Raw genomic sequence first — 114003 nt, 5'->3', positions numbered from 1 at the left:
GTTGTAGGCATCCTCGAACACGGAGCGGATCACGTAGGCGCGCTGGTCGCCGCCCTTTGCTTCCAGCTGTTGCAGGGCGGGGAACATGTCGTTGTCGAGAAACTGCTTGAGCGCGTCGCCGGTCATGCCTTCGGCGTTTGCCGCCCAGTTACGCCAGCGGTATTTTTCCGGCAATGGCGATCTGTAATTGTCTTGCAGCAGTTCCCATTCGCTCTCGCGGTCGTCAAAAATTTTCAGGAAAAGCATCCAGACCAGCTGGCTGAGGCGCTGGGCGTCGCCATCGACGCCGACGTCCTTGCGCATGATGTCCTGGATGGATTTGATGGTGCTGGAAATGCTCATGAAGTGGACTGCTTTACGGTAATGGATAAGGAGGAAAAACTGGCAACTAGGCGTAGAACTAGGCGTAGAGATGCTTCTCTAGCTCGTGCAGGGCGATAGTATAGCCTTGCTTGCCGCCGAAGGCCGATACCAGTTCGCTGGCGGTGCCCATGCTCTTGAAGGGATCGAGCGTCAGGATCTTGATGTCTTCGATGTTCTCGATGCCGGTGTCGGCGTATTTTTCGAGCAGCGTTTCAAGCACCTTGCGCGCCTGCTCGCCGTATTTGGCAAAGTAGTTGCGCTTTTTGACGTTGTCCGCCCGCTCGCGGCGGGTCAGCGGCGGCTGGTCGAAAGCGACGTGGCAGATCAGATCGAAGGCGTCGAAATGCTTGCCGACTTCTTCGGCCAGCGGCTCGAGCAGGACGCCGTGCTCTTCCAGTTCGCGCAGGATGGCGGCCTTGCGCTCAGTCTTGTCCCAGCGGCGCAGGAAGTCATCGAGGGATGAGTAGTCTTTGCGCACGGTCTGGCGCGTGTAGTCCTTGAGCGATTCGGTGATCAGCTTGCCTTCAGGGCCGTAATACTGCACACGTTCGGCAACGACATACACCGTCACGTCGCCGAGCACGTATTTGATGCGTCCGGGGCCGGGTGCTCCACCTTCGCCTGGCCCTGCGGTTGTGGGGCCGGTATCGGCGGCACCCGGCGGTACCGGCTGGCCGTCTTCGCCGATGACGACTTCTTCTGGATCGTTCTCTGGCGGCACGGGCGGCTCATCGCCCTTGGGCTCGTAGATAATCACGGGTTCGCCATCGAACGCGGGATCGGCAAACAGCTCGGTGGCTTTCTTGAAGTCCATGATGGTGAACCAGAACTTGCCGTAGTCCTCGTTGATGCGCGTGCCGCGCCCGATCATCTGCTTGAACTCGGTCATCGACTTGATGTGCTGGTCCAGCACCACCAGCTTGCAGGTCTGCGCATCGACGCCGGTTGTCATCAGCTTGGAGGTGGTGGCGATCACCGGGTAGCGTTCTTCGGGGTTGATGAAGTTGTCCAGCTCTGCCTTGCCTTCGATTTCGTCGCCGGTAATGCGCATGACGTATTTGCGGCTTTCCTTGACCCGTTCCGGATTCAGGTTGACCAAGGCCTGGCGCATGCGCTCGGCGTGGTCGATGTCATCGCAGAATACGATGGTCTTGGCGTAGGGATCAGTTGCGATCAAGAATTCGGTGATCTTCCTGGCGACCAACTCGGTGCGCTGCTTCAGGATCAGCGTGCGGTCCATGTCGATCTGGTTGTACACGCGGTCTTCTATCGGCTGGCCTTTATCATCTACCTGGCCCTTGCTGGGACGCCAGCCCTGCACGTCCTTGTCGATGTCGATACGCACGACTTTGTACGGCGCGAGGAAGCCGTCCTCGATGCCTTGCTTCAATGTGTAGCTGTAGACCGGTTCGCCAAAATAGACGATGCTCGACACGTCCTTGGTTTCCTTCGGTGTCGCCGTCAAGCCGATGTGCGTGGCCGAGGAAAAATAGGCCAGGATTTCACGCCAGGCCGAGTCTTCGGCCGCGCTGCCGCGATGGCACTCGTCGATCACGATCAGGTCAAAAAAATCCGGCGAGAACTGCTTGTAGATATTTTGCTCTTCCTCGCTGCCAGTGACAGCCTGATACAGCGACAGGTAGATTTCGTAGCTTTTGTCGATCTGGCGCTTGCTGATCTTGGTCATTGCCGGGCCGAACGGCTTGAAGTCGTTGTTCTTGGTCTGGTCCACCAGGATATTGCGGTCGGCCAGGAACAAGATGCGCTTCGTGGTGCCGGACTTCCACAAACGCCAGATGATCTGGAACGCGGTGTAGGTTTTGCCTGTGCCGGTGGCCATGACCAGCAGGATGCGCTGCTGGCCTTTGGCGACCGCTTCCACCGTGTTGTTGATGGCGTTGGCTTGATAGTAGTGCGGGGTACGTCCGCTGCCCTCGTCGTGGTAGGGCATTTCGACAGTGTGGCGCGCCTCTTTGGTGTCCAGGCCCTTCCACTGGCAATAGCGTTGCCAGAGTTCCGTTGGCGACGGGAAGGCGTCCAGCGCCAGTTCTCGTTCGACCTTGTCGGCAAGGCCAGTGCGGTCGTGCATCAGGAAGGCATCGCCATTTGAGCTGAACACAAACGGCACGCCCAGTGTTTCAGCGTAGTTCAGCGCCTGCTGCATGCCTGCGCCGACGCTGTGCCCGTTTTCTTTGGCCTCAATAACGGCGATAGGGATATTGGACTTGTAATACAGAATGTAGTCAGCGCGTTTTTGCTCGCCGCGTGCATGGAGCTTGCCACGAACGATGACGCGGCCCTTGGTGAAGCTCACTTCTTCGCGAATCTGCGAATGTAGATCCCAGCCTGCTGTAGTAATGGCAGGTGTGATGTACTTGGTGCAGATGTCGCGTTCGGAAAGATTTTTTTTGTCGGTCATCGGGATAGGGGGCCTTGAACGCGCTGGCGATGATCGCCAGCGATGATCGCCAGCGAGGATGTTTGAGTATCTGCAAGATCATAGCTCAAAGGCAACGTTTAGTTCTGAGATTTCTGCCACCACTTCAACCGAGGCAAGCGACCAAAGAGCGACCAAAGAGCGACCAGAAAGCAAAAAGCCCCTCCGTGGGGAGGGGCTTTTTTGTACTGCGCATTCGTGGTAGGCCGTGCGGGATTCGAACCTGCGACCAACGGATTAAAAGTCCGCTGCTCTACCAGCTGAGCTAACGACCCGAAAGAGGCCGCATTATATAGGAGTTTTGAAAGAATGCAAAACCTTCTTGTTGCCGGTGTTGAACTCAATGCAGGGCGGCCGTGATCTTCAGCACTTCCTCGATGGTACTCAAGCCCGCCACGATCTGCTGCGCACCGGCCAGGCGCAGCGGGGTCATGCCGTCCTGTATGCTCTGGCGCCGCAGCGCGTGCAGGTCGGCGCCTTCGCGGATCAGCTGGCTGAAGCGTTCCGTGACGCTCAACAGTTCATAGATGCCGGCGCGGCCCAGAAAGCCGCTCTGGCGGCAACTGGCGCAGCCCACCGGGCGATAACAAGTATCGGGGCGCGCCAGCTGGCCGCCGGTCAGGCTGTTCCATTGGGCGGCAGCGGGCGCCTGGGCCTCCTGCTTGCATTGTGGGCACAGGCAGCGCAGCAGGCGCTGGGCCAGCACGCCGATCAGGCTCGCTTCGAGCAGATAGCCGGGCACGCCCAGTTCCAGCAGGCGCGTGACAGCCGAGGGCGCGTCGTTGGTGTGCAGGGTCGACAGCACCAGGTGGCCCGTCAGCGCCGCCTGGATGGCCATCTCGGCCGTGGCCAGGTCGCGGATTTCGCCGACCATGATGATGTCGGGGTCCTGGCGCAGCAGCGCGCGCACGCCGTCGGCAAACGACAGTTCGGGCTGCACCTGGATCTGGTTGAAGGCGGGCTCGACCATTTCTATCGGGTCTTCCACCGTGCAGACATTGACTTCGCTGCGCGCCAGCGCCTTCAGGGTGCTGTACAAGGTTGTCGTCTTGCCCGAACCGGTCGGGCCGGTGACCAGCACGATGCCGTGGGTGCGCGCCGTCAGGGCTTGCCAGCGCAGGGCGTCGGCGGGCGGAAAGCCCAGCTGGTCCAGGCTTTTCAGCACCACTTCGGGATCGAAAATGCGCATCACCAGTTTTTCGCCAAAGGCGGTGGGCAGGGTCGACAGGCGCAGCTCGATTTCCTGGCCGTCGGCGTTGCGCGTCTTGATGCGGCCATCCTGGGGCCGGCGCTTTTCCACCACGTCCATACGGCCCAGCAATTTGATGCGCGCCGTCATCGCCAGCAGCACCACCGGCGGCACCTGGTAGGCCTGGTGCAGCAGGCCGTCGATGCGCAGGCGCACCAGGCCGGCGTCGCGTTTCGGTTCCAGATGGATGTCCGAGGCGCGCTGGGCGAACGCGTATTGCCACAGCCAGTCGACGATGCGCACCACATGCTGGTCGTTGGCGTCCAGGCTGCTCTTGCCGCGGCCCAGTTCCACCAGTTGCTCGAAGTTATGGCGCAGCGACAAGTCCTGCGCCGACGATTGCCGCGCCACCCTGACGGAACCGGCCAGGCTGAAAAACTGTGCAATGTAATCGGCGATCAAGACAGGATTGGCGATTACCAGGCTTAGCTTGCGCGGCGCCAGCCGGCCCAGTTCCGCCTGCCAGCCCAGCGCGTAGGGCTGGGCGGTGGCAATCACGATGCGCTCGGGGTTGCTTTCGACGGGCAGGATATTGAAGCGCGCCGCATAGCTGGCCGTCATCACGTCGGCCACCTGGCTGAAGTCGATGGCAAGGGGATCGATGCGCAGATAGGGCAGCCTGGCGCGGCCAGCCAGCCAGGCGCACAGGGTATCGAGGGTCAGCGGCGCGTGCGGCGCCAGCGCCGAGCGCAGCTGGCAGTCGGCCAGCGCGCATAGCGGGTGGATGGGCTTGCTGTTTTGTAAAACCGTCTGCGTGCGGGTGCGGATCTCGGCGATGCCGGCGCTGGCCAGGTGGCCGTCGGCCAGCAGCCAGGAAATGAGTTCCTGCAGGTCCAGCGGGGCAGAAGACGAGGAAGAGAGAGGAGGGGACATGGCCGGCGCCTTTCATGGCCGCCGGCAAGGTGAAAGCAGGACGGCTTACAGCGTGCTCTGGATGCCCTGGAGCCAGCTCCTGGCGGGCAGCTTGGTATCGGCGACGATCTGTTTTGCACGTTCGAGCAATGCCGCTTGCGCCTCGGCATTGAGCGTTACTTTGGTCTTGAAGGCGATCGCCACCACGTTCCCATCATGGACTTCAGGCAGGCAGATCACCTGTCCGAACGCAAATTTCATCGCCTTGATGTTTTTTGCGTAGCTGGGGTGGTCGCCGAACAGGTTGACCGTCATGATGCCGTGCGGCGCCAGGCAGGCGCAGCAGGCGCTGTAGAACTCGGCGCTGTCGAGCACCGGGCCGCGCGCGGTGGCGTCGTACAGGTCGACCTGCAAGGCGTCGAGCGTGCCATGGTGGGCCTCGTCGTTGACGTAGTCGAGCGCATCCATCTCGCGCACATGCAGGCGTTCGTCATTCGGCGGCAACTTGAACATCGATTCGCAGATGGTAATCACGGCCGGGTTCAGCTCGATCGCCTCGACTTGTGCCTGCGCAAACGTGCGGTAGCAGAACTTGGTCAGCGCGGCCGTACCCAGGCCCAGTTGGGCCAGGCGCTGCGGTTGTTCTATCCACAGCATCCACGCCATCATCTGTTGCGCGTATTCCAGTTCCGGCCAGTCGGGCTTGCGGATGCGCATCGCGCCCTGCACCCATTCGGTGCCGAAATGCAGGTAGCGCACGCCATCCATTTCAGACAGGGTGACGGGCGCGTAGCGCGGCTTGCGCGCGGGGCGCGACGATTCGACTTGTTCGATGGATTTTCGTTTGATAAGCATAAGGCAGGCCTGGAAGTGTGCCGCATTATAACTTGCCATAAAAAATGCCGGCCCTCGGGACCGGCATTATCTGGATAGACTACTGAGTCACAGCGCCTGACAGAAGCGTTACTGTTGTGCTGGTTCGATCGAAACGCGCAGACGGATGCGCTCGCCCGGGTCATACGACATGATGCTGGTGTAGTTGCGGCCGCGGTAATCATACGTCACCTGGTAGCCATTGTTGCGCGACTCCCAATGGTCGACCTGGCGGCATTGCTTGATCGCCTGTTCCTGGCTGCCGCCCTGGTAGTTGTTCTGGTTGTCGACCCGGTCGCCGACCACGGCGCCGGCAATCGCGCCAGCGGCGGCAGCGGCCGTGCGGCCATTGCCGCCACCGACCTGGCTACCGAGCAGGGCGCCGGCGATACCGCCGACGATGGAGCCGCCCGCGCTGCGCTGTTGCGGCGGCGCCTGCACCTGCACGTATTCCGTGCGGCATTCCTGGCGTGGACGGTTGACCTGTTCGACTTGCGGCACCACGCGCACGACCTTGCCGAAATCTTCAAAGTCGGTAGCCTGGGCGAGTGGCAAAGCACCGATACAAAGGACTGACATGATCAATTTGGCTTGCAGGTTCATTTCTTACCTCGTTATGTAGAGAATCTCTCAGGGTCTGGCGTCGGGTGTTGTTTGATTTTGATTGACAACATGACTGCAGTGTAATGCGCCTGTGCTCCCGAGTGTCATACGGCTGGCAACAAAATGTAACAGCAACAGCAGCTTGCCCCCCGGTCTGTAACATGCACTTTCAATCGATACAAAAGATTGAAACTGAGTTGAAACTCATGGTTTGTAACAAATCTTGCGTTTGATGTCATATTCGGGTTGATTCACAGGGAACAACACGTTACCCTAATACGCGTATGGCTTTAAAAACGCAGTCCGTCGCCACTCCATGAGCGGTGACCGATATGCCGTGCGCGTATTGACCCGCAGGCGGCAAATGCAACAAGCACAACAGATCCATACATAACAGGTCGATTTGAGGGAAAAATGAGTTTGTTAATAACCGTGCCGCCCAACCTTGTTCAGTCCATCCGCGCCTTCCGCGTGACCGAGTTACAAGACGAGGCGGTTCGTCTCGGGCAGCACTTCTTATATGCCTACTGCAACACCGGCCTGACCAAGCAGCAAGTCATCGGCCTGATCGCCGAAGCATTCCTGTTTCCCAAAAGCCTGGCCAAGAATTTCGACGCCTTGCGCCTCTGCCTGACCGACACCATGGCCAAGGCCGGCCCCCAGACAGGTTTCCTGGTGGTACTCGAGCAATTGCCCAATACGCAAAAATTCGACAAGGAAGCGCGCGAAACCCTGCTCGATGTGTTTCGCGATGCGGCCGACTACTGGGCCGAGAAAAAAGTCCCGTTCCGCGTCTTTTATTCCTTCGAATAAGCGCTCTTCCTCGCGGCAAGCACAGCGCGAAACCAGCTGACGCGGCCCGCGCGGGCGTATGCTGCGCCGCAACAATAATGCCGGCCTTTCTAGATTCACATCGCCATAGCGGGTACAATGCGCGCTATGAAAAATATCGTTATCCTTATTTCCGGACGCGGCAGCAATATGGAAGCGGTCGTGCGCGCGGCAAAAGCCGAGCAATGGCCAGCCCGTATCGCCGCTGTCATCAGCAACCGGGCCGATGCCCAGGGCCTGGTATTTGCCGCGCAACATGGGATAGCGACCGCAGTCGTTGCCAACAAGGATTATGCCAGCCGCGCCGATTTTGACGCGGCCTTGCAGCAAGTGATCGACGGCTACGCCCCCGACCTGGTGGTGCTGGCCGGCTTCATGCGTATCCTGACGGAACCGTTTGTCGAACATTATGCGGGGCGCATGCTCAATATCCACCCGTCGCTGTTGCCGCTGTTCCCGGGCATGGCGACGCACCGGCAGGCGCTCGAGGCCGGCGTAAAGGAACATGGCGCGACCGTGCATTTCGTGACCGCCGAACTCGATCATGGCCCGGCCGTGGTCAGCGCCACCGTGCCCGTCTTGCCGGGCGACACAGAAGACAGCTTATCGGCGCGCGTGCTGGTACAGGAACATCTGCTCTACCCGCGCGCCATCCGCCTGTTCATTGACGATAAACTGTCGATCGAGCATGGCCAGGTCCGCGTGGACCCTCAATAAAATATTACAGGAAGAATAACAATGAGATTGCCACCAGCGATACTTGCCAATGCTGAAGAAGTATTGCGCGACATTTTACGTTTCACGGCGCCCGCCGACACCACCTTGTCGCGCTATTTCCGCGACCATCCGCGCCTGGGTTCGCGCGAGCGCGGCGCCATCGCCGAAGGCATTTATGCCATCTTGCGCAATAAATCGTTCTTTACCGATTTCGCCGAAGCGGGCAATGGCCCGACCATGCGCCGGCTGACCATCCTGGGCCTGGCCGAAGCGATGGGCGCCGATTCGCTGGGCGGCCTGACGGAAGAAGAAGTGGAATGGCTCGACCGCATCAAGCAGATCGACCGCAACCTGATGCCGGCGAACATGCGCTCGAACATGCCGAAGTGGCTGTTCGACAAGCTGATCGCCCAGTACGGCGAAGCCGAAACCATGAAGCTGGCCGATGCGCTGAACGCGCCGGCGCCGCTGGACCTGCGCGTGAACTCGCTCAAGGCCACGCGGGAAGACGTGATGCTGGCGCTGGCCGAAGCACCGATCCTGAGCACGCCGACGCCGTTCGCGCCGCTGGGTCTGCGCGTGCTGAAAAAGCCGTCGCTGCAAAACATGCCATTGTTCCAGAGCGGCGCCATCGAGGTGCAGGACGAAGGCAGCCAGATCCTGTCGCAGATCGTCGGCGCCAAGCGCGGCGAGATGGTGGTCGACTTCTGTGCCGGCGCCGGCGGCAAGACGCTGGCACTGGGCGCGCTGATGCGCAACACCGGCCGCCTGTACGCGTTTGACGTATCGGAAAAGCGCCTGGCCAAGCTCAAGCCCCGCATGGCCCGCAGTGGCCTGTCGAATGTGCATCCGGTGCAGATCGCGCATGAACGCGACGCCAAGATCAAGCGCCTGGCCGGCAAGATCGACCGCGTGCTGGTCGACGCGCCATGTAGCGGCCTGGGCACCCTGCGCCGCAATCCGGACGTCAAATGGCGCCAGCAGCCCAATTCCATCGTCGAGTTGCAAGCGAAACAAGCTGCGATCCTGGCCGGCGCCGCGCGCCTGGTCAAAGGGGGCGGGCGCCTGGTGTACGCCACCTGCAGTTTCCTGAACGAAGAAAACGATGCGATCGCCGAGCAATTCCTGGCCGCCAATCCCGACTTCACTCTGGTGCCGATGAACAAGGTGCTGGCCGAACAGAAGATCGCGCTGGAGATGGGCGACTACCTGAAACTGCTGCCGCACCTGCACCAGACCGATGGCTTCTTTGCCGCCGTGTTCGAACGCAAGCCGATGCCGAAGAAAGTCTACGCCGACGCAAAGCCGGCCGACGACGCGGAGGCGGCTGACGCCGAATAAGGCTGGACGGGCGGCCGCTGCACTCGCAGCGGCCGCCGTTGCCTGCGCCAGCCCGCCTGGCATGCGCGTCCTGCTCGTCCGTACCACCTTCCTGCCCCACCGTCATGACCAAAACTCCGCTGCTCAACCTGATCACCGACTTCGTCGATGATTTCCGCCAGCCCGCCATCCTGTGGCAGGCGCTGGTCATTATTGCCTGCCTGGCCTTGAGCTGGGTTGTTGTGCGCCAACTGCGCGCCGTGCTGACCCGGCGCGCCGACGCCGCCACGCCGCCGGCCAGCGTCGAAGTGCGTGCTCGCACCGAAAGCTTTATCCGGATTCTGACGCCGGTGCTGACGGCGCTGCTGCTGGGCGTGTCCCAGCATTTCCTGAGCAGGTTGCAAAGCGTCAATCTGCTCAGCATCGCCGTACCCCTGTGCACCTCGATGGCGCTGGTGCGCTTCGGCTTTTATGTGCTGCGCCGCATCTTTGCCCGCCATGGCGAGATCAGCCCCACCATGCTGCTGCTGGAAAAAATCTTCACGGTAGTGGTGTGGTTGGGCATGGCCCTGTATATCACGGGTTTGTGGCCGGAGCTGCATGAATTCCTGGAAAGCATCATCGTGCCGCTGGGGCGCAATAAAGTGTCAGTCGCTGCCATCTTGCAAGCCGCTGTGTCGGTGGCCGTGCTGATGGTGCTGGCGATGTGGGCCGGCACCGCGCTCGACGACCGCCTGATGAAGACGCAGGGGCTGCACTCGTCGCTGAAGGTGGTGGTCTCGCGCATGGGGCGCGCCGTGCTGATCCTGGTCTCCGTGCTGGTCAGCCTGTCGCTGGTGGGCATCGACCTGACGGTCTTGTCCGTATTTGGCGGCGCCTTCGGCGTGGCGCTCGGTTTCGGCTTGCAGAAGATCGCCGCCAACTTTGTTTCGGGTTTCATCATCCTGCTCGACCGCAGCCTGACCATCGGCGACATGATCACGGTAGGCCAGTTCAGCGGCAAAGTCACGCAGATCAATACGCGCTATACTGTGCTATTGGGCGGCGATGGCGTTGAATCCATTATTCCCAATGAAATGCTGATCTCGGGCGGCGTGCAGAACATGTCGCTCAGTAATCGCATGGTGTGGCTGTCGACCACCGTATCGGTTGGCTACGAGACCGATATCGACGTCATCTTCCCGCTACTGGAACAAGCGACCGCCAGCGTGCCGCGCGTTGTACAAAGCAAGCCGCCGTCGGCGACCCTGCTGCGCTTCGGCGCCGATGGCCTGGACCTGCAGATCGGCTTCTGGATTTCAGATCCGGAAAACGGCGCCGGCGGGGTGAAGTCGAATGTGAACCGTGCGATTTGGCGGACGTTACAGCAACATAAGGTATCCGTACCATTTCCGCAACGCGAATTGCGCATTATCGGCACACCGCCCGCCGCGCTGGCAGGCGAAACAACAGGGGCGCCCACGCCCCCCGGCACGCAGCCCTGACCTCGCTGCCGCCTTCAAAATTGCCTCATCACACCCTTTAGGGCGTACAATCACGCCTAAAATTGACGATGCCGGACCGCCAGTATCTTGCTGGCGCGACCGTGAACAAGCCCCATCCACTCTGGAGTAGTAATGACATTGAGTTCTGTTTTACACGACGTTCTGCAGTTCATGGCCACTGGTATTACCGATCTGTCCGCCTGGCAGGTGTTTGCCTACACCATGGTGGTGACCCATATCACCATCGCCAGCGTCACGATTTACCTGCATCGCCACCAGGCGCACCGCGCACTGGAATTGCACGCCATCCCCAGCCATTTCTTCCGCTTCTGGCTGTGGCTGACCACCGGCCAGGTGACCAAGGAGTGGGCGGCGATCCACCGCAAGCATCACGCCAAATGCGACACGGAAGAAGATCCGCACAGCCCCGTCACGCGCGGCATCAAGAAAGTGTTCTGGGAAGGCGCCGAACTGTACCGTGCCGAATCGAAAAACCTGGAAACCATGGCCAAATACGGCCATGGCACGCCAACTGACTGGATCGAGCGCCATCTGTACACGAAGTACAGCTGGCTGGGCGTGGTCTCGCTGTTCTTCATCAACTTCGCGCTGTTCGGCGTGATCGGCATTTCCGTCTGGGCCGTGCAGATGATGTGGATACCCGTGACGGCGGCCGGCATCATCAACGGCATCGGCCACTACTGGGGCTACCGCAACTATGACTGCGCCGACGCGGCCACCAACATCATTCCGTTCGGCATATTGATCGGCGGCGAAGAACTCCATAACAACCACCATACGTATGCAACGTCGGCCAAGTTGTCGTCAAAATGGTATGAGTTCGATATCGGCTGGGCGTATATCCGTGCCCTGGAAATGCTGGGCCTGGCGAAGGTGAAAAAGCTGGCGCCGGAACCTAAATTTTCCCACGGCAAGCTGGAAGCGGATTTCGATACCCTGCAGTCGGTGATCGCCAACCGCTATGACGTGATGGCCAAGTACGCCAAATCGATCAAGTCGGCCTGGAAGGAAGAGCTGGAACACCTGAAGGACAAGGCCGAGCTGGAACAGCGCTTTTTGAAGTCGTCGCGCAAGCTGATGCAGCGCGAACCGGGCAAGCTGGCCGATGTCCACCATGAACAGCTGTCCGAGTTGTTCCAGCACAGCAAAGCGCTGGAAACCATGCACCATATGCGCGTGGAACTGGGCGCCATCTGGGAGCGCTCGCATTTTACGCGCGAGCAGCTATTGCAGAAGTTGCAGGACTGGTGCGTGCGCGCCGAAGCGTCCGGCATCAAGTCGTTGCAGGAATTTTCCTTGCGCTTGCGTAGCTACGCATAATCGGGCTCAGACCCATCGGGTCTGGCCCTCAAGGACGAAAAAAAACCGCTCAGTGAGCGGTTTTTTTTGATACAAAGATCAATTACTTGATCTTGGTTTCTTTGTACGTCACGTGCTTGCGTGCTTTAGGATCAAATTTCATGATCTCCATTTTCGCAGGCGTCGTACGCTTGTTTTTGGTGGTCGTGTAGAAGTGACCCGTACCGGCGGTCGATTCTAACTTGATTTTGTCGCGGCCTGATTTTGCCATGATAGCTCCCTTGTTCTGCTAATTAGACTTTTTCGCCACGAGCGCGCATGTCGACCAATACGGCGTCGATGCCGACTTTATCGATGACGCGCAGACCGGCGTTGGACAAACGCAGGGAGACCCAGCGGTTTTCAGATTCAACAAAAATACGACGATTCTGCAAGTTAGGCAAAAAACGACGTTTGGTTTTGTTGTTTGCATGGGAAACATTGTTGCCGACCATCGGCTTCTTCCCAGTGACTTGGCAAACACGTGCCATGGCGCACTCCTTAAAGACATTCCAAATTGGAAAAACGAGAGTATATCCAAAAAAATCAGATTTATCAATGACTTGCGAAAAACAATTGTGTCTTGTTGTATTGATTTAAGTTAACAATTTGAGGCACTGGTACTTTCTCGACGAAAAACCTTGTAAACCGTTTTGTTTACTGCTAGTAAAACGTCGGGCAAAACGCCTGTATGTCCTTGTTTACGCAGGTAAACTCGCGCAAACGCGCATGCCTGCTACAACTGCCCGTGTTCGGCGAAGGAATGGACATGCCGTCCCGCCACCACAAAATGGTCGAGCACCCGCACATCGACCAGCGACAAAGCCTGCACCAGCGAACGCGTCAGCAACAGGTCCGATTCGCTGGGCTCGGGCGTGCCGGAAGGGTGGTTGTGCGCCAGGAGCACGCTGGCCGCATTGTGCTGCAGCGCCTGTTTCACCACTTCGCGCGGATACACGCTGGTATGGGTCAGGGTGCCCCTGAACATTTCGCGGGCCGTGATCAGGCGGTTCTTGACGTCCAGGAACAACACATGAAAGGACTCATGCCCCAGGTTGCCCATGGTCATGCGCAGATAATCCTTGACCGCGTGCGGCGAACTCAAGGTCTGGCCCGCGTGCAGGTCTTCGACGATGGCGCGCCGCGCCAGCTCCATCACGGCCTGCAGCTGGGCAAACTTGGCGCTGCCCATGCCGTGCACGGCCGAGAAATTGACCAGGCTGGCGCCGAACAGGCCGCGCAGCGAGCCGAAGTGCTCGACCGTGTCGCGCGCCAGCTCCACTGCGCTCTTGCCGCGCACGCCGGTGCGCAGGAACACGGCCAGCAGTTCCGCATCCGACAGCGTATGGGCGCCGTCCTCGATCAGTCGTTCACGGGGCCGCTCGCGGGCAGGCCAGTCCTTGATTGCCATATTGCTCTCCGATACAGCACGATGTGGGCGTTCCTTGATGGATGCGATGGGGCGGGCGCGGCCAGTGTGGCTTACAATATCGCTTTGCATCAGTTATCTGAAAACATCACTATGTCCAACCAGCAACCAGCTGTCGTCACCAAAGAGGCTTACCTCACCCTGCATTATCGTCTTGCCACGCTGGACGGTACTGATATTGTCACTACCTTCAATGGAAATCCCGCGACCCTGATGCTGGGGCAGAACCAGCTGGCGCCGTTCCTGGAGGAGCGCCTGCTGGGCTTGCCGGAAGGCACGCACACTACCTTCGAGCTGGCCGCCAGCGAAGGCTTCGGCGAGCGCAACCCTGACCTGGTGCAATCGGTGTCGCGCGCCACCCTGGACGACAACTCCGTGCCGGGCGCCGATTACAAGACCGGCGACCTGGTCGACTTCGCTGCCCCCGGTGGCGGCCGTTTTGCCGGTGTGCTGCGCGAGATGCGCGACGACTCCGCCCTGTTTGATTTCAATCACCCGCTGGCCGGACAGCCGCTGCGGTTTGAAGTCAAACTGATTTCGGTGCTCTAAGGAGAGAACGATGGACAAGGAATTGCTACTGGCCCAGCCGCGCGGCTTTTGCGCCGGCGTCGACCGTGCGATCGAGATCGTCGAGCGCGCGCTGCAACAATTCGGTGCGCCGATCTATGTGCGTCATGAAATCGTCCATAACGCCTATGTGGTGACCGATTTGCGCAACAAGGGCGCGATCTTCATCGATGACCTCGACGATGTGCCAGCTGGCAATACGCTGGTGTTTTCCGCCCATGGCGTGTCGAAAGCCGTGCGCGCCGAGGCCGAATCGCGCGGCTTGACCATCTTTGACGCCACTTGCCCGCTGGTGACCAAGGTGCATATGGAAGTGGCCAAGATGCGCCGCGAAGGCCGCGAGATCATCATGATCGGCCACGACGGCCACCCGGAAGTGGAAGGCACGATGGGGCAGGCAGAGCAGGGCATGCATCTGGTGGAAACGCTCGATGATGTGGCGTTGCTGCGGGTGGTCAATCCCGACAGCCTGGCCTATGTTTCGCAAACAACGTTGTCAGTTGACGACACCAGCGACATTATTGCTGCGCTGAAACAAAAATATCCGAATATTTCCGAGCCTAAAAAAGGCGATATTTGCTACGCCACCACCAACCGCCAGGAAGCCGTCAAATTCATGGCGCCGCAGGTGGAACTGGTGATTGTCGTCGGCAGCCCGAACAGCTCCAATTCCAACCGCCTGCGCGAAGTGGCCGACAAGATGGGCACGCCTGCCTATATGGTCGACAACGCCTCGCAGATCGACCCGGCCTGGCTGGACGGCAAGCTGCGCGTCGGTGTGACGGCCGGCGCCTCGGCGCCGGAGATTTTGGTGCAAGCCGTGATCGACCGCCTGAAAGAGTGCGGCGTGAAGAGCGTGCGGCCACTCGACGGCGTGCAGGAAGCGGTAACGTTCCCGATGCCAAAAGGGCTCGACGGCGTGAAAAGGGTGGTCGAGCAGGTAAGCTTTGGAGCGACTTCCACCTGAAACTGAATTTAATTTGTTAATTTAGATATTATTCCAAGCTAAGTTTTTACAAAAGATCGTTATGATGGTCGCAAGCTTGAATGTGTTGTCGTTATAACTAAGCAGGTGTGTGCACGTTTTGAGTGCGTGCACCGCGCTGGTGAGAACGGTCCAAGGAGGGCACTGCAGGAATTTTTCCTTCGGTGCCGTTTTTTTATCGGCGGCGGCATGGCGAGTGGACGGTGTTCCCGAAAAATGCAACTCGATAGGGCAATCTGACATGGATACATTCATCCAGCAAATCATTAACGGCTTGGTGCTGGGCAGCATGTACGCCCTGGTCGCCCTCGGTTATACGATGGTGTACGGCGTCTTGAACCTGATTAACTTCGCCCATGGCGACGTGCTCATGATAGGCGCCATGGTGGGCCTCTCCATTTTGAAGCTGCTGGGCATTTATGTGCCGGACTGGCCGGGCTACCTGAAACTGGCCACCGCCATCCTCGGCGCGATTCCGGCCTGCATCCTCATCAACGTCATCATCGAGCGGGTCGCCTACCGCCGCCTGCGCAACGCCCCCCGCCTGGCGCCCCTGATTACCGCCATTGGCGTGTCGATCCTGCTGCAGACCTTCGCCATGATGATCTGGACGCGCAATCCGCTGCCCTTCCCGCAATTGCTGTCGACCGACCCGATCAATATCGGCGGCGCCGTCATTTCGCAAACCCAGGTGCTGCTGCTGGCCCTGGCCGCCGTTTCGATGGGCTCGCTGGTGATCCTGGTGGAAAAAACCCGCATGGGCCGCGCCATGCGCGCCACGGCGGAAAACCCGCGCGTGGCTGGCCTGATGGGGGTCGATTCCGACAAGGTCATCGTTGCCACCTTTGCCATCGGCGCGGCGCTGGCCGCCGTGGCCGGCGTGATGTGGGGCGCCAACTATGCTTCCATTCAATTTTCGATGGGCGCCATCCCCGGCCTGAAGGCGTTCTGCGCGGCCGTGCTGGGCGGCATCGGCAATATCTACGGCGCCATGATAGGCGGCGTTTTGCTGGGCATTATCGAAAGCCTGGGCGCCGGCTATATCGGCGACCTCACCGGCGGTTTCCTCGGCAGCCACTACCAGGATATCTTTGCCTTTATCGTGCTGATCATCGTGTTGACCCTGCGTCCGTCCGGCATCATGGGCGAACGCGTGGCCGACCGCGCCTGACGTGAAACTGGGAGATTAAATCATGGCACTACTCGATTTCGACGTCAAAAAAAATCCCGCCAAGGCTTACGCCGGCATGGTTGGCCTGGCCGCGCTGCTGATGATCTTCCCGTTTTTTGCCGCCCAGTTCGGCAACTCCTGGGTGCGCATCATCGACATGGCGCTGCTGTACATCATGCTGGCGTTAGGCCTCAATATCGTGGTGGGCTTCGCCGGCCTGCTCGACCTGGGCTATATCGCCTTCTACGCCGTGGGCGCCTACCTGACGGCGCTGCTCGCTTCACCTCAGTTCGCCATCCTGCTCGAATCGGTGATCAACCAGTATCCGGTGTTTGGCGAGTCCCTCGTGCAACTGATGGGGCCGGAGATCCGCGAGCACGGCATCCATTTGTCGGTGTGGGCGATCGTGCCGCTGGCCGCCCTGGTTGCCGGCCTGTTCGGCGCGCTGCTGGGGGCGCCGACCTTGAAGCTGCGCGGCGACTACCTGGCCATCGTCACCTTGGGCTTTGGCGAGATCATCCGCATCTTCATGAACAACCTGAACGACCCGATCAATTTCACCAATGGTCCGCAAGGCATCAACCTGATCGATCCGATCCGCGTGTTCGGCGTCAACCTGGCTGGCGAGGCCGGCACCAACAGCACCGTGATGGTGGGCGGCTTGTCGATGCCGTCAGTCAATGCCTATTATTTCCTGTTCCTGTTCCTGTGCCTCGCCGTGGTGTTCGTCACCAAGCGCCTGCAGCATTCGCGCCTGGGCCGCGCCTGGGTCGCCATCCGCGAAGATGAGATCGCCGCCAAGGCGATGGGCATCAATACGCGCAATGTGAAACTGCTGGCCTTTTCCATGGGCGCCTCGTTTGGCGGCGTGGCTGGCGCCATGTTCGCCTCCTTCCAGGGCTTTGTGTCGCCGGAGTCGTTTTCGCTGACCGAATCGATTGCCGTGCTGGCGATGGTGGTGCTGGGCGGCATCGGCCATATTCCTGGCGTGATCCTCGGCGGCGTGATCCTGGCGTCGATCCCCGAACTGCTGCGTCATGTGGTCGAGCCGGCCCAGCAGGCGCTGTTCGGCAAGGTGCTGATCGAGGCGGAAGTGCTGCGCCAGTTGCTGTACGGCCTGGCGATGGTGTTGATCATGCTCAATCGCCCGGCCGGCCTGTGGCCGTCGCCGAAGAGCGAAGACCGGCCCGACCATGATGTCGACCAGCCCAACCAATCGACCGATGTCGTGTCGGCTTAAGGAGAACGGCTTGAGCGAACAGATCATTCTCAATATCGCCGGCGTGAACAAGCGCTTTGGCGGCCTGCAGGCGCTGACCGATGTCGGCATTACCATCAAGCAAGGCCAGATCTACGGCCTGATCGGCCCCAACGGCGCCGGCAAGACCACGTTTTTCAATGTGATCACCGGCTTGTATCAGCCCGATACGGGTACCTTCGAGCTGGCCGGCAAGCCGTATTCGCCGTCGGCGCCGCACAAGGTGGCCAAGGCCGGCATTGCCCGCACGTTCCAGAATATCCGCCTGTTCGGCGACATGACGGCGCTGGAAAACGTGATGGTGGGGCGCCATGTGCGTTCGCACCAGGGCGTGTTCGGCGCCATCTTCCGCCACCGGGCGGCGCGCGACGAGGAGGCGGCGATCCGCCGCCGCTCGATGGAGCTGCTGGAGTTTGTCGGCATTGCCCAGTTCGCCAACCGCACGGCGCGCTTTTTGTCCTATGGCGACCAGCGCCGCCTGGAAATCGCCCGCGCGTTGGCCACCGACCCGCAACTGCTGGCCCTGGACGAACCGGCGGCCGGCATGAACGCCACCGAAAAGCTGGCCCTGCGCGAGCTGCTGGTGAAAATCAAGGCCGAGGGCAAGACCGTGCTGCTGATCGAACACGACGTGAAACTGATGATGGGGCTGTGCGACCGCATCACGGTACTTGAATACGGCAAGCGCATCGCCGAAGGCTTGCCAGCCGAAATACAACAAAACCAGGCCGTCATCGAGGCTTACCTGGGAGGATCGCACGCATGAACAATGTTTTGAAAGTAACGGGCCTGAGCGTGGCCTATGGCGGCATCAAGGCCGTCAAGGGCATCGACCTGGAAGTCAACCAGGGCGAGCTTATCGCCCTGATCGGCGCCAATGGAGCAGGCAAGACGACGACCCTGAAAGCCATCACGGGCACTTTGCCGGCGTGCAAGGTCGAAGGCACCATCAGCTATATGGGCGAGTCGCTCAAGGGCAGCAAATCGTTTCACCTGGTGGAAAAGAAGCTGGCGATGGTGCCGGAAGGGCGCGGCGTGTTTACCCGCATGTCGATCCGCGAAAACCTGATGATGGGCGCTTATACCCGCACGGACGCGGCCGGTGTCGAGGCCGATATCGGCAAATGGTTCGATGTGTTTCCCCGCTTGAAAGAAAGGGCGGCGCAGATGGCCGGCACCTTGTCGGGCGGCGAGCAGCAGATGCTGGCCATGGCGCGCGCGCTGATGAGCCACCCGAAGCTGCTGCTGCTCGACGAGCCGTCGATGGGCTTGTCGCCCATTATGGTCGAGAAGATTTTCGAGGTGATCCGCAGGGTGTCAAGCGAGGGCATCACGATCTTGCTGGTCGAACAGAATGCCCGCCTGGCCCTGCAGGCGGCGCACCGCGGTTATGTGATGGATTCTGGCTTGATGACAATGAGCGGCAATGCAGCCGACATGCTCGACGATCCGCGCGTGAAGGCGGCCTATCTGGGCGAGTAAAGCGCGGTGAAAAGCCTGCGCCCATAAAAAATGCCCCGGTATGACCGGGGCAAGTGGCATCCATGGGAGAGAACCGGATGGATGCCTGGAGGAGCTGGTTCAGCCGGGCCGCCTTGGCGGCCCGGAGTCAAGCGTGACTGCTTACTTGCTGGCAGCCTGCGGAGCGGCTTTGGCAGCCGCTTGCGTGAACTGGCTGACGGCCGATGCCAGGTTCGCTTCGATCGTTTCTACGGCTTGCTTGCTGCTTTTCGTGAACTGTTCGTAGCCTGCATTGGCGTTGCCGATGGCGCTTTTGAACATGGCTACAGCGTTTTCCGAGCCGGCTGGCGCGTTCTTGGTCACTTCTTCGACCAGCGAGATGACTTTGCGGTTCGTTTCAGCGATTTGCGATTCAGCAGCTTTGCTGAATTCAGCTTGGGCGCCGGAGGTGATGGCAGCGAGGTGACGGCCGTAGGCCAAGGCTTTTTCAGCGGTCGGCTGGGCTTGGGCAGCGCTCAAGGAGAAGAATTCTTGTGGATCTTTGGCAGCCAGCAATTGCTTGGTGGTCGCGGTCGACTCTTCCAGCGTTGCCTTGGCGGCGGTCAGGTTCAGTTCGACGATTTTTTCGATGCTCTCAAAAGCCTTGCCCGTCAGCGACGAGAACAGGGCGAATTGGGCTTCCAGGTTGGCTTTGGTGGCGGACGAGAATTGCTCAGGGATTGAAAACATGGTGAATCTCCAAAATATTGAAATCTGGTTAAGTTGATGCTGCGTTTACCGTAAAGAGGGGTAGCAGTTGACTCTGTTTTATCTAACTGAACAAGCAATTGTGCAACGCAACAAACCATATTCTACGGTGAAAAAAAGTTAAGTCAAGAGAATCTTGTGCAATGCAACAATTGAATAGATTTGGGTCAAAGGCCATTGTTTCTAAAGAATAATTTTCGATTCTTTTAGTTAATTATTTTCAGGAAATGTTGCCATGGGGTTAATGCGATACGCGAGGCGCCGCCGCATGCTAGACTTGACCCTCCGCACTGGCGCCAGCCTGTTGGTGCCGCCACGTTTTCCGAGCCCTGTCCATGTCCAATTTTCCCGCTGCGCCCGGCGCCAGCAATAAACCGGTCTTTCCCGCCAGCCTGGCGCCGATGGCCTTGCCCGCATTCTTCGTGTTGTTATGGAGCACCGGTTTTATCGTCGCCAAGTTCGGCCTGCCGTATGCGCCGCCGCTGACGTTTCTGCTGCTGCGTTTTCTGGGCGTGCTGGTGATCCTGCTGCCGCTGGTGCTGGTGTTGCGCGCGCCCTGGCCGGTGGGGCAGTTTCGCCAGATCGCCGTGGCTGGCGTGCTGATGCAGGCCGGCTACCTCGCTGGCGTCTGGTGCGCCATCAAGCTGGGCATGCCGGCCGGCCTGTCGGCGCTGATCGTCGGCATGCAGCCGGTGCTGACGGCCTGCGCCGCACCCTTGATCGGCGAATCGGTGCGCCCGCGCCAGTGGCTGGGCCTGTTTTTCGGCCTGCTCGGCGTGGCGCTGGTGGTCTACGCCAAGATCAACCTGGTCGGGCTGACGCTGGAAAGCGTGCTGCTGTGCGTGTTCGCGCTGCTGTCGATGACGGCCGGCACCATGGTCCAGAAGCGTCATTGCCCGCAGTTCGACTTGCGCACCGGCACGGTGGTGCAGTTTGCCGCGTCGATCGTGGTGGTGCTGCCGTTTGCCCTGTATTACGAAGGGCTGGACCTGACCTTGAGCCGGGTGCAATGGACCGGCAACTTTATCGGTGCGCTGCTGTGGTCGGTATTGGTGCTGTCGATCGGTGCCATCTTCCTGCTGTTTGCGCTGATACGGCGCAGCGACGCCACCAAGGTCACAGGCCTGCTGTACCTCACGCCGCCGACCACGGCCGTGATGGCCTGGCTGATGTTTGGCGAGGCATTTAACATATTGGGCATCGCCGGCATGCTGGTGGCCGTGCTCGGCGTGGTGTTTGTGGTCAAGAAATAACACGGGCGACGATTACAGCAAGCAATTGCATAAGGAAATGGGAATGGCTGACGATGAATGCTTTGTGTTTCATTGCTGCAATAAATACTGTCGCAAGTGTTAAATAGGCTTGCGATTACTCTGCATTTCGCTACACTGCAATAATGCAACAGCTCCACGGGGAATCATTGAATGGCTAAGTATAAACTCGCGCTGGGCTTACTGGCTTCCCTGCTGTTCGCGCTGGCACCGGCTGCGGCCGTGCACGCCAAGGAAGCAGTCAGTAAATCTTCAGCCGCCAAGAAACACACTAGCAAGAAAGCCAAAGTCGTGCTGCGCAGGGGGGATCGCGCAACGGGTACGCGCTCGGCCGCCGCGCCGCGCGGCAAGGCCGTGCGCCGCGTCGTCACCGTGCATGGCAAGCGCAAGGTCATCTATCAAAGAGTCACCAGCGCCGCCGTGCCGATGGCCGCGCCGATGCCGACCATGGGCGACCTGGCCGGCTTGAACCTGACACGCGATCCGCTCGACCTGAAGTCCAGCGTGGCGCTGGTGCTCGACCAGAGCAATGCGGAAGTGTTGTTCGAGAAAAATTCCAACGTCGCTTTGCCGATCGCCTCGATTACCAAGATGATGACGGGCCTGGTGGTGGTCGAAGCGGGCCAGGACATGGAAGAAGTGCTGACGATTACGGACGACGATGTCGACCGCGCCAAGTTCAGCAGTTCGCGCCTGAAAGTCGGTTCACAATTGACTCGCAGCAATATGCTGCATATCGCGCTGATGAGTTCGGAAAACCGCGCCGCCTCCGCGCTGGGCCGCAATTATCCGGGCGGCTTGCCGGCCTTTGTCAACGCCATGAACGCCAAGGCGCGCAAACTGGGCATGAACGACACCCATTATGTCGATTCGAACGGCTTGTCGAAAATGAATGTGGCCAGCGCGCATGACCTGGCCAAGCTGGCCATGGCCGCTTTCCAGCAGCCGCTGCTGCGCCAGTTCTCGACCGATCCGAAAGCCATCGTCGAGGCGAGCGGCCACCCCATGCAATTTGGTAACACCAATCACCTGGTGGCCAATCCGGGCTGGGAGATCGGCTTGCAGAAAACCGGCTTCATCAACGAAGCGGGCCGCTGCCTGCTGATGCAGGCCGTGATCGAAGGGCGCTCCGTGATCATGGTCTTTCTCGATTCGAAGGGCAAGCAGTCGCGCACGGCCGATGCTGGCCGCATGCGCAAGTGGCTGGAAGCTTTGAAACCAGGTAACCTCGTGTTACCGGGCGGTTGATCAAAAAAGCAGTTTTCGCTGTAATACCATTCACTTAAGCCGTCGACGGATTAAACGTACAAGGCGTTGAAACGGCGGGCCGGAGACGCGAACCTGAGAAAATGCCGATGGCGGCGTTGCAGCTCCTCGCCGTACATGCGTACTGTCTTCGTCGCTGCGCCTTGCCCTCGACATTTTTCAGGCCCGCTTGGCCCGATGCGCCTGAGCGGGCGGCTGGGGTTTTAATGCGTCTTGCGGGTGCGCTTATTGCACAGGGACGCTGACTTATTACATTGCAGTTTTCACTGCTTTTTTAATTCTGCGGCATGAAGCCGAGGGTCACGGAAATCTGGTTGGCGGTGTCGACCAGGTCTTCCAGCCACTCATCCTGCAGGCGGTCGGCCGGCGCCGAGATCGACAGGCCGGCGATCAGCTTGCCTGAGTCGTCGCGGATGCCGGCCGCCATGCAGCGCACTCCCAGTTCCAGCTCTTCATTGTCACGGGCGTAGCCGTTCGCGCGCACCTGGCTCAGCTCGCGTTCGAGCTTGAGCAGATCCGTGATCGAATTCTTGTTGTGCCCGGCCAGGCCGGTGCGCGTGGCGTAGGCGCGGATCGCCTTCGGTTCATCGACCGACAGGAACAGCTTGCCGGTCGAGGTCAGGTGCAGCGGGCCGCGTCCGCCGATGGCGCGCACCACCTGCATGCCGGAGCGTTCCGAAAAGGCGCGGTCGATATACACGATCTCGTCGCCCTGGCGTACCGACAGGTTAATGGTTTGCTGGGTTTTTTTGTGCAACTGGCGCATGAAGTCCAGCGCCGCTTCACGCACGCTGAGGCGGCTTTTCACCACATTGCCCAGTTCCAGCAGGCGCATGCCCAGGCGGTAGGTGCCCGGCTCGATGCGGTCGACAAAGCGCGTGAGCACCATGTCGTTGAGGATGCGGTGGGCGGTGGACGGGTGCAGGCCAGAAACTTTTGATAATTCCTTCAGGCTGACCGGGTCGGTATATCTGGCCAGCGCGTCGAGCAGGGCGTTCATGCGCTCGATCACCTGTATCGTCGTCTTCGGCGCTGCGACGGGTTCAATTTTCATGATGGATTTGGTGCGATGCAGTATTCATGCCCTACTGTATACCATGATGTGGAAGAGGGGAATGGCCGCTGTGGCTTCGCCGGGAAAATTGTCACATTCCTACTGTGCCAAGGCATAATCAACGTCATTATCGGCCTGAACACGAAAATCCATGCAACCTGTCAGCGAATTCAAAAGCAAGAGCGGCCTGAAACGTATCTTTTCCGCCTTTTTCTACTCCCTCGCCGGCCTGAAGGCCGCCTGGCGCGGCGAACACGCGTTCCGCCAGGAACTGGGGCTCTTTGTGGCCGGCACCGTGATCGCCTTGCTGCTGCGTATCTCTGCCTTTGAAAAGCTGGTGCTGATCGGCGTGCTGCTGCTGGTGCTGATCGTCGAACTGATCAATTCCGCGCTGGAAGCGGTGGTCGACCGCATTTCGCTGGAGCGCCATGAGTTATCAAAAAATGCCAAGGATTTCGGCAGCGCCGCCGTGCTGCTGACCTGCCTGCTGGCCTTGGCCACCTGGGCGGTGGTGCTGTTCAATCGCTACTATTGATCGAAGCCTCTCCGTTGAACGCCATTCATATGCGAAAATCGCATATCAAATGCTGAAACGCTTCGTTCTCTTTATGATTACTGTGCCGTAATCTGGTGACTCTGAAAGCTTAACCACACGGGGATCATCGATGTTGTCGAAAAAAATAATCATAGCCGCCGCCCTCAGCGCCCTGGCCATCCTGCAAACCGCGCAAGCTGCCGATATCACCTTGCTCAATGTGTCGTATGACCCGACGCGCGAGCTGTACCAGGACGTGAATACGGCGTTTGCCAAGGAATGGAAAGGCAAGACAGGCGACAACGTCAAGATCAAGCAATCGCATGGCGGTTCCGGCAAGCAGGCGCGCGCCGTGCTCGACGGCCTGGAAGCGGACGTGGTGACCCTGGCGCTGGCCTACGACATCGACGCCCTGGCCGAACGCAAGCTGCTGGCGGCCGACTGGCAGAAGCGCTTGCAGCACAATAGCTCGCCTTACACCTCGACCATCGTGTTCCTGGTGCGCAAGGGCAATCCGAAAGGCATCAAGGATTGGAATGACCTGATCAAGCCAGGCGTGTCCGTCATCACGCCGAATCCGAAAACCTCGGGCGGTGCGCGCTGGAATCACTTGGCGGCCTGGGGTTACGCGCTGCGCCAGCCGGGCGGCAACGAGGCCAAGGCCAGGGAATTTCTCGGCAAACTGTATAAAAACGTGCCCGTGCTCGATTCCGGCGCCCGTGGCGCCACCACCACCTTTGTCGAACGCGGCATCGGCGACGTGCTGATCGCCTGGGAAAACGAAGCCTACCTGGCCGTCAAGGAACTGGGCCCGACCAAGTTCGACATCATCACCCCGTCGATCAGCATCCTGGCCGAGCCGCCGGTGGCCGTGGTCGACAAGGTGGCCGACAAGCACGGCACGCGCAAGGTGGCGCAGGCTTACCTGGAGTACCTGTACACGGATGAAGCGCAAGACATTATCGCGAAGAACTACTACCGTCCGGCCACCGCCAGGGCGGCGCAAAAATACGCCAGCCAGTTTGCCAAGGTCAATCTGTTTACCATCGACCAGGTCGGCGGCTGGACGGCGGCGCAAAAGGCGCACTTTGCCGACGGCGGCATCTTCGACCAGATCTATCAACCGAAGTAATCATCGATGGCAGGCCAGAGCCTGCCTGACCAGATCGCAAAGGAGGCATCATGGCGCTGCGCGGCTTTTCGGATTATCGGGTACTGATCGTGCCGGGCTTGCATGACAGCGGTCCCGCGCATTGGCAGAGCCGCTGGCAGCGCCTGTATCCGCACTTCGAGCGGGTCGAGCAGGACGACTGGGCGCAGCCGGACCTGGCGGCCTGGTCGGCAAAGTTGGGCCGGGCGCGCCGCGCGGACAGCCGCCCGACGCTGATCGTTGCCCACAGCTTCGGCTGTTTGACGACGGCCCACAGCCTGGCGCGCGATCCGCACGGCGTGGCCGGCGTCTTGCTGGTGGGGCCGGCCGACCCTGACAAATTCGGCGTGGCCGACAAGCTGCCGCACAAGCGCCTGCCTTGTCCCGGCATCCTGATCGCCAGCCAGACCGACCCGTGGATGACGGCCGAGCACGCGGCGCAATGGGCGCGGCGCTGGAATTGCAAGTATATTGATGGCGGTGCGCTGGGCCATATCAATGCCGAGTCCCATCTGGGTGACTGGGTGTATGGCCAGGCGCAACTGCAAACGCTGTTTGAGCTGGCGCAAAATAGTACGCGCCACCGTCATGCGGCCTGATTGTCCAACCCTATTGCAGTAAAAACCTGTCAAGGAGATCACGATGACTTTACGCCTGGGCGATACCGCCCCCGACTTTGAACAAGACAGCTCGATCGGCACCATCAAGTTCCACGAATGGGCAGGCGACTCCTGGGTGGTGCTGTTTTCCCACCCGGCAGACTTCACGCCCGTCTGCACCACTGAACTGGGCCTGACCGCCAAGCTGAAACCGGAATTCGACAAGCGCAACGTGAAAGCCGTGGCCTTGTCGGTCGATGCGGCCGAATCGCACAAAAGCTGGATCAAGGATATCGAAGAGACGCAACACACGGTGGTGGGTTTCCCCATTATCGCCGACGTCGACAAGAAAGTGGCCGTGCTGTACGACATGATCCACCCCGAACAATCGGTCACGGCCACCGTGCGCTCGGTGTTCGTCATCGACCCGCACAAGAAAGTGCGCCTGATCCTCACTTATCCTCTGAGCACCGGCCGCAACTTCGATGAAATCCTGCGCGTCATCGACGCCCTGCAGCTGACCGACGCCCACACCGTGGCCACCCCCGGCAACTGGAAGGACGGCGATGACGTCATTATTCCGCTGACAGTGCAGGACCCGGAAGTGATCAAGCAGAAGTATCCGAAGGGCTTTACGGCCGCCAAGCCATATCTTCGTCTGACACCGCAGCCGAACAAATAATGCGCCTTGCAGTACAAAAACGCACCTTGCCGGTGCGTTTTTTTTCACCCCACGGTTTATCAGCGTTGGTATGCATTTCTCGTCTAAGCAAATGAGAAATGGTTCGTTCTTTTTATAACGGTTGCATGTGAATATGGCGCCCTGTTACTCGAAAATGTAATAAGAAGGGGTTTCTATGTCTGCAGCAACACTAGCACCGGTCAAGGCGCGGGGAGCGCCGTTCCGGGTCATGCCTGGCTTCAAGCTGTCGCTGGGCTTTACGCTGTTCTACCTGGCGCTGATCGTCCTCATTCCGCTGTCGGCGGTGTTTCTGAAGACATTCACGATGACCTGGGACGCGTTTTTCACGGCCGTCACCTCCGAACGCGTGATGGCCTCGTACCGCCTGACATTCGGCGCTTCGCTGATCGCCGCCTTGCTCAACGTCATCTTCGGCGGCATCCTGGCCTGGGTGCTGGTGCGCTACCAATTCCCCGGCAAGCGCATTATCGACGCCCTGGTCGACTTGCCGTTTGCCTTGCCCACGGCCGTGGCCGGCATTACCTTGACGGCCCTGTATTCGTCCAATGGCTGGTTCGGCCAGTTTATCGAAGGCGTGCTGGGCATAAAGGTGGCGTTCACGCCGCTGGGCGTGGTGGTGGCGCTGACCTTTATCGGCCTGCCTTTTGTCGTGCGCACGGTGCAGCCGGTGCTGGAAGACGCGGAAAAAGAGCTCGAAGAAGCGGCCGCCAGCCTGGGCGCCAATTCCCTGCAAACTTTTACCCGCGTCATCTTTCCGACCATTCTGCCTTCCTTGCTGACGGGCTTTGCGCTGGCCTTCGCGCGCGCCACCGGCGAATACGGTTCCGTCATTTTTATCGCCGGCAATATGCCGATGGTGTCGGAAATCACGCCGCTGTTCATCATCACCAAGCTGGAACAATACGACTACGCAGGCGCCACGGCGATTGCCGTCGTCATGCTGGTGATCTCCTTTTTGCTGTTGTTGACGATTAACCTGCTGCAAGCGTGGACACGCGGAAAGGGCAAGAAATAATGACGACCAAAGTCTCCGCTGTCGCCACCGTGGAAGATGCGTTGCCGACAGCGCGCCGCATCGCGCCTGCCGCCGGCCCCGTGGTGCTCGAACCGTTGTGGGTGCGCACCGTCCTGATCACTATCGCGCTGCTGTTCCTGACGGCTTTCCTGATCGTGCCGCTGGTGGCCGTGTTTGCCGAAGCGTTCAAGAAGGGCTGGCAAGCGTATGTGGCCGCGATTATCGATCCCGATGCGATTTCTGCCATCAAGCTGACTCTGATCACGGCCGCCATTGCCGTGCCGCTGAACCTGGTGTTCGGCGTGGCCGCCTCCTGGTGCATCGCCAAGTTCGAGTTCCGCGGCAAAAGCATTTTGCTGACCCTGATCGACCTGCCGTTTTCCGTCTCGCCGGTGATTTCCGGCCTGATCTATGTGCTGATGTTCGGCGCCCAGGGCTGGTTCGGCCCTTGGCTGCAGGAGCACGATATCAAGATTCTGTTCGCCGTGCCCGGCATCGTGCTGGCGACCATCTTCATTACGTTCCCGTTCGTCGCGCGCGAGCTCATTCCGCTGATGCAATCGCAAGGCAGCGAAGAGGAAGAGGCGGCGCTGGTGCTGGGCGCTTCGGGCTGGAATACCTTCCGCCGCGTGACCTTGCCGAACATTAAATGGGGCCTGCTGTATGGCGTGATCCTGTGTAATGCCCGCGCCATGGGCGAGTTCGGCGCCGTGTCGGTGGTGTCCGGCCATATCCGCGGCGAAACCAACACCATGCCGCTGCAGGTGGAGATTCTGTACAACGAATACAACTTCGCCGCCGCCTTTGCCGTCGCCTCGCTGCTGGCCCTGCTGGCGCTGGTGACCCTGGCCCTGAAAGCCTTTATTGAGTGGCGTTTGAACGAAAGCGACGCCGACGATTCCGCCTTACGTTCCACGGAGCACTGACATGACCATCGCAGTTAAAAACATCAACAAGCGTTTCGGCGATTTCGTCGCCCTCGACAATATCTCGCTCGATTTTCCCGCCGGCGAACTGACTGCGCTGCTGGGCCCGTCCGGCTGCGGCAAGACCACCTTGCTGCGCATTATTGCCGGCCTCGAGCACCCGGACAGCGGCCAGGTGCTGCTCGACGCCGAAGACGCCTCGCACCGCCATGTGCGCGAGCGCCAGGTCGGCTTCGTGTTCCAGCACTATGCGCTGTTCAAGCACATGACGGTGTTTGAAAACGTAGCCTTTGGTTTGCGCGTGAAGTCGCGCAGCGAGCGCCCGTCCGAAGACCAGATCCGCCGCAAGGTCAAGGAGCTGCTGGAACTGGTGCAGCTCGACTGGCTGGCCGACCGCTATCCGCCGCAATTGTCGGGCGGCCAGCGCCAGCGCATCGCGCTGGCCCGCGCACTGGCGGTCGAACCGCGCGTGCTGCTGCTCGACGAACCGTTTGGCGCGCTGGACGCCAAGGTGCGCAAGGAATTGCGCCGCTGGTTGCGCCGCCTGCATGACGACCTGCATGTGACCAGCATTTTCGTCACGCACGACCAGGAAGAAGCGCTGGAAGTGGCCGACCAGGTGGTGCTGATGAACAAGGGCACCGTCGAACAGCTGGGCTCGCCAGAGCAGGTCTACAACCATCCGGCCTCGCCGTTCGTCTACGGCTTTCTCGGCAACGTCAACCTGTTCCATGGCCGCGTGCATGACGGCGTGATGGCCACCGGCGACGCCAGTTTCGAGGTGCCTGACTACGTTGGCGTGAGCGACAGCAAGGGCACTGCCTATGTACGCCCGCACGACCTGGAAATCGACCGCTATACGCCGGGCGCCGACGGCATCGTGGTGAAACTGAGCCGCGCCCATGCGATCGGCCCGCTGGCCCAGCTGGACTTGCAGCGCGTCGATAACAGCGAACTGATCGAAGCGGTCATGTCGAACGAGCGGTACCGCCATCTGCAACTGAAAGAAGGCGAAACCCTGGTCGTGCGTCCGAAACGCCTGCACGTATTTGTCGAACCGACACGAACTTGATGGGAATGCCATGAACTTTCAACAATTGCGCTCGATCCGCGAGGCAGCGCGCCGCGGTTATAACCTGACGGAAGTGGCGAACGCCCTGTTCACCTCGCAGCCTGGCGTGAGCCGGCAGATCCGCGAACTCGAAGACGAGCTGGGCGTGGTCATTTTCGAGCGCAACGGCAAGCGCCTGACGGGCCTGACGGAGCCGGGCAAGGGCATTTTGAAAATCGTCGACCGCCTGTTGATCGAAGCGGAAAACCTGCAGCAGGCCAGCCTGGAATACAGCGGCCAGACCAGCGGCACCCTGTCGGTGGCCGCCACCCACACCCAGGCCCGCTATGCGCTGCCGAAAGTGGTGCAGGGTTTTCGCGCGGCGTTTCCCGAGGTGCGCATCGCGCTGCAGCAAAGCGCGCCCGAGCATATCGCCGAATGGGTCTTGTCGGGCAAGACCGATATCGGCATCGCCACCGAGGGCCTGAGCCAGTTCCCCGACCTGGTGTCGTTTCCATGCTACCGCTGGAGCCATCTGATCGTGGTGCCGGACGGCCACCCGCTGCTCGGGCATTCGCCGATCCGCCTGGAAGAGCTGGCGAAATACCCGTTGATCACCTACGACAAGGGTTTTACCGGGCGCGGCCATATCGACGACGCGTTTGCCAGGGCCGGCGTGGCCACCGACATCATCCTCACCGCCATGGATTCTGACGTCATCAAGCAATACGTGGCGCTGGGCATGGGCGTGGGCATCGTCGCCTCGATGGCCTTCGACCATGGCCGCGACCAGGGCTTGCGCGCGGTGGAAGCGTCGCACCTGTTCGCCACCAACACCACCCGCCTGGCCGTGCGCCGCGGCGCCTATCTGCGCGCGTATGCGTATGAATTCATCCTGCAACTGGCGCCGGACCTGACGCGCGCCGATATCGACCGCGCCATGGGCGGCGAGGAAGCGCTGTAAATAGTGCTGCACGGCTGAAAGCAGGCATGGCTTTCTGCCGCTATCATGAACTTTTCCTTCTCACCAAAAGGACAGGCATGACGGCTGACATTGCCCAATTGACCCTCAACGATGGCCAGCGCCTGGCGCAGATCGGCTTTGGCACCTGGCCGCTGGACGACGCGCAAGCGCAAACGGCAGTACAGGCGGCGCTGGCTTGCTGCTATCGCTTGATTGACACGGCGGCGCGCTACGGCAACGGGGCCGGCGTCGGGCACGGCATTGCCGCCAGCGGCGTGGCGTGTGCCGAGGTTCAGCTGACCAGCAAGTTGCCGCAGTAGCGAACACGGCTTTAGCAGCACCCTGCGCGCGTTTGACGCCACTCTGGCGGCGCTGGAAACCGATGACCTCGACCTGTATCTGATCCACTGGCCGCTGCCCATGCGCGACCTGTATGTCGATAGCTGGCGCGCCTTTATCCGCCTGCGCTAGCAAGGGCGCATCCGTTCGATTGGCGTATCAAATTTCCAGCCGCCCCATATCAACCGACTGTTGATGGAAACCCGCATGCTGCGGGCCGTCAACCAGATCGAGCTGCAACCGGACTTCACGCAAGCGGCGCTGCGCGCCAGGGCATCGTGATCCAGTCCTGGTGGAGTCCGCTGGGACGCGGCGAGATGCTCAACGACGCCGGCGTAGCGCAGATCGCGCAGAAACACGGCCGGTCGGCCGCGCAGATTTTATTGCGCTGGCATGTGCAGCACGGCCTCGCAGCGATTCCGAAATCGCAAAATCCCTAGCGTATGCGGCAAAACCTGGCGGTGTTCGATTTCGCCCTCGACGCCGATGGTTTGGCAACGCTGGCGTTGCTCGATGGCGACCATCGGCAGGGGGGGGGGGCTGCCCGACATCAATGACGAACGCTAGGCGGCGGGCGCTGGTTGGTTCATGCTTATTTGCTGGCCCCATCCTTTGTTTTTTGCTCTGCCAACTGGACTTGTACGAAGGCGTCGGTCAGATGCTTGAACAGGGCCGACACTTCGGCGCTGCTGACGGCGCCGTTCAGATGATATTGGCAAAGTGCATATACGCCTGTACGGTAAGCATCGAGTGATGCGGTCCGGGCCGCCAGCACCGTCACGGTGGTCGTGAATTTGTCATCGACGGCGATTTTTCCCTTGCCCGTCGATTCGATGCTGCCGTTCAATGCGGCGGCGATGCCGTTGGCGGTATCCGGCGGCGGTTCCGCGCAGAATTTCACGCCTGGCACTCCGGCTGAGGGAGGGTCAACAAAGAGCACCGTGCGGCGGTCGGCAGAGAGCGACAAGACGCCCGGCCTCTTGTCAAGGCTGTCCTCGACCACGGGCCTGTTGAAAAATGTTCCGGTAGTGGATGCACAACCACACAGCAACAGCGTGACAGTGGCGGCTATCGTCAACTTGATCATGAAGTTCTCCTTGGTGGCATGAAGGGGGAGTCGTCACGGCAATATAATTATTATCATTCCGACAGCAAGGAGCGTAGCATTTTTTTATCGCCCAAAAAGTAACCATTTTTCACAGTATGGTTGTTATTTGCTTTTGCGCATGAAGCGGTGGCAAGACATCGGCATAGGGGCGGCCAGTAGTAACTAGCCGGTCCCCTGCCACACCACCGGGCATGCGGGTCCGCACCGGGCGGTTCGAGTAGTTGAGGTTATGAGAGGCGAGGCACGCCAAGACGGTCAAAGTAGGCAATCGTCAGCACCTTGTTCAGCGCCAGACGACTGTGGTGCCACCAGCGACGGCTGTTCGCCGCCACCAGTCGCGCCACCTTTGCCGACGCCCCCAAGGCCAGCAATTCCCGATACATCGTCTTGCCACGTTTCCAATGCTTGAGCTGAATCGCCCTCAGTCGGTGGCGCAGCCATTCATCCAGCCTGCGCCAGACTCGCGGTGTCTGCGCCAATCCAAAGTAGGCTTTCCAGCCCAGCATATAGCGCCGCAGCGGTTCGATCAGCTCGGTCATGCTGCGCCCACAGGTGCGCCGGGTCAGTTCCCGTACACGCTGCTTGAACGTTGCCTGCGCCTTATACGATACCGCGCGCTTGATCTCGCCTTTCGGGGTTGCCCACAGGCTGTACCCCAGAAACTTGCGGCCAAACGCACTGGCCACCGCGCTTTTCGACGCATTGATTGTCAGGCGCAGCTTGTCGTATAAACGCTTGAGCAGAGCCATCACCCGCTCGCCAGCTTTCCGGCTGCGTACATAAATATTGCAGTCATCAGCATAGCGGGCAAAGCGATGCCCCCGGCGTTCAAGCTCCCGATCCACCTCGTCGAGCAACACATTGGCCAACAGCGGTGACAGCGGCCCGCCTTGCGGCGTGCCCCGTTCGCGCTCGGCCACCACGCCGTTGTGCATGATGCCGGCGTTCAGAAATGCCCGGATCAGCCGGATCATGCCGGGGTCATCAATGCGCTTCTGGAACCGGTCGATCAGCACGTCGTGGTTGACGCGATCGAAGAACTTCTCCAGATCGACATCGACCACCACCCGGTAGCCTTGCTGCACATACTGCTGTGCGGCGAGCACGGCGTCGCGTGCGCGACGCCCCGGACGAAAGCCATGGCTGTGCTCACTAAAAGTGGGGTCGAGCAGCGGTTGCAACACTTGCAGGACGGCCTGTTGAATCAGCCGGTCGACCACGGTGGGTATCCCCAGTTCACGTTCGCTGCCATCGGGCTTGGGAATGCCGACGCGACGCACCGGACTGGGCCGGTACGTGCCTGCCATCACTTGATCTCGGATGGTCGGCAATGCGGTTACCAGATAGCGGCCGGTCGCGGCGATGTCCAGACCGTCCACGCCTGCTGCACCCTTGTTCGCCTTCACGCGTTTCCACGCGCGTTGCATGTTCTCTCTCGCCAGCACCTGCGCAAGCAGGTTTGGCCCTGCGCCCACGGTGCCATGTCGCGTGGGACGAGCTTCATCGCTGCGTGCTTCAACGATGGCTTCACCATCGCCTGTCGCACACCGCTCCGCTGACGCGGACATCTGATGCAATGCCTTCCCCATCGACATGGTGTTTGACGCTCCTTCTCGTTCGGCCCTTCGCCTCAAAAAAAAAATTCAGGCTACTATGGCCTCTGCTGACTTCTCGCTCCGGCTTCCACCGTCGCCCTTTCAGGCACGAGGCGAGATCTCTCCAGGTAAGAACGCACTCCTTCTCTGCACAACCGCCGGATTTACGGCGCCGGGCCTTTGACCACAGGAGCTTCGCGGTTTCTCGCCCGCTCGCCCTGACCGGCACCGCCTTCTATCCGATTCTTGTCCATCGGCTCGCAGATTCGCTCCACGCTTCCTCTCCACGGTCGTTCCGGTTGCCATTGGCATCCGTCACCCCTTCCGCAGTTGCGCTTCACTTCGTTCGCTGTGGTCAGCTCACGGCGGGACTTGCACCCACAAGAGTGCGTCCATGCTGGACGCACAAGAAAAAACCCGGCACATGGCCGGGTTGCTTGCCCTGCGTGGCCAGCCCGTTGCTTACCAGCTGTAACCAGCCTTCGCATAGTAATAGCGGCCATTGAAGCCGTTCGGCGCGAAGATGCTGTAGGGCTGGGTGCCGGCCACGTTCAGGTTGCCGGCGCTGGTCACTTGCGCCGGGTAGCGGTTGGTGACGTTGTCGATGCCGGCCACCAGGCGCCAGTTCTTGTCCAGCTTGACGCTGCCCGACAGGTCCAGCACCCATTGCGGATCGTAGGTCTGGTCCAGCGCGGCCGTGTTTTGCGGCACGGTAAAGCTGCCGTAGCGCGTGACCACGCCGTGCGCGTTCCAGGCACCGAAGCCATAGTCGGCCACCAGGCTGAACTTGTCTTTCGGCGAGGCGACGGTGGCGCGCGCGATTGTCTGGCGGTCGATCAGCAGCAGCTTGTTGGCCGTCAGGATGGCCGGATTGTCGGCGATTCTTTGTACCGAGCTCTTGTTGTGGTTGTAGGCCACGGTGAAGTCCAGGCGGTCTTTTTCCTGCAGCTCGATGCGGTAGGTGCTGACGATGTCCACGCCTTCGGTGCGCGTGTCGACCGCATTGGTGAAGTAGCGCGCGGCGCCGACGGCCGTGCCCTGCGCCGCCAGCTGGGCCTGCAGCGCGCTGTTCAGCGCCAGGTTGGCCGAGAACAGGATGCGGTTATCGATGTCGATGCGGTAGGCGTCGATCGAGGTGGTGAAGTTGCGGTTCGGCTGGAACTGCAGGCCCAGGCTGTAGTTGCGGGCTTTTTCGGGCTTCAGGTCCTGCGCACCGAGGGCGCGCGCCTGCGGCGTATTGACGGCGAAGGTGCCCGTTTCGATCGGCGTATTGGTGCCGTTGACGACCTGGAAGTTGGTGGTGGTGATGGTGTAGTACTGCTGCGCCAGCGATGGCGCGCGAAAGCCGCTCGAGGCCGTGCCGCGCAGCGACAGCGCATCGGTAAAGGCGTAACGGGCCGAGCCCTTGGCCGAGGTGGTGCCGCCGAAATCGCTGTAGCGTTCATGGCGCAGGGCCACGCCGCCCGACAGCTTCCTCGTCACTTCCGCTTCCAGGTTCACATAGAGCGATTCATTGTGGCGCGAGTGGCTGCCGGCGTTGGCCGGACGAAAACCGGCAAAGCCCTGCGCGCCGCTGCCCGAGTAAGACGCTTCGTCGCCGGCGCCGATGCTGTATTTTTCACGGCGCGCTTCAAAACCGACGGCCACCGTCAGCGGCCCCGTCAAGACCGGTACGGCAAATTCGCGGGCGGCGTCGAGGTTGAACACGGTCTGTTCGTTTTTCAGCGAACCGGCGTAGAAATGCGTGGGGCTGTTGACGCCCAGCGCGCCGATCGACAGGTTGATGGTGTTGTCCAGGTCCAGCTCGAACTTGTTGCTGCCGTAGTTCAGGCTGGCGTCCCAGCGCCAGCCGGCCGCTTCGCCGCGCAGGCCGGTCACCAGGGACTGGTCGGTCAGGGTGCTGTTTTGCAGCGGCAAGAAGCCTTCAGGATAGACCGGGGTGCGCAGCGCCGTGCCGTTCAATGCCGTGCGCCAGGTAGCGGCGGCCGAGGTGTCGCGCTTGCCGTAGTTGCCGAAGGCGTACCAGTCGAGATTGTCGTCGAGATGGTATTCGCTGTTGAAAAAGACGGTGGCCGGCTGGCTTTCGGCGTCGCCGTAGCGCTGGTTGACCTTGCCGTAGCGCGGTTCCAGGGGGTTACGCAAGTCGGCGCCGGCGCGGTTGGTCGGATCGCGGTCGGCCACTTCGGCCGACAGGCGCAGCCAGCCGTTTTCGCCGAGCGCAAAGCCGGCCGAACCCTTGATGGACTTTTGCTTGCCGTCGTGTTCCTGGGTCTGGCCATAGCCCACTTCCACGTCGCCACCGGCCGCGCCTTTTTTCAGGATGATGTTGATCACGCCGGCGATCGCATCCGAACCATATTGGGCCGCAGCGCCATCGCGCAGCACTTCCACGTGGTCAATGGCGGCCAGGGGAATGGCGTTCAGGTCGACCGGCGCCGAGCCGCGGCCCAGCGAACCGTTGACGTTGACCACGGCCGAGGTATAGCGGCGCTTGCCGTTGACCAGCACCAGCGTCTGGTCCGGCGACAGGCCGCGCAGCTGGGCCGGACGCACGGCGTCGCTGGCGTCGGCGCCGGTGGCGCGGGCGAAGTTCAGCGACGGCAGCAAGCGGCTCAATACGGTGGCCAGTTCGCCCGAACCCGTGCTTTGCAGCTCGCGCGAGGTCAGGATGTCGATCGGCGACTCGGAATCGATGGTGCGGCGGTTCTTGGCAAAGGTGCCGGTGACGACGACCGATTGCAGTTCGCCTTCGGCCGGCAGTTCCTGCTGGGCTTGTGCGGTCATCGGCAGGCTGAAGCAGGCCACCAGGCTGGCGGCAATGACGGTCTTGACGGGGAGGGCGCGGACGGCGCTAGGGGCTTGTGGGGAACTCATCGACGGTCTCTTCAGTTAGGGTAACGGTGTGCGCGAACACGTGGGGTTCTGCGATAAACAAGAGTAACAGTGCGGGCCAGGCCCGCTTACGAATGCTTCGGCGTATCGTTATGCGATAAACGGATAATGCGCGGGAAATTTGCGGGAGTAGTGCATATTGCCTTGCTGTCAGCATACGGCGGGGCGGGGCAACGCCGCAATGGTGCACTGCGGCGCCTTGCGGCTTGTTGTATAAAAACGACTGCTTACTGGCCAGGGTTGGTCAGCGTGGCGTGGATGGCGTCGACCGCCTTGACCACTTCCGGCGTCAGCGTGATCTGATAGGCGTCGATATTGTGCTGCAACTGTTCCAGGCTGGTCGCGCCGATAATGGTGGAAGCGATAAACCAGCGCGAATAGCACCATGCCAGCGCCAGCTGCGTTGGCGTCAGGCCGTGCTCGCGCGCCAGCGCCGCGTACTGGCGCGCCGCCTCTATCGTGGCCGGGCGGACATAGCGCGGGCTCCAGCCGGACGGGAAAATCGTCAGGCGTCCGCGTGCTTGCGGGTCGTCCAGGTATTTCGCCGTCAGCTGGCCGAACGCCAGCGGGCTGTAGGCCAACAGGCCCACGTTCTCGCGGTGGCAGGTTTCGTCGAGCAAGCTCGTTTCGAACTGGCGCGCCGTCAGGTTGTACAGGTTCTGGATCGAGGCGATGCGTGGCAGGCCTTTCAGTTCGGCTTGCTTGATATATTCGCACACGCCCCACGACGACTCGTTCGACACGCCGATATGGCCGATCTTGCCTTCGTCGACCAGCTTGCCCAGAATCGCCAGCGTCTCTTCGATGGCGACCGCCTCGCGTTCGTGCTGCGGGTTGAAGCTGTTGGCGCCAAAGATGGGCAGATTGCGGCTGGGCCAGTGCAACTGGTACAGGTCGATATGCCCGGTTTGCAAACGGCGCAGGCTGTCTTCGACGGCGGCGCGGATATTCACGGCGTCGAGATTGTTCTTGCCGCCGCGTATCCAGCGCATGCTGCTGTTCGGCCCGGCGACTTTGCTGGCCAGCACGATCTGGCCGCGCTTGCCGCTTTTTTTCAGCCAGTTGCCGATATGGCGCTCGGTGCTGCCCTGCGTCTCGGCACTGGCCATCACCGGGTACATCTCGGCCGTGTCGATGAAATTGATGCCGCGCTCGAGCGCGTAGTCGAGCTGGCTGTGGGCTTCCGCTTCGCTGTTCTGCTCGCCGAAGGTCATGGTGCCCAGGCAGATCTTGCTGACCTGCAGGCTGCTTGAACCGAGTGTGATTGTCTCCATGGTCTCTCCTGTTTTCTTAGCGCGCTTGTTTGCCGCGCAGCGCGCGCGCGCAGTCGCCGACCAGCGCCGGGCCGGCGTAAATCAGGCCGCTGTACAGCTGTACCAGCTGCGCGCCCGCCTCGAACTTCGCTACCGCGTCCTGGCCCCGCATGATGCCGCCCACGCCGATGATCGGCAGCGCATTGCCCAGTTCCGCTTTCAACAGGCGTATCACCGTGTTCGACAGTTCGAACACGGGCGCGCCCGACAGGCCGCCTGCTTCCGCGCCATGCTCCATGCCTTCGACAGCGCTGCGCGAGAGCGTGGTATTGGTGGCGATCACGCCGTCGATGCCGTGGCGCGTCAGCGATGCGGCGATGCTTTTCACCTGTTCGCCGTCCATGTCCGGGGCGATTTTCAGGGCCAGCGGCACGTAGCGCTGGTGCTGGTCGGCCAGGCGCGCCTGCGCCTGTTTCAGTTGCGACAGCAGGGCGTCGAGTTCCGAGGCGCCCTGCAGCTGGCGCAAGTTCTTGGTGTTCGGCGACGAGATATTGACCGTCACATAGCTGGCATACGGATAGACTTTTTCCAGGCACAGCAGGTAGTCGTCGGCCGCCTTTTCGATCGGCGTGTCGGCGTTCTTGCCGATGTTCAGGCCCAGCACGCCGGCGCGGTTCTGGTAAAACTTCGAGGCCTGCACATTGGCGACAAAGGCGTCGACGCCGCCGTTATTGAACCCCATGCGGTTGATGATGCCCTGCGCCTGCGGCAGGCGGAACATGCGCGGTTTGGGGTTGCCGGCCTGGGCGCGCGGCGTGACGGTACCCACTTCGATCGAGCCAAAGCCCATGTCGGCCAGCGCATCGATATACGCGCCGTCCTTGTCCAGGCCGGCGGCCAGGCCGACCGGATTGGGGAAGGTAATGCCCATCACCGTGCGCGGGTCCGCCGCCGGCTTGCCGGCCAGTTTCGTCAGGCCCAGCGCGCTGGCGCGTTTCAGGGCTGGCAGGGTGAAATGGTGGGCCGCTTCGGCATCCATGGAAAACAGCAGCGGGCGGGCGAGGGAGTACAGGAGTTTTTTGGACATGGGTTTTTCAAGGATGGTGCGCGGGGCGTGATGCGGTCATGGGTACTGTCGGGTGGCGTATTTTACCGTGTTCCAGGCGGCCACCGTTGGGTTTACATCACCACCCACTGCCCCTTGATGCGCGCCTCGAGCGGCTTGAAATTGATTTTATAGGCCATCTTCGGGCTCTGCGCGATCCAGTAGCCGAGATACACATACGGCAGCCCCAGCTCGCGCGCCTGGGCGATCTGCCACAGCACGTTGTAGGTGCCGTAGGAGGCGCCCGGCACGTCCGGATCAAAAAAAGTGTAGACCGATGACAGCCCGTCGGCCAGCACGTCGATGATGCTGACCATGCGCAGCGTGCCGTCGGGGTCGCGGAACTCGACCAGGCGCGTGTTGACCCGGCTTTGCAGCAGGAACTGGGCGTACTGGTCGCGGCTGTCCTGGTCCATGCCGCCGCCGGCGTGGCGCGTGCTCTGGTAGCGCAGGTACAGCTCGTAGTGCTCGTCGAGGAAGGACAGGGTGGCCACGCCCGCCTGCAGCTGCGCATGGCGGCTCCAGGCGCGGCGCTGGTTGCGGCTGGCGCTAAAATCCTGCACCGCCACCCGCACCGGGATGCAGGCCTGGCAGCCGTCGCAATACGGGCGATAGGTAAAGATGCCGCTGCGCCGGAAGCCGTTGCGCACCAGTTCCGAATACACGTCGCTGTTGATCAGGTGCGAGGGCGTGGCCACCTGCGAGCGCGCCTGGCGCTGTTCCAGGTAGCTGCAGGGGTAGGGCGCCGTCGTGTAGAACTGCAGGGTGGCAAACGGTAATTCGTTCAGGTGCGTCATGGCGGTCCAGTATGCGGCAGCGGTGTTGCTTGCAACGATAGCATAGCTACCCCTTGGCCGCAGTGTGCCAGTCGGTGATTTGCGCTTCTTCAATCGCGCCGCGCAGATGGGCCAGGAAGCGCGCGCGCGAAATCGGCGCCGCCCCCAGCGAAGCCAGGTGGCGCGTCTCCTGCTGGCAGTCGATCATGGCCACGCCGCGTTCCTTCAAAAAACGCACCAGTTGCGCCAGCGCGATTTTCGAGCCGTCCGTCACGCGCGCGAACATCGACTCGCCATAAAACATGCGGCCGATCGACACGCCATAGGCGCCGCCCACCAGTTCGCCATCGCGCCACAATTCCGACGAGTGCGCATAACCGAGCTTGTGCAGGCCCGTATAGCCGTCGATGATCTCGTCCGAAATCCAGGTGCCGGGGCCATCCTTGCGCGGCGCGGCGCAGGCGCGCATCACGCCCTCGAAGTCGCCGTCAAAGCGCAGCTGCCAGCGCCCGTCGGTGGCGGCGCTGCGCTCGACCTTGCGGATGGCTTTTTGCAGGCTGTCGGACAATTTGAAATTGTCGGTCATCAGCACCATGCGCGGATCGGTGCTCCACCAGAGTATCGGCTGGCCTTCGGAAAACCAGGGGAAGATGCCGTGCCGGTAGGCCTCGAGCAGGCGGCGCGGCGACAGGTCGGCGCCGGCCGCCAGGAGGCCAGGCGCTTCGCCCGTCAGCGCGCGCGACACATCGGGAAACGGGGTATGGAGATCGAGCCAGGGGATCATGCAGTCAAGGCGGTCAGGGCGCTCAAGGTTGAGGGACTGCGTCGGCGGGCATGGCCATCGGGCGGTTGATGTCGCCCGTATGAAAGCCGTAGCTGCCGCCTTCGCGGATCTTCACGCGGTCGGCAAAGAACAGTTCCAGCGTGGTGCGCACGGTGGGAAAGGCCAGGTCGTCCCAGGGGATCTCGCTTTCCGCAAACAGCTGCACTTCCAGGCTTTCGATGCCGGGCGCAAAATCGAGGTCGCGCAGGCGCGCCAGATAAAACAGGTGCACCTGGTGCACGCGCTGCACGTTCAATAGCGAAAACAGCTTGCCCAGTTCGATATGCGCGCCCGCTTCCTCCACCGTTTCGCGCTCGGCCGCGTCCGACGTGGTCTCGTCGTTTTCCATGAAGCCGGCCGGCAGGGTCCAGTAGCCGTAACGGGGCTCGATGGCGCGCTTGCACAGCAGTACCTGCAACTGGCCATCGTGCTCCCACACCGGTATCGAGCCGACCACCATCTTCGGGTTCTGGTAATGGATGGTGTCGCAATTGGGGCAGACATGGCGCGGACGGTTGTCGCCCTCCGGTATCGACAGGCTGACGGGATGGGCGCATTCGGAGCAGAATTTCATGGGCTGGCTTAAGGTCAAGATGGCAGAGGTGCGATGATTAGTGTAACGCTTACTGTACACCGATTGTGTGCGCCGTGGCGTGCCGGGCGGATCGGGCCTGCGCCGGGATTTTCTATTGAATGGCTCTATTGCTGTCAATCCTGAGATAGTTATTGCCTAAACCTCGCGTTTGCGCTTATAATTCTTGTGCGGGGTGGAGCAGTCTGGCAGCTCGTCGGGCTCATAACCCGAAGGTCACAGGTTCAAATCCTGTCCCCGCAACCAATTCGAAGCCGCTGATTCCTCGCAAGAGGGTCAGCGGTTTTTTCGTTGTGGGACGCGCTTGCCGCTACAACTGGCGCGCATGCACCACCAGCCGCAAATGGCGGTCCGCGTCGATGGTCAGCGAACTGTGTTCATATGCGATGCGCTCGCCATCGATGACCAGGCTGCGCACGCCGTCACCGGGCGCATGAACATCATGGCGGCGCCACCACAGCTTGAATTCGGGCGACACCTGTTCCAGTTCCGCCACCAGCGCGTGAATGTCGGCCTCCTGCGTGGCGCGCGCATAGTCGCGGCGAAAGCTGGCCAGCAGGCGCGGCGCCTGTGTTTCCCAGCCATCAAAACGTTCACGCAGCAGGGGATCGGTAAACAACAGCCACAGCAGGTTGCGCCGCGACGGCGCATGTGCCGCCAGGCCGAACAAGGTATCGGCTTTGTCATTAAACGCCAGCACATCCCAGCGCAGGTTGAGCACGAAGGCCGCATGCGGCAAGTCGTGCATCAGGCGGCGCACGGGCGGCGGCACGACGCACCAGGTCTTGCCTTCTTCCGCAGGCGGACGCGCATGGGCCAGCAAGAACAGATGGCGCCGCTCGCCCGCATCGAGTTTCAATACCCGCGCCAGATTGTCGAGAAAGGCGGCGGACACGCCGATATCGCGGCCCTGTTCCAGCCAGGTGTACCAGGTCAGGCCCACGCCGGCCAGGGCAGCCACTTCCTCGCGCCGCAAGCCTGGCGTCCTGCGCCGCCCTGCGCTGGGCAAGCCCACCTCGCCGGGCGACAAGCTGGCCCGGCGCGCCTGCAGATAGGCGGCCAGTTCGTGGCGGGTGCGTTGCAAGCTGCGCATGGGTTTCCTCTGTTGGCAAGGCTGTTGCTACCAGTAATAGCATAAACAGTTAAATTGTAATTGTTTATATTGTATTTCAGAATGGCTGCTTTCCTTTGAAGGCTGGCTCATGCTTGATCACACCTGTCCCGCTTTAACGACCCGGCTGCCGCCGGCCGTCTGCCTGATCGCCGTGGGCGCCTTTGCGCTGGGCATGGCGTCGTATGTGACGGCCGGACTGATACCGCTGATCGCGCCCGCCTTTGCCGTATCGCTGGCGCTGGCCGCGCAGCTGGTCACGGCCTTCACGCTGGGGTACGGCCTCGGCTCGCCCTTGGCGGTGGCCTTGCTGCCGGCCCGGCGCCAGCGCGCCGGCCTGCTGCTGGCCCTGGCCGTGTTCGTGGCAGCCAATGGCGCCAGCGCGCTGGCGGGCGATTTTGCCAGCCTGATGCTGTTGCGGGCTGTCGCCGGCATCGCTTCCGGTGTCTACCTGGCGCTGGGCATCGCAGCCTCGGCGGCTGTGTCGACGCCTGGCCAGCAGGGCAAGGCCATCAGCATGATCATGGGCGGCATGGCCGGCGGCACGGTACTGGGCGTCCCCTTGAGCTTGTTGCTGGCGCAGCAGCTGGGCTGGGCCTCGGCCCTGTGGCTGGTGGCGCTGCTCGGCGCGCTGGCGCTGGCGGGCTTGTGCTGGAAGTTGCCCGCGCTGCCGGCGGCGCCGGCAATGCCGCTGTGCCGCAAACTGGCCCTGCTGGCCGATGGCCAGGTGCTGACGATATTGGCCGTTTCCTTGCTGGCGGCGATTGCCAGCCTGGGCATGTACACCTTTATCGCGCTATTGGTGGCGCCGGGCGGCGCAGCGGTGGCGCCGTTCCTGTGGGCCTGGGGCGTGGGTGGGGTGGTGGGCAGCGTGCTGGTCGGGCCGCTGGCCGACCGCATGGCCGCGCCGCGCCTGACCCTGATGATCTTGCTGTTGCTGGCATTGTCACTGGCGGCGTTGCCGCTGGCGGGCGCCTGGCATCATTACCTGGCACTGTTGCCGATCGTACTGTGGGGGGCGGCCGGATGGGCGCTGCAGGTGCCGCAGAACCAGCGCCTGCTGGCCGTGCGGGCAAAGCAGGGCGACGTCAACCTGGCCATCGCCCTCAATGAATCGGCGCTTTACCTGGGCAGCGCGATTGGCGCCGCCGCCGGTGGCTTGCTGTTGCTGCTGGACTGGCCAATGTGGATGCTGGCCGCAAGCAGCGCGGCGGTGGCGAGTGCCGCCGCGCTGCTGCAGCGACGGAACCTGCGGCGCGCTTAGCCCTGCTTCGCCAGCTGCATTCCCACCGGCAGCGCGCGGATGCGCTTGCCCGTGGCGGCAAAGATGGCGTTGCACAGCGCCGGTGCGATCGGCGGGGTGGCCGGTTCGCCCACGCCACCGAGTTCCATGTCCAGCGTGCCCGGCACCAGGTGCGTGTGGATCACGCGCGGGGCGTCGGCGGCGCGCAGCACGCTATAGTCGTGAAAATTGCTCTGCTCGACCCTGCCGTTCTTGAAGCTGATTTCACCGCTCATCGCCAGCGAGAGGCCCATGATGCAGGCGCCTTCGATCTGCGAGCGCACGCGGTCCGGGTTGATCTGCGGGCCGCAGTCCATGGCGATATCGACGCGCGGGATCAGCACTTCGCCGGCCGCGTTGATTTCCACCTCGATCACGGCCGCCACATAGGTGACGAAACTGTAGGACACGGCCAAACCAAGCCCGCGTCCCCTGGGCAGCTTGCGGCCCCAGCCCGCCTTGGCTGTGGCCAGTTCGATCACATGGCGCATGCGGCCTATATCGACCGGATATTTCGCCGGGTCTTCGCCGTAATTCCAGCCGTCGGACAGCTCTTTTGGGGCGACCTTGCGCGCCGGACCCAACAGTTCCAGCAGATAGTCGCGGTGATCTTTTTTCGCCGCATGCGCCAGCTCGGCCGTGAATGACTGGATCGCGAACGCGTGCGGAATATTCGACACCGAGCGAAACCAGCCGATGCGCGTATGGGCCGGCACTTCCGGCACTTCGACGCGGATATTCGCAATCGCAAACGGCACATTGATCGCCGACATGGCCAGCTCGAACGGCGCCTGCCTGTTGGCGCCGGCGGCAAAGGTCGAGGCGATGGTGGGCGCGGCCGTGCGATGCAGCCAGGCGGTTGGCATGCCTTTCGCGTCGAGCGAGGCTTCCAGGCGTTCGACCGAGACCGTGTGCAGGTAGTCGTGCTGCAGGTCGTCGTCGCGGGTCCAGGTCAGTTTGACGGGCTTGCCGTCCATGGCTTGCGACAGCAGCGCCGCTTCGACCGCGAAGTCGGGTTTCGACTTGCGCCCGAAGCCGCCGCCGAGCAGGGTCACGTGCACGGTGACGTCCTCGAAGGCCAGTCCCAGGGCTTTCGCCACATTGCTGCGCGTCGCTTGCGGCGCCTGCACGCAGGCCCACACTTCGGCCTTGCCGTTCACCACGCGCACGGTGGCCGCTGGCGGCTCCATGGTGGCGTGGGCCAGGTGCGGCAGATAATATTCGGCGCTCAGCTTGCGCCTGGCCGGTGCGGCGGCCAGCGTTTCGACCGTCTTGCCCTGGTCGCGCGCCGGCTTGGCGCTCTGGCGCACGGCCGCTTCCAGGGTGGTGCGGAAGGCCCTGGAATCATAGGCGCCGTTGGCGCCGTCTTCCCATTCCAGCACCAGCGCTTCGCGGCCCTTGATGGCGGCCCAGGTATTGCTGGCAATGACGGCCACGCCGCCCAGCGGATTGAACATGGCCGGCGGCGCGCTGCCCGCCAGTTCGACGATGCGCAGCACGCCCGGTACCTTCAGGGCCGCCGTCTTGTCGACGCTTTTCAGTTTGCCGCCAAACACGGGTGGACGGGCGATCACGGCGTAGCGCATGCCCTCCAGACGGGTATCGATGCCGTAGTGGGTGTTGCCGGTGACGATATCGTGCAGGTCGATGCCGCGCTTGTTATCCGTTCCTATGTAGCGCAACTCGTCGGCGCGCTTGAGCGAGATGCTGGCGCGCGGCGGCACCGGCAGCCTGGCCGCAGCTTCGGCCAGTGCACCGAAGCCCAGCGTGCGTCCGCTGGCCGCATGCACCACCTGGTGGTCGGCCGCTTTCACTTGCGCGACGGGTACGTTCCAGCGCGCCGCCGCCGCCGTTTCCAGCATCAGGCGCGCGGTGGCGCCCACGTGGCGCATGGCGCGAAACGAGTGGCGCATGCTGCGCGAGCCGTCCGTGTCCTGACTGCCGTAGCGCGCTTCGTCGGCGGGCGCCTGCTGCACCCTGACGTGGGCCCAGTCGGCACCCAGTTCGTCGGCCGCCACCATCGGCAGGCTGGTGCGGATGCCCTGGCCCATTTCCGAGCGGTGCGACATGATCGTGACGATGCCATCAAAGCCGATGGACAGGAATACCAGGGCGTCGTCGACCACGCCGCCGGCCATGTTCTCGCCACCGTACTTGACGGCGTCGGCCGCCATCACCAGGCCGGACGGGCCGGCGATCAGGCTGAAACCGGCCAGCGCGCCGGCGGCCTTGAGCCAGTTGCGGCGCGCGCTGGAAGCGATCAGTTGGTCAGGGGCGCTCATTGCGACACTCCGCTCATGCCGGCGGCCTGCCTGATGGCCGCATGGATGCGTGTGTAGGTGCCGCAGCGGCAGATATTGCCGTTCATCGCCTCGCGTATCTGCTGGTCGCTGGGCTTCGGTGTCTTGTGCAGCAGCGCCGTGGCCGACATGATCTGCCCGGCCTGGCAGTAGCCGCATTGCGGCACGCCATGGTCCTGCCAGGCCTGTTGCAGTGCCAGCCCGAGCGGGTCTTCAGCGACCGCTTCGATGGTGGTGATGTGCTTGCCGGCGGCGGCCGAGATCGGCGTCACGCACGAACGCACCGCCTCGCCATCAAGGTGTACGGTGCAGGCGCCGCACAGGGCCATGCCGCAGCCGAATTTGGTGCCGGTCATGCCCAGTTCGTCGCGCAGGGTCCACAGCAGCGGCGTGTCTTCGGGCAGGGCGATATCGTGCCGCTTGCCATTGATGGTCAGGGTAGTCATGTGATTCCTCGGAAGTGGGTGGTACGGGAAAACGTGTCGGCCATCCGTCATGGGGATTAGCTCGTCAGGACTAGATGGTAGCATCGGCGGCCGAGTGCTGCAGGCGAGGCGCCGGCAGCCAGGTTCAACGTCCGCCCTCGTTTCTTCTATACTGGGGCTCCCGGCATACGGAGTTTCCCATGACAGAGAGCACGATGGCGCAAGGCCTGCCCGATATCCTCGGCCCCGGTTTGCAGGTGGTTTTTTGTGGTCTGAATCCGGGCGCGGATGCGGCGGCGGCAGGTCACCATTTTCTTGGCCGCGGCAATCGTTTTTGGCCGGTGCTGCACCTGGCCGGCTTCACGCCGCACCTGCTGGCGCCGCAGGACGACGCCAGCGTGCTGGCGTTCGGGCTGGGCCTGACTGCGGCGGTCGGGCGGCCGACACAGCGGGCGGACCAGGTCGGCCAGGAAGAATTTGCGCAAGCGGCGGCGGGCCTGTCGCACAAGCTGGCGTTGCTGCAGCCGCAATGGGTGGCCTTCCTGGGCAAGGCCGCCTTTGCCGCGATGACGGGCAAGCGCCAGCTCGAGTGGGGCGAACAGGCCGGGCGCTTCGGCGGCGCGCGCGTGTGGATATTGCCCAACCCCAGCGGACTCAATCGCGGCTACACGAAGCAGCAGCTGGTGCAGGCATATACGGAACTCAGGCGCGCGCTGGCCTGACGTTCAACGGATGCATCAGTCGATACTGAGCTGGCGCTCACGCAGGCGCGGCGCGACGAAATCGAGAAACGCGCGCAGTTTCAGCGGCAGCGGTGCCTGCCCCTTGTGCACCAGGCTGACGGGCAAGGGGCTGGCCTCGAACGGCTCGAGCACGATGCGCAGCGCATCGTCGCGCAAGGCGTCCATCACCTGATACGACAACACCCTGACCAGGCCCACGCCCAGGATGGCGGCGGCGATCGCCGCGTCCACCGTATTGACGGCCAGCCTGGAATGCACGGGCACGGCCTGCGCCGCCCTGGCCATGCCGAACAGCCAGGCGCGCCGCGATTCGAGCACTTCGAAGCTGATGCAGTCATGTGCGGCCAGGTCGGCCGGCGTGACGGGCACACCATGCCTGGCCAGATAGCCGGGGCTGGCGCACACCACCCGCCGCACCTTGCCGACGCCAGTGGCCATCAGGGTGCTGTCGGGCAGCTCGCCGATCCGCACCGCCACGTCGATATGTTCATCCATCAGGTGCATGACGCGATCGGTCAGCACCAGATTGATTTCGATCTCCGGATACCACGCCAGAAATTCGGCCACCACCGGCACGATGTGCAGGCGTCCGAACATCATTGGCGCGGTGACCGTCAGTTCGCCCTTGGGCGTGGCGTATTCGCCCGTCGCCGTGCGCTCCGCTTCGCCGATCTCGTCGAGAATGCGGCGGCAGGAGGCCACATAGGCGCTGCCGGCCTCCGTCAGCGCCAAGTGGCGCGTCGTGCGGTGCAGCAGCCGTGTTTTCAGGTGCGCTTCCAGCGCCGCCACCTTGCGGCTGACGGTGGCCAGCGGCATGCCCAGCTGGCGCGCGGCCGCCGACAGGCTGCCCGCATCCACCACCGCCAGCAATACCGCCATCGAGTCCAGCCTGTCCATGCGGGTGCCTCGCGATCCTGTCAAATATTGGAATAATGTTTCCTGATGCTAGGGGATTTTCTTCCTGGGTGCAAGTACGTAAGCTCATCTCCTTCGCCGTGGCATGTTGCTGCGGCGCCTGACAGATCACCATGAAAGGAGAGCGCCATGCGCTCCACGTCCCGCATGGGCGCGCCGGCGTAGCTCGACGTTTTGGAGCCAGTCCGGAATGAACAGCGTGCGCTCGATGCGGCCAAGTTCACACAGCGCGATCGCCAGACCGTTCTGGCGCGGATAACTGCCGAGCTTGCGCCGCATGAGCGATGCGGTGATAGTGCCATACGCGAATGCGCGGCGCGAAGCGAAAGCCCAGCGTATGCATCAGCGCGTCTAGAATGTGATGATGAAGTGAGCGCCATCGTTGACCGAGCGGGCGTAGCGCACAGTTCCGCCGTTCAACTGAATTAGCTGCCGCACCATTGCAAGGCCGATACCGCCTCCCTGTTTTTTGGTCGAGAAAAATGGTGTAAACATTTCCGCCGCTACCCCATCGGCAATGCCATGTCCATTGTCACGCACATCGATGCGCAACCGGCCACCTGTCGTGAGGCGCGCATCGATGGCAACTTGCGGCACCAGACTCGCGGTGGTTGCTTCTACCGCATTCTGGAGCAGGTTAACCAGAGCTTGTTCGATCTGGCCGGAGTCAGCCCGTAGTGCCAGCGTGCTTGATGCGACGACGAAAGTCGCGCTTCCTCCGCGGGCCTGCCAGCTCGGTGCCACCAAAGCCGATAAACGTGCAAACAAGTCTTTGATCAGGAATTGTTGCGGCAGAGGCGTAGGCAGGCTAGCCAACACGCGGTAATGGCTGACGAAATGACCCAGACTTTCAGCGCGACGGCTTATTGCGTCCAGCGCGACGTCAAGGTCTGCGGCCACGTCGGGAGCAAGAGAGCCTGCTGCCTCAGCGAGCAGCGTGCGCGAGGTTTGCGAAAGGGACGCCACCGGTGTCAGTGAATTCATGATCTCATGGGTCAATACATGGACGAGCTTGCGCCAGGCTTGCATGGCTTCAGCGGATAGTTCGTCCTCCAGCGGCAGCAGTGCAACCAGGGACTGCGGCGCACCATCGACGGTCAAAGCATTGCGGACGGCCAGGGCGCGTTCAGTGCCATGCTCACTGTCGAACTGAACCAGCGTCCGCGTGCCGACGGAAAGGCCGGCCAAAGCCGTATTCAGGGGCACCGTGTCAGTGACACGTCCAGGCGCCAGCAGGCGCCGCGCGCTGGCATTCAATGGTTCCATCCTGGTCGGCGTCATGTTGAACAGAGGGACCGGTGCATGTTCAAGGCGTGCTTCAAGCAATAGCAGTCGGAGAGTCTCAGGCGCTTGCAAAGTCGTGAGTGTAAGCCCTCTCTCTGGCGTCATTGCCGTAACGTGTCCGATTGAATGCCAGATCAGCGCTGCAGCGAGCAGCACTGTCAGGACGAGCAAAACGGCGGCGCGTGCTCCCAGGCCTTCAACGCTCTCATTTAGCGCACCACCTACCCACCCAGCCGCAGCAAGCAGTGTCCCGCCGAGGGCGACGCGAGCCTGTCTATAACCCATGCTTGTCCAGCTTGCGATACAGCGCTGCCCGGCTTACACCCAGCGTCTTGGCGGCCTTGCTGATATTTCCCTTAACTTCCAGCAGCGCCGCAGCGATGGCGGCACGCTCGAGTGTACCCAGTTCACGTGGGACATCGATGGTGAGCGGGGACGATAACGCAGGCACAGCTGTCTTCGCTGAAATACCAAAGTCAGCGACGGTATACACATTTTCCCGACCCAGGATGACAGCGCGTTCACAGGCATGGCGCAGGGAGCGAACATTGCCTGGCCATGCATTCGAGCACAGTACATCGAATGCAGTCGCTGCTATGGCGCGCGCAGGTTTGCGATATTGGTGCTCGTAGTGGGCCAAATAATGGCGCAGCAAGTCCGGAATGTCGCCCGCGCGCTCGCGCAAGGGTGGAACGCGCAGGACGATAGTATTTAGGCGAAACAGAAGGTCTGTGCGAAAAAACGCAGCGTCGTGCAGCCGGTCTTCTTCGAGATTGGTGGCACTAATGACGCGCACGTCAACGCCCTCGGGAGTGTCCGCACCCAAGGGCGTCACCTGGCGTCGTTCGAGCGCTGTCAGCAGCTTCGCTTGTGCTGTCAAGGGGATATTGCTGACTTCGTCAAGAAACAATGTGCCACCGCACGCTGCCTGGAAGCGGCCCGCGCGGTCATTGCGTGCATCGGTGAACGCGCCGCGCCGGTGTCCGAACAATTCGCTTTCCAGCGTTGCCTCTGGCAGGCTCCCCATATCCACTGCGAGAAACTGCCGGGATGCCCGGTGTGAAGCCCGGTGAACGGCTCGCGCCACCAGTTCCTTGCCAACGCCGTTTTCTCCCAGGATCATGACGTTTGCCTCGGTGGGCCCCACACTGGCGATCATGTCACGCAAGGCAGCCATCGCAGTCGAGTTTCCGAGCAATCCATCGGCGTCGGCTGGCACCGCGTCAGAGGCTTTGGCATGAAAAGGCTGACGCAAGGCCTGTCGCGCAAAGGCTGCCTCGACAGCATGCACCAGCCGAACGTTATCCCACGGCTTTGTCAGAAAATCGCTTACGCCGCCCTGCATCGCCGCAACGGCCAGAGGAACATCAGCGTACGCGGTCATCGCGATGATATCGGGTGGATTGGGCAGCGCCCTCAATTGCGCCAAAACCTGCAGACCTTCGCCACCATCCGTCCGTCCCGCCGAAAAATTCAAATCGAGGAGAACAACGTCAGGACGATTGCTTGCGAGCCATGTGGGCAACTGTGCAGGATGGTCAAGTGTCGCGACTTGCGCAACGTGCCGGCGCAGCAGCATGCGCGCTGCCAGCGCCACGTCCGCATCGTCGTCGAGGATCAGTACATTTGCTTGCTTGCCGGACATTGGAAATGAAAGAATTAACAGAACTCGAGTTTATCAGCATGCTTTGCCTGATTCCACAGCGCGATAGCACTTTGCCCAAAGTGTCCGGAAGTGGACAGTTTGCATGTGCGTTTGCGAACGAATGAGCGGGCAATTGAAGAAAAATACCGGTCGATTGGTCCGAAACCGCGTGGCACGGATGTTGCGACAGTAGAAATCATGACAAAAGACCACAGCGCAAATGCATCACGCCTTACGGGCGCGGCCATGGACCAACCGGTGCCACGGCAGCGCGGCCGGCGTTGGGGCATGGCAATAGCGATTTTGCTCATCTTGATTGGACTTGCTGCACTGGCGTGGTGGCTCTGGCCCAGCGGACTGCAGGTACCCGCTGCCAGCGTGCGCATCGCTGTCGTCGAGCGCGGCATCCTGCGCGACGACGTGGCCGCGCGTGCAACGGCCCAGCCGCTGCACTCGGTCGTGCTCGATGTGGTGGAAAATGGCCGGGCCGATGAGGTGATGGTGCGCGATGGCGCGCTGGTACGCCAAGGCGAATTATTGTTCCGGCTGTCGAATCCACAGCGCCGGCTTGAGGTGCTTGCACGCGAAGCTGAACATGCGCAGCAGATTTCAAACCTGTTGAACCTGCGCCTCGCGGGTGAAACCAGCCGGGCGGAAAGTGCGCGGCGCAGCGCCGACCTCGCGTTTGCAGTCGCTCAGGCTGAAAAGCAATTCGCGAGGAGCGCGGCACTGGCCAAGCAGGGTTTCGTGTCGGGTTCTGCACTGGAAGAAGTCGCCGACCAGCTGACGCGGCAGCGCCACGCGCTAGCCAGCGAAGACGCCGCTGGTAAAAGCGAAGAGGCCGCCCGGCGCAACGCCATCGGACAGATTGCCCAGGCGGTATCCAGGCTGGAAGACGGCCTGAAGTTGGTCAATGCCGGCGTCGATGCACTGGCCGTGCGCGCGCCCGTTGCCGGCCGCCTTGCAGATTTCAAATTGCAGGTAGGGGAAACAGTCCGATCAGGACAGCGCCTTGGACGCATCGACGACATCGCGCAATTTTGTTTGGCGGCCCAGCTCGACGAATACTATTTACGTCGCCTTGCCACCGGTCGACCGGCGACAGCCGTGATCGATGGCCAGACCAAGCACGTGGTTGTCAGCCGCATATATCCGCAAGTGAGCGACGGCAAATTCACGGTTGAGTTGACGTTCGTTGATGGCCAGCCCGCCACCCTCAGCCCAGGCCAGAGCGTCGACGTCCTGATCACGCTGGGTGCTGCGCGGACTAGCTTGCTTCTTCCAAATGATGCGTTCAGCAATGACACCGGCGGCGGCTGGGTATTCGTCGTGCGCGCTAACGGCGTACAGGCGGAGCACCGGGCCGTGCGTTTTGGCCGGCGCAACAGCACGCAGATCGAAGTACTCGACGGCCTGGTCGCCGGCGAGCGCGTCATCGTGTCGTCCTACACGCCGTATGCAACGGCGCTGCATCTTCAGCTTACCCACTAACAGGTTTCTCAAGGAAATGACAAAATCATGCAATTTAATCGCACACAACAGGAAAGCATGTTCATGCTCGTCAACATGACGAAAACGTATCGCGGCGGCGAGGTGCAGACAACGGCGCTTGACCGGATTGACCTCACCATCGCCGCGGGTGAATATGTGGCGATCACCGGGCCGTCCGGCTGTGGCAAGTCAACACTCCTGTCCATGCTGGGACTGCTGGACACGCCCGACGGTGGCGAATGCTGGTTCGACGGTCGCAATGTGGCGGGCTGGAGCGAGGCACAGCTCAACCGATTACGGCGCGGACGTATCGGCTTCATTTTTCAGAATTTCAATCTCATCGAAGAATTGACGGTTGCCGAAAATGTGGCATTGGCACTTGACTACCTGAATGTGTCTGCAACGCAACGAAAGGTTCGCGTCGCCGCGATGCTCGATCAACTAGGCGTGGCGCACCGCGCCGGTCACCGTCCGTCGCAACTTTCCGGCGGACAGCAACAGCGTGTAGCCATCGCGCGCGCGCTCGTGGCCAGTCCAGCGCTGCTGCTTGCTGATGAGCCGACGGGCAATCTTGATACAGCACACGGCGACGAGGTGATGCGCATTCTGCGTCAGATCAATGCAGATGGCACAACCATCGTCATGGTGACGCACTCGCCGGCGCACGCCGCGCAAGCTTCTCGTACGGTACGGCTGCTGGACGGCCGTATCCTGATCGACGCCCTGCAGCCCGCCTGACCGGAGAGCGAACATGTTATTGACCACGATGCGCCATAGCGCACGCGCACTGCGGCGCGAACCCGCCTACGCTGCCATTGTCATAGGCACCCTGGCTATCGGCATTGCTTCAGCCATACTGATTCTCGGCTTGGTGCGTTACTGCTGGCAATATAATGCCGAAGTGCCCGATGTGGAACATGTCTACGTCGTGAAACAACGCGACAATGTCGATCCCACGGGCCCCTGGTACGACCAGGCGCCGCTGCTGCTGCGCTCTGTTGCAGCGGCAGCACCCGGTGTGGCTGCGGCCACCGGCTACTTGCCATCACGTCCCGAGACAACAGGCTTGACGGTCAATGTCGACGGCAAGCTGCATGCCCTGAAAAGCCTGACTGTCTTGCCTGGTTTTGTCGAGATGTTGGGCCTGAGGGCAGTGCGGGGCGATCTTGCCACCGCATTGGGAGCGCCGGATCAGGTCGCGGTCACCGAATTGACTGCAATGCGGTTGTTTGGCACCAAGCAGGCCTTGGGCCGCAGTCTGTTTGCGGAAGGTAAATTGTTACGGGTTGGCGCGGTGCTGCGTACGCCGGCTGCGAATACCACCATGCCGTTTGAAGCACTACTAGGCACCGATTCAACGCTCGCGGCCGATGTCCGCGATGAAATGCGAACCGGCCTCAAAGGCTGGCCAGGCAAGCTCCTGGTGCGTGTGAACACCGGCGCGTCCGTGCCGATGCTTGTCCGACAGCTGCAGGACGCAGTCGACCGTGCACCAGCATTACATCAGCAGCCCCCCGATATCAAGGCGCGCCTGGGCCTGCGCCCAGTAATGGACATTGCGCTAGCGCGGCTCGACGCAGCGTATTTCGATACGGGCATCAAGGGTAATTTCATCGCCGGCGCCGGCCAGCGAGGCGATCCGGTGGTCGTTGCCGCCCTTGCCGCTGTCGCCGTGCTCATCCTTGTTCTGGCTTCGATCAATTTCGTGAACCTGGCGACCGTGCGGGTAGTGCGGCGCCAGCGTGAATTGGCCATGCGCAAAGTGCTCGGCGCCTCAGGTTGGAGCATTGCGCTGGAATTGCTGGCGGAGGCATGGCTGATCACGTTCTTGGCGGCCTCTGTCGGCCTACTCCTGGCATGGCTGGCACTGCCGCTGTTTTCGACCCTGGTCGGCCGCGAACTCAACGACGCGTTCACAGTTGGCGACCTGGGTTGGATCGGTACCCTTGTCGTCGGGCTCGGGCTGTTGACGGCGGCCTGGCCGGCGTGGATCGCCTGGTCTGTCCCTTCGGCAAAATCATTGGCCGGGCGCACGGCAACTGAATCGCGTGCGACTGCACGCCTGCGGCGCAGTATGACCGTGGCGCAGCTATCCGCAGCGATTGGATTTGCCAGTGTGACGTTAGCCATCGCCTGGCAGACAAGTTACGCCATGCGTGCTTCGCCTGGATTCGACCCGGCCTCCATACTCATCGTGGATATGCCTGAACAGGTCAAATACAGCGCGCCAGCGCGCGGCCTGATGACGGCTTTGGCGGCTGCGCCCGGGGTACAAGACGTCGCTGTGTCGGATGACGCGATCGGCCGTCATAACGACACGTGGCGCCGCGACCTGAAACGTCCGGATGGCACCAGTGCCACGATGGAAATCAAGCAAGTCAGCCGCAATTTTTTTATGCTTTACGCCATCAAGCCAGAAGCCGGGCGCTTATTCGATCGAACCCTGGACCATGACGACGACTCCGTGCCGCTGGTCCTGAATGCACTTGCAGCACGCCAGCTCGGCTTTACCGACGCACGAGCAGCACTTGGTCAAATCGTCATCACGACAAGTTTTGATAACAAGCCGGTCCCAGGTCGTGTCATCGGGATCGCGCCACCACTGCGCTTCCAGTCATTGCGCGAAGCACCGGCGCCGATGGCGTTCCAGTTGAGCACAGGCGGTAGTGCTTTGAGCGTGCGCACGGTTGGCGACCCCGCCAAGGTGGTTAATGTCATCAGGTCCATATGGCCAAGTTATTTTCCCTCGGCCATTTCGTCCATCCAGCCAGCGTCGAGCGTCCTCGCCGCCAATTATGCTGACGATGCGCGCATGGCCAGCCTACTCGCACTGGCAACAGGTATCGCCCTAACCCTTGCAGCATTTGGAACCTACGTTCTGTCGGCCGATACAGTGCAGCGCCGCGCTCGCGAAATCGTCTTGCGCAAGCTGCATGGTGCAAGTGACTCTGCTATCGGCCTGCTGGTCTTGCGCGGCGTCGGAACTATGCTGTTGGTAGCCGCCTTAATTGGATTGCCGGTTGCAGCAGTGGCCATCGCACGTTATCTGTCTACTTGGGTCGAAACGGCACCTGTCGGGTACTTGACACTGCTGCTCGCGTTCGTCGTGACCAGCGTCGTTGCCTTGGCGGCAGCCAGTCGACAAGCGTGGATCGCGATGAAGGTCCGTCCCGCCAATGCCCTTCGAATGTAACGCATCAATGTTCGTTACGAACACTCGACGCAAGCAAAACGCAGCCTTTGAAAGGCTGCTACAGCCTGTACATGACGGCCGCCTTTATCGGCGGCGCGGTGGGCGTGGCGGCCAGCGGCTGGCTGATGGAGCGTTACGGCTGGAGCGGCGTGGCGGTATTCGGCGTGGTACTCGGTGCGGTGGCCGGCGTGATCCACCTGTTTGGCGCGCGCGCCCAACGCAGCAGCGCCTTGCCTTTGCATTAGCCCTGCAGGCTGGCCCACAGGTGGGCCGCCGCCATGGTGCGATGCGGCGCGTACTGGCGTAGCCACAGTTCCGTGCGCGCCATGTCCGGCTTGCTGGATTCATTGAGCAGTTTTTGCAGGGCGGCGCGGATCGCCACATCGCCGTGCAGCGAGCAGTCGGCGTAGCCGTAGCCGCGCAGCAGCGCGTAGTTGACGGTCCACGGGCCGATGCCTTTGACATTCAACAGCGCTTGCGATACCGCCGTGACATCTCCTGTGGCAGGCAGCGCCAAAGACAGTTCACCGTCATGTACCAGCCTGGCCAGGCGCAGCAGGGTCCCGGCCTTGGCGCGCGAGAATTTGCGGACCGTCAGTTCTTCAAGGTTCAGGTGCGCCACGTCGCGCGCTTGCGGGTAGCACCACAGGCCGCTGCTGTGCCGGCGCCCCGCCTGCAAAATGAAGGTACGGCGCAGCGCGATGGCAAACGGCAGGTTGATCTGCTGGCCGATAATCGCCCAGGTCAAGGCTTCGAACGGCGTGGCCGACTGCACGATGCGCAAGCTGCCGTTGGCGCGCACCAATGGGCCCATCAGCGGGTCGTCCGCCACCAGCTGCGCAAACGGTTCGGGCGCGATGCGCAGGCCCAGGATATTGTTCAGTACTTCATGCAGCGCGTCCTGCATGCTTTTGGTGAGCGGGCCGTCGATGTCGGCGCGGCACAAGGCTTCCTTGGCGCCAAAAGACACGTCCAACAGCACTGGCACGCCATGCTGCAAGATGGCCTTGCGCAGGCTGTCTGGCGTCACCTGCTCGGCCACGCCTTCGGCGTCGCGGCCATGAAAGGCGAGCACATCGCCGCGCCGGTAGCCGGCAGGCAGCGGCACGCTCCAGTGCAAGGTGTTCATGCCGACAGCGCTTGCGCGTGGGCGATCTGCAGCGTGTCGGGCACGCCGTTTTTGACGGCCGTCAGTTCGGCCAGTATCGAGATGGCGATTTCGGCCGGCGTCTTGCTGCCGATATACAGGCCCACAGGGCCATGCAGGCGCGCCAGTTGTTCCGGCGTGACGTCGAACTGCAGCAGCCGTTCGCGCCGTTTCGCGTTGTTGGCGCGCGAGCCGATGGCGCCGACATAAAACGCCGGCGATTTCAAGGCCTCCATCAGCGCCAGGTCGTCCAGCTTGGGGTCGTGCGTCAGCGCCAGCACGGCGCTGCGGCTGTCCAGCTGCAGTTCCAGCACCAGGTCGTCGGGCATGGCGTGCAGCAGCGGCACGCCGGGCACGTTCCAGCCGCCGCGGTAGTCTTCGCGCGGGTCGCACACGATCACGTGGTAATCCATGGCGGTGGCGATCTGCGCCACGAAGCGCGACAGCTGGCCCGCGCCGATGAGCAACAGGCGCCAGCGTGGACCGTGCTGGGTGGTCAGCAGGTCGTTTTCCAGCACCAGGGTCGCGCCCGGCGCGGCCGCATGCAGGCTGACCGCGCCGGTGCGCAGATCAAGGCGCCGTTCGATCAGTTCATGGCGTTCCAGCCGCGCCAGCAGTTCGGCCACGCCGCTGCCGGCGTGCAGCGGTTCGATCGCCAGTTCGATGGTGCCGCCACAGGGCAGGCCGAAGCGGTGCGCCTCGTCTGCGCTGATGCCGTAGCGGACGATCTCGGGCCGCTCGCGCACGATGCCGTGCGTGCGCACATGTGCGATCAGATCGTCTTCGATGCAGCCGCCGGACACCGAGCCGACCACCGTGCCGTCGTCGCAAATGGCCAGCGTGGCGCCGACCGGGCGCGGGCTGGAACCCCAGGTCTTGATGACGGTGACCAGTTCGCAGCGGTGGCCGCCAGCGATCCAGGCGGCGCAGGTTTTCAGTACTTCGAGGTCGATGCTGTCCATGGTGCGCCATCTTCGCTAGTGAGTTCAATATTTATGCTGCACGCGGGCGGCAAAACAGGCTGAAACATGGCTATACTGGACACTCCCTGTTCCTCAGCCTGCGGAGAGTTCCCATGGTAATCAAAGAACACAAACAAGGCCTGCCCCTCGCCAGCAAGCTGCTGGTCGGCGTGTTTCTCGGAGTGATCGTGGCCGGCATCGTCACCTGGCTTGCGGGGGGCGTATTCCCTCCATTTCCCGGTTCCTAGCAGCCGTTCTCAAGGACGCAGCGGCTTTTTGGCGGCCTGTTTGGCGCGCACCTCGATCACCGCGCGGTTGATGGCGGCGATGCGCGCGTTCATGCCCGGGTGCAGCGCCGTGTAGCCGTTGGCGGTGCTGGCCGGCACTTGCGTGGCCAGCTGCTGCCAGAAGCGGGCCGCATTGTCGATATTGTAGCCGGCGCGCGCCAGCAGGTAGATGGCCAGCGTATCGGCTTGCGCGTCGAGTTCCTGCGGCATGGCGCGGATGCCGGCGGCGCCCGTCAGCATCGACGCGTCCGGTTGTACCGCGCCCAGGCTGTCGATGATGCTGCCGGCCGTGCCGCTGTTGCGCTGGTTGCGCGCATGATCGAGGATGTTGTGCGCCATTTCGCGCGCGATCACGAAGGCGATGCCCTCGTCGTTTTGCGCCGCATGGATCATGCCGCGCGTGAGCATGATGCGCGCGCCGTCGGAATAGGCGTTGATATTGTCGGCATTGCCCAGCGCAACGCGGAAGGCGCAGGCGCGGGTGACGGGAATTTTCAGGTCCTGCGGCTGGCCTTCGCGCGCGATCATCATGTTGATGCTGGCGCTTTTCGAGGCCAGCGGGCCGACGATGGCGCCGAACGGGCCTTCCGCGTTCGGCCCGGCCGGCAAGCTCTTGCCGTCGGCGGCCAGCAGGCCGTCGCCCTTGCGCAGGCCGGCGCGCGCGGCGCCACTGCCCGGCAGCACGCTTGAGACCTGCATCTGTTCGCCGTAGCCGAGGGCCGCCTGGGCCGCCTCGGCATATTCGCCCGGATACGAGTATTTGTTCTGCGCCGTAAAGCCCAGCAGATTGCGCGCGTAGTTCTTGCACAGGTCCGCATTGTTGATCAGCAGCGGCGCCGACACTTTCGACAGCCGGTCCTGCAAGGCCACCATCTTGACCAGGTTTTCCTGCGCCGTCTTTTGCCGCGCCGTGTAGGCCGGTGCTTCGTCGGGTGCGGGCGTCATGTTGAACGGGCCGCTGACGGTGCCGCCGGGCGTGCTGCAGCCGGCAAGCAGGGCGGCGCCGGCGACCAGCAGTGGCAGGGCCCATTGGCGCAGCGGGTGTTGGGCTGGAGCCATATGGCGGAAACCTGGCATGGAGAGTGATCCTTAATGTTTGCCGGTGCTGCCGAATCCGCCAGCACCGCGTTCGCTGTCGCCGAACTCTTCGACGACGTTAAAGCCCACTTGCAGCACCGGCACGATAATCAGTTGCGCCAGGCGTTCCATGGGGTTGAGCGTAAATGCGTTTTGGCCCCGGTTCCAGGTCGACACCATCAACTGGCCCTGATAATCGGAGTCGATCAAGCCTACCAGATTCCCCAGCACGATGCCGTTCTTGTGGCCCATGCCGCTGCGCGGCAAAATCATCGCCGCATAGCCCGGGTCGCCCAGGTGGATCGCCAGGCCGGTCGGGATCAGTACCGTCTGTCCTGGTTCGATGGTGATGGCTTCGTCGATGCACGCGCGCAGGTCCAGGCCGGCGCTGCCGGGGGTGGCGTAGGCCGGCAACTGGTCGTGCATGCGGGCGTCGAGGATCTTGATGTCGATATTTTTCATTGAATCGGATACGTAGGGTGGGAAGATTATTTCAGCAGCGAGATTTTCGCGATGCGCTTGGAAATTTCGGAGATCAGCTGGCGCGCCAGTTCCAGCTTGGACGCGCGCGGCAGCACCGTGTGGCCGTCTTCGTCGAACAGGATGATGGTGTTGTCGTCCTGGCCGAAGGTGTTGTGGCCGATATTGCCGACCAGAAGCGGAATACCCTTCTTTTCACGCTTGGAGGCGCCGAATTGCACCAGGTTTTCCGATTCGGCGGCAAAGCCCACGCAGTACGGAAAACCGGCCAGGTTGGTGCGCGCTGCCACGGTGGCGAGGATGTCGGGGTTTTGCGCGAACTGCAGTTCGGGCACCGAGCCGTCGGCCTGCTTTTTCATTTTCTGGCTGCTGGCATTGACCACGCGCCAGTCGGCCACTGCCGCCACGGCGATAAAGACATGCTGGCCGTCGAGGTGGTTCAGCACTGCGTCGTGCATCTGCTGCGCACTTTGCACGTCGATGCGGCGCACGCCGAACGGCGCGGCCAGGGCGGTCGGGCCGGAGATCAGCAGCACCTCGGCGCCCGCTTCGCGCGCGGCGCGCGCCACGGCGTAACCCATCTTGCCAGAGGATAGATTGGTGATGCCGCGCACCGGGTCGATCGCCTCGAAAGTCGGGCCGGCCGTGACCAGCACGCGCCGGCCGGCCAGCACCTTGGGCTGGAAGGCGGCGATCAGTTCCACCAGCAACTGCTCGGGTTCGAGCATGCGGCCCAGGCCCACCTCGCCGCAGGCCTGTTCGCCGGCGGCCGGGCCAAAGAATTGAATGCCGTCTTCGCGCAGCTGTTGTACATTGCGCTGCGTGGCGGGGTTCTGCCACATCTCGACGTTCATGGCCGGCGCCACCAGCAGCGGCAGGTGCGCGGGGCGGGCCAGGCACAGGGTCGAGAGCAGATCGTCGCACACGCCATGGGCGAGCTTGCGCAGGAAGTCGGCCGAGCACGGCGCGATGAGGATTGCGTCGGCGCCGCGCGTCAAGTCGATATGGGCCATATTGTTGTCGATGCGGGCATCCCACTGGCTGCTGTGCACGGGGTGGCCCGACAGCGCCTGCATGGTCACGGCCGTGATGAAATGGCTGGCCGCATCCGTCATCACCACCTGCACCGTGGCGCCGGCGCGGGTCAGCGCGCGGCACAGTTCTGCCGCCTTGTAGCAGGCGACGCCGCCCGACAGGCCCAGGACAATTTTCTTGCCGGACAATTCCATGGTATGGCTCCTGCGTGTTATTTGGTGTTATTTGTTTACCCGGCGCAGTTCATCGATGATGAACAGGGCAGCGCCGATGCAGATGGCGCTATCGGCGATATTGAAAGCGGGGAAATGGCCCCAGCTTTTCCAGTGGAAATCGAGGAAGTCGACCACATGGCCATAGACCAGCCGGTCGATGGCGTTGCCGAGCGCGCCGCCCAGTATCAGCGCCAGGGCCGAGCAGAACATGCGCTGGCCGGCGTGCTTTTTCAACAGGTAGATGATGAAGATGGCGGCGCCGACGGCGATGGCCGTGAAGAAATAGCGCTGCCAGCCGCCCTGGTCGGACAAAAAGCTGAACGCGGCGCCCTTGTTGAACGCCAGTACCAGGTTGAAAAACGAGGTGATGACTTTTTCCTCGGCATACTGGAACGTGCGCAGCACGGTGATCTTGCTGATCTGGTCGAACAGGATGACGATGGCGGCGATACCCAGCCAGGGAACCAGGGACGATGACGACGACGATTTCGGTTTCGACACAACGCGATTTTTAGTAGCCATATTTTTTCAGGGAAAGGTAAAGCCGCCGCGCCAGACGGTTGTGGATACAGATTGCCTGGCAGCGGCGGTCGGAGGCGGGGCGCATGCCGTGCCCCGTAATGACAGTTTAGGCGAAACGGCGCTTTTCGCCCGCACCGAACAAGTTGCTCACGCAGCGGCCGCACAGGGTCGGATGTTCGGCATCGGTGCCCACGTCAACGCGGTAGTGCCAGCAGCGCTCGCACTTCGGTGCGCAAGACGCCGTCACCACCACCTCTTCGCCCGCTTCGTCGACGACTTCAGCTACCGACGCCTGCGAGGTGATAAAGACGAATTTCAGGTCGTCGCCCAGGGTGGTCAACAGCTTGTACTTCATCGGCGCGGCCTTGATGGTCAGCTCGGCCTGCAGGGACGAACCGATGGCGCCCGAGGTGCGCAGGTCTTCCAGCTGTTTCGTCACGTCGGTGCGCACGGCGCGCAGGGCCGTGTATTTTTCCAGCAGGGCCGCAGCGTCCGCCACTGACGGCAACTGCCACCAGGTTTGCGTGAAGATGGTTTCATCGCTGGCGGCATAGGCTTCTTCACCGGCGAACACGGCCCACGCTTCTTCGGCCGTAAACGACAGGGCAGGGGCCATCAGGCGCAGCAGGCTTTGCGTGATGTGCCACAGGGCGGTCTGTGCCGAGCGGCGCGCGTGCGAGGTCAAGCCGGTGGTGTACAGGCGGTCCTTCAGAATATCGAGGTAGAAGCCGCCCAGGTCTTCCGAGCAGTAGGTCTGCAATTTGGACACCACCGGGTGGAACTCGTAGCGCGCATAGTTGTTCTCGATCTGCTGCTGCAGGGCCGCCATGTTGGCGATCGCGTAGCGGTCGATCTCGAACAGCTCGGCCACCGGCACCGCGTCGCTGGCCGGATTGAAGTCCGAGGTGTTCGCCAGCAGGAAGCGCAGGGTGTTGCGGATGCGGCGGTACGATTCGGTCACGCGTTTGAGGATTTCGTCGGAGATCGACAATTCTCCCGTATAGTCGGTCGAAGCGATCCACAGGCGCAGGATATCGGCGCCCAGGCTGTCCGAGATCTTCTGCGGCGCCAGGGTGTTGCCCAGGGATTTGGACATTTTCTTGCCTTCGCCATCGACCGTAAAGCCGTGCGTCAGCAGCGCTTTATAGGGCGGACGGCCATTGAGCATCGACGACACCAGCAGGGACGAGTGGAACCAGCCGCGATGCTGGTCCGAGCCTTCCAGGTACAGGTCGGCCGGAAATTGCAATTGCGTCGAGTGCGAGCCATGGGCTTGCGGGCCGCCCAATACCGTCTGGTGCGTGGCGCCGGAATCGAACCACACGTCCAGCGTGTCCTTGTTCTTGGCGTAGATGGCCGCTTCGTCGCCGATCAGATCAGACAGGTCCAGCGCCTGCCAGGCTTCGATGCCGCCCTTTTCGATCAGCTTGGCCACTTGCTCCAGCAGTTCCGGCGTGCGCGGGTGCAAATCGCCCGTTTCCTTGTGCACGATAAAGGCCATCGGCACGCCCCACTGGCGCTGGCGCGACAGGGTCCAGTCGGGACGGTTGGCGATCATGCCGTGCAGGCGCGCCTGGCCCCAGTCCGGGAAGAACTCGGTGTCGGCGATGCCTTTCAATGCCGTTTCGCGCAGGGTGGCGCCGCCGTCCTTGGGCGTGACGTCCATGCCGGCAAACCACTGCGAGGTAGCGCGGTAAATGATCGGGGTTTTATGGCGCCAGCAGTGCATATAGCTGTGGTCGAACATTTTTACTTCGAACAGCGCGCCCGCTTCTTTCAATGCGTTGCAGATCGGCTTCGAGGCTTCCCAGATGGTCATGCCGCCAAACAGCGGCAGGGTCGAGGCGAATTTGCCGTCGCCCATCACCGGCTTGATGATGTCGTCGTCCTTCATGCCGTGCGCCTTGCACGAGATAAAGTCGTCCAGGCCATAGGCCGGCGCCGAGTGCACCACGCCGGTGCCGCTTTCGGTGGTCACATAGTCGGCCAGGTACAGGGGCGACAGGCGGTTGTAGAAGGCGTCGGCGGCGTGCAGCGGGTGACGGAAGCTGATGCCGGCCAGGGCCGCGCCGTCGCAGGTGGCGATCGTCGTGCCCTCCAGCTTGAAGCGCGCCAGGCTCGACACCACCAGGTCCTGCGCCAGGATCAATAGCAGCGGCTGGCCATCGCGCTCGGCTTGCACCAGCGCGTACTTGACTTCCGGATTGACGTTCAGCGCCTGGTTCGACGGGATGGTCCACGGCGTGGTGGTCCAGATAACGATATAGCCGTTGTCGCTTGGCAGCGCAGGCAGGCCAAACGCGGCAGCCAGTTTTGCCGGCTCGGCGAATTTGAAGCCGACGTCGATGGCCGGGTCGCGTTTTTCCGCGTATTCCACTTCCGCCTCGGCCAGCGCCGACTGGCAGTCGAAACACCAGTTGACCGGCTTTAAGCCACGGTAGACATAGCCTTTTTCCAGCAGCTTGCCGAGCGCGCGCAACTCGTCGGCTTCATTGCCGTGCGCCATCGTCAAATAAGGGTTGTCCCATTCGCCCAGCACGCCCAGGCGAATAAAGTCCTTTTTCTGGCGCTCGACCTGCACGGTGGCGTAGGCGCGCGCCTTTTCCAGCACGTCGGCCGTCGGCAGGTTCTTGCCGTACAGTTTTTCGATCTGGATCTCGATCGGCATGCCGTGGCAATCCCAGCCCGGCACATACGGCGCGTCGAAGCCGGCCAGCGAGCGCGACTTGACGACCATGTCTTTCAGGATCTTGTTGACGGCGTGACCCAGGTGGATGTCGCCGTTGGCATACGGCGGGCCGTCATGCAGGATGAATTTCGGACGGCCGGCGGCGGCCTTGCGCACGCGCTCGTAGATTTTCTTGTCTTGCCATTGCTGTACCCATTGCGGTTCGCGCTTGGCCATGTCGCCGCGCATCGGGAACGGGGTTTCGGTCATGTTGACCGGGTATTTGCTGACGGGTTTCTTGTTCTGCTTGGGTGCGGCTGGCTTGTTTTGGTCGGACATGGATGGTTTTCTTTACTTGGATGGTGTGAGTTACCGTGGCGGGCAAACCCGCCGCGCGCAGGAGTTGGCCAGGATCAAATTCGGTCGGTGGCGGTAAGGGCGCTGCGGCGCTGGGCGAAATAGGCGCGCGCCTGGTTCGAGTCGCGCTCGATGGCGGCTGTCAGGGTCGGCAAGTCATCGTATTTCTCTTCGTCGCGCAGTTTTTCCAGGAATTCCACGCGCACCAGCTTGCCGTAGCAGGACTGGGCGAAATCGAACAGATGCACTTCCAGCAGCACGCGGCCGCTGTCGTCGACGGTGGGGCGCACGCCCAGGCTGGCGACGGCCGGCAGCGGGCCGGGCGCCAGTCCATGTACTTGCACGATAAAGATGCCCGACAGGGCGGGGCGGTGCGCGACGCGCAAGTTCAGGGTGGGGAAACCCAGGGTGCGGCCCAGCTTCTGGCCGTGGATCACATGGCCGGAAATGGCGTACGGATGGCCCAGTAGCTGCTGGGCCAGGGTAAAGTCGCCAGCGGCCAGCGCCAGGCGCACGGCCGAGGACGAGATGCGGGTGCTGCCATTCATTACGGTCGGCAAGGTTTCAACGTGAAAACCATGTTCGCGGCCTGCTTCCTGCAGCATGGCCACATCGCCGGCGCGCCGCGCGCCATAGCAGAAGTCGTCGCCGACCATCAGCCATTTCACGTGCAGGCCGTCGACCAGCACCTGCTGCGTGAATTCCTGCGGGCTCAAGGCCGCAAACTGCGCGCTGAAGTGCTCGACGATGACGCGGTCGATGCCGGCGTCTTCCAGCGACTGCAGCTTGTCGCGCAGGTTGGCGATGCGTTGTGGCGCTTTCGACAAGTCGCCGCCGCGCTGGGCAAAGAACTCGCGCGGGTGCGGCTCGAACGTCATCACGGCCGCCTCGATGCCGAGTTCGGTCGCCGCCTTGCGCACGCGCGCCAGCAAGGCTTGATGACCGATATGGACACCGTCAAAATTGCCGATGGTCAGCGCGCACGGTGCGCGTGCCTGGGCATTGGGAAGTCCGCGAAATACCTTCATGGGAATGGGATGAAAACTGTGCCAAAAGGGGGATTATACGGACTGTTTCATGGATGCACACCCGGCAGGGCCGGCCAGGGGGTAATTTCCCTGCTGAAATGATAAAAAGCGTTGCCGGCATGACTGCCTGCAACGCTTTTGGAGACGGCTTTACCTCTGATTATTTATTCATCAGTGTCCAGTAGCGGGCCAGGTCAGCCGCGCCATCCGTGCCCTTGACGGTTTTCAGGGCGGTGGTGGCATTGGCTTTCTTGCCGGCGTGGATGTAAGCGATGCCCAGGTGCAGCTTGGCTTCTTCCGGATACTTGGCGGTGCCCAGTTTGACGGCATCGTTCATCAGGCCCAGGCCCTTGTCGGCCTGGCCGTCGTAGACCAGTGCAAAACCCAGCTTGCTCAGGGAGTCGGCGTCCTTGTTCTTGACGTATTCGGCTTCCGACTTGGCGGCGTTCGCTTTCAGCTCGGCCTGGGTTTTCAGGGCCAGGTCTTTCAGGCGCTGGTGACGGGCGGCATCGGTGCCGGTGCCCAGCACGCCTTTTTTGTAGCCCTGGTCAATGATGCCCAAGGCTTCACCCGGATTGCCGGCCTGCAGGGCCAGCTGGCTGATTTCCATGTATTCGGAAGCCTTGGTGAACAGGCCGTTGGCCAGGCGCAGGCGCTGCACGTCCAGGCCCAGGCGCTGCGAGAAGCCAGGTTTGCCCGAGACGCGGTTCAGCAGGTCGGCCCAGTAGCTCGATTTCGGATAGCTGGCAGCCAGTTTTTCCAGGGTCGACACGTAGCCGGCCTTGTCATTTTGCTTCAACTGGATGTTGGCCAGCATTTGCAGGCTCGCTTCCGAGTTGCCGCCGCGCGCCTGCAGCTCTTTTGCCGCTTCGGCGTAGTTGCCGCTGACATAGTAGGTCTGGATCAGCAGTTCGCGCATCTGTGGGTCTTCGCGGTCTTTCAGCGAGCGCTTGATCCAGGTGACGGTGTTCGGCCAGTCCTTGGCGCGGTAGTACATGCCGGCCAGGGCCTGCGTGAATTTCGGTGCTTCGGCGGCACTCAGGCGGCCGGAATTGATGACGGCTTCGAACGCCTTGATGGCGGTGGCGTTATCGCCGGAGGCAGCGGCGGCCGAGGCGCGCACGCGTTCGATCTGGTAGCTTTCAAAGGCAGTCTTGCCGCCGACGCTGTCTGCTTCACGCAGTTTGGCCAGCGCTTCCTTGTTTTTGCCGCTGCTCGCGAGTTTTTGCGCTTCTTGCAGTGGCTTGCCGACTTCGGCGCGCACGGTGTCGGCGGCATATGCCAGCGAACCGAGGCCGATGACGGGAGTGGCTGCGGTAAAACCGATAGCGGCCATGACGAGGCCGAGATGAGCGAGACGAAACTTGGACATGAGAAAGTCTTTCTGTAAAAAGCGAATAGGCAGGGAGGCCTGCCTATTCGGATGTAAAAAGAACCTGATACAACAGCTTACTGGAATTGCTCGTTACCGACCAGACCGATTTTAGTCACGCCCAGACGCTGCGCCGCTGCCATGACACCGGCGACGACCTTGTATTCCACCAGCTTGTTCGGACGCAGATGCACTTCCGGCTGGTCTGCTTGCGCAGCAACGTTGTTCAGCTTTGCTTCCAGCGCGGCACGGTCAGGAACGACCTGATTGTCCCACAAGATGGTGCCGTCAAAATCGACATCGATCGTGACGACCACTGGTTCCGTCGTCGGTGGCGGCGGGGTGCCGACCGGCATGTTCAGGTTCACCGAGTGGTTTTGTTTTGGAATCGTGATGATCAACATGATAATCAGCACCAGCATCACATCGATGAGGGGCGTCATGTTCAGTTCCATCATTGGTTCCGGATCGGCGCCTGCTGCGCTTCCCGAACCGACATTCATACTCATAGTGTTTCCTTTAAGAAGTCCAACGAAGCACCGGACGCAACTGCCGCCCGGCAAGCTCCTGGCGGCGGCGCCCCCTTTTAAGCAGGGCGCCGCCGTCAGTCGCTATCAGCTCTTGTCAGGTGGTTCGGTGATGAAGCCGACCTTCTGAATCCCGGCACGTTGGGTCGTGAAGATCACTCGGCCGATCGATTCATAGCGTGCTTCCTGATCGCCACGAACGTGTACTTCCGGCTGCGGTACTTTCACTGCTTCAACTTTAAGATAATCGAACAATTCGTTCGTGTCTTTCAGTCTGGTCTGGCCCAAATAAATCTCGCCGTCCTTGTTAACCACGATGTTAACGTTCTGCGGCTTGGTTTGAAGGGCTTGGTTGGCCTCAATCGGCAGATCGATTTTCTGCAGCTTGAGAACAACCGGACTGGTGATCAGGAAAATGATCAGCAAAACCAACATGATGTCGACGAGCGGCGTCGTGTTGATTTCTGACATTACTTGATCTTCATCTCCGCTGTCGGAGCCGACGGACATCGACATGATTCTTATCCGATCTTTTTAGCGCCGGCAGCACGGCCAGCTTCGCTGGTCGACATGGCGCCGGAAACCAGAACCGAGTGAACGTCGGCGCTGAACGAGCGGATGTCTTCCATTGCGGTTTTGTTGCGGCGAACCAGCCAGTTGTAACCCAGAACGGCAGGAACAGCGACCAGCAGACCGAACGCGGTCATGATCAGTGCTTCACCGACGGGACCTGCCACTTTGTCGATCGAAGCGTTACCGGTCATGCCGATGGCGGTCAGCGCGCCGTAGATACCCCAAACGGTACCGAACAGACCGATGAACGGTGCGGTCGAACCAACGGTTGCCAGGAACGACAGGCCATCTTGCAGACGCGACTGGACTTTGTCCGAAGCGCGCTGGATCGACATCGTCACCCAGGTCGACAGATCGATTTGTTCCAGCAGGGCGCCGTCATGGTGAGCCGTTGCCTTGGTGCCCGATTCAGCGATGAAACGGAATGGCGAACCTTCTACCAGCGTGGCCGAACCGGCTGCGATCGAAGGTGCTTTCCAGAATTTGGCGGCGGTTTCCTTGGCTTGCTTGAAGATTTTCATCTGGTCGAGCAGTTTGGTGATGATGATGTACCAGCTGCCGATCGACATGATGGCCAGGATGATCAGGGTGGCGCGTGGCACGAAGCCGCCGTCCCACACGGCCGACAGGCCGAACGGGTTGTGCACTTCTTCGGTTTTTGGAGCGGCTGCGTCAGCGGCTGGAGCGGCTGCCGGAGCTGCCGCATCAGCAGCTGGTGCCGGTGCTGCAGCAGCGTCTGCCGCAGGCGCCGAAGCTGCCGCCGAAGCTGGCGCGTCCGCGAATGCTGGGGCTGCTACCAGGGCGGTAGTAGCGGTAACGGACAACAGAACCGCGGCAAAAAATGCGGACAAACGGGTATTCTTAAACATGCTTCCTCCAAAATTAAAAATAACAGATCGCTGAACGTAATGACAACGAAATCATGGTGTGAGGCAGGATCACTGCCTCGGGTGTTAATCCAGCGACCAAACGTATTGCATTTGCTGCCAGCCTTGTTCCGGCTTGCCGTCGACCGTTGCAGGCTTGAACGTGCAGCGGCTGATACCTGATACCGCAGCTTTGTCCAGATCGCGGAAGCCGCTCGACTTCACGATCTTCGAATCGGCGACCTTGCCGTCAACGCCGATCAGGAACGACAGTGTCACGACACCGGTTTCCTCATTGCGCTGCGAGGACTTCGGATACTGCGGCTTTTCGCAGACGCTGAAGTCGACCACTGCTGCGGTACGCACCGATTTGGCTGGTCCAGGAGCGGCTGGCGCAGGCTGTGCCGGCGGCGCAGGCGGCGTCAGCACATTGGTGGCTGGCTTCACCTGGGTGGTGTTGGCAATCACGTTCTGCGGTGGCGGCGGCTGCTGCACGTTCACCTCGACTGGCGGAATGAACGGCGGCGGCGGCGCTTTCATTTCTGGCGGCGGTGGTGGCGGTGGAAGATCCTTCGGTGGAGGCGGTTTGACTTCCTCGATAATCTTGGTTTCAACCGGGTCCATCATTTTGGTAACTAACCGTTTGCCCAAGCCCGTCGCAATCCCGTAAGCCGCGAGAACGTGCAGCAGGACAACGATCGTGATGCCTGTGTAGTTCTTGGGACTTTTCTCGTTCGAAAAATTCATGCCTGCTTTCTCCAAATACCATCTCTTGTCTTGCAACTGAACCCCAAAATGACGACACAAAGCTCCAGCCGTATCCGGGACGTCGCCGAATTATACATACGAATTCTTTATTTTACACAGATTTTTAACGCCTAAAACCGGTTAAATTTTCCCACCTTTTGCGCCCTGAAAACGTACTTGCTTATGCCATCTTTGCACGCTTTCGGACATAAAAAAAGGCGGTCTTATCGGTTTTTTACAGCCACTTGGGGCTACCATGGCTAAGTTCTCCGATGTGTCGATATCGCAGAATTAAATTTTGTTTTATTGAATATGGAAACCGCTAAATTTGGATCGATTTATTTCTTTTTGGCAATTTTTCAAAGGGGAACCAGACCACTTTCGCTGATGATTGCACCAATCGGGTGCGGGGCGGGCCTGGAACGGCAAAAAAACCGGCTCGGCATGGCGATTTTCAAGCCCTGCCAGCCATACTGAATTCTGATGCGGGCATAGCGCACGCTTATACGGGGGCTGGAAACAGGGGCCGCAAAGCCCTACGGGCGGAAGGCGGGATCGTCGCGGCGGTTGCGTTTTTCGCGCCGGCAGTTCAGGGTGCCCAGCACCACGCCCTGCGGATCGACCGTATCGAGATGCACGTCGAAGCCCCACAGGCGCGCCACGTGTTTCAATACTTCGCTGGCCTGCTGGTTCAGCGGGCGGCGCAGGAATTGCGTATGGCGCAAGGTCAGTGCGCGGTCGTCGCGCGTATTGACCGACCATACCTGGATATTCGGTTCGCGGTTGCCCAGGTTGTATTGTTCGGCCAGCTGCTGGCGCACATAGCGGTAGCCCGCTTCGTCGTGGATGGCGGAAATGGCCAGCTTCTCGTTCTTGTCGTCGTCGAGCACGGCAAAGAAGTGGAATTCGCGGATCAGGCGCGGCGACAGGTACTGGGCAATGAAGCTCTCGTCCTTGAAATTGCGCATGGCAAAGTCCAGGCTCTTGCGCCAGTCGCTGCCGGCCAGCTCGGGAAACCAGGCGCGGTCTTCGTCGGTCGGGTGTTCGCAGATGCGGCGGATGTCGCTCATCATCGCAAAACCGAGCGCATACGGATTGATGCCGCTGTAATACGGGCTGTCGATCGGCGGCTGGTACACCACGTTGGTATGGCTTTTCAGGAACTCCATCATGAAGCCGTCGCCGACCACGCCTTCGTCATACAGCTGGTTCAATATCGTGTAGTGCCAGAAGGTGGCCCAGCCTTCGTTCATGACCTGGGTCTGGCGCTGCGGATAAAAATACTGGGAAATCTTGCGCACGATGCGCACCATCTCGCGCTGCCAGGGTTCGAGCAGCGGCGCATATTTTTCGATAAAGTACAGCAGGTTTTCCTCGGGTTCCGGCGGGAAACGGGGCGCCGCCCGGCGCTGCTCTTCCTCGTCGTCGTCCTCGTCGCGGCGCGGCAGGGTGCGCCACAGCTGGTTGATCTGCGACTGCACGTATTCTTCGCGTTCTTTTTGGCGCGCATATTCCTTGGCCATCGACAGCTTGGCCGGGCGCTTGTAGCGGTCCACGCCATAGTTCTGGATCGCATGGCAGGAGTCGAGCAGCAATTCCACCGCATCGACGCCATGGCGCTGTTCGCATTCGGCGATGTAATTCTTGGCAAACACCATGTAGTCGATGATGGCGTCGGCGTCGGTCCAGGCGCGGAACAGATAATTGCCCTTGAAGAAGGAGTTATGGCCGTAGGCCGCGTGCGCGATCACCAGCGACTGCATGGTCAGGCTGTTTTCCTCCATTAAATAGGCGATGCAGGGATTGGAGTTGATGACGATCTCGTAGGCCAGGCCCATCTGGCCACGCTTGTAGCTTTTCTCGGTGGACAAAAAATGCTTGCCGAACGACCAGTGGTTATAGGACACCGGCATGCCGACCGAGGTGTAGGCGTCCATCATCTGCTCGGCCGTGATCACCTCCAGCTGATTGGGATAGGTGTCGAGGCCGAACTGCTTTGCCACGCGGGCGATTTCCTCGTGGACCTGCTCGATCAGCTCGAACGTCCATTCGGACTGTTCGGGCAGGGCGTTCGGATGGCGCACGCGGACAAACGGTTCGGCATGCGGGGTGGCGGCGGTAGTCATCATTTCACCTGTTTCTTGAACAGTTCGCGGAATACCGGGTAGATATCGGCCGGTGTGACGATCTTTTGCATGGCGAAATGGGCGTGGTGGTCGAGCACGCCCGCATACTGCTCCCACAGGTTCTGCTGCGGGCCGTCGGTGATTTCGACGTAAGTGTAGTACTGCACCTTGGGCATGATGGTGTTGATCAGGAGCTGGCGGCACAGCACGGAATCGTTGTCCCAGTTGTCGCCGTCGGACGCCTGCGCCACATAGCTGTTCCACTGGCCGCTGCCGTAGCGCTCTTCGATGATGGTGTTGAGCAGATGGAGGGCCGACGACACCACCGTGCCGCCCGATTCGCGCGAATTGAAAAAATCGTGCTCATCGACTTCGGAGGCGGACGTATGGTGGCGAATGAAGACCACATCGATCTTGTCGTAGGCGCGTTTCAAGAACAGATACAGCAAGATGAAAAAGCGCTTGGCCGTGTCCTTGCGCGACTCGTCCATCGAGCCCGACACGTCCATGATGCAGAACATGACCGCCTGCGTCATTGGCTTGGGCACCTTGATGCGGTTGCTGTAGCGCAGGTCGAACGGATCGATGAAGGGTATCGCCAGCAAGCGCGTATGCAGGTGATGGATCAGGCGACGCAGCTCGATCACGTCGCCGTCGTCTTCCGGCACGCCTTCGTGCAGCATGGCCGCCAGCTGTTCTTCGGCGAGGGCCAGCTGCTTGCGCGCGCCGCCGCCGACGGCGATGCGCCGGCCCAGCGCGCCGCGCAGCGAGCGCAGCACGTGGATGTTCGAGGGCGTGCCCGACATATTGTAGCCGGCGCGCTGGTTCTTCAGTTCCGTGGTGGCCGTCAGCTGGGTTTTCACCATGTGCGGCAATTCCAGGTCTTCAAAGAAGAAGTTCATGAATTCTTCGCGCGACAGCTCGAAGATGAAATCGTCTTCGCTGGTCTCCTCGCTGTTGCCGGCCTTGCCGCGGCCACTGCCGCCGCCGCCCTTGGGCCGGGCGATCTGGTCGCCCTTCAGGTATTCCTTGTTGCCGGGATTGACGACCTCCCACACGCCGCCATGGGCGTGGCCAAACGCCGGTTCGCCCACGTCCTTGACGGGGATGGTGACCTTTTCGCCATTCTCGACATCCGTGATCGAGCGCCCCTTGATGGCGCGCCCCACGGCATCCTTGATCTGGCCCTTGTAGCGCCGCAAGAAACGTTCGCGGTTGACGGCGGACTTGTTCTTGCTTTGCAAGCGCCTGTCGATGAGGTAAGTCAAAGCGTGCCTCCTTAGCTTGTCTTGCGCGCCTTGGCCCCGCCAGGGCGCGCCCCGCTGTCCGCTAGGATGACTTGCGAACGCGCAAGTACCACTCGCATAACAGGCGTACCTGCTTGGCCGTATAGCCTTTTTCCACCATCCGCGCCACGAAGTCGGCGTGCTTGTTGGCATCGTCGGCGCTGGCCTTGGCGTTGAAGGAAATCACCGGCAACAAGTCCTCGGTATTCGAGAACATTTTCTTCTCGATCACGGTGCGGAATTTCTCGTAGCTGGTCCAGGCCGGATTCTTGCCGCCGTTCGAGGCCCGTGCCCGCAAGCCGAAGTTGACGATCTCGTTGCGGAAATCCTTGGGATTCGAAATGCCGGCCGGCTTCTCGATCTTTTCCAGCTCGTTGTTCAGCGACTCGCGGTCGAAACTTTCGCCAGTGTCGGGGTCGCGGTATTCCTGGTCCTGTATCCAGAAGTCGGCAAACGTCACGTAGCGGTCAAAAATGTTCTGGCCGTATTCGGAATAGCTTTCCAGGTAGGCCGTCTGGATTTCCTTGCCGATGAATTCGACATAGCGCTGCGCCAGATGCTCTTTGATATAGGAAAAGTAGCGTTGTTCCAGCTCCGACGAAAACTGTTCGCGCTCGACCTGCTGCTCCAGTACATATAACAGGTGCACGGGGTTGGCCGCCACTTCGGAATTGTCGAAGTTGAACACCTTCGACAGGATCTTGAAGGCAAAGCGCGTCGACAGCCCGTTCATGCCCTCGTCGACGCCGGCGTAGTCGACATACTCGTGCATCGACTTGGCTTTCGGATCGGTGTCCTTGAGGTTCTCGCCGTCGTACACCAGCATCTTGGAAAAGATGCTCGAGTTTTCAGGGTCTTTCAGCCGCGACAGAATCGCGAACTGCGCCATCATGCGCAGGGTGCCCGGCGCGCACGGTGCTTTTTCCAGCGAGGAATTGGCGACCAGCTTGTCGTAGATCTTGATCTCGTCGGACACGCGCAGGCAATACGGCACCTTGACGATATAGATGCGGTCGAGGAAAGCTTCGTTGTTGCGGTTGTTCTTGAAGGTTTTCCATTCCGACTCGTTCGAGTGGGCCAGGATGATGCCGTCGAACGGGATCGCGCCAAAGCCCTCGGTGCCCTTGTAATTGCCCTCCTGGGTGGCCGTCAGCAAAGGGTGCAGCACCTTGATCGGCGCCTTGAACATTTCGACGAATTCCATCAGGCCCTGGTTGGCCAGGCACAGGCCGCCCGAATAGCTGTAGGCGTCCGGATCGTCCTGGGCGTAGTCTTCGAGCTTGCGGATATCGACCTTGCCGACCAGCGAAGAAATATCCTGGTTGTTCTCGTCGCCCGGTTCGGTCTTCGAGATGGCGATCTGTTTCAGCACCGACGGGTAGCGCTTGACGACGCGGAACTGGTTGATGTCGCCATTGAATTCATGCAGGCGCTTGACGGCCCATGGGCTGGGGATATTGCGCAGGTAGCGGCGCGGGATGCCGTAGTCTTCTTCGAGGATGGTGCCGTCCTCTTCCTCGTTGAACAGGCCCAGCGGCGACTCGTTGACGGGCGAGCCTTTCAGGCAATAGAAGGGCACGTGTTCCATCAGCGACTTGAGCTTTTCGGCGATCGACGACTTGCCGCCGCCGACCGGTCCCAGCAAGTACAAAATCTGCTTGCGCTCTTCCAGGCCTTGTGCGGCGTGGCGGAAATACGAGACCACTTGCTCGATCACTTCCTCGGTGCCGTAGAAGTCGCGGAAGGCCGGGTAGATCTTGATCACCTTGTTGGCGAAGATGCGCGACAGGCGCGTGTCGTTGCGCGTGTCGATCAGTTGCGGTTCGCCAATGGCGGCCAGCATGCGTTCGGGCGCGCTGGCATACGTCAGCTTGTCCTTCTTGCACAGGGCCAGGTATTCGGTGAGCGACATTTCCTCTTCACGGGTGCGCTCGTAGCGTGCTGCGTAGTTGTCAAAAATGGTCATGTTCAATGTCCTTTAATGTAAAACCAACCTGCCAGTCACCATCTCAGCCGGCCTGGCAGTCGCCCCGGCTCGTCGCGCCGGCTTGCCGTGCCGGCTTGCCGCTTGCATTGTCTGTTCCCCGTGTTCGATTGTTATTGTTGTTCAAGCCCTGCTGTCTTTGCCAGTCCGGATTGCCCGGACCAAAAAACTGGCGCTTGATGCCATATGCTGACGTGGCCAGCCGGCTTATTTTCATGTGTTGATAGCGCTTGTTGCACCTACCTTTACCCCATGAAATTAATTATTGCTCTAAAGGATGAGGAAGTCAAAAGATAAGTCGTAATATCTTTAATACTTGTTTGTAAATTGTTGATTTAATTGAATAAAATCAAAAAACCACAGCCCTTTTACCAAACTTTGGCGACCCTTCACGATCATCATACGACAATTCGACAGCTCGCGCCGACAGGTGGCGCGGCGGCGTTGCCGGTGGCGCGGGCCATCTTGCGATAAACTGCGTGCATGGTTGATGACGCGGCGCCAGGACCACGGTTCCCTGACGCGCCCGCGCCAGCATTTTTTTCTTCGCCCCCTACAAGGAACACCTCATGATGAACGAGCCATTGCGCGCGATCGTACGCGGCATGCCCAAAGCCGAACTGCATATCCATATCGAAGGCTCGCTGGAGCCGGAACTGATTTTCGCACTGGCCGAACGCAACGGCGTGCCGCTGGGTTATGAATCCGTGGAACACTTGCGCAGCGCCTATGCCTTTACGGATTTGCAGTCTTTTCTCGACATTTATTACGCTGGCGCAAGCGTGCTGTTGAAAGAGCAGGATTTCTACGACATGACGCAGGCCTACCTGCTGCGCGCGCAAGCCGACAACGTTTTGCACACGGAAATATTCTTCGATCCGCAAACCCATACGGCGCGCGGCGTGGCCATCGCCGACGTGATCAACGGCATCCACCGCGCCTGCCAGGACAGCCCCGTCAGCGCCAGCCTGATCCTGTGCTTTCTGCGCCACCTGAGCGAAAAGGAAGCGTTCGACACCCTGGAAGATGCGCTGCCTTACCGCGACAAATTCATCGGCATCGGTCTCGATTCGTCGGAAGTGGGCAATCCGCCCGAAAAATTCTCGCGCGTGTTTGCCCGCTGCCGCGAACTGGGACTGTACCTGGTGGCCCATGCCGGCGAAGAAGGCCCGCCGGCCTATATCCGCACCGCCCTCGACGATTTGAAAGTCGAGCGCATCGACCATGGCGTGCGCTGCCTGGAAGACGCGGAGCTGACGGCGCGCCTGGCGCGCGAGCAGATCGCGCTGACCGTCTGCCCGCTGTCGAACACCAAGCTGCGCGTGTTCGACCGGATGCATGACCATAACCTGGCCGAGCTGCTGGCCGCCGGTTTGCTGGTCACCGTCAACTCGGACGACCCGGCTTATTTCGGCGGCTACATGAACGACAACTACGACGCCATTTTCGACGCCTTGCCGCTGGACCTGGCGCATGCCAGGCAGTTGTCGCGCAACGGTTTTATTGCCGCCTTTTTGCCGCAGGCGGAAAAAGACGCCTTCCTTGCCACCGTCGACGCGTATTTCGCGCAGCACGCTTCAAGCTGAACCACTATAAAGACCTGCCGCCATGCTCCGCCTATCCCTCAACATGACCGGGCGCGACTGGCGCGCCGGGCAATTGCGTTTCCTGCTGATCGCCCTGATCGTCGCCGTCGCCGCGCTGTCGGCGGTGGGCTTTTTTGTCGACCGCCTGCGCTCAGGCCTGAACCGCGACGCGCACCAGTTACTCGGCGCCGACCTCGTCATCAGCGCCGACCAGCCGGTCAGCGCCGCCTGGCGGCTTGAAGCGCAACGGCGTGGCTTCCTGCTGGCCGACACGGTGACGTTTCCCAGCATGGCGCAGGCCGGCGAGGGCGAGCAATCGCTGTCGCAACTGGCCTCCATCAAGGCCGTCTCGCCAGGCTACCCGCAGCGCGGCAAGCTGAAAATCACCACCTCCTCCAGCGAAGCGCTCGATGCCGTCGGCAAGCCGACCGATCAGGTACCGGCGCCGGGCACCCTGTGGGTCGATGCGGCGATGCTGTCTGCCCTGAACGCCAGGCTCGGCGACACATTAAAACTGGGCGACAAGCGCTTTACCGTCACCCAGCTGATCGCCAGCGAGCCTGACCGCGGCGCCTCGTTTTTGAACTTTGCGCCGCGCGTGATGCTGCCGCTGGGCGACCTGGCGGCTACCGCGCTGGTGCAGGACGGCTCGCGCGTGTCGTACCGCCTGCTGCTGTCGGCGCCGGCCAGCCAGGCCAGGGAGATCGCCAGTTACCAGGCCTGGGTGGAAAAGCAGATCAGCGAACAGTCGATCAAGGGCGTGCGCGTCGAATCGATCGAGTCGGGCAATCCGCAGATGCAATCGACGCTGGACCGCGCCGACCGTTTCCTGTCCCTGGTGGGCCTGCTGTCGGCGATGCTGGCGGCGGTCGCCGTGGCGATGGCGGCGCGCCGCTTCATGCTGCGCCACCTCGACGCCTGCGCCATGCTGCGCTGCCTGGGCCTGACGCAAAACCAGGTCACGGCCATGTATGTAATCGAATTTCTGATCGTCGGACTGGTCGGCAGCGTGATCGGCGTGGCCGTGGGTTACGCCGGCCACCTGGTGCTGCTCGAATTGCTGGGCAAGCTGGTGCAAGGCGATTTGCCGCCCGTATCGATGCTGCCGGCGCTGCAAGGCGTGGCCACCGGCATCCTGCTGCTGCTGGGCTTTGCCTTGCCGCCGATTCTGCAGCTGCGTAACGTGCCGCACAACCGCGTGATCCGCCGCGAACAGGCGCCGCCGCAGGCGCTGGCGCTGGCCACTTACGGCCTGGGCATCGGCGCCTTTGTCGTGCTGCTGCTGTGGCAGGCGGGCGACGTGAAACTGGCGCTGCTGACGGCGGCCGGTTTCCTGGGCGGCTTTGCGCTGTTTGGCCTGGCGGGCTGGCTTGGCCTCAAGTCCCTGAAACGCCTGCGCGGCCTGGTCAACCATCAGAGCTGGCGCTTTGCCGTGACGTCCTTGCAGCGCCGCCCGGGCGCCACCGTGATCCAGGTGGTGTCGCTGGCGCTGGGCCTGATGGCCCTGCTGCTGCTGACGGTGGTGCGTGGCGACCTGATGACGGCCTGGCGCGACGCCACGCCGGCGGACGCGCCGAACCGCTTTATCATCAATATCTTGCCGGAACAAAAAGAGTCGATCGCCGCGCGCCTGGCGCAGGCCGGCGTGGTCAATGCGCCGCTCTATCCGATGATACGCGGGCGCCTGGTGGCCGTGAACGGCAAGGCGATTACTGACGACACTTACGAGGACGACCGCGCCAAGCGCCTGGCCGACCGCGAATTCAATCTGTCGACCATGGCGCAGATGCAGGAGCAAAACAAGCTGGTGGCGGGCCGCTGGTTCAGCGGCAAGCCGGGCGCGCCGGCCGAAGCGTCGGTGGAAGAGGGCATCGCCAGAACGCTGAACCTGAAGCTGGGCGACAGCATGCGTTTCGATATCGCCGGCCAGAGCGTCGAGGCGCGCATCACCAGCTTGCGCAAGCTCGAATGGGGCTCGATGCGCGTCAATTTCTTTGTCATTATCAACCCGCAAGCGATGATGGATACGCCGCAAACCTGGATCACGGCGTTTCATTTGCCGGCCGCGCACGGCGACCTGGGCAATGCGTTGACGCGTGCCTATCCGAATCTGACGGTGGTCGATGTGGGCGGGATTTTGAAACAGATCCAGGCCGTGCTGGAGCAGGTGGTGACGGCGGTCGAATTCCTGTTTGCCTTTACGCTGGCCTCGGGCCTGCTGGTGCTGTATGCCGCGCTGATGGGCTCGCAAGACGAGCGTACCCGCGAAGCGGGCCTGCTGCGCGCGCTGGGCGCCACCCGGCGCCAGCTGGCGCAGGCCCAGCTGATCGAGTTCTCGCTGGTGGGGGCGCTGGCCGGCCTGCTGGCCGCGTCCGGTGCGGCGGCCATGGGCTGGGCGCTGGCGACGTACCAGTTCAAGTTTGCCTGGAGTTTTGCGCCTGGCGTGTGGGTCTTCGGCCTGCTGGCCGGCGCCCTGTGCGCGATCGCCGGCGGCTGGCTGGGCCTGCGCGGCGTGCTGAAACATCCGCCGCTGCAGACCCTGCGCGAAAGCTGAATGACGGTTGAATGGCGTCAGGCGGCCTGGCTTTCCCTGGCCTGTTCCCGCAGGAATTGCGCGTACGACCGCACCGGCTGGCCCAGCTGGTGCGCCGGCACGTCGAACAGGGCCCAGTAATAGGGCTCCTGGCCCTGGCAGATGGTCGGCGCGGCGCAGTAGCGGAACCAGTTCTCGCCGATAGAGGCGCAATACATGCCGTCGCCGTCGGCGTCGGAAAAATACGGAATCACGCGCTTTTCCAGCAGCGCCAGCAGCAGGGAGTCGGGCGCGTCGCTGTCGCGCGCCATCTCGTATTGCGTATGCAGGCTGCGTTCCGTTTCGATCACCATCAGCCGGGCCTGGCCGTCGCGCGTAAAAAACAGGATGCCGCCCGGGTTGGGGAAAATATAGTGTTCGACAAAGCCATGGCGACGGCACAGCTCGAACACCACCGCCGTCATTGCCTCGTCCTGCAGGAACTGGTAGTTGTGCAGCAACAGCAAGTCGCGCACCGTCTCGGACTGCTGCAGGAAAAATTCCCTTTGCAGGCTGACGATCTCGTGTTCGAGGATATCGAGCGCATTGTCGTCGCTCTTCTTGATATAGCGATCGATCAGGCCCCGGTTGAAGGCGGTCACCGCCACTTTTTCATCGGCCGCGCCGGTAAATAAAATCTTCTTGCACGGCAGGTCGCGCACGGCCTGGCAAAACTCCAGGCCATTCATCTGCGGCATCGAATAATCGACCACCAGCACCGACGGCGTGGCAAAGCGCCCGGCCTGGGCGCTGATGCGCCAGATGCGCTCGATGTCGAGCGCCACATTGCACTGGTCGGGCGGCAGGTTTTGCGTGTCGAAGTTGACGTGCAGCGGCGTTTCGCCGCGCTGCGTGCTGTGGCGCAGCCAGTGCAAGGCCGCGCTGGTGTCGTGGAAGGTCTTGCGCGCCAGCGCCGGGTCAAGCTGGAAGGCCAGGCTTTTCAGGAAGGAATCGCTGTCGTCGATCAGGACGGTCAGGGTCGGATGGAAATGGACGGGAAGCATCATGCATCACCTTGCAAGGGAAGACTATTGGAAGCGGATCGGTAGCGGCAGGGGAACTCCAGGATAAAGATGGCGTAGGCGTGTTCGCGCGACACGCAGCGGATGCGCGCCTGCCAGGCATCGATGATTTGCCGGCACAGCGCCAGGCCGATGCCGCTGCCGTTGTGTACCGGATAGGAATAGAAGCGCTCGAAGATGCGTGGCAGGCGGTCGGGCGCGATGCCGCAGCCGGTGTCGATGACGAGCAAGCGCGGCATGGGGCGCGCGCCGTCGATGATGATGCGCACCCGGCCCTTGCCGGCGCGCTGTACCGCCTTGAGCGCGTTGCGCAGCAGGTTGAGCAGGATCACCACGCATAGTTCGTCCTGGCCGGCAAACTGGAAGTCGCTGCGCAGGTCGACTGTGACGCTGTCGCGTTGGGCGTTGCTGGCAAAGGGGTAGCGCTTGAGCACGGCATTGACCATTTCCAGCATCGACAGGGCCTGGTTCGGCGCGAGCTTGCGGTTGACGGCGCTGGCGCTGAGCAGGAACAGGTCGATCATATGGTGCATGTGGCGCACCTCGAACACGATGCGCGACAGCGCTTCCTGTACCGGCTGCGCCTGTGCCGCGTTGCTGCATTCGGCCTTCGCCATCAGCCGGCGCAGGCCTCGCACATTCGCCTCCACGCTGGTCAGCGGTGTGCGCAATTCATGCGCCACCGAACCGAGGCCGGCCGCCATGCCCGCCAGTTTTTCCTGTTCCAGCACCTTGCGCCCGACCTTGACCACCGATAGCGCGGCGATGGTAAACCAGTGCACGGGCAGCTGCTGCAGCATTTCACTGCGCAGCAGGAAAGCGCCTTCGCCTTCCAGTATCACGGCCAGGCAGGCGGCGATGGTGCCCGTCAGGTAGGCGCGGCAGGCCAGGCCCGTTTCAAAATGAAACAGCACCACCAGGCCGATCAGCAATGACTCGCTCCAGATCGGCGAGGCGTGGTTCATCACGAACATGAAGGTAAAGAAGAAAGGCAGCACGTAGCTGAGCGCGACGAGCAGATACAGCGACAGCCAGCGCGGTGGCAGGCGGCGTGCAAACAGGCCCACCACACAGATGAGCACGCCGGTCAGGCGCAAGCTGAGGTTTTCATATGCCTGCGGGAAAAAGAACTGCCACAGCAGGTAGTACAGCGGCAAGGTCACCGTGCCGACCGCCGCCAGCAGGGCGACCCTGGCAGCGAGGTTTTGCGGCGATGCGCGCTCCTGCAGCAGCGAGTGGCGCAGACGCCGCCGCCAATGTGCCCCACTTGCTTGCCATTGCTGCTCCATGCACACACCTTGCCTCTCATTAAGACCTCATGATCGCGTAATTTCGCTTTGTTTGAGGCCAATCTGGTGCGAGGTTGATATACGTCAATGGTTCGGTTTGCTATCCGGTCAATGTTTTAATTTGCAACAAACATTCCCAAGGAGAAAACCCATGAGCATCGCGTCCCACATCCACGTCCCGATCTCCCCACGCGCCGAACACTGCTTGCCTGACTACATCACGCAACGCATGGATGCGCATCACGTCACGCGCATCGAAAAACTGCTGGGCGGCCAGCATCCGCATGCATGGCAGCCGACACCGGCGCACGCAATCTTTTTGGCAGGCAATGATTACCTCGATATCGCTGCCGAGCCCGCGCTGGTGGGGGCGCAGATCGCCAGCCTGCAAGCGAGCGCGGGCGAGTTGCTGATGTCGGCCGTCTACTTGCAGGAAGGCAGCGCCCAGCACCGGCTGGAAAGCCGGCTGGCCCATTTCATGGGCGCCGAAGACGGCATCCTGGCGCAGTCCGGCATGGCCGCCAATGTGGGCCTGCTGCAATGCGTCGCCGGTCCCGGCATACCCGTCTATCTCGACATGCAGGCCCATGCGTCGCTATGGGAGGGGGTGCTGTCGGCGCAGGCGCAGGCGGTGGCCTTTCTGCATAACGACATGAGTCATTTGCAGCGTCAGGTGCTCAAGCACGGCCGTGGCGTGATCGTCGTTGACGCCCTGTACAGCACCAATGGCAGCCTGGCGCCGCTGCTGGAATTGCTCGATATCGCCGAGGCGCACGATTGCGTGGTGGTGGTCGACGAGTCGCATTCGCTGGGCACGCATGGCCCGGGTGGCGCCGGGCTGGTGGTCGAGTGGGGCCTCGAGCACCGCGTGCATTTTCGCACTGCTTCCCTGGCCAAGGCCTTTGCCGGACGGGCCGGCTTCATCAGTTGTTCCAGCCGGTTCAAGGGCTATTTCCTGTCCGAATCGCGACCGGCCATCTTCAGTTCCTGTCTGCTGGCCCATGAACTGGCGTGGTTCGAAGCGGCGCTCGACTTCATCAAGCGGGCCGATGCGCGGCGCGCCACCTTGCGCCGCCATACGCGCCGTTTGCGCGAGGGTTTGAGCGAACTGGGCTACAACGTCAGCGACGGCACCGAGCAGATCATCGCGCTCGAAGCGGGCGGCGAACCGGCCACCCTGGCGCTACGCCAGGCGCTGGAACGGCACGGTATCTATGGCGCCATGTTTTGTGCGCCGGCCACGGCAAAAAACCGCGCGCTGGTGCGCCTGACCCTGAACGCCGGCCTCGACGACGCCGCCATCGAGCGCATACTGGCCGGCTGCGCGGCGATACGCGGCGAGGTGGCGCTGGAACAATGGTCGTCGACGCGCCGCCTGCGCAAGCTGGCGCTGGTGTGAAGCGCGGCGTGTCAGCCGCTGGCAGGCAGCTTGCCGGCGATGGCGCCCAGCAGCATGGACAAGGGGGCCAGCTGTTGCGCGCTGGCGCTGCCCAGCAACTCCTGGCCCAGCGCCTGCGCCGTCGCATCGGCATCGCTCAGCAGGGATTGACCCGCCGCCGTGATGACGGCATAGCCGACGCGGGCATCGCGTGCGTCAGCCTGGCGCGCCACCAGGCCTATCTTTTCCAGCGGTATCAGCGAGCGCGTGATGCCGGACGCTGTCAGCGCCAGGCGCTCGGCCAGGTCGATGCGGCGCAGCCGCCCGCCCGGGGCGCGCTGCAAGTGGAACAGCAGTTGGTAGTCGCCAAAGCTCAGGCCATGCAGATTGCCGAGCATGCTGTCGAAGCGGCGTACCAGCACCGCCTGGGCGCGTGCCAGGCGCAGGCAAAAATCGAGCGCGCTGGCGCCATCGGGCAATGCTGGAGTGTGATCGGTCATGCCATCCTTTTCATGCGCAGCGAAATGCTTGAGCGCGCAAGTATAAGGCATGACCGCGCATCAGCGTGCGCTGGCCTCAAGGCTCCATCACATGGCCGCTTGCCGCGATGCGTGGAATGTTGGTCCACAGGGCGGCGGCGACGGCGGCGGCCAGCAGCATGGCGCCACCGGCGCAGAACAGCTCGCCCACGCCGAGATGGCGCAGCAGCGCACCGGTGGCCGCCGCCGACAGGGGCGCGAGTCCCAGAAAAATACTCATGAACAAGGCCATTGCCCGGCCCAGCATGGCTGGCGCCACGCGCCGTTGTATCCAGGTAAAGATGGCCACTTGCAGATAGCCGGACAGCATGCCTGTCAGTGCCAGCAAGACCACGCCCTGCCAGCTGCTGCCGATCTGCCCCAGCGCCATCAGCAGTACGCTGACGACGGCGTCGATGCTCAAGAGGGTGGCGCCGAAGCGGCGCCGCAGCCAGGCGCCGCCCAGGCCGGAGGCCAGCATGCCCGCCAGGGTGCCGGCGCCATGCGCGCCCAGCAGCAGGCCCAGCGCGGACGCGCCTTGCAGGCGTTCGCTGGCCAGCACGGGCAGCGCCACTTGCAGCGGCCCGATGACAAAGAACGCCGCCACCGCCCAGTAAAGATAGCAACTGCGCAAGGCCCGGTCGCGCCACACCATGGCCAGGCCCTCTGCCATGTCGCGCCACAGGCCCTGCACCGTGGCGGCGGCTGGCAGTGGCCGCAGGCTGACTTTTTGCAAGGTCCAGGCCGACAGCAGAAACGTCAGCGCATCGATGGCAAAGGCTGCGGCCAGCGCCGCCATGCCGGTTTGCCGCGCGCCATGGGGAGCCTGGAAGAGCAGCGCCGCCAGCAGGGGGCCTGCAAGCAGCGCCAGCTGGCGCGCGCCCATCAGCATGCTGTTGGCCGTCTGCAGCGCTGGCGCCGGCAGCGCCTGCGGCAAGATTGCCGTGCCGGCGGGAATGGCGATAGCCGCAGCGATGCCCAGCGCCAGCGCGGCGCCATACGCCAGCGCCACGCTGGCGTGGCCCAGCATCAGCAAGGCGGCCAGCAGCAACAGGATGGCGGCATTGAGCAATTTGCTCGTCATGATCACTGTCCGCGCCGAGTAGCGGTCGGCGACCGTGCCGCCCAGCAAGATGAGCAAGGCGCGCGGTGCGCCCATCAGGGCCACCGCGAAGCCCAGGCTGAGACTGTCGCCAGTCAGGCTCAGCACCAGCCAGGGCAGGGCCAGCAGGCTGAATTGGTCGCCCAGCATGGAGATCAGACCGCCGCCCAGTAGCCAGCGGAAATTGGTGTTGCGCATTAAGTGGGCGGTGGCGGCGGTAGTCATATTGAGCTCGGCTGTGGTTAAAAATTGCATGGTAGTTGATTAAAGCTTGAGTAGTCAAGTATATTGCTGTTTATTGTGGCATTGCATCGGGGACGAGGGCGGCCACTTGCGCTATCATGACGGCCATGACCGATACCACCGCCCCCACCCTGTACGAGACCATCGGCGGCGCCGCCGTGCTGCGCCAGATGGTCGACCGCTTTTATGACCTGATGGAACTGGAACCGGAATTTTCCGGCATCCGCAGCATGCATCCGGCCTCGACCGAAGGCTCGCGCGACAAGCTGTATTTCTTCCTGACGGGATGGATGGGCGGGCCGGACTTGTATATTGAACGATTCGGCCACCCGCGCCTGCGCGCGCGCCACCTGCCGTATGCCATCGGTACCAGCGAGCGCGACCAGTGGCTGCGCGCCATGGCCTGGGCCATGGAAGACACCTGCATCGAGGAGGCCTTGCGCGTGCGCCTGATGGAGTCGTTCTATCAGACCGCCGACTGGATGCGCAACAAACCCGACTGACGCCATGACTTCGCTCCAATTCTATGGACTGCTCGGTGCCGTCGCCGCCGTCGTCGTCTTGCTGATTGCGCTGCTGCTGCTGCTGCTGCTGCTGCTGCGGCCCCGCGCCTTTGCTGCCGCCGCTGGCGACGGCGCCACCACCCTGGCGCTGGTGCAGCAGCATCAGGCGCAAAGCCTGGAACGCATCGACCGGGTCGAGCGCGAAGTGCGGCTGCAATTGCAGGCGTCGGCGCAGGCCACGCGGCAGGACCTGGCCGCCGGCCTGGCGCAGTTCCAGGCCGCCACCTTGCAGCAGCTCGACAGCCTGCGCACGCAGATCCAGGCGCAGGGCAAGGTCGGGCGCGAAGAACAGGCGCAAAGCCTGGCGCGCTTTGCCGACAGCACCAACCAGACCCTGTCCCAGCTGACCGAGTCGAATGCGCAGCGCATGCTGGAAGTGCGCGCCACCCTGGAGAGCAAGATCCGCGACTTGCAGATGGATAATGGGGCGCGCCTGGAAGAGATGCGCAAGACGGTCGATGAAAAGCTGCACGCCACCCTGGAAACGCGCCTCACGGCCTCGTTCCGGCAAGTGTCGGAGCGACTGGAAAAAGTCCACCAGGGCCTCGGCGAAATGCAGCAGCTGGCGCTCGGCGTCGGCGACCTGAAGCGGGTACTGACCAATGTCAAGACGCGCGGTACCTGGGGCGAGGTGCAGCTGGAGATGCTGCTGGAGCAGGTGCTCACCGTCGACCAGTACGCGAAAAACGTGGAAACCGTGCCCGGCAGCGGCGCCAGGGTCGAGTTTGCGTTAAAACTGCCGGGGCTGGTCGATGGCGGGCCGCCCGTGTGGATGCCGATCGATGCGAAGTTTCCCAAGGAGCAATACGAACGGCTGGTCGATGCGGCCGAACGGGCCGATGCGGAAGGCGTGCTGCAAGCGGGGCGCGAACTGGAGCGCGCCGTGCGCGGCGAAGCGAAAACCATCGCCGACAAATACCTGTTACCGCCCAACACCACCGACTTCGCGATCCTGTTCCTGCCCACCGAAGGCCTGTACGCGGAAGTAATGCGCCGGCCGGGCCTGGCCGACGACCTGCAGCGCGTGCACCGGGTCAGCATCGCCGGCCCGTCAACCCTGTCCGCCTTGCTCAACAGCCTGCAGATGGGCTTCCGGACGCTGGCGCTGGAAAAGCGTTCATCGGAAGTGTGGCAGGTGCTGGGCGCCGTGAAGACCGAGTTCGGCAAGTTCGGCGAGGTGCTGTCGCAAACCCGTTTGACCCTGGAAAAGGCGGCCAGGAATATCGAAAGCGCCGAAGTGCGCAGCCGGCAAATGGCGCGCAAGCTCAAGTCGGTGGAGGCCTTGCCGGGCGAGACGGCAGCGCTGCTGCTGGGCGAAGCTGGCGAAGAACCTGCCGGGAAGTAATCGCCGCCCCGGCTTTCAGACCAGGCCGTGGAACAGCACGATATCGACCAGTTCGCCGGCCGCCACATGACCTTGGTGCGCATGCAACACGATCATGCAGTTGGCCTGGCTCATCGAACTGAGGATGCCCGAGCCTTGCGCGCCCGTCACGCGCACCTGCTGGCGGCCGTTTGTGTCGCGCTCGACGATGCCGCGCTGGTATTCGGTGCGGCCGCGTTTCTTGCGGATCGCCGCCTGCGCCGGCACGCTGAGCAAGGGCAAGTCTTGCGCGTTGGCGCCCATCATGCGCAGCAGGGTCGGGCGCGCCAGGAAATAGAACGTCGCCATCACCGCCACCGGATTGCCGGGCAGCCCCAGCAGCAGGGCCGAGTGGCCGTCGGCGTGGATGGTGCCGAAGGCCATGGGACGGCCCGGTCGCATGTTGATTTGCCAGAAGGCTACCTTGCCCAGCCGCGCCAGGATCTCGCGCGTATGGTCGGCCGCGCCGCTCGACACCCCGCCCGAGGTGATGATGACGTCGGCTTTGGCGCAGGCGCCGCGCAAGGCCGCTTCCAGCGCTGCGGGCTGGTCCCGCACGCTGCCCAGGTCGAGCGGTTCGCAGCCCAGACGCTCCAGCATGCCCAGCAGGGTGTAGCGGTTGCTGTCATAGATGCTGCCGGCGGCCAGCGGCTCGCCAGGCTGGCGCAATTCGTCGCCGGTGGAAAAGAACGCCACCCGCAGCCGGCGCCGCACCGCCACTTCGGCAATGCCCAGCGAGGCGAGCAAACCCAGTTCCGCCGGACCGAGGCGCTTGCCTTGCAGCAGCGCCGGCTGGCCCTGCATCAGGTCTTCACCCTTGAAGCGGCGGTTGTCGCCGGGCCGTATCGCATCGGGATTGAGGGTAATGGTTTGCTCGCTTGCCGTGAGCACCAGCTCCTGCGGCAGCACGCTGTCGCAGCCGGCCGGCATCACGGCGCCCGTCATGATGCGCGCGCATTGCCCGGCCGCGATGGCCACCGTGCCCGGTCGCCCGGCCAGGATGGTGTCGGCCACCGCCAGGGTCAGCGGGACGTCGCCGGCCAGGTCGGCGCCATGCAGGGCGTAGCCGTCCATGGCCGAATTGTCATGCGCGGGCACGCTGATCGGCGAGACGATATCACACGCCAGAATGCGCCCCAGCGCCCGCGCCAGCGGCAGGCTTTCCACTTCGGTCACCGGCGTGACGCTGGCGGCCAGCAGCGCTTGCGCCATGTCCACCGGCATGGCGTCGGCGTTCAGTTGGGCCAGTTCCTCGGGGGTATTGATATTGCGAAACGCCGTGCCATCCTCGAACAGCACTTCGGCCAGTTTCAGGTCGCCATGCCAGGCGCCGACGCGGCGCTCGCCGCTGGCCAGACAGGCATCGAGCCGGGGCAGGGCGGAAGTTTTAACCAGGCAAAACACGGGATGGCGCCGGCGCCGGGGCGCGCCGCCATCGGTATCGGCTTCCTCGGTGACGGCAATCGCCAGGTCGGCCTCGTGCGCCAGCAGGCCGGCCGCCAGGCGGCTGGCCAGGTCCGGCGGCAACAGTGGCGAGTCGCACGGCGCCGTCAACAGATACGGCGTGCTGGCGCGGCGCAAGCCGCTTTGCAAGCCGGCCAGCGGGCCGCAATGATTGCTGAGGTCATCGGGCCAGATGGGCAAACCGAAGCCGGTGTAGTGTTCATGGTGCTCGTTGACATTGAAGGCCAGCGCGCCGACCTGCGGCGCCAGGCGCTGCAGCACGTGCAGCGCCAGCGGCTGGCCGTGCAGCGCCAGCATGCCCTTGTCCTGCTGGCCCATGCGCGTGCCCAGGCCGCCGGCCAGTATCAGGCCGGTAATATCGTGTTTGGCTATCATGCGGATGCCTGGTGGTGGTGATTGCAGACGCCATGGTAGCAGCGGCGATGGCCGGCGGGCGCAAATCAGCCGCCGATATACGACATTTCCACTTTCTTTTTGCCTGGCTCAAGTGCCTGGCCCGCCAGATTGGTCTGGCTGGTGCGCAGTGCCGAGTAACGGTCGCCGCGTCCGCGCCATAACTGCGCCACGGCGCTGGAAATTTCGGCGTCGCTGCGGCCGTCGCGCAGCAGGGCGCGCAAGTCGTGGCCGCCGCTGGCAAACAGGCAAGTGTAGAGCTTGCCTTCGGTCGACAGGCGGGCGCGGCTGCAATCCGCGCAGAACGCCTGCGTGACGCTGGAAATGAGACCGATCTCGCCGCCGCCGTCGAGGTAGCGCCAGCGCGAGGCGGTCTCGCCGGTATAGTTCGGATCGACCGGCGCCAGGGGCATCTGTTCGCCGATGCGGCGCGCCACCTCCGCCGAGGGAATCACCTCTTTCAGATCCCAGCCGTTCGAGGCGCCGACGTCCATGTATTCGATAAAGCGCAAGATATACGGCGTGTGCTTGAAGTGGCGCGCCATCGGCACAATTTCCTGGTCGTTCATGCCGGCCTTGACTACCATATTGATCTTGATCGGTCCCAGGCCCATCTGATGCGCCACATCGACGCCATGCAGCACGTCGGCGACGGCAAAGTCGACATCGTTCATGCGCTTGAAGGTGGCGTCGTCGAGCGAATCGAGCGAGACGGTGACGCGGTTCAGGCCTGCATCTTTCAGCGATTGCGCCTTTTTGGCCAGCAATGAACCGTTGGTGGTGAGGGTCAGGTCCAGCGGCTGGCCCGACGGCGTGCGCAGTGCGGCCAGCATGGCGACCAGGCGTTCGATGTTCTTGCGCAGCAGCGGCTCGCCGCCGGTGAGGCGGATTTTCTCCACGCCGTGCGCCACGAACAGGCGCGCGATGCGCGTGATTTCCTCGAACGACAACAAGGCCGTGTGCGGCAGATAGACATGGTTCTTGTCGAACACGTCTTTCGGCATGCAATACACGCAACGGAAATTGCAGCGGTCGGTGATCGAAATGCGCAGGTCGTGCAGGGGCCGGCCCAGGCGGTCGGCCACGCTGCCGGTGGGCTGTTCCAGCTGCTGCGGTACGGCCAGCGCGCCATGGCGCGCTTCGGCCAGGTAGATAATCTTGTCAAGCATGAATGGGTTGCCACGGCCTTTAGTCGTTCAAGGCAGATACGATAGCACGAGGCCGAAGATGGCACAGGCGAGCAGCAATTTGATGGTGCCGACCTGATAGTTGATCAGCGCCACGCTGGCCGTCACGGCGATGGCGATCGCCAGCCAGTCCCAGTGCGGCAGCGCCAGTTCCAGCCGGAACACATGCTGGGCGAAGAACAGCGCCAGGCTGGCGATCACGCCGACCACGGCCGCCGAGACGGCGTTCAACGGCGCGTCGAGGTGCAGATTGCCGCGCGTCGCTTCCACCAGCGGCGCGCCGGCAAAAATGAAAACAAAGGACGGCAGGAAGGTGAACCAGGCCGTCACCAGCGCGCCGCATAGGCCCGCCAGCCACAACTGGTCGCCGAACAGGGACTGGCCCCAGGCGCCGACAAAGCCGATAAAGGCGACGATCATGATCAACGGGCCGGGCGTGGTTTCGCCCAGCGCCAGGCCGTCCATCATTTGTGCGCTGCTGAGCCAATGATAGTGGTCGACGGCGCCCTGGTGCAGGTACGGCAGCACGGCGTAGGCGCCGCCAAAGGTCAGCAGCGCGGCCTTGCTGAAAAATACCGCCATCTGCGCCAGCGGCTGCCCGCGTCCACCGAGCCAGGCCAGCAGCAGCCAGGACAGCACGATCATCAGCAGGCCCAGCAGGGACGTCATCAACAAGCGCGGCCAGCCGAAGCGCGCGTGGACTGGGCTGGGAGTATGGTCGTCGATCAGGGCCGGTCCATGGTTTTGTTTGCCGCCATGCCTGGCGCTGCCGGTATGGAACTGCTTCGGCAGCAGATAGCCTCCTGCCGCGCCCAGCACGGCGGCGCCCAGCACGATCAGCGGAAACGGCAGCTGGAACACGGCCAGGGCCAGCAGCGCGAGCAAGGCGATCAGCTGCAGGCCGGGCGTGCGCAAGGTGCGCCGCCCCAGCCGCCAGGCGGCCGCCAGCACCAGCGCGACGACGGCCGGCTTGACACCGTACAGTACGCCGGCAATTGCGCTGACATGCCCGTAGGCCATGTAGATCCACGACAGCATGATCAGCAGCAGCAAGGACGGCAACAAAAACAGCAGACCGGCCACGAGTCCGCCGCGCGTGCGGTGCATCAGCCAGCCGATATAGATGGCCAGCTGGGTCGCTTCCGGGCCCGGCAGCAGCATGCAGTAATTGAGCGCATGCAGAAAGCGCTGCTCGGAAATCCAGCGCCGCTTTTCCACCAGTTCCGCATGCATCATGGCGATCTGCCCGGCCGGGCCGCCAAAGCTGACGCAACCCAGCTTGAGCCAGTACCAGAAGGCGCTGCGCAGGCTGACAGGCTCGGGGGCAGGGATGGCGGCTATGGCGTTCTCGTGCATGGTTGGCAAAGGCAAGGGATATAAAAAAAGGGGAAGCCTGAGCTTCCCCTTTCATGGTCTGCGCTGGGCGAACCCGCCGCGCTTATGGACGCTGCGTGTTGACCTGAATCAACGGCTCATCCGACTGCGGCGGCAATGGCTTGCGTTCGCGCGGCTTGCGCACCGGAGCGACGGCCTTGGCGGCCGCTTCGCGCGCCAGGCGCAGTTTTTCCGGATCGGTGGCGGCCAGGGTCAAACCGGCAGAACCGAGTACGGCGCTGAGGTCCAGCGGCGCTGCCACGGCGGCGGCAGGCGCAGGAGCAGGAGCGGCGATTTCCGCCACTTCCGCCACCGCTTCGGCGACAGGCGCGGCCACTGGCGCCGCTGCCGCTACAGGAGCAGGCTCGGCAGCAATCTCGACTGCCGCCTCGACCACGGCAGGCGCTTCGGCAAGCGCTTCGGCAGGCGCTGGCGCTGGTGCTTGCACCGCTTTTTCAGCAAAGCTGTACTCGGCCGCTGGCGCAGGTTCCGCTGCGGCTGGCTCAGCTTGCGCTGCAGCAACGATGGCTTCCACCGGCGCTGGCGGCACGATCACTTCGGCTGGCGCGGGGGCTGGTTCAGCGGCTGCGGGGGCAGCCTCGGCGACAACTTCAGCGACCGCTACTGGCGCCGCTTCGACGGCCACGGGCGTCACCGGCACCACTTCAGCCACATCGATCACTTCCGTTACCACGGCAGCGGTCGTCACGATGGCGGCGGGCGCCACGTCATCGGCGGGAGCGACCGTAAAGCTGACGGCCGGCGTTTCCTGGCCATCGTTCTCGCCGTTTGCCGATTCGATCAGCTCGCCCGTTTCGCGGTCGCGGCGGTTGCGGTTGCGGCCGCCACGACGACGGCGGCGGCGCGGTTCTTCGCCTTCGCCTTCGACATCGCTGTCGTCGCCTTCAGGGCCGGCATTCACCGGCGCCTTGACCAGGCTGGTCAGGGCTGGCGCGTCGGTCTCCGGACCGTTGACGGCACCCGTCGCCGGTGCGATCAGGTTGACCGGCGTGGCAATCGCGCCCACGGCGGCCAATTCCTCGGCCTTGAACTCTACCTTGACGTCTGGCTTGAACTCGGCTTTCACTTCGGTAGTGACTGGCTTGTCGGCGCGCGGTTCGCGCGCTTCACGCGGCTGGCGTGGCGGACGCTCGGCACGGTCTGCACGTTCTGGCCGCTCGGCGCGCTCAGGACGCTCGCCGCGTTCCGTGCGTTCGCGTGGCACCGCTGTTGTCAGCTCGCCGGCTTCACGCGGTTCGCGTGGCGGACGGGGCTGGCGTGGCGGACGCGCGGCTTTTTCCAGTGCTTCGGCTGCCGCCTCGTCCGCTACCGGACGGATCTGGCCCGGTTCGCGTTCCTCGCGGCCCGGCTTGCCATTGCGGCCGCGGCCACGCGGGCCACGGCTGTTGCGGTCGCCACGGTCCGGCGTGCCGGTCGGTTTCGCCGGTACCACCGGTGCGGGGGCGCTTGCCACCGGTGCCTGCGGGCCGTTGAAGAAACTGACGACCTTGGCCCAGAAACCTTGCGGCGCAGGCGGAGCAATGACGGGCGCCGGTTTGACTTCCACCGGTTTGCGCTCCACCATCGGTGCTGGCTGGTCAGGGGTGATCGTCTTGACGACGGCTTCCTGGCGCGGCTTGGCTTCTTCCTTCTGGCGCTTGCTGTAGGCCATGTCGGTTTCGGCGCTTTCGGCCAGGTTGTAGCTGGCCTGGCTGTCTTCCAGACGCGGATCGTCGTGCTTGATGCGTTCCAGTTTGTAGTGCGGCGTTTCCAGATGCTTGTTCGGGATCAGGATCACGGCGATGCGGTGGCGGTTCTCGATTTTCAGTACTTCGCCGCGCTTTTCGTTGAGCAGGAAGGCACCCACGTCCACCGGCACCTGCACGTGGATGGTGGCCGAGTTTTCCTTCATCGCCTCTTCCTGGATGATGCGCAGCACCTGCAGGGCGGACGATTCGGTATCGCGGATATGGCCGGTGCCCGAGCAGCGCGGGCAGGTCACGTGCGAGCCTTCGGACAGCGAAGGGCGCAGGCGCTGGCGCGACAATTCCATCAGGCCGAAGCGCGAGATCTTGCCCATCTGGACACGGGCGCGGTCATGGTGCAGCGCATCCTTGAGGCGTTGTTCCACTTCGCGCTGGTTCTTGGCCACTTCCATGTCGATGAAGTCGATCACGATCAGCCCGCCCAGGTCGCGCAGGCGCAGCTGGCGGGCCACTTCTTCGGCCGCTTCGCAGTTGGTGTTAAACGCTGTGGTTTCGATGTCGGAGCCGCGCGTGGCGCGCGCCGAGTTGACGTCGACCGAGACCAGCGCTTCGGTGTGGTCGATCACGATGGCGCCGCCCGATGGCAGCGGCACGGTGCGGCTGTAGGCCGTTTCGATCTGGTGTTCGATCTGGAAGCGCGAAAACAGCGGCACGTCGTCGCTGTAGCGTTTGACGCGATGCACCATGTCGGGCATCACGTGGCTCATGAACTGGTGGGCCTGGTCGTAGATCTCGTCGGTATCGATCAGGATCTCGCCGATATCGGGCTGGAAGTAGTCGCGAATGGCGCGGATCACCAGCGACGATTCCTGGTAGATCAGGAAGGCGCCATTGGCCGACTTGCCGGCGCCTTCGATGGCACGCCACAGTTGCATCAGGTAATTCAGGTCCCACTGCAGTTCATCGACGTTGCGGCCGATGCCGGCGGTGCGGGCAATCACGGACATGCCTGCCGGCAGGTCCAGCTTGTCCATGGTTTCGCGCAATTCCTGGCGCTCTTCGCCTTCGACGCGGCGCGAGACACCGCCACCGCGCGGGTTGTTCGGCATCAAGACCAGGTAGCGGCCGGCCAGCGAGACGAACGAGGTCAGGGCGGCGCCCTTGTTGCCGCGCTCTTCCTTTTCGACCTGGACCATGATTTCCTGGCCTTCGCGCAGCGCTTCCTTGACGGACGCGTTACGCACGTCGACGCCTTCACGGAAGTAAGTGCGGGCCACTTCCTTGAACGGCAGGAAGCCGTGGCGGTCTTCGCCGTAGCTGACGAAGCACGCTTCGAGCGAAGGCTCGATGCGCGTGATCACGCCCTTGTAGATATTCGATTTGCGCTGTTCGCGCCCGGCTGTCTCGATATCGATGTCGATCAGCTTTTGTCCGTCGACAATCGCTACGCGCAGTTCTTCTTGCTGCGTGGCATTAAACAACATGCGTTTCATTTTTATAACTCCGCGACCCGTGGGCCATCTCAAAGCCGCTTCCTGGGAAGCGGCGAAAGTACAGGGATATACGCGAGAACGGGAGTGTTGGCGGGGGGAATGCCTTGGCGTGCGGAGCAACAACGTAATTACGTTACGGCCGCAACGGGGCGCATGAGGTCGATCGACATGCCGAGTGACATGACACTTGCACTCATCTGATGCAGCCCGGTTATTACGGGAGCAGAGAATGCAGGCGGTCAGCAAATTCAGAGCCAAAGCGTAAGCCGGCTCACCTACTGGAATCGCGATGGCGAGGCTTGGCCTCAGCCTATTCATCGACAACCCTCAATAGTGTGGCTTCATACGGGGTTTGGCGAAAACGGCAAGCGTTATCAACTTCATCAACCCGCGAGCCCGACTCGATAAGTCGCGCTAACGGGTACTTATCCTTTTAATCCAGATCACTCTCTTCAGCATCCTCACGCTTATCCGATTACAACTACGGTGCAACCTTGATGGGCGCGAGGGTGGTGCGTATACGATTTTTTTCCACCGAATTTGCAATTTGGCGAGGCCGGTGGAGACGCCCCTGTGTAAAATGTGCTTTTATTCTTACACCAGCAGCAGCCAGGGCCGCAGCAAAAACAATTATATATTCAAAATGAAGGACTTAGAGAGATTTCTGGGAAGACATAGTAAATGAAGAGTCAAAATGATGTTGTTCCCCCTTCAACACCCCCGGTTCAGCCGCAAGCCCAATTCGTCACCATCGCTGAAGAAGAAGCAGGTCAGCGCATTGATAACTACTTGTTAAGAGTTTGCAAGGGCGTGCCTAAAAGCCACATCTACCGGATTTTGCGCTCGGGAGAAGTGCGGGTCAACAAAGGCCGTATCGACCAGCTGTACCGGCTGGCCGAAGGCGACGTGGTACGCATACCACCGGTGCGCGTGGCCGAAAAAGCGGCCACCGGCGCGCCGGCCGCCGAGTTCAAGATCATCTTCGAAGATGCGCACATGCTGGTGATCGACAAGCCGGCCGGCGTGGCCGTGCATGGCGGCTCGGGCGTGTCGTTCGGCGTGATCGAGCAATTGCGGGCGTCGCGGCCGGACGCCAAGTTCCTGGAACTGGTGCACCGGCTGGACCGCGACACCTCGGGTTTGCTGTTGCTGGCGAAAAAGCGCTCGGCGCTGACCAACCTGCACGAGCAGATGCGCGACGGCGTGACCGACAAGCGCTACCTGGTGCTGGTGGCGGGCGACTGGAAAAATGCGCGCCAGCATATCAAGCTGCCGCTGCACAAATATACGACGGCCGAGGGCGAGCGCCGGGTGGCGGTGCAGGCCGATGGCCTGGCCTCGCACACGGTGTTTTCCTTGTTGCATAAATATCACAACTTCGCGCTGCTGGAAGCGGAGCTGAAAACCGGCCGCACCCACCAGATCCGCGTGCATCTGTCTTCGTCGGGCTTTGCCATCGCCGGTGACGACAAATACGGCGATTTCGCCCTCAACCGCGCGCTGTTGAAAGCCGACGCCACGCGCGGCGCCCTGAAGCGCATGTTCCTGCACGCGCACCAGATCACCTTCGTCCATCCTGAAACGGGCAAGACGATGACCCTGAACGCACCGTTGGCCGCCGAGTGCGAGCGTTTCTTGGTAAGCTTGGGCAAACCACTCGCTGTTGCCACGCGTTAAGTATCTTCGGCATCGTCGGTACGTCAGGTACCGCCGGACGACTCACGAGGTCGTCAGCGGTCAACTTTTACCACTCAAGGAGCCGGCGGCTGAATCGTCGGGAAAAATGGCAAGAAAGCAATTTGATCTGATCGTCTTCGATTGGGACGGTACTTTGATGGACAGCACCTCGACCATCGTCCGCTGCATCCAGGCGGCGGCCAGGGACTTGCACTTGCCGGTGCCGACTGACCTGTTGGCCTCGCACGTGATCGGACTGGGTTTGCAGGAGGCGATGCGGGTCGTGATGCCTGGCGTCGAGGCCAAACACCACGCGCGCATGGTCGAACGCTACCGCTATCATTATCTGTCGCGCGACCATGAGCTGGTGCTGTTTGACGGGGTGCAGGAAATGCTGCTCGACCTGTCGCAAAACGGTTACTTCCTGGCCGTGGCCACCGGCAAGAGCCGCGTCGGCCTGAACCGCGCCCTGAACGCCGTCAAGTTGCTGTCGCTGTTCGATGCCACGCGTTGCGCTGATGAAACCTTCTCCAAGCCGCATCCGGCCATGCTGCAGGAACTGACGCGCGAGCTGGGCCAGGACATGCGCCGCACCGTGATGATCGGTGACACCACCCACGACCTGCTGATGGCGAACAATGCGGGCGCGGCCGGCATTGCCGTCGAATATGGCGCCCATCCCGTGTCGCAGTTGCAGGAATGCAAACCCCTGTATTCGGCGGCGAACGTGGCGCAGCTGCATCAATGGTTGAGCGAGCACGCATGATGGCTGGCGTACAAGAAACCCCGATCTGCGCCGCCGACGCCGTTACCGAAGGCGGCAAGGGCGTGCGCTTTCCCGTGCTGGCCGGCGGCGAAGCGACCACCGGCTTCGTGGTGCGCTACGATGGCAAGCCGTATGGCTACCTGAACCGCTGCGCCCATGTACCGATCGAGCTGGACTGGGCCGAAGGCGAGTTTTTCGAATCGAGCGGCTTGTATCTGATGTGTTCGACGCATGGCGCCATCTATGTGCCGGACAGCGGCTTGTGCGCGGGCGGTCCGTGCAAGGGCGGCCGTTTGCGGCCGATCGCGGTTGCCGAACGTGAAGGGCAGTTGTACTGGCACAGTGACGATTACGTCACGCCGCGCGAGGCATAGGGTCGGGCGCGGCCATTTAATAAAGTGAATCATGAGCGATAACATCAATGACAAGCCGGCTGGCCTGCCAGCTGGCGCTGGCAACAGTCAATGGGAGCGCACGGTGCTGGAAAAGCTCGTGTTTGCCACCGTGCAAGAGCAGCGCGCGCACCGGCGCTGGAGCATCTTCTTCAAAATCTTCAGCCTGCTGATCGTGCTGTTCGCGCTGTGGGTGTTTTATGACTACAACAATATGGGCGATACGGAAACCCTGGGCCGGCATACGGCGCTGATCGATATCAGCGGCACCATCGAGTCCGAAGGCAGCGGTTCGGCCGCCGTCGTGATCCCGGCGCTGGACAAGGCGTTTTCCGACAGCGGCTCGGTGGCGGTGGTGCTGCACATCAACAGCCCTGGCGGCAGCCCGGTGCAGGCCGGCATGATCGTCGATGAAATGCTGCGCCTGCGCAAGGGCTATCCCGACAAGCCTCTGTATGTGGTGGTCGATGAAATGTGCGCTTCGGGCGGCTATTACATCGCTGCCGCAGCCGACCGTATCTATGTCAACAAGGCCAGCGTGGTCGGCTCGATCGGCGTGCTGATGGATGGCTTCGGCTTTACCGGCACGATGGAAAAAGTCGGCGTCGAGCGCCGCCTGCTGACGGCCGGCGAGAACAAGGGCTTCATGGACCCGTTCAGCCCGCTGAACGAGAAGCACAAGGCGCACGCCCAGGGCATGCTCAATGAAATCCACCAGCAATTCATCGAGGTGGTGCGTGCCGGACGCGGCAAGCGCCTGAAGGAAACGCCGGACATGTTTTCCGGCCTGTACTGGACCGGCGCGCGCGCCGTGCAGATGGGCCTGGCCGACGACTTCGGCACCGTCGACAGCGTGGCGCGCGATATCGTCAAGGCCGAAGATATCGTCGACTACACGCAGCACGAAGGCCTGCCGGAGCGGGTGCTGAAGAAATTCGGCGCTGCGATGGGGGCGGGCGCCATCAAGGCGGCCGTGCAGCAAGCCCAGCCGTCGCTGCGCTAAGGGCTGGCAGAGAAAAATTTTCAATACCCGGGCATTTGACCTTGAAAATCTTGCCGCATGGGGTATATTGAAACAGTAGTTCTTCTCAAGGGAGGGTGATATACATCAACAACAATGTAGTCAGTGCGAACTTGATCTGTATGTCTTGGAACTACTTGCCGTATCGACGATGCGGTTTTGAGTGAATTTATATTCCTCACTAAAGTCCCGATGGGACTTGGGAGCGGCGGCGCAATGCCGCCGTTTCCTTTTGCTCTGTAATAATGGTGATGCTGCGTGACTTGGGCGGATATGCGGGGTTTGGGCATGATATCGCGCTGAGCTCAGGCGGTACAGTTATGGCAGCAAGCGGCGGGCAGCCCCTGCTCCTGTGCCTTGGTATCCGTTGCGCCGTGCGACGCGGTGGCCTGGCTGGCGGGGCCGGGGCATTGCGCTTCCTCGCTGGACTGGGCAAAGCCGCCAGCGGCCAGCCAGCACAGGAAATGGCGCTGTGCGGCGGCATGCCAGGCGCTCTGGCTGGGTGCCATGGCCGGACAATTTGCATGCTCCGGCTTGCTTGCCGCGACGTCGCCGCGCCAGCGCGCCACGCTCAGTCGCACGTGATGCATGGCGCCCTGTGCGATGGCGAGACTGGTGCGCATCTGAGTGATACTGCCCTCCAGGGCGATGGTGTCTGTCGGTGTCATCTGAATATCCTTCTCGGTTACTGCCTTAATTCCTAAAGTGCATTAGGCGAATTCCTAATGAGGTTTCAGTTTAGCAATGCGTTTTTCTTGCTGTTTGACATATCTCAAAAAAAGCCATTGCCTGAACGAAAAACAGTCATTGTACTTCGCCATATTTGTGCGCGAGCCTCGTCTTCACGCCATAGGCCGCATCTGTTAAAGTCACGCCCATGAGCAAACTATCCCTAGACCGCATCCTGCAATCGCAGGGTTTTGGCACCCGCAAGTACTGCCGTTCGCTGATCGACGATGGCGAGGTCGTCATCGACGGCGTGACCCAGACCAATTACCGCACCACGGTGGAGACCGATGGCCTGGTGCTGCACGTGTTTGACGAAGAGTGGGCCTACCGCCAGCACGTGTACCTGGCCTTGTACAAGCCGGCCAATTTCGAGTGCTCGCGCAAACCGAGCCACCATCCGGGCGTGCTGACCTTGCTGCCGGAACAATTTACCTGGCGCGAAGTGCAGCCGGTCGGCCGGCTCGACCACGATACCACCGGCATGCTGCTGATCTCCGACGACGGCGCGTTTATCCATGCACAATCGTCGCCGAAGCGCCACGTGCCGAAGATTTACCAGGCCACTACCCAGGAACCCGTCACCGATGAACTGGTGGCCTTGTTGCTGGCCGGCGTGCAACTGCACGATGAGCCGGCGCCGCTGGCGGCCCTGGTCTGCGTCAAGCGCGGCGAGCACCAGCTGGAAATCGTGCTCGAGCAAGGAAAATACCACCAGGTCAAGCGCATGCTGGCCGCCGCCGGCAACCATTGCACGGCGCTGCACCGCAGCGCCATCGGCAGCCTGACCCTGGAGTCCCTGGGCATCGAAGAAGGCGAATGGTGCTACCTGACGCCGGAGCAACTGGCCCTGCTGGCCTGAGCCACCCTGATGCGCCGCAAAGCCGGGTGTGCCCGGCTGTTGGGCGTCTTTTGCCCGTATCTGACAAAGTTTTCCTTACATGAAATTAGCAACACTGAAGGACGGCACGCGCGATGGCCAGCTGGCTGTCGTTTCGCGCGACCTGAAAACGGCGCACCTGGCCGATGGCATCGCACCGACCTTGCAAAAAGCGCTCGACGACTGGACCTTTATCGCGCCCCAGCTCGACCTGCTGTACCAGACCATCAACAGCGGCCGCGGCCACCGCGCGTTCGACTTCGACCCGGCCAACTGCATGGCGCCCTTGCCGCGCAGCAGCCAGCGGGTGGCGGGTGCGGCCTATTTGCAGCGGATCGAGCGCGCCTGCAAGGCGGCCGGCCAGGACATCCCCGGCGACCTGCGCGAGGCACCCCGCCTGGTCCAGGGCGCCAGCGACACGTTCCTGGGTGCCCAGGATGCGATCGAACTGGCCTACGAACAGTGGGGCATCGACTACGAAGCGGGGGTGGCCGTCATCACCGACGACGTGGCGCTGGGCGCGACGGCCGACCAGGCGCACCTGAACATCAAGCTGCTGATGCTGGTCAACGACATCAGCTTGCGCAACCTGCAGCCGGCGGAACAGGCCAGCGGCTATGGACTGGTGCAAGCCAAACCGGCCATGGCCTGTTCGCCGGTGGCGATTACGCCGGACGAGCTCGGTGATGCCTGGCGTGGCGGCAAGGTGCATTTGCCGATACGCTGCAGCCTGAACGGCAAGTTGACGGGACAGCCGCACGCCGGCGCCGACATGGCCTTCAATTATCCGCAATTGCTGGCCCACCTGTGCCAGACGCGTCCGGCCCGCGCCGGCAGCGTGCTCAGCGCCGGCGGTGTCGCCAACAAGGAAGTCAAAAAAGGCTTTTCCAGCATCGTTGAGCGACGATGCCAGGAATTGCATGCCGATGGCGTTATCAGCACGCCCTACATGTTGTTCGGCGACACGGTGCGCATCGACATGCTGGGAGACGACGGCAAATCGCTGTTTGGCGCCATCGAACAGGCGCTGAAACAGGCCGACACCCGGCGCGCGCGTTGAGTTTTCTATCGGCAACTCGAAATGCAGGGGATTTATGCCCCTGTTCGCTGCATGGACATCCTGTGCGAACGGCAATAATACGGCTTGTTCAGTCCATCATGCGCCAGTGCCGGCCGCAGGACTTCACCGGAGTTGATTGATGTCGGACGACAGCGACGCAGAAAAGACCGAATCGGCGTCACCGAAGCGCCTCGAGCAGGCGCGTGAGGAAGGCGACGTTCCGCGATCGCGCGAAGTGGCGACGTTCACGGTGCTGATGGCGTCGGGTTGCTGCCTGTGGTTTGCCGGCGACGCCATCGTGCGCCGGCTGACGGCCGTGATGGTGTCCGGCCTGACACTGGACCGGGAACAGATCCTCAATCCGAACCTGATGATTTTGCGCGTCGCCAACGATGTGACTTCCGTGCTGCTGACGTGTCTGCCGTATGCGGTGGCGATCATGGTGGTGGCGCTGGCCTCGCCGCTGCTCGTTGGCGGCTGGCTGTTCAGCTCAAAAGCATTTACGCCCAATTTCGGCAAGCTCAACCCGATACGCGGCCTGGGCAACATGGTGTCGAAGAACGCCCTGGTCGAATTGCTCAAGGCGCTGGCCAAGACCCTGGTGGTCGGGTTTGTCGCCTGGCTGGTGATGCAGCATCACAAGGATGCCGTGCTGGGCCTGTCGGTCGAAGCGCTGCGCGCCGGCTCGGCTCACATGATCAGCCTGTTGATCAGCGCGTTTCTGTTTATCGTCGGCGCGCTGGGCCTGATCGCTGCCATCGACGGCCCGTACCAGATGTGGCATTACGCCAACAAGATGAAAATGACCCTGCAGGAAGTCAAGCAGGAAGCCAAGGAATCGGACGGCAATCCGCAGGTCAAGCAGAAGATCCGCCAGTTGCAGCACGAGATGTCGAAGCGCCGCATGATGGCCGATGTGCCGACCGCCGACGTGGTGGTGACCAATCCGACGCACTATGCGGTGGCGCTGAAATACGGCGAGAACTCGCGCGGCGCGCCGCAGGTGGTGGCCAAGGGCGCCGATGAGGTGGCGGCGAAGATCCGCGAACTGGCTGGCGAACACAAGGTCGCCATCCTGGAGGCGCCGGCCCTGGCCCGTGCGCTGTACAAGCACACCGAGATCGGCGACGAGATTCCCGAAGCGCTGTATGGCGCGGTGGCCGAAGTGCTGGCCTATGTGTTCCAGTTGCGCAGCTATGGCAAGGGCCAGGGCCAGCGCCCGGACAAACCGAAAAAGCTCGACGTGCCACCCGAACTCGATCCGCACCACCCCGCTTCGCAGATCAAGCCCGCGCCAGACGCGGACAAGAACAATAAAGGAAGTACACCATGAACGGCTTGAGAATGCCAGCCTGGCTGAGCGGCATGAACGGCAATGCCAGCAAGGGCATGGCCGCGCCGATCATCATCATCATGCTGTTGTCGATGATGGTGCTGCCGTTGCCGGCGTTTATCCTCGATATCTTTTTCAGCTTCAATATCGCGCTGTCCATCATCGTGCTGCTGACGGCCTTGTATACCGTCAAGCCGCTCGACTTCATGGCTTTCCCGACGATTCTGCTGGTGTCGACCATGCTGCGCCTGTCGCTGAACGTGGCGTCGACGCGCGTGGTGCTGACCGAAGGCCATACAGGGGCGGACGCGGCCGGTAAAGTGATCGAGGCCTTCGGCCACTTCCTGATTGGTGGCAACTATACGGTCGGTATCGTGGTGTTTATCATCCTGACCATCATTAACTTTACCGTCGTCACCAAGGGCGCCGGCCGTATCGCCGAAGTGGGCGCCCGCTTTGCCCTCGACGCCATGCCCGGCAAACAGATGGCGATCGACGCCGACCTGAACGCCGGCCTGATCGTCGAGGACGAAGCGCGCCGCCGCCGCACGGAAGTGGCGCAGGAAGCGGAATTCTACGGCGCCATGGACGGCGCCAGCAAATACGTGCGCGGCGACGCCGTTGCCGGCATCATGGTCACCGTGATCAATATTGTCGGCGGCCTGCTGGTCGGCCTGATCCAGCATGACATGGGCTTTGCCGACGCGCTGAAGAACTACACCTTGCTGGCCATCGGTGACGGCCTGGTGGCGCAGATTCCATCGCTGATCATTTCCACCGCGGCCGGTATCGTCGTCTCGCGCGTGGCCAGCGACCAGGACATCGGCACCCAGCTGGTGGGCCAGCTGTTTGCCAAGCCACAAGTGCTGTATATCACCGCCGGCATTATCGGCGGCATGGGTCTGATACCCGGCATGCCGAACATGGTGTTCCTGCTGCTGGCCGGCGCCCTCGGTGGCTCGGCCTATATGATCACCAAGGCGGCGCAGAAGAAGAAAGCCGACGCGCAAGCGCCGGCCGAGGCGCCACAGGCCACCGTGGCGCCGGAACAGGAAGAAGCGAGCTGGCAGGACATCATGCCGGTCGACACCCTGGGCCTCGAAGTGGGCTACCGCCTGATCCCGCTGGTCGACAAGTCGCAGGGCGGCGAATTGCTCAAGCGTATCAAAGGCATCCGCAAGAAATTCGCCCAGGAAGTCGGCTTTCTTGCGCCGCCCGTGCATATCCGCGACAACCTGGAACTGAAGCCTTCCGCCTACCGCATCACGCTCAAGGGCGTGGAAGTGGGCGTGGGCGAAGCCTTCAATGGCCAGTTCCTGGCGATCAATCCCGGCATGGCCAGCGGCAGCCTGCCCGGCGTGGCGACCACCGACCCGGCTTTCGGCCTGCCGGCCACCTGGATCGACGGCGCCCTGCGCGACCAGGCCCAATCGATGGGCTATACGGTGGTCGACGCGGGCACCGTGGTGGCGACCCACCTGAATCACCTGATCACCTCGCATGCTTCCGAATTGCTCGGCCGCGCCGAAGTGCAATCGCTGCTCGACCACCTGGGCAAGGATGCGCCGCGCCTGGTGGAAGACCTGGTGCCGAAGATGCTGTCGCTGTCGACCCTGCAAAAAGTGCTGCAGAACCTGTTGATGGAAGGCGTGCATATCCGCGACATGCGCACGATTATCGAAACCCTGGCCGAGCACACGGTGCACACGCAGGACCCGACCGACCTGACCGCCCTGGTGCGCGTGTCGCTGGGCCGGGCCATCGTGCAGCAGTTGTTCCCGGGCGCCGCCGAATTGTCGGTAATGACGCTGGACAACCGCCTGGAACGCCTGCTGATGCAGGCCATGGGCGCTGGCGGCGACGGCGCCGGCATCGAGCCAGGCCTGGCCGACACCATTGCCCACCAGGCCGGCCTGGCCGCGCAGCAGCAGGAAGCGATGGGTTTGACGCCGGTGCTGCTGGTGCCGGCGCCGCTGCGCGCGCTGCTGTCGCGCTTCCTGCGCCGCGCCTTGCCGCAACTGAAAGTGCTGTCGCATGCGGAAGTGCCGGAAACCAAGACCATTCGCGTCACCAGCCTGGTTGGCGCGCAATAGTTGGCAAAGTTAATACCGGGGTCAGACCCTAATGCCGCGAACGCAGAGGCTTGCACAGGCAGGCGAGCGTGTCTGAGCCCAGCCCTTGCTTTTGGGGTGAATTAGCCAATTTCCTGACGGCAAATTGAAATACGGCCCATTTCCGGTTCTGTTCCTTCTATCATTTCTTTGGCGCATCCCCAATAATGGAGGCTGTCCGAGTGATCCGTGTCCCATCTGGGAGGCATCGCTCACGCAACAGGAGTCGAAGATGGTCACACAGTTCAGCCAGGAACACGCCAAGCCAGCCATGGGAGTGTGGTCATGAATGTGAAAAAATTTACCGCGCCGACCTCGCGCGATGCGCTGCGCAAGGTGCGTGAAGCGCTCGGCCCGGACGCCGTGATCCTGTCGAATCGCCAGGGCGATGGCGTGGTGGAAATCCTCGCGCTGGCCAATGACGATGCCGCCTCGCTCGCTTCGCCGCCGGCCGCCTCGGAAATGTCGCAGCCGCGCCCGCAGTTGCAGACCCAGTTTGCCGTGCCGCAGCGCCCGTCCGCGCCGGCTCCCCGTCCTGCGCCGGCGCCTGCCGAAGGCCTGGACCTGGCGCGCATGCAGCAGATGATGACCAGCGCGCTGGCGCATGTGAAAAAGCACGCCACGGCCGATATCGACGGCATGATGAATGAAATCCGCGCCATGCGCGGCATGATGGAAACCCAGCTGGCCGAAATTTCCTGGGGCGCCACCCAGCAGCGCGAGCCGCAAAAAGCCGTGGTGCTGCGCGAAATGCTGGCGGCCGGTTTTTCGGCCAGCCTGGCGCGCTACCTGATCGACAAGCTGCCGGCCGGCCTCGATGGTGCGCAAAGCCTGCGCTGGATCAAGACCGTGCTCAGCCGCAACCTCAACACCATGGCCAACGAAGACGCGATGCTCGAACAAGGCGGCGTGTTCGCCCTGGTCGGCCCGACGGGCGTGGGCAAGACCACCAGCACCGCCAAGCTGGCCGCGCGCTGCGTGATGCGCCACGGCCCGGAAAAGCTGGCCCTGATTACTACCGACGCCTATCGTATCGGCGCCCACGAGCAGTTGCGCATCTACGGCAAGATCCTCGGCGTGATGGTGCATTCGGTCAAGGACGAGGCCGACCTGCGCATCGCCCTGAAGGAACTCAAGAACAAGCATACGGTGCTGATCGACACGGTCGGCGTCAGCCAGCGCGACCAGATGGTGACGGAGCAGGTGGCGATGCTGTCGGGCGCCGGCGCCGACGTCAAGCGCCTGCTGTGCCTGAACTCCACCGCGACCCAGGAAACCCTCAACGAAGTGGTGCGTGCCTACCAGGGCAGCGGCCTGGCCGGCTGCATCATGACCAAGCTCGATGAAGCGGCCTCGATCGGCAATGTGCTCGACGTGGTGATCCGCCAGAAACTCAATCTGTTTTATGTGTCGAATGGCCAGCGGGTGCCGGAAGATTTATACCTGGCTGACCGCGGCTACCTGATCGACCGCGCTTTCAAGCTCAAGCGCGATAGCGCGGCGACCCAGTTTTCGGACGACGAACTGCCGCTGCTGATGGCCCAGGCCGCCAGCCGCAACAACGAAGCGCGCGGGGTGCACGGTGGCTAATTTTGATTTCGACCAGGCCGAAGGCTTGCGCCGCATGCTTGCCGGCGTGCAGCCGCGCGTACTGACGTTCCTGTCGGCCACGCCGCAGGACGACAAGGGCGCGATGATGGTCAACCTCGGCGCGTCCCTGGTCCATGCGGGCAATGAAGTGCTGCTGCTCGACGCCAGCACCAGCGGCGACGGCGTCGCTTCGCGGCTGGGCCTGGCGCATGGCGCCAGCCTGCTCGACGTGGCGCGCCAGCAGTGCGGCCTGAACCAGGTGATCCACCAGGTGCCGCAAGGCTTCGGCGTGGCCAGCCTGGGCGCGCGCGACCACTTGATGGATGGCCCCGGTTATGCCAGCGAGGACGAAGCGCGGCGCCTGGCCAAGACTTTTGAAGTGATGGCGCGTCAGGCCGGCATCGTGCTGGTCGATGGCGACATGAGCATGGCCGGGCAGGGTGGCGCCTGCTTCCCGGTACCGATGATGGCCAGCGCCGATATCGTGGTGCAGGTCTCGACCAGCGCCACGTCGATCAAGGCTGCCTACTGCCTGATCAAGCGCCTGAACCAGGAACTGGGCCGTCGTCCTTTCGGCATTCTCGTCACTGGCGCTTCCGAAACGGAAGCAAAAGTGGTATACGATAATATGGCACAAGCGGCAAGCCGCTACCTGGCCGTGAAACTGACGTCGATGGGCTCGGTTCCGGCCGACGAATACCTGCATCGCGCGGCGCGGCTTGGCCGCAGTGTGATCGATGCGTTTCCGCTCGCTGGCGCATCGGTGGCGTTTCGCGGACTGGCTGAAAGGCTGGCCCGCTCGGCGGCGCCGGTGCTGGGCACCACCTTGTACCAGACGGGGAGCCCGCACCATTTCAGCGCCTGATGATGTTGCAGCACCCCTCACACGATAATAATAAGTAGCCTATGTACACGGTCAAAGGGAAATCGAACAAGGATCATTTGCTGACGGAGCATATTCCGCTGGTAAAGCGCCTGGCGCACCACATGAAGGCCAAGTTGCCGCCTTCGGTCGAGGTCGACGACCTGATCCAGGCCGGCATGATTGGCCTGCTCGATGCCATCACCCGCTATGAAGAGACGCATGGCGCGCAGTTCGAAACCTATGCCGTGCTGCGTATCCGCGGCGCCATGCTGGACGAATTGCGCACCAGCGACTGGCTGCCGCGCAGCATGCGCCAGAACATGCGCAAGATCGAAGAGGCGATGAGCACCCTGCAGCAGCGCCTCGGCCATCCGCCGTCCGAATCGGAGGTGGCCAAGCTGCTCAAGATCTCGCTCGTCGATTACCAGGAAATGCTGGGCGAGGGCGGCGGCCACCAGTTGGTCTACTACGAAGACTTCCACGACCCGGACGGCAATGACAGCTTCCTCGACCGCCATTGCGTGGACGAGGACAGCGACCCGTTGCGCTCGCTGCTCGACACCGATTTCCGGCAGTCCGTGATCGACGCCATCGATGCGCTGCCGCCGCGCGAAAAGATATTGATGAGCTTGTACTACGAGGAAGAGCTGAACCTGAAAGAGATCGGCGCGGTAATGGGCGTGTCCGAGTCGCGCGTGTCGCAGCTCCACACCCAGGCCGTGGCGCGCCTGCGCGCAACCTTGAGGGAGCAGGCGTGGACTGGTCCAGCGTAATCGGGCTGGCGCTGGCGCTGGCGGGCCTGCTGGTCGGCCAGGCGCTCGAAGGCGGCAAGATGGCGTCCTTGCTGCAGCCGGCCGCCTTTGCCATCGTGGTGATCGGCACCTTTGGCGCGGTGCTGCTGCAGACGCGCTTGCGCACCTTTGTGCGCGGGCTGGAAATGCTGCGCTGGGTATTTTTTCCGCCGCTTGATACGCGTGCGCAGCTGGGCCGCGACATTGGCCAGTGGAGTCTGACGGCGCGCCGCGACGGCACCCTGGCGCTCGAACGCATGATGGAAAGCACGGATGACCATTTCAACGCCAAGGGCCTGCGCATGATCGTCGACGGCATCGCGCCCGACAAGCTGCGCCAGCTGCTCGATGTGGAAATTTCCGCCTATGAACTGGCCGAACGCCAGGCCGTGAAAATCTGGGAATCGGCGGCCGGCTATGCGCCGACCATCGGCATCCTGGGCGCCGTGCTGGGCCTGATACATGTGATGGAAAACCTGAGCGACCCGAGCAAACTGGGCGGCGGCATTGCCGTCGCGTTCGTGTCGACCATCTATGGCGTGGGCCTGGCCAACTTGCTGTTCCTGCCGGTGGCCAACAAATTGAAAGCCATCGTCTCGCGCCGCGTGGTGCAGTATGAAATCACGGCCGCCGTGTTCCACGATATCGCCACCGGCGACCATACGCGCATCATCGAAGAGCGCGTGGCCAGCCTGTTGCATGAACACTGAGCGAGCATTGACCATGATGCGGCGCGCGCGCAGGAAGTATGACGAAGATCCTGACAATCAGGACCGCTGGCTGATTTCCTATGCCGATTTCATCACCTTGCTGTTCGCCTTCTTTGTGGTGATGTACGCGATCTCGCAGGTCAATGAAGGCAAGTACCGCGTGTTTTCCGATTCCATCGGTACCGCCTTCAGCCTCGACAAGGGCGCGCCGCCGATCCAGATGGAGGCGCCGCAGGCGATTGCCTTGCCCAATCCCGCCCTCAAGCGGCGCACCGAAGCGATCCGCCGCGAACGCGAACACATGACGCGCCTGGCGCAGGACCTGACCTCGACCCTGGCGCCATTGGTCAAGGAAGGCAAGGTGCGCGTGACCCAGACCAGCCGCGGCGTGAGTGTGGAAATCAACGCCAGCGTGCTGTTCGATCCGGGCGCGGCCGGCCTGACGGCGGAATCGGACCAGGCGTTGCGCGCGGTGGCCGTGTTGCTGCGCGACGATACGCATAGTGTGCAGGTGGAAGGCCACACCGATATCCAGCCGATCAGCAACTCCAGCTTTGCTTCGAACTGGGAGCTGTCGTCGGCGCGCGCCAGCGCCGTGGTGCGCCTGTTTATCGCCAGCGGCGTACAGGCGCGGCGCTTGACGGCGGTCGGTCACGCCGATAATATTCCTGTCGCCGACAACGACACGCCGGAAGGGCGGGCGCGCAACCGCCGCGTCGCCGTGACGATTCTTTCGGGCATTGCTGATACCGTGACCGAAGTGCCGACCGCGCCGGCGCCTTTGCCCGACAGGCCGCAATAATCAGGCTGTGCCTGGCCTTGCCGCTTGCTACAATCGCGGTATCTTTGTTCTTTCTTCTATTCCCATCATGAAAAGCAGTTCCCAAGGCGGCCTGGTCTACTCCACCGAAACGGGCCGCATGTGCCCCGCATGTCGCCAGCCTTTGGTGCAATGCGCGTGCAAGGCCGCCGCCAGTGCGGCACCGGTCGGCGACGGCGCCGTGCGCGTGGCGCGCCAGACCAAGGGCCGTGGCGGCAAGAGCGTGACTATCGTCAAAGGCCTGGCGCTGGACGCCATCGCGCTGGCCTTGCTGGGCAAGCAGTTGCGCACGCAGTGCGGCTCGGGCGGCACGGTCAAGGATGGCGTGATCGAGGTGCAGGGCGACCATGTGGACGCCATCATGGCCGCGCTTGTGAAACTGGGGCACAAGCCGAAACAGGCTGGCAGCTGAACTGTCACCGTGCAACGCGCCATATCCATGCGTCCACTTCATGTCGTGCTTGCCGCCGCGCTGGCGGTGCTGCTCCATGCCTGCTGGCCGGCCCCCGACGCAGCGGCCCCCGACGCAGCGGCGCCCGCCGTGCTCACGCCCACCGGGCGCGGCCTGTCGTCGTATTTCAATCTCGACGCCAGCCTGGTGCCGGTGCCTGCCAGGCCAGACGCTGCGCCCAGCCTGGAGCAGCAACTGGCGCATCTGGCCGCCAGCGGCAACCCGGACGACGCCTATGCCGCCTACCACCTGATTGACGACTGCATGATGTTCCAGAAAGAAGGGCGCCTGCCAGCGCTGGAGTTCGAGCGCGGCAGCGAGATGACGGCGGCAGAAAAGGTGGCGCAGCAGCATCTGTGTGCGAATCTGACCGAGCGCCAGAAAGCCGCGCGCCTCGATTTCCTGGCGCTGGCCGTCAAGGACGGCGTGCCGGGCGCCAGCACGCGCTTTTTCCATGAAGGCCCGTTCGGCGACCGCAGCGCCCTGCGCAGCCGGCCCGACGATCCGCTGGTGCTGGCCTGGAAACAGCAGGCGATCGCGCAACTGACGGCGCAGGCCGACCAGGCCGAATTGTCCAGCCTCAGCACCCTGATGATGGCCTACCTGAGCGACGGTGATGTCGTCAAGAAAGATGCGCCGCTGGCCTATCGCTATCTGCTGGCCTTGCGCATGGTGCATGACGATATCCTGACGCCCGGCAGCACCAACCCCTACCAGGACAACTACTGGCACTGGTTGCGCGACGAACTGACACCCGCGCAACAGGCCGATGCTGTCAACCGTGCCAACGCGATTGCCGCCAGATTTCGCCAGCATGCGGCGCGGCCGGTCCATGATTGAGCCATGATGGCGGCACCGCACGCTTGTGCGCGCCTGCCCGGCCTGGGACAGGCTTACGCTGGCGTGACTGGCTGGAAACGCATCATTTGCCAGCGGTCGCCGTCGTTCGCCATGCCGCTCCTGCGGCGCCACAAGCCCAGGCCGACCACTGCCAGCCCCGCCAGCAGCATGGCGTAGGTTCCTGGTTCGGGCACGGCCATGGTCAGCGAAATATCGAGCAGGGAATCGCGGATGCCGGCGCCGCTCGCCACCATGGTGTAGGTGCCCGGCCCCAGCAGGCCGCCGAAGGTCGAATGGGCGAAGCCGCCCAGCACGCCGACGAAGGTATCCGATTGCAGCAGGGTATTGGTGGCGTCGAACAGGTCGATATTGACCCCGGTCAGGCGCGGGCCGAAGTCGTTTGCCGTGTTGACCAGCCAGGCGGCGTTGCCGGAAAAGTATTCGACGCCGTCACCGACGGTAAACGTGGTCGTTTGCGACAGCGCGCCCCGTTCCGTGGTGAAGGTGTCGACCACCAGCGAGTCTTGCGCCAGCAGTGGCGTGGCGACGACGGCATTGGCGACCAGGTTGCCGTACTTGACGACCTGGGTGTCGGCCTGGGCCAGGGGCGCCAGCAGGCTGCAGCCCAACAACAGCGCCGTGCTTGCCCGCGATAGTGCGATAGCGTTCATATTCATGCTCCTGTACTGATTGAGTGGGTGCGCCGGGGCCGGGGCGGCGCCGTGCGCGGTGGAAGGCAACAACGTCAACCGAGGAGATGTTTTTTGTCAGCGGGAAAAGTCCGCATGTTTGTGGTACGGCGTGCCATGTAAGAGCATAGGGGCGGCGCGCATGGTGACTTTGCGCGCGCGCAAACGTGCGCCAGGACAGCGTGGCGGCAGTATCAGCCGATGACGACGCGGCGATGGGTGGTATTGGTGGTGGTCTGGCCGCTGGGGCCGTAGAAGTTGCCGCTTTGCGCCGCCGGACGCATGGCGCCGAGCGCGCCCTGGGCGTGCAGCAGATGTTTGTTGACCAGCAAGCTGTTCAGGCGATTCTGTTCCTTGGCCGCGCGCGTGGTGTCGAGCAGGGCGCTCCACAGCGGTGCCGCTGGCGTGTCGCCGGCAGCGGCCAGCCAGCCGTCCATGCCGTCTTCGCCGGCCGCAAAGCCGGCGGCGGCCAGCGCCTGGTGGCGTTGCTGCGCCAGCTGGCTCAGTTTTCCGATCAGCGCTGTCTTGCGCACCGTAATGTCCGAAATTGCATCGATATCGGCTGCAACCAGATGCAGCTGTTCTTGTTTCATCAATGCCAGCAAGTTGGTCATGAGCTCATGCTCGTCGCGCAGGCTGGAAAACGGAGTCACGGATTGCATGGAAGAACCTATCTATTTCGTGAGTGCAGCAGGTCCTTGACCGTGTCGAGGAGACCGTCCGCCACTTTTTCAGAATTGACCTGGAACTGGCCATCGGCAATCGCGAGTTTGATGCGTTCGACTTTCTTCGTGTCGAACACGCTATTGCTGTTGGTCGTTGCACTGGTCGCCAGTGCCTGCCCTTGCGGCGACAGGCGTACGCTGTCCGACGATGCCGGGGCAGCTTGCGCCTTCTCGGTGTTGCGGGCGCCGGACGTGGCCGCCGGCGTGACCGGCAAGCCGGGATTGCTTTTGATGTTATCGGTAATTTTCACAACATGATCCTCGTCTGGTCGAAGTCAAAAAACTCCGGTGTATGAGTCTTTATCGGCCACGAATCCTGAAACTTTAGTGTGCCGGATGACAAATATCACTGTCCAGACAAGTTTGCAATGCCTTAAAATGCAACTTCGACCAGCCCTCCCGCGCGCGCCACGCCGCTGATTTGCTGTCCGCCCTGGGTCCGCACCTGCACCGTCTGGCCCTCGCCGGCGTTGCCGATGGCGCGTCCCTCTGATGCTACCTGAAAACCATTGCCGCTTGACACTACCCGGACCACCTGGCCCTGCCTGACCACCGGCGCGCGGCGCAAGGTGTCGGTGCGCATCGGCGTGCCGGCCGGCAGCGACATATTGGTGCTGGCGCCGACTACTTGTTCCATATTGGTAGCGATGCCGGCAGGCAATGCCGCCAGGTCGCCCTGCATCGTCACCAGCTGGCTGGCGGCGATGGTTTGTCCTTGCGCCAGCGGCACGGCGCTGGCGATATAGTCGCCCACCACCGCCACATTGGCTTGCAGGTAAATCGTCCAGTTGGCCGGCGCGGTGCAGCGCACGCCCACCGTGCTCTTGCCCCAGGCGCGGCTGCCCGGCGCCATGAACGCCTGCGGCGCGGGGCAGGCGGCCAGGTTCAGGCGCGGATCGACGGCGCCCACCGTGACGGTGACCTGGCCTGGCAGGCCATTGCTTTGCAGTTGCAGGAATTGCTGTACCGTCTGGCGCAGCGCTTCGGGCGACTGGCGTGCGGCTGTTTGCGCCTGCGCCAGTGACGTCAGGGCAAGCAATAGCGGCAGCAGCGAGAGGAAGGTTTTTTTCATGATATAGGCCTCTGGAATAGTGCCATGATAGTCTCGCCCGGCACCCTTGAAGCGTGGATTAAGGGGCGAAAGTGCGGTCTGATCAGGCGATGGTATTACTGCCGAGAACCGTACTATCTTTCCTGTCATCATATATATCGCCATCCTTCCGCCAGCAGGCGTCAGTGGCGGATCTTTCCGGAGCCTGACATGATAGGGAAACTCGACGATTACCTGCGCTTCCACGAGTCTGCGCTGAGCTTGCGTTCGACACGCCAGGAACTGCTCGCTTCGAATATCGCCAATGCCGATACGCCCAACTACAAGGCGCGCGATGTCGATTTCGCCAGCGCCCTGAAAGGCGTGCTGGCGCGCGGCGAAGGCGTCGCTCCGGCCCTGAAAGGCACTGCAGCCAGGCATCTGCCCGGCAATGGCGTGGCCGCCACCGCCGCCGGCGCTGGCGCCAAGGTCGACACCATGCCGGACGGCACGCCGCTGCTGTACCGCGCGCCGGCCCAGGGCGCCGTCGATGGCAATACGGTCGACATGGACCTCGAGCGCAATGCCTTTGCCGACAATGCGATTCGTTATGAAGCGAGCATCACCTTGCTCAACGGGCAGATCAAGAGCATGCTGACGGCCATCCAGGGAGGACAATAATCATGTCGCTGTTTAATATTTTTAATGTTTCCGGTTCAGCAATGAGCGCCCAGGCGCAGCGCCTGAACACGGTGGCCAGCAACCTGGCCAATGCCGACAGCGCCACCAGCGCCAGTGGCCAGGCGTACCGCGCCAAGCAGGTAGTGTTCGAAGCCGTGCCGCTGGCCGCCGGCGGCACCGCCGTCAAGGTGCAGAAGGTGATCGAAGACCCCTCGCCGATGAAAATGGTGTACGACCCGAAGAACCCGCTGGCCGATGACAAGGGCTATGTGACCATGCCAAACGTCAATACCGTCGATGAAATGGTCAATATGCTGTCCGCTTCGCGTTCGTACCAGACGAATGTGGAAACCATGAACGCGGCCAAGTCGCTGCTCCTGAAAACCCTCACACTCGGCCAGTAAGGCCTGATTGACCATTATGGCAACCATCGATACCAGCACCGCGCCCGTCACCACCGATCTGATGGCGACGATGAATCCGAAGAAGTCCACGGCCGCCGCCGGCGGCGTGGAAGCTGACACCAATAAATTCCTCACCCTGCTCGTCACGCAGCTGAAAAACCAGGACCCGATGAATCCGCTCGACAATGCACAACTGACCAGCCAGCTGGCCCAGCTGTCGACGGTGACCGGCGTCAACAAGCTCAATACGACCCTGGAAACCCTGAAGACCAGCTACCAGCAAGCCGAATCGATGCAGGCGGCCAATATCATCGGCCATGGCGTGCTGACCGCCGGCAAGGGCATTACCCTGAGCAAAAGCGCTTCCCTGCTGGGCGTGGATCTGGCGACGGCGGCCGACAAGGTCAAGGTCGTCATCTTTGACGGCGCCGGCAAGGAAGTCCATTCCATCGACCTCGGCGCCCAGGGCCCCGGCACCGTGCCGCTGGGCTGGAATGGCGAAACCGGTGAAAAGGACGCGGACGGCAAGGCCATCGTGCTGGCCGACGGCGCCTATACCTTCGAGGTGGTGGCCACGCGCGGCGGCGAGAAACTCAAGGACGCCACCGGCCTGACCTTCGGTTCCGTGGCCAGCGTCTCGACCGGCACGGCCGGCGTCAAACTGAATGTGCCTGGCGTGGGCAGCATCAACATGGCCGACGTAAAGCAGATCTTGTAAGTGCTGCAAAACCTCTTTGCAGCCTGAAACCCGCTGCTGCCTGACTATTTAACGAAAAATTCCTTACCAGGAGCAAAAAATGTCTTTCCAACAAGGCCT

107 protein-coding genes, 2 tRNA genes and 1 pseudogene (2 of these 110 cut by a window edge) are annotated in these 114003 nt (G+C 62.2%); 55 read left to right on the top strand and 55 right to left on the bottom strand.

Annotated features, from left to right (window positions below; all coding sequences use genetic code 11):
• The 6 genes from CD932_RS05005 to CD932_RS04980 form a co-directional block, all read right to left on the bottom strand.
• Positions 1–342, bottom strand: the beginning of a protein-coding gene (locus CD932_RS05005; protein ID WP_094441668.1) for a class I SAM-dependent DNA methyltransferase. It extends 1134 nt beyond the left edge of the window; 342 of the gene's 1476 nt are visible here — the first part of the coding sequence; its start codon is at positions 340–342; its stop codon lies off the left edge, out of view.
• Between the two features lie 58 nt (positions 343–400).
• The gene (hsdR, locus tag CD932_RS05000) at positions 401–2782 is read right to left on the bottom strand and encodes an EcoAI/FtnUII family type I restriction enzme subunit R (protein WP_094441667.1); all 2382 of its coding nucleotides are present in this window, start codon (positions 2780–2782) and stop codon (positions 401–403) included.
• 217 nt (positions 2783–2999) lie between these two features.
• Positions 3000–3075, bottom strand: a tRNA-Lys gene (locus tag CD932_RS04995).
• 65 nt (positions 3076–3140) lie between these two features.
• Positions 3141–4922: a GspE/PulE family protein gene (locus CD932_RS04990; protein ID WP_094441666.1), complete on the bottom strand. Its 1782-nt coding sequence runs from the start codon at positions 4920–4922 to the stop codon at positions 3141–3143.
• 45 nt (positions 4923–4967) lie between these two features.
• Positions 4968–5756: a spermidine synthase gene (locus CD932_RS04985; RefSeq protein ID WP_094441665.1), complete on the bottom strand. Its 789-nt coding sequence runs from the start codon at positions 5754–5756 to the stop codon at positions 4968–4970.
• 108 nt (positions 5757–5864) lie between these two features.
• Complete coding sequence (locus CD932_RS04980; protein WP_094441664.1) at positions 5865–6377, bottom strand: glycine zipper 2TM domain-containing protein; 513 nt, start codon at positions 6375–6377, stop codon at positions 5865–5867.
• A gap of 414 nt (positions 6378–6791) precedes the next feature.
• Between CD932_RS04980 and CD932_RS04975 the strand changes: the two genes are divergently transcribed.
• The 5 genes from CD932_RS04975 to CD932_RS04955 all read left to right on the top strand — a co-directional run bounded on the left by CD932_RS04975 (position 6792) and on the right by CD932_RS04955 (position 12070).
• Positions 6792–7190: a barstar family protein gene (locus CD932_RS04975; protein WP_094441663.1), complete on the top strand. Its 399-nt coding sequence runs from the start codon at positions 6792–6794 to the stop codon at positions 7188–7190.
• 126 nt (positions 7191–7316) lie between these two features.
• Entirely contained in the window at positions 7317–7925 is a 609-nt protein-coding gene (gene purN / locus CD932_RS04970; protein ID WP_094441662.1) for a phosphoribosylglycinamide formyltransferase, read from the top strand.
• Positions 7926–7946: 21 nt separating this feature from the next.
• Positions 7947–9266, top strand: coding sequence for an RsmB/NOP family class I SAM-dependent RNA methyltransferase (locus CD932_RS04965; protein ID WP_094441661.1), 1320 nt, complete (start codon positions 7947–7949; stop codon positions 9264–9266).
• 104 nt (positions 9267–9370) lie between these two features.
• Positions 9371–10729, top strand: a complete 1359-nt coding sequence (locus tag CD932_RS04960; protein WP_094441660.1) for a mechanosensitive ion channel family protein — start codon at positions 9371–9373, stop codon at positions 10727–10729.
• Between the two features lie 132 nt (positions 10730–10861).
• A complete protein-coding gene (locus CD932_RS04955; RefSeq protein ID WP_094441659.1) occupies positions 10862–12070 on the top strand; it encodes a fatty acid desaturase in 1209 nt (402 codons plus the stop codon).
• 82 nt (positions 12071–12152) lie between these two features.
• On the opposite strand, the gene rpmG is transcribed toward CD932_RS04955, so the two are convergent.
• The 3 genes from rpmG to radC all read right to left on the bottom strand — a co-directional run bounded on the left by rpmG (position 12153) and on the right by radC (position 13499).
• Entirely contained in the window at positions 12153–12320 is a 168-nt protein-coding gene (gene rpmG, locus CD932_RS04950; protein ID WP_010400929.1) for a 50S ribosomal protein L33, read from the bottom strand.
• A gap of 22 nt (positions 12321–12342) precedes the next feature.
• Positions 12343–12579, bottom strand: a complete 237-nt coding sequence (gene rpmB / locus CD932_RS04945; RefSeq protein ID WP_010400928.1) for a 50S ribosomal protein L28 — start codon at positions 12577–12579, stop codon at positions 12343–12345.
• A gap of 245 nt (positions 12580–12824) precedes the next feature.
• Complete coding sequence (radC, locus tag CD932_RS04940; protein WP_094441658.1) at positions 12825–13499, bottom strand: DNA repair protein RadC; 675 nt, start codon at positions 13497–13499, stop codon at positions 12825–12827.
• A gap of 111 nt (positions 13500–13610) precedes the next feature.
• Between radC and CD932_RS04935 the strand changes: the two genes are divergently transcribed.
• The 6 genes from CD932_RS04935 (at position 13611) to CD932_RS04910 (ending at position 18980) form a co-directional block, all read left to right on the top strand.
• Positions 13611–14066, top strand: a complete 456-nt coding sequence (locus CD932_RS04935) for a peptidylprolyl isomerase (RefSeq protein WP_094441657.1) — start codon at positions 13611–13613, stop codon at positions 14064–14066.
• 10 nt (positions 14067–14076) lie between these two features.
• Positions 14077–15051 carry a 4-hydroxy-3-methylbut-2-enyl diphosphate reductase gene (ispH, locus tag CD932_RS04930; RefSeq protein ID WP_094441656.1) on the top strand — a complete coding sequence of 325 codons (975 nt, stop codon included), beginning with the start codon at positions 14077–14079 and terminating at the stop codon, positions 15049–15051.
• Between the two features lie 259 nt (positions 15052–15310).
• Complete coding sequence (locus CD932_RS04925; RefSeq protein WP_094441655.1) at positions 15311–16240, top strand: branched-chain amino acid ABC transporter permease; 930 nt, start codon at positions 15311–15313, stop codon at positions 16238–16240.
• A gap of 22 nt (positions 16241–16262) precedes the next feature.
• A complete protein-coding gene (locus CD932_RS04920) occupies positions 16263–17480 on the top strand; it encodes an ABC transporter ATP-binding protein (protein ID WP_094441654.1) in 1218 nt (405 codons plus the stop codon).
• 10 nt (positions 17481–17490) lie between these two features.
• On the top strand, positions 17491–18264 hold the full coding sequence (locus CD932_RS04915) for an ABC transporter ATP-binding protein (protein ID WP_094441653.1): 774 nt from the start codon (positions 17491–17493) through the stop codon (positions 18262–18264).
• A complete protein-coding gene (locus CD932_RS04910; RefSeq protein WP_094441652.1) occupies positions 18261–18980 on the top strand; it encodes an ABC transporter ATP-binding protein in 720 nt (239 codons plus the stop codon). Before CD932_RS04915 ends, CD932_RS04910 begins: the two co-directional genes overlap by 4 nt.
• A gap of 141 nt (positions 18981–19121) precedes the next feature.
• Here the strand turns inward: CD932_RS04910 and phaP are convergent, their stop codons facing one another.
• Positions 19122–19688, bottom strand: a complete 567-nt coding sequence (gene phaP, locus CD932_RS04905) for a TIGR01841 family phasin (RefSeq protein WP_094441651.1) — start codon at positions 19686–19688, stop codon at positions 19122–19124.
• Positions 19689–20041: 353 nt separating this feature from the next.
• On the opposite strand from phaP, the gene CD932_RS04900 reads away from it, so the two are divergent.
• Both CD932_RS04900 and pbpG read left to right on the top strand, forming a co-directional pair.
• Positions 20042–20959, top strand: a complete 918-nt coding sequence (locus CD932_RS04900) for a DMT family transporter (protein WP_094441650.1) — start codon at positions 20042–20044, stop codon at positions 20957–20959.
• Between the two features lie 171 nt (positions 20960–21130).
• Entirely contained in the window at positions 21131–22225 is a 1095-nt protein-coding gene (gene pbpG, locus CD932_RS04895; protein ID WP_094441649.1) for a D-alanyl-D-alanine endopeptidase, read from the top strand.
• A gap of 292 nt (positions 22226–22517) precedes the next feature.
• Here pbpG and CD932_RS04890 read toward each other — a convergent pair whose 3' ends face one another.
• Entirely contained in the window at positions 22518–23297 is a 780-nt protein-coding gene (locus CD932_RS04890; protein ID WP_094441648.1) for an IclR family transcriptional regulator, read from the bottom strand.
• A gap of 151 nt (positions 23298–23448) precedes the next feature.
• Here CD932_RS04890 and CD932_RS04885 point away from each other — a divergent pair, with 151 nt between their 5' ends.
• The 10 genes from CD932_RS04885 (at position 23449) to CD932_RS29250 (ending at position 31019) form a co-directional block, all read left to right on the top strand.
• A complete protein-coding gene (locus CD932_RS04885; protein ID WP_094441647.1) occupies positions 23449–23832 on the top strand; it encodes a diacylglycerol kinase in 384 nt (127 codons plus the stop codon).
• 130 nt (positions 23833–23962) lie between these two features.
• A complete protein-coding gene (locus CD932_RS04880; RefSeq protein ID WP_094441646.1) occupies positions 23963–24964 on the top strand; it encodes a sulfate ABC transporter substrate-binding protein in 1002 nt (333 codons plus the stop codon).
• A 50-nt stretch (positions 24965–25014) separates the two neighbouring features.
• A complete protein-coding gene (locus tag CD932_RS04875) occupies positions 25015–25581 on the top strand; it encodes an alpha/beta hydrolase (RefSeq protein ID WP_094441645.1) in 567 nt (188 codons plus the stop codon).
• A gap of 43 nt (positions 25582–25624) precedes the next feature.
• On the top strand, positions 25625–26263 hold the full coding sequence (locus CD932_RS04870; RefSeq protein ID WP_094441644.1) for a peroxiredoxin: 639 nt from the start codon (positions 25625–25627) through the stop codon (positions 26261–26263).
• A 229-nt stretch (positions 26264–26492) separates the two neighbouring features.
• The gene (cysT, locus tag CD932_RS04865; RefSeq protein WP_254926599.1) at positions 26493–27299 is read left to right on the top strand and encodes a sulfate ABC transporter permease subunit CysT; all 807 of its coding nucleotides are present in this window, start codon (positions 26493–26495) and stop codon (positions 27297–27299) included.
• Complete coding sequence (gene cysW, locus CD932_RS04860) at positions 27299–28225, top strand: sulfate ABC transporter permease subunit CysW (protein ID WP_254926463.1); 927 nt, start codon at positions 27299–27301, stop codon at positions 28223–28225. Before cysT ends, cysW begins: the two co-directional genes overlap by 1 nt.
• 1 nt (position 28226) lies before the next feature.
• Positions 28227–29297 (top strand): sulfate/molybdate ABC transporter ATP-binding protein, encoded by a 1071-nt coding sequence (locus CD932_RS04855; protein WP_094441642.1) that lies wholly within the window; start codon positions 28227–28229, stop codon positions 29295–29297.
• 10 nt (positions 29298–29307) lie between these two features.
• Positions 29308–30240, top strand: coding sequence for a CysB family HTH-type transcriptional regulator (locus tag CD932_RS04850; protein WP_094441641.1), 933 nt, complete (start codon positions 29308–29310; stop codon positions 30238–30240).
• Positions 30241–30317: 77 nt separating this feature from the next.
• Complete coding sequence (locus CD932_RS29255; protein ID WP_254926462.1) at positions 30318–30560, top strand: aldo/keto reductase; 243 nt, start codon at positions 30318–30320, stop codon at positions 30558–30560.
• 336 nt (positions 30561–30896) lie between these two features.
• Positions 30897–31019 (top strand): hypothetical protein, encoded by a 123-nt coding sequence (locus CD932_RS29250; RefSeq protein WP_254926461.1) that lies wholly within the window; start codon positions 30897–30899, stop codon positions 31017–31019.
• Positions 31020–31171: 152 nt separating this feature from the next.
• Here the strand turns inward: CD932_RS29250 and CD932_RS28045 are convergent, their stop codons facing one another.
• The 8 genes from CD932_RS28045 to CD932_RS04800 all read right to left on the bottom strand — a co-directional run bounded on the left by CD932_RS28045 (position 31172) and on the right by CD932_RS04800 (position 40705).
• On the bottom strand, positions 31172–31666 hold the full coding sequence (locus CD932_RS28045) for a hypothetical protein (protein ID WP_141213182.1): 495 nt from the start codon (positions 31664–31666) through the stop codon (positions 31172–31174).
• 248 nt (positions 31667–31914) lie between these two features.
• Positions 31915–33282, bottom strand: coding sequence for a group II intron reverse transcriptase/maturase (gene ltrA, locus CD932_RS04835; protein ID WP_094441639.1), 1368 nt, complete (start codon positions 33280–33282; stop codon positions 31915–31917).
• A gap of 462 nt (positions 33283–33744) precedes the next feature.
• Positions 33745–36156, bottom strand: coding sequence for a TonB-dependent siderophore receptor (locus CD932_RS04825; protein WP_094441638.1), 2412 nt, complete (start codon positions 36154–36156; stop codon positions 33745–33747).
• Positions 36157–36401: 245 nt separating this feature from the next.
• Positions 36402–37448 carry an aldo/keto reductase gene (locus tag CD932_RS04820; RefSeq protein WP_094441637.1) on the bottom strand — a complete coding sequence of 349 codons (1047 nt, stop codon included), beginning with the start codon at positions 37446–37448 and terminating at the stop codon, positions 36402–36404.
• A gap of 16 nt (positions 37449–37464) precedes the next feature.
• Positions 37465–38514, bottom strand: coding sequence for a quinone-dependent dihydroorotate dehydrogenase (locus CD932_RS04815; RefSeq protein WP_094441636.1), 1050 nt, complete (start codon positions 38512–38514; stop codon positions 37465–37467).
• A gap of 92 nt (positions 38515–38606) precedes the next feature.
• Positions 38607–39329: an arginyltransferase gene (locus CD932_RS04810; protein ID WP_094441635.1), complete on the bottom strand. Its 723-nt coding sequence runs from the start codon at positions 39327–39329 to the stop codon at positions 38607–38609.
• Positions 39330–39375: 46 nt separating this feature from the next.
• The gene (gene aat, locus CD932_RS04805; protein WP_094441634.1) at positions 39376–40092 is read right to left on the bottom strand and encodes a leucyl/phenylalanyl-tRNA--protein transferase; all 717 of its coding nucleotides are present in this window, start codon (positions 40090–40092) and stop codon (positions 39376–39378) included.
• A gap of 22 nt (positions 40093–40114) precedes the next feature.
• Positions 40115–40705 (bottom strand): NUDIX hydrolase, encoded by a 591-nt coding sequence (locus tag CD932_RS04800; protein WP_094441633.1) that lies wholly within the window; start codon positions 40703–40705, stop codon positions 40115–40117.
• A gap of 187 nt (positions 40706–40892) precedes the next feature.
• Between CD932_RS04800 and CD932_RS04795 the strand changes: the two genes are divergently transcribed.
• Positions 40893–40969 (top strand) — tRNA-Met (locus CD932_RS04795).
• A 64-nt stretch (positions 40970–41033) separates the two neighbouring features.
• Here the strand turns inward: CD932_RS04795 and CD932_RS04790 are convergent.
• On the bottom strand, positions 41034–41816 hold the full coding sequence (locus tag CD932_RS04790; protein WP_094441632.1) for a helix-turn-helix transcriptional regulator: 783 nt from the start codon (positions 41814–41816) through the stop codon (positions 41034–41036).
• A gap of 109 nt (positions 41817–41925) precedes the next feature.
• On the opposite strand from CD932_RS04790, the gene CD932_RS04785 reads away from it, so the two are divergent.
• A complete protein-coding gene (locus CD932_RS04785; RefSeq protein ID WP_094441631.1) occupies positions 41926–43098 on the top strand; it encodes an MFS transporter in 1173 nt (390 codons plus the stop codon).
• On the opposite strand, the gene CD932_RS04780 is transcribed toward CD932_RS04785, so the two are convergent.
• Positions 43095–45398 carry a xanthine dehydrogenase family protein molybdopterin-binding subunit gene (locus tag CD932_RS04780; protein WP_094441630.1) on the bottom strand — a complete coding sequence of 768 codons (2304 nt, stop codon included), beginning with the start codon at positions 45396–45398 and terminating at the stop codon, positions 43095–43097. The genes CD932_RS04785 and CD932_RS04780 overlap by 4 nt on opposite strands.
• Positions 45395–45862 (bottom strand): (2Fe-2S)-binding protein, encoded by a 468-nt coding sequence (locus tag CD932_RS04775; RefSeq protein WP_094441629.1) that lies wholly within the window; start codon positions 45860–45862, stop codon positions 45395–45397. Before CD932_RS04775 ends, CD932_RS04780 begins: the two co-directional genes overlap by 4 nt.
• 179 nt (positions 45863–46041) lie before the next feature.
• Here CD932_RS04775 and mug point away from each other — a divergent pair, with 179 nt between their 5' ends.
• On the top strand, positions 46042–46563 hold the full coding sequence (gene mug, locus CD932_RS04770) for a G/U mismatch-specific DNA glycosylase (RefSeq protein WP_254926460.1): 522 nt from the start codon (positions 46042–46044) through the stop codon (positions 46561–46563).
• 15 nt (positions 46564–46578) lie between these two features.
• Here mug and CD932_RS04765 read toward each other — a convergent pair whose 3' ends face one another.
• From CD932_RS04765 to CD932_RS04750, 4 genes and pseudogenes are all read right to left on the bottom strand, one after another.
• Positions 46579–47481 (bottom strand): LysR family transcriptional regulator, encoded by a 903-nt coding sequence (locus tag CD932_RS04765; RefSeq protein ID WP_094441627.1) that lies wholly within the window; start codon positions 47479–47481, stop codon positions 46579–46581.
• 138 nt (positions 47482–47619) lie between these two features.
• Positions 47620–47848, bottom strand: a pseudogene (locus CD932_RS04760) (Tn3 family transposase); the annotation flags it as partial.
• A 2-nt stretch (positions 47849–47850) separates the two neighbouring features.
• Positions 47851–48954, bottom strand: a complete 1104-nt coding sequence (locus tag CD932_RS04755) for a PAS domain-containing sensor histidine kinase (protein WP_176460882.1) — start codon at positions 48952–48954, stop codon at positions 47851–47853.
• A gap of 103 nt (positions 48955–49057) precedes the next feature.
• Positions 49058–50428 carry a sigma-54 dependent transcriptional regulator gene (locus tag CD932_RS04750; protein ID WP_094441625.1) on the bottom strand — a complete coding sequence of 457 codons (1371 nt, stop codon included), beginning with the start codon at positions 50426–50428 and terminating at the stop codon, positions 49058–49060.
• A gap of 198 nt (positions 50429–50626) precedes the next feature.
• Here CD932_RS04750 and CD932_RS04745 point away from each other — a divergent pair, with 198 nt between their 5' ends.
• The 4 genes from CD932_RS04745 to CD932_RS04730 are packed head-to-tail and all read left to right on the top strand — an operon-like array spanning position 50627 to position 55357.
• Positions 50627–51919 (top strand): efflux RND transporter periplasmic adaptor subunit, encoded by a 1293-nt coding sequence (locus CD932_RS04745; RefSeq protein WP_254926459.1) that lies wholly within the window; start codon positions 50627–50629, stop codon positions 51917–51919.
• Positions 51920–51976: 57 nt separating this feature from the next.
• The gene (locus CD932_RS04740) at positions 51977–52657 is read left to right on the top strand and encodes an ABC transporter ATP-binding protein (protein ID WP_094443460.1); all 681 of its coding nucleotides are present in this window, start codon (positions 51977–51979) and stop codon (positions 52655–52657) included.
• Between the two features lie 13 nt (positions 52658–52670).
• A complete protein-coding gene (locus tag CD932_RS04735) occupies positions 52671–55112 on the top strand; it encodes an ABC transporter permease (RefSeq protein WP_094441623.1) in 2442 nt (813 codons plus the stop codon).
• 47 nt (positions 55113–55159) lie between these two features.
• Positions 55160–55357, top strand: coding sequence for a hypothetical protein (locus tag CD932_RS04730; protein ID WP_176460881.1), 198 nt, complete (start codon positions 55160–55162; stop codon positions 55355–55357).
• On the opposite strand, the gene CD932_RS04725 is transcribed toward CD932_RS04730, so the two are convergent.
• Positions 55354–56241: a DNA-3-methyladenine glycosylase 2 gene (locus tag CD932_RS04725; protein ID WP_094441622.1), complete on the bottom strand. Its 888-nt coding sequence runs from the start codon at positions 56239–56241 to the stop codon at positions 55354–55356. The two genes, CD932_RS04730 and CD932_RS04725, sit on opposite strands and share 4 nt — an antisense overlap.
• Positions 56238–57221, bottom strand: a complete 984-nt coding sequence (locus tag CD932_RS04720; protein ID WP_094441621.1) for an XdhC family protein — start codon at positions 57219–57221, stop codon at positions 56238–56240. Before CD932_RS04720 ends, CD932_RS04725 begins: the two co-directional genes overlap by 4 nt.
• A gap of 113 nt (positions 57222–57334) precedes the next feature.
• Here CD932_RS04720 and CD932_RS29245 point away from each other — a divergent pair, with 113 nt between their 5' ends.
• On the top strand, positions 57335–57469 hold the full coding sequence (locus tag CD932_RS29245; protein WP_254926457.1) for a hypothetical protein: 135 nt from the start codon (positions 57335–57337) through the stop codon (positions 57467–57469).
• A 9-nt stretch (positions 57470–57478) separates the two neighbouring features.
• On the opposite strand, the gene CD932_RS04715 is transcribed toward CD932_RS29245, so the two are convergent.
• From CD932_RS04715 to CD932_RS04650, 14 genes are all read right to left on the bottom strand, one after another.
• Positions 57479–58567, bottom strand: a complete 1089-nt coding sequence (locus CD932_RS04715) for a M48 family metallopeptidase (protein WP_254926456.1) — start codon at positions 58565–58567, stop codon at positions 57479–57481.
• A 30-nt stretch (positions 58568–58597) separates the two neighbouring features.
• Positions 58598–59047, bottom strand: coding sequence for a dUTP diphosphatase (gene dut / locus CD932_RS04710; protein ID WP_094441619.1), 450 nt, complete (start codon positions 59045–59047; stop codon positions 58598–58600).
• A 26-nt stretch (positions 59048–59073) separates the two neighbouring features.
• Positions 59074–60294, bottom strand: a complete 1221-nt coding sequence (coaBC, locus tag CD932_RS04705; RefSeq protein ID WP_094441618.1) for a bifunctional phosphopantothenoylcysteine decarboxylase/phosphopantothenate--cysteine ligase CoaBC — start codon at positions 60292–60294, stop codon at positions 59074–59076.
• Positions 60295–60321: 27 nt separating this feature from the next.
• Positions 60322–60837: a signal peptidase II gene (gene lspA / locus CD932_RS04700; protein ID WP_094441617.1), complete on the bottom strand. Its 516-nt coding sequence runs from the start codon at positions 60835–60837 to the stop codon at positions 60322–60324.
• Between the two features lie 106 nt (positions 60838–60943).
• Positions 60944–63844, bottom strand: a complete 2901-nt coding sequence (gene ileS, locus CD932_RS04695) for an isoleucine--tRNA ligase (RefSeq protein WP_094441616.1) — start codon at positions 63842–63844, stop codon at positions 60944–60946.
• A gap of 74 nt (positions 63845–63918) precedes the next feature.
• Positions 63919–64890 (bottom strand): bifunctional riboflavin kinase/FAD synthetase, encoded by a 972-nt coding sequence (locus tag CD932_RS04690; RefSeq protein ID WP_094441615.1) that lies wholly within the window; start codon positions 64888–64890, stop codon positions 63919–63921.
• 160 nt (positions 64891–65050) lie between these two features.
• Positions 65051–66262 (bottom strand): tetratricopeptide repeat protein, encoded by a 1212-nt coding sequence (locus CD932_RS04685; RefSeq protein WP_094441614.1) that lies wholly within the window; start codon positions 66260–66262, stop codon positions 65051–65053.
• A gap of 77 nt (positions 66263–66339) precedes the next feature.
• The gene (locus tag CD932_RS04680; protein WP_176460880.1) at positions 66340–66771 is read right to left on the bottom strand and encodes a biopolymer transporter ExbD; all 432 of its coding nucleotides are present in this window, start codon (positions 66769–66771) and stop codon (positions 66340–66342) included.
• A gap of 105 nt (positions 66772–66876) precedes the next feature.
• Positions 66877–67305 (bottom strand): biopolymer transporter ExbD, encoded by a 429-nt coding sequence (locus CD932_RS04675; RefSeq protein WP_094441612.1) that lies wholly within the window; start codon positions 67303–67305, stop codon positions 66877–66879.
• 5 nt (positions 67306–67310) lie between these two features.
• A complete protein-coding gene (locus CD932_RS04670; protein ID WP_217907230.1) occupies positions 67311–68231 on the bottom strand; it encodes a MotA/TolQ/ExbB proton channel family protein in 921 nt (306 codons plus the stop codon).
• Between the two features lie 84 nt (positions 68232–68315).
• On the bottom strand, positions 68316–68975 hold the full coding sequence (locus CD932_RS04665; RefSeq protein WP_094441610.1) for an energy transducer TonB: 660 nt from the start codon (positions 68973–68975) through the stop codon (positions 68316–68318).
• Positions 68976–69511: 536 nt separating this feature from the next.
• Positions 69512–71101, bottom strand: coding sequence for a SpoVR family protein (locus CD932_RS04660; protein WP_094443459.1), 1590 nt, complete (start codon positions 71099–71101; stop codon positions 69512–69514).
• The gene (locus CD932_RS04655) at positions 71101–72369 is read right to left on the bottom strand and encodes a YeaH/YhbH family protein (RefSeq protein ID WP_094441609.1); all 1269 of its coding nucleotides are present in this window, start codon (positions 72367–72369) and stop codon (positions 71101–71103) included. Before CD932_RS04655 ends, CD932_RS04660 begins: the two co-directional genes overlap by 1 nt.
• Before the next feature lie 61 nt (positions 72370–72430).
• Positions 72431–74353, bottom strand: coding sequence for a PrkA family serine protein kinase (locus CD932_RS04650; protein ID WP_094441608.1), 1923 nt, complete (start codon positions 74351–74353; stop codon positions 72431–72433).
• Between the two features lie 587 nt (positions 74354–74940).
• Between CD932_RS04650 and CD932_RS04645 the strand changes: the two genes are divergently transcribed.
• Positions 74941–75957, top strand: coding sequence for an adenosine deaminase (locus CD932_RS04645; protein WP_094441607.1), 1017 nt, complete (start codon positions 74941–74943; stop codon positions 75955–75957).
• A gap of 22 nt (positions 75958–75979) precedes the next feature.
• Complete coding sequence (locus CD932_RS04640; protein WP_094441606.1) at positions 75980–78511, top strand: ABC transporter permease; 2532 nt, start codon at positions 75980–75982, stop codon at positions 78509–78511.
• Positions 78512–78528: 17 nt separating this feature from the next.
• Here CD932_RS04640 and CD932_RS04635 read toward each other — a convergent pair whose 3' ends face one another.
• On the bottom strand, positions 78529–79536 hold the full coding sequence (locus CD932_RS04635) for a response regulator (RefSeq protein WP_094441605.1): 1008 nt from the start codon (positions 79534–79536) through the stop codon (positions 78529–78531).
• Positions 79533–80840, bottom strand: a complete 1308-nt coding sequence (locus CD932_RS04630) for a sensor histidine kinase (protein ID WP_094441604.1) — start codon at positions 80838–80840, stop codon at positions 79533–79535. Before CD932_RS04630 ends, CD932_RS04635 begins: the two co-directional genes overlap by 4 nt.
• A 151-nt stretch (positions 80841–80991) precedes the next feature.
• On the opposite strand from CD932_RS04630, the gene cqsA reads away from it, so the two are divergent.
• Positions 80992–82239 (top strand): alpha-hydroxyketone-type quorum-sensing autoinducer synthase, encoded by a 1248-nt coding sequence (gene cqsA, locus CD932_RS04625; protein ID WP_094441603.1) that lies wholly within the window; start codon positions 80992–80994, stop codon positions 82237–82239.
• 11 nt (positions 82240–82250) lie between these two features.
• Here the strand turns inward: cqsA and CD932_RS04620 are convergent, their stop codons facing one another.
• Positions 82251–82718 carry a MarR family winged helix-turn-helix transcriptional regulator gene (locus CD932_RS04620; protein WP_094443458.1) on the bottom strand — a complete coding sequence of 156 codons (468 nt, stop codon included), beginning with the start codon at positions 82716–82718 and terminating at the stop codon, positions 82251–82253.
• Between the two features lie 76 nt (positions 82719–82794).
• Positions 82795–84093: an MFS transporter gene (locus CD932_RS04615; protein WP_254926455.1), complete on the bottom strand. Its 1299-nt coding sequence runs from the start codon at positions 84091–84093 to the stop codon at positions 82795–82797.
• Positions 84094–84179: 86 nt separating this feature from the next.
• On the opposite strand from CD932_RS04615, the gene CD932_RS04610 reads away from it, so the two are divergent.
• The gene (locus CD932_RS04610) at positions 84180–84584 is read left to right on the top strand and encodes a group II truncated hemoglobin (protein WP_176460879.1); all 405 of its coding nucleotides are present in this window, start codon (positions 84180–84182) and stop codon (positions 84582–84584) included.
• Between the two features lie 4 nt (positions 84585–84588).
• A complete protein-coding gene (rmuC, locus tag CD932_RS04605; RefSeq protein ID WP_094441601.1) occupies positions 84589–85989 on the top strand; it encodes a DNA recombination protein RmuC in 1401 nt (466 codons plus the stop codon).
• A 15-nt stretch (positions 85990–86004) separates the two neighbouring features.
• Here rmuC and glp read toward each other — a convergent pair whose 3' ends face one another.
• The 4 genes from glp to CD932_RS04585 all read right to left on the bottom strand — a co-directional run bounded on the left by glp (position 86005) and on the right by CD932_RS04585 (position 93624).
• Positions 86005–87846, bottom strand: coding sequence for a gephyrin-like molybdotransferase Glp (gene glp / locus CD932_RS04600; protein WP_094441600.1), 1842 nt, complete (start codon positions 87844–87846; stop codon positions 86005–86007).
• A gap of 65 nt (positions 87847–87911) precedes the next feature.
• Positions 87912–89033, bottom strand: coding sequence for a GTP 3',8-cyclase MoaA (gene moaA / locus CD932_RS04595; RefSeq protein ID WP_094441599.1), 1122 nt, complete (start codon positions 89031–89033; stop codon positions 87912–87914).
• A 27-nt stretch (positions 89034–89060) separates the two neighbouring features.
• Positions 89061–90407, bottom strand: a complete 1347-nt coding sequence (chrA, locus tag CD932_RS04590) for a chromate efflux transporter (protein ID WP_094443456.1) — start codon at positions 90405–90407, stop codon at positions 89061–89063.
• A gap of 82 nt (positions 90408–90489) precedes the next feature.
• On the bottom strand, positions 90490–93624 hold the full coding sequence (locus CD932_RS04585; protein WP_094441598.1) for an Rne/Rng family ribonuclease: 3135 nt from the start codon (positions 93622–93624) through the stop codon (positions 90490–90492).
• A gap of 681 nt (positions 93625–94305) precedes the next feature.
• On the opposite strand from CD932_RS04585, the gene CD932_RS04580 reads away from it, so the two are divergent.
• The 4 genes from CD932_RS04580 (at position 94306) to CD932_RS04565 (ending at position 97462) form a co-directional block, all read left to right on the top strand.
• Complete coding sequence (locus CD932_RS04580) at positions 94306–95301, top strand: RluA family pseudouridine synthase (RefSeq protein ID WP_094441597.1); 996 nt, start codon at positions 94306–94308, stop codon at positions 95299–95301.
• Between the two features lie 106 nt (positions 95302–95407).
• Positions 95408–96067, top strand: coding sequence for an HAD-IA family hydrolase (locus tag CD932_RS04575; RefSeq protein ID WP_094441596.1), 660 nt, complete (start codon positions 95408–95410; stop codon positions 96065–96067).
• The gene (locus tag CD932_RS04570) at positions 96067–96441 is read left to right on the top strand and encodes a Rieske 2Fe-2S domain-containing protein (RefSeq protein WP_094443455.1); all 375 of its coding nucleotides are present in this window, start codon (positions 96067–96069) and stop codon (positions 96439–96441) included. The genes CD932_RS04575 and CD932_RS04570 overlap by 1 nt, the downstream gene beginning before the upstream one ends.
• Positions 96442–96472: 31 nt before the next feature.
• The gene (locus tag CD932_RS04565; protein WP_094441595.1) at positions 96473–97462 is read left to right on the top strand and encodes a S49 family peptidase; all 990 of its coding nucleotides are present in this window, start codon (positions 96473–96475) and stop codon (positions 97460–97462) included.
• Between the two features lie 323 nt (positions 97463–97785).
• Here the strand turns inward: CD932_RS04565 and CD932_RS04560 are convergent, their stop codons facing one another.
• The gene (locus tag CD932_RS04560) at positions 97786–98148 is read right to left on the bottom strand and encodes a hypothetical protein (RefSeq protein WP_094441594.1); all 363 of its coding nucleotides are present in this window, start codon (positions 98146–98148) and stop codon (positions 97786–97788) included.
• 209 nt (positions 98149–98357) lie between these two features.
• On the opposite strand from CD932_RS04560, the gene CD932_RS04555 reads away from it, so the two are divergent.
• The 11 genes from CD932_RS04555 (at position 98358) to CD932_RS04505 (ending at position 109657) form a co-directional block, all read left to right on the top strand.
• Complete coding sequence (locus CD932_RS04555) at positions 98358–99068, top strand: pseudouridine synthase (protein WP_094441593.1); 711 nt, start codon at positions 98358–98360, stop codon at positions 99066–99068.
• Between the two features lie 79 nt (positions 99069–99147).
• A complete protein-coding gene (locus CD932_RS04550) occupies positions 99148–100146 on the top strand; it encodes a fumarylacetoacetate hydrolase family protein (RefSeq protein WP_094441592.1) in 999 nt (332 codons plus the stop codon).
• A 139-nt stretch (positions 100147–100285) separates the two neighbouring features.
• Entirely contained in the window at positions 100286–101479 is a 1194-nt protein-coding gene (gene flhB, locus CD932_RS04545; RefSeq protein WP_094441591.1) for a flagellar biosynthesis protein FlhB, read from the top strand.
• Positions 101476–103572 carry a flagellar biosynthesis protein FlhA gene (flhA, locus tag CD932_RS04540; RefSeq protein ID WP_094441590.1) on the top strand — a complete coding sequence of 699 codons (2097 nt, stop codon included), beginning with the start codon at positions 101476–101478 and terminating at the stop codon, positions 103570–103572. Before flhB ends, flhA begins: the two co-directional genes overlap by 4 nt.
• Before the next feature lie 303 nt (positions 103573–103875).
• Positions 103876–105180 (top strand): flagellar biosynthesis protein FlhF, encoded by a 1305-nt coding sequence (gene flhF, locus CD932_RS04535; protein ID WP_094441589.1) that lies wholly within the window; start codon positions 103876–103878, stop codon positions 105178–105180.
• The gene (locus CD932_RS04530; protein ID WP_094441588.1) at positions 105173–106045 is read left to right on the top strand and encodes an antiactivator of flagellar biosynthesis FleN protein; all 873 of its coding nucleotides are present in this window, start codon (positions 105173–105175) and stop codon (positions 106043–106045) included. Before flhF ends, CD932_RS04530 begins: the two co-directional genes overlap by 8 nt.
• A 41-nt stretch (positions 106046–106086) precedes the next feature.
• Positions 106087–106818, top strand: a complete 732-nt coding sequence (locus tag CD932_RS04525) for an RNA polymerase sigma factor FliA (RefSeq protein WP_094441587.1) — start codon at positions 106087–106089, stop codon at positions 106816–106818.
• Positions 106800–107546, top strand: a complete 747-nt coding sequence (locus CD932_RS04520; RefSeq protein ID WP_094441586.1) for a flagellar motor protein — start codon at positions 106800–106802, stop codon at positions 107544–107546. Before CD932_RS04525 ends, CD932_RS04520 begins: the two co-directional genes overlap by 19 nt.
• Before the next feature lie 16 nt (positions 107547–107562).
• Positions 107563–108348 carry a flagellar motor protein MotD gene (gene motD / locus CD932_RS04515; protein WP_094443454.1) on the top strand — a complete coding sequence of 262 codons (786 nt, stop codon included), beginning with the start codon at positions 107563–107565 and terminating at the stop codon, positions 108346–108348.
• Positions 108349–108415: 67 nt separating this feature from the next.
• Positions 108416–108778, top strand: a complete 363-nt coding sequence (locus CD932_RS04510) for a translation initiation factor Sui1 (RefSeq protein ID WP_094441585.1) — start codon at positions 108416–108418, stop codon at positions 108776–108778.
• Positions 108779–108805: 27 nt separating this feature from the next.
• The gene (locus tag CD932_RS04505; protein WP_094441584.1) at positions 108806–109657 is read left to right on the top strand and encodes a hypothetical protein; all 852 of its coding nucleotides are present in this window, start codon (positions 108806–108808) and stop codon (positions 109655–109657) included.
• Between the two features lie 53 nt (positions 109658–109710).
• On the opposite strand, the gene CD932_RS04500 is transcribed toward CD932_RS04505, so the two are convergent.
• From CD932_RS04500 to flgA, 4 genes are all read right to left on the bottom strand, one after another.
• Positions 109711–110328, bottom strand: a complete 618-nt coding sequence (locus CD932_RS04500; protein ID WP_176460878.1) for a PEP-CTERM sorting domain-containing protein — start codon at positions 110326–110328, stop codon at positions 109711–109713.
• A gap of 212 nt (positions 110329–110540) precedes the next feature.
• On the bottom strand, positions 110541–111008 hold the full coding sequence (locus CD932_RS04495; RefSeq protein WP_094441582.1) for a flagella synthesis protein FlgN: 468 nt from the start codon (positions 111006–111008) through the stop codon (positions 110541–110543).
• Positions 111009–111016: 8 nt separating this feature from the next.
• Positions 111017–111322: a flagellar biosynthesis anti-sigma factor FlgM gene (flgM, locus tag CD932_RS04490; RefSeq protein WP_094441581.1), complete on the bottom strand. Its 306-nt coding sequence runs from the start codon at positions 111320–111322 to the stop codon at positions 111017–111019.
• Between the two features lie 122 nt (positions 111323–111444).
• Positions 111445–112143, bottom strand: coding sequence for a flagellar basal body P-ring formation chaperone FlgA (gene flgA, locus CD932_RS04485; RefSeq protein ID WP_094441580.1), 699 nt, complete (start codon positions 112141–112143; stop codon positions 111445–111447).
• 189 nt (positions 112144–112332) lie between these two features.
• Between flgA and flgB the strand changes: the two genes are divergently transcribed.
• From flgB to CD932_RS04465, 4 genes are all read left to right on the top strand, one after another.
• Positions 112333–112782: a flagellar basal body rod protein FlgB gene (flgB, locus tag CD932_RS04480; protein WP_094441579.1), complete on the top strand. Its 450-nt coding sequence runs from the start codon at positions 112333–112335 to the stop codon at positions 112780–112782.
• A gap of 2 nt (positions 112783–112784) precedes the next feature.
• Positions 112785–113186, top strand: coding sequence for a flagellar basal body rod protein FlgC (gene flgC / locus CD932_RS04475; protein WP_094441578.1), 402 nt, complete (start codon positions 112785–112787; stop codon positions 113184–113186).
• 16 nt (positions 113187–113202) lie between these two features.
• Positions 113203–113904 carry a flagellar hook assembly protein FlgD gene (locus tag CD932_RS04470; protein ID WP_094443453.1) on the top strand — a complete coding sequence of 234 codons (702 nt, stop codon included), beginning with the start codon at positions 113203–113205 and terminating at the stop codon, positions 113902–113904.
• A 79-nt stretch (positions 113905–113983) separates the two neighbouring features.
• Positions 113984–114003: the 5' portion of a flagellar hook protein FlgE gene (locus CD932_RS04465; RefSeq protein WP_094441577.1), read on the top strand. Its footprint extends 1528 nt past the window's final position; only the first 20 of its 1548 coding nucleotides appear in the window; the start codon lies at positions 113984–113986; the stop codon falls past the right edge of the window.

The organism is Janthinobacterium sp. PC23-8 (assembly GCF_002250505.1).
In the GTDB taxonomy this organism is placed as follows: domain Bacteria; phylum Pseudomonadota; class Gammaproteobacteria; order Burkholderiales; family Burkholderiaceae_D; genus Janthinobacterium.
This window is presented reverse-complemented; position numbering and strand designations above follow the sequence as displayed.

What these genes read in the sequence shown, in the direction of transcription:
- hsdR (WP_094441667.1), bottom strand. Translation starts at nt 2,782, where the DNA reads ATGACCGACAAAAAAAATCTTTCCGAACGCGACATCTGCACCAAGTAC.
- CD932_RS04990 (WP_094441666.1), bottom strand. Translation starts at nt 4,922, where the DNA reads ATGTCCCCTCCTCTCTCTTCCTCGTCTTCTGCCCCGCTGGACCTGCAG.
- CD932_RS04985 (WP_094441665.1), bottom strand. Translation starts at nt 5,756, where the DNA reads ATGCTTATCAAACGAAAATCCATCGAACAAGTCGAATCGTCGCGCCCC.
- CD932_RS04980 (WP_094441664.1), bottom strand. Translation starts at nt 6,377, where the DNA reads ATGAACCTGCAAGCCAAATTGATCATGTCAGTCCTTTGTATCGGTGCT.
- CD932_RS04975 (WP_094441663.1), top strand. Translation starts at nt 6,792, where the DNA reads ATGAGTTTGTTAATAACCGTGCCGCCCAACCTTGTTCAGTCCATCCGC.
- purN (WP_094441662.1), top strand. Translation starts at nt 7,317, where the DNA reads ATGAAAAATATCGTTATCCTTATTTCCGGACGCGGCAGCAATATGGAA.
- CD932_RS04965 (WP_094441661.1), top strand. Translation starts at nt 7,947, where the DNA reads ATGAGATTGCCACCAGCGATACTTGCCAATGCTGAAGAAGTATTGCGC.
- CD932_RS04960 (WP_094441660.1), top strand. Translation starts at nt 9,371, where the DNA reads ATGACCAAAACTCCGCTGCTCAACCTGATCACCGACTTCGTCGATGAT.
- CD932_RS04955 (WP_094441659.1), top strand. Translation starts at nt 10,862, where the DNA reads ATGACATTGAGTTCTGTTTTACACGACGTTCTGCAGTTCATGGCCACT.
- rpmG (WP_010400929.1), bottom strand. Translation starts at nt 12,320, where the DNA reads ATGGCAAAATCAGGCCGCGACAAAATCAAGTTAGAATCGACCGCCGGT.
- rpmB (WP_010400928.1), bottom strand. Translation starts at nt 12,579, where the DNA reads ATGGCACGTGTTTGCCAAGTCACTGGGAAGAAGCCGATGGTCGGCAAC.
- radC (WP_094441658.1), bottom strand. Translation starts at nt 13,499, where the DNA reads ATGGCAATCAAGGACTGGCCTGCCCGCGAGCGGCCCCGTGAACGACTG.
- CD932_RS04935 (WP_094441657.1), top strand. Translation starts at nt 13,611, where the DNA reads ATGTCCAACCAGCAACCAGCTGTCGTCACCAAAGAGGCTTACCTCACC.
- ispH (WP_094441656.1), top strand. Translation starts at nt 14,077, where the DNA reads ATGGACAAGGAATTGCTACTGGCCCAGCCGCGCGGCTTTTGCGCCGGC.
- CD932_RS04925 (WP_094441655.1), top strand. Translation starts at nt 15,311, where the DNA reads ATGGATACATTCATCCAGCAAATCATTAACGGCTTGGTGCTGGGCAGC.
- CD932_RS04920 (WP_094441654.1), top strand. Translation starts at nt 16,263, where the DNA reads ATGGCACTACTCGATTTCGACGTCAAAAAAAATCCCGCCAAGGCTTAC.
- CD932_RS04910 (WP_094441652.1), top strand. Translation starts at nt 18,261, where the DNA reads ATGAACAATGTTTTGAAAGTAACGGGCCTGAGCGTGGCCTATGGCGGC.
- phaP (WP_094441651.1), bottom strand. Translation starts at nt 19,688, where the DNA reads ATGTTTTCAATCCCTGAGCAATTCTCGTCCGCCACCAAAGCCAACCTG.
- CD932_RS04900 (WP_094441650.1), top strand. Translation starts at nt 20,042, where the DNA reads ATGTCCAATTTTCCCGCTGCGCCCGGCGCCAGCAATAAACCGGTCTTT.
- pbpG (WP_094441649.1), top strand. Translation starts at nt 21,131, where the DNA reads ATGGCTAAGTATAAACTCGCGCTGGGCTTACTGGCTTCCCTGCTGTTC.
- CD932_RS04890 (WP_094441648.1), bottom strand. Translation starts at nt 23,297, where the DNA reads ATGAAAATTGAACCCGTCGCAGCGCCGAAGACGACGATACAGGTGATC.
- CD932_RS04885 (WP_094441647.1), top strand. Translation starts at nt 23,449, where the DNA reads ATGCAACCTGTCAGCGAATTCAAAAGCAAGAGCGGCCTGAAACGTATC.
- CD932_RS04880 (WP_094441646.1), top strand. Translation starts at nt 23,963, where the DNA reads ATGTTGTCGAAAAAAATAATCATAGCCGCCGCCCTCAGCGCCCTGGCC.
- CD932_RS04875 (WP_094441645.1), top strand. Translation starts at nt 25,015, where the DNA reads ATGGCGCTGCGCGGCTTTTCGGATTATCGGGTACTGATCGTGCCGGGC.
- CD932_RS04870 (WP_094441644.1), top strand. Translation starts at nt 25,625, where the DNA reads ATGACTTTACGCCTGGGCGATACCGCCCCCGACTTTGAACAAGACAGC.
- cysT (WP_254926599.1), top strand. Translation starts at nt 26,493, where the DNA reads ATGCCTGGCTTCAAGCTGTCGCTGGGCTTTACGCTGTTCTACCTGGCG.
- cysW (WP_254926463.1), top strand. Translation starts at nt 27,299, where the DNA reads ATGACGACCAAAGTCTCCGCTGTCGCCACCGTGGAAGATGCGTTGCCG.
- CD932_RS04855 (WP_094441642.1), top strand. Translation starts at nt 28,227, where the DNA reads ATGACCATCGCAGTTAAAAACATCAACAAGCGTTTCGGCGATTTCGTC.
- CD932_RS04850 (WP_094441641.1), top strand. Translation starts at nt 29,308, where the DNA reads ATGAACTTTCAACAATTGCGCTCGATCCGCGAGGCAGCGCGCCGCGGT.
- CD932_RS29255 (WP_254926462.1), top strand. Translation starts at nt 30,318, where the DNA reads ATGACGGCTGACATTGCCCAATTGACCCTCAACGATGGCCAGCGCCTG.
- CD932_RS29250 (WP_254926461.1), top strand. Translation starts at nt 30,897, where the DNA reads ATGCTCAACGACGCCGGCGTAGCGCAGATCGCGCAGAAACACGGCCGG.
- CD932_RS28045 (WP_141213182.1), bottom strand. Translation starts at nt 31,666, where the DNA reads ATGATCAAGTTGACGATAGCCGCCACTGTCACGCTGTTGCTGTGTGGT.
- ltrA (WP_094441639.1), bottom strand. Translation starts at nt 33,282, where the DNA reads ATGTCGATGGGGAAGGCATTGCATCAGATGTCCGCGTCAGCGGAGCGG.
- CD932_RS04825 (WP_094441638.1), bottom strand. Translation starts at nt 36,156, where the DNA reads ATGAGTTCCCCACAAGCCCCTAGCGCCGTCCGCGCCCTCCCCGTCAAG.
- CD932_RS04820 (WP_094441637.1), bottom strand. Translation starts at nt 37,448, where the DNA reads ATGGAGACAATCACACTCGGTTCAAGCAGCCTGCAGGTCAGCAAGATC.
- CD932_RS04815 (WP_094441636.1), bottom strand. Translation starts at nt 38,514, where the DNA reads ATGTCCAAAAAACTCCTGTACTCCCTCGCCCGCCCGCTGCTGTTTTCC.
- CD932_RS04810 (WP_094441635.1), bottom strand. Translation starts at nt 39,329, where the DNA reads ATGACGCACCTGAACGAATTACCGTTTGCCACCCTGCAGTTCTACACG.
- aat (WP_094441634.1), bottom strand. Translation starts at nt 40,092, where the DNA reads ATGATCCCCTGGCTCGATCTCCATACCCCGTTTCCCGATGTGTCGCGC.
- CD932_RS04800 (WP_094441633.1), bottom strand. Translation starts at nt 40,705, where the DNA reads ATGAAATTCTGCTCCGAATGCGCCCATCCCGTCAGCCTGTCGATACCG.
- CD932_RS04790 (WP_094441632.1), bottom strand. Translation starts at nt 41,816, where the DNA reads ATGCGCAGCTTGCAACGCACCCGCCACGAACTGGCCGCCTATCTGCAG.
- CD932_RS04785 (WP_094441631.1), top strand. Translation starts at nt 41,926, where the DNA reads ATGCTTGATCACACCTGTCCCGCTTTAACGACCCGGCTGCCGCCGGCC.
- CD932_RS04780 (WP_094441630.1), bottom strand. Translation starts at nt 45,398, where the DNA reads ATGAGCGCCCCTGACCAACTGATCGCTTCCAGCGCGCGCCGCAACTGG.
- CD932_RS04775 (WP_094441629.1), bottom strand. Translation starts at nt 45,862, where the DNA reads ATGACTACCCTGACCATCAATGGCAAGCGGCACGATATCGCCCTGCCC.
- mug (WP_254926460.1), top strand. Translation starts at nt 46,042, where the DNA reads ATGACAGAGAGCACGATGGCGCAAGGCCTGCCCGATATCCTCGGCCCC.
- CD932_RS04765 (WP_094441627.1), bottom strand. Translation starts at nt 47,481, where the DNA reads ATGGACAGGCTGGACTCGATGGCGGTATTGCTGGCGGTGGTGGATGCG.
- CD932_RS04750 (WP_094441625.1), bottom strand. Translation starts at nt 50,428, where the DNA reads ATGTCCGGCAAGCAAGCAAATGTACTGATCCTCGACGACGATGCGGAC.
- CD932_RS04745 (WP_254926459.1), top strand. Translation starts at nt 50,627, where the DNA reads ATGACAAAAGACCACAGCGCAAATGCATCACGCCTTACGGGCGCGGCC.
- CD932_RS04740 (WP_094443460.1), top strand. Translation starts at nt 51,977, where the DNA reads ATGTTCATGCTCGTCAACATGACGAAAACGTATCGCGGCGGCGAGGTG.
- CD932_RS04735 (WP_094441623.1), top strand. Translation starts at nt 52,671, where the DNA reads ATGTTATTGACCACGATGCGCCATAGCGCACGCGCACTGCGGCGCGAA.
- CD932_RS04725 (WP_094441622.1), bottom strand. Translation starts at nt 56,241, where the DNA reads ATGAACACCTTGCACTGGAGCGTGCCGCTGCCTGCCGGCTACCGGCGC.
- CD932_RS04720 (WP_094441621.1), bottom strand. Translation starts at nt 57,221, where the DNA reads ATGGACAGCATCGACCTCGAAGTACTGAAAACCTGCGCCGCCTGGATC.
- CD932_RS29245 (WP_254926457.1), top strand. Translation starts at nt 57,335, where the DNA reads ATGGTAATCAAAGAACACAAACAAGGCCTGCCCCTCGCCAGCAAGCTG.
- CD932_RS04715 (WP_254926456.1), bottom strand. Translation starts at nt 58,567, where the DNA reads ATGGCTCCAGCCCAACACCCGCTGCGCCAATGGGCCCTGCCACTGCTG.
- dut (WP_094441619.1), bottom strand. Translation starts at nt 59,047, where the DNA reads ATGAAAAATATCGACATCAAGATCCTCGACGCCCGCATGCACGACCAG.
- coaBC (WP_094441618.1), bottom strand. Translation starts at nt 60,294, where the DNA reads ATGGAATTGTCCGGCAAGAAAATTGTCCTGGGCCTGTCGGGCGGCGTC.
- lspA (WP_094441617.1), bottom strand. Translation starts at nt 60,837, where the DNA reads ATGGCTACTAAAAATCGCGTTGTGTCGAAACCGAAATCGTCGTCGTCA.
- ileS (WP_094441616.1), bottom strand. Translation starts at nt 63,844, where the DNA reads ATGTCCGACCAAAACAAGCCAGCCGCACCCAAGCAGAACAAGAAACCC.
- CD932_RS04690 (WP_094441615.1), bottom strand. Translation starts at nt 64,890, where the DNA reads ATGAAGGTATTTCGCGGACTTCCCAATGCCCAGGCACGCGCACCGTGC.
- CD932_RS04685 (WP_094441614.1), bottom strand. Translation starts at nt 66,262, where the DNA reads ATGTCCAAGTTTCGTCTCGCTCATCTCGGCCTCGTCATGGCCGCTATC.
- CD932_RS04680 (WP_176460880.1), bottom strand. Translation starts at nt 66,771, where the DNA reads ATGAGTATGAATGTCGGTTCGGGAAGCGCAGCAGGCGCCGATCCGGAA.
- CD932_RS04675 (WP_094441612.1), bottom strand. Translation starts at nt 67,305, where the DNA reads ATGTCGATGTCCGTCGGCTCCGACAGCGGAGATGAAGATCAAGTAATG.
- CD932_RS04670 (WP_217907230.1), bottom strand. Translation starts at nt 68,231, where the DNA reads ATGTTTAAGAATACCCGTTTGTCCGCATTTTTTGCCGCGGTTCTGTTG.
- CD932_RS04665 (WP_094441610.1), bottom strand. Translation starts at nt 68,975, where the DNA reads ATGAATTTTTCGAACGAGAAAAGTCCCAAGAACTACACAGGCATCACG.
- CD932_RS04660 (WP_094443459.1), bottom strand. Translation starts at nt 71,101, where the DNA reads ATGACTACCGCCGCCACCCCGCATGCCGAACCGTTTGTCCGCGTGCGC.
- CD932_RS04650 (WP_094441608.1), bottom strand. Translation starts at nt 74,353, where the DNA reads ATGACCATTTTTGACAACTACGCAGCACGCTACGAGCGCACCCGTGAA.
- CD932_RS04645 (WP_094441607.1), top strand. Translation starts at nt 74,941, where the DNA reads ATGATGAACGAGCCATTGCGCGCGATCGTACGCGGCATGCCCAAAGCC.
- CD932_RS04640 (WP_094441606.1), top strand. Translation starts at nt 75,980, where the DNA reads ATGCTCCGCCTATCCCTCAACATGACCGGGCGCGACTGGCGCGCCGGG.
- CD932_RS04635 (WP_094441605.1), bottom strand. Translation starts at nt 79,536, where the DNA reads ATGATGCTTCCCGTCCATTTCCATCCGACCCTGACCGTCCTGATCGAC.
- CD932_RS04630 (WP_094441604.1), bottom strand. Translation starts at nt 80,840, where the DNA reads ATGGAGCAGCAATGGCAAGCAAGTGGGGCACATTGGCGGCGGCGTCTG.
- cqsA (WP_094441603.1), top strand. Translation starts at nt 80,992, where the DNA reads ATGAGCATCGCGTCCCACATCCACGTCCCGATCTCCCCACGCGCCGAA.
- CD932_RS04620 (WP_094443458.1), bottom strand. Translation starts at nt 82,718, where the DNA reads ATGACCGATCACACTCCAGCATTGCCCGATGGCGCCAGCGCGCTCGAT.
- CD932_RS04615 (WP_254926455.1), bottom strand. Translation starts at nt 84,093, where the DNA reads ATGCAATTTTTAACCACAGCCGAGCTCAATATGACTACCGCCGCCACC.
- CD932_RS04610 (WP_176460879.1), top strand. Translation starts at nt 84,180, where the DNA reads ATGACGGCCATGACCGATACCACCGCCCCCACCCTGTACGAGACCATC.
- rmuC (WP_094441601.1), top strand. Translation starts at nt 84,589, where the DNA reads ATGACTTCGCTCCAATTCTATGGACTGCTCGGTGCCGTCGCCGCCGTC.
- glp (WP_094441600.1), bottom strand. Translation starts at nt 87,846, where the DNA reads ATGATAGCCAAACACGATATTACCGGCCTGATACTGGCCGGCGGCCTG.
- moaA (WP_094441599.1), bottom strand. Translation starts at nt 89,033, where the DNA reads ATGCTTGACAAGATTATCTACCTGGCCGAAGCGCGCCATGGCGCGCTG.
- chrA (WP_094443456.1), bottom strand. Translation starts at nt 90,407, where the DNA reads ATGCACGAGAACGCCATAGCCGCCATCCCTGCCCCCGAGCCTGTCAGC.
- CD932_RS04585 (WP_094441598.1), bottom strand. Translation starts at nt 93,624, where the DNA reads ATGAAACGCATGTTGTTTAATGCCACGCAGCAAGAAGAACTGCGCGTA.
- CD932_RS04580 (WP_094441597.1), top strand. Translation starts at nt 94,306, where the DNA reads ATGAAGAGTCAAAATGATGTTGTTCCCCCTTCAACACCCCCGGTTCAG.
- CD932_RS04575 (WP_094441596.1), top strand. Translation starts at nt 95,408, where the DNA reads ATGGCAAGAAAGCAATTTGATCTGATCGTCTTCGATTGGGACGGTACT.
- CD932_RS04570 (WP_094443455.1), top strand. Translation starts at nt 96,067, where the DNA reads ATGGCTGGCGTACAAGAAACCCCGATCTGCGCCGCCGACGCCGTTACC.
- CD932_RS04565 (WP_094441595.1), top strand. Translation starts at nt 96,473, where the DNA reads ATGAGCGATAACATCAATGACAAGCCGGCTGGCCTGCCAGCTGGCGCT.
- CD932_RS04560 (WP_094441594.1), bottom strand. Translation starts at nt 98,148, where the DNA reads ATGACACCGACAGACACCATCGCCCTGGAGGGCAGTATCACTCAGATG.
- CD932_RS04555 (WP_094441593.1), top strand. Translation starts at nt 98,358, where the DNA reads ATGAGCAAACTATCCCTAGACCGCATCCTGCAATCGCAGGGTTTTGGC.
- CD932_RS04550 (WP_094441592.1), top strand. Translation starts at nt 99,148, where the DNA reads ATGAAATTAGCAACACTGAAGGACGGCACGCGCGATGGCCAGCTGGCT.
- flhB (WP_094441591.1), top strand. Translation starts at nt 100,286, where the DNA reads ATGTCGGACGACAGCGACGCAGAAAAGACCGAATCGGCGTCACCGAAG.
- flhA (WP_094441590.1), top strand. Translation starts at nt 101,476, where the DNA reads ATGAACGGCTTGAGAATGCCAGCCTGGCTGAGCGGCATGAACGGCAAT.
- flhF (WP_094441589.1), top strand. Translation starts at nt 103,876, where the DNA reads ATGAATGTGAAAAAATTTACCGCGCCGACCTCGCGCGATGCGCTGCGC.
- CD932_RS04525 (WP_094441587.1), top strand. Translation starts at nt 106,087, where the DNA reads ATGTACACGGTCAAAGGGAAATCGAACAAGGATCATTTGCTGACGGAG.
- motD (WP_094443454.1), top strand. Translation starts at nt 107,563, where the DNA reads ATGCGGCGCGCGCGCAGGAAGTATGACGAAGATCCTGACAATCAGGAC.
- CD932_RS04510 (WP_094441585.1), top strand. Translation starts at nt 108,416, where the DNA reads ATGAAAAGCAGTTCCCAAGGCGGCCTGGTCTACTCCACCGAAACGGGC.
- CD932_RS04505 (WP_094441584.1), top strand. Translation starts at nt 108,806, where the DNA reads ATGCGTCCACTTCATGTCGTGCTTGCCGCCGCGCTGGCGGTGCTGCTC.
- CD932_RS04500 (WP_176460878.1), bottom strand. Translation starts at nt 110,328, where the DNA reads ATGAACGCTATCGCACTATCGCGGGCAAGCACGGCGCTGTTGTTGGGC.
- CD932_RS04495 (WP_094441582.1), bottom strand. Translation starts at nt 111,008, where the DNA reads ATGCAATCCGTGACTCCGTTTTCCAGCCTGCGCGACGAGCATGAGCTC.
- flgA (WP_094441580.1), bottom strand. Translation starts at nt 112,143, where the DNA reads ATGAAAAAAACCTTCCTCTCGCTGCTGCCGCTATTGCTTGCCCTGACG.
- flgB (WP_094441579.1), top strand. Translation starts at nt 112,333, where the DNA reads ATGATAGGGAAACTCGACGATTACCTGCGCTTCCACGAGTCTGCGCTG.
- flgC (WP_094441578.1), top strand. Translation starts at nt 112,785, where the DNA reads ATGTCGCTGTTTAATATTTTTAATGTTTCCGGTTCAGCAATGAGCGCC.
- CD932_RS04470 (WP_094443453.1), top strand. Translation starts at nt 113,203, where the DNA reads ATGGCAACCATCGATACCAGCACCGCGCCCGTCACCACCGATCTGATG.